Origin of the sequence: Cellulomonas timonensis, assembly GCF_900046455.1 — a bacterium.
Taxonomy (GTDB): domain Bacteria; phylum Actinomycetota; class Actinomycetes; order Actinomycetales; family Cellulomonadaceae; genus Cellulomonas_A; species Cellulomonas_A timonensis.
On the sequence record NZ_FCOT01000013.1, the window covers coordinates 115,344 to 229,810 of the forward strand.

Annotated in this window: 103 protein-coding genes, 1 tRNA gene, 2 pseudogenes and 2 riboswitches (2 of these 108 cut by a window edge); of the genes and pseudogenes, 78 read left to right on the plus strand and 28 right to left on the minus strand. The window is 73.7% G+C overall.

Annotated elements, in window-relative coordinates; all coding sequences use genetic code 11:
• The 8 genes from leuC to BN3788_RS14075 form a co-directional block, all read left to right on the plus strand.
• On the plus strand, positions 1-1,105 hold the 3' portion of the coding sequence (gene leuC / locus BN3788_RS14040; RefSeq protein WP_066587486.1) for a 3-isopropylmalate dehydratase large subunit. The gene continues 350 nt to the left of window position 1, outside the view; 1,105 of the gene's 1,455 nt are visible here — the last part of the coding sequence; its start codon lies off the left edge, out of view; it ends in the stop codon at positions 1,103-1,105.
• Positions 1,106-1,138: 33 nt separating this feature from the next.
• Positions 1,139-1,810 carry a 3-isopropylmalate dehydratase small subunit gene (gene leuD / locus BN3788_RS14045; RefSeq protein ID WP_066587489.1) on the plus strand — a complete coding sequence of 224 codons (672 nt, stop codon included), beginning with the start codon at positions 1,139-1,141 and terminating at the stop codon, positions 1,808-1,810.
• A 171-nt stretch (positions 1,811-1,981) separates the two neighbouring features.
• Complete coding sequence (locus BN3788_RS14050) at positions 1,982-3,397, plus strand: MFS transporter (protein WP_066587492.1); 1,416 nt, start codon at positions 1,982-1,984, stop codon at positions 3,395-3,397.
• A gap of 72 nt (positions 3,398-3,469) precedes the next feature.
• Complete coding sequence (gene murA, locus BN3788_RS14055; protein ID WP_066587495.1) at positions 3,470-4,780, plus strand: UDP-N-acetylglucosamine 1-carboxyvinyltransferase; 1,311 nt, start codon at positions 3,470-3,472, stop codon at positions 4,778-4,780.
• A 4-nt stretch (positions 4,781-4,784) separates the two neighbouring features.
• On the plus strand, positions 4,785-5,330 hold the full coding sequence (locus tag BN3788_RS14060) for a GNAT family N-acetyltransferase (RefSeq protein ID WP_066587497.1): 546 nt from the start codon (positions 4,785-4,787) through the stop codon (positions 5,328-5,330).
• 188 nt (positions 5,331-5,518) lie between these two features.
• A complete protein-coding gene (locus tag BN3788_RS14065) occupies positions 5,519-7,042 on the plus strand; it encodes a peptidoglycan-binding domain-containing protein (protein WP_066587499.1) in 1,524 nt (507 codons plus the stop codon).
• An 11-nt stretch (positions 7,043-7,053) separates the two neighbouring features.
• Positions 7,054-7,779: a lysophospholipid acyltransferase family protein gene (locus tag BN3788_RS14070; protein WP_066589411.1), complete on the plus strand. Its 726-nt coding sequence runs from the start codon at positions 7,054-7,056 to the stop codon at positions 7,777-7,779.
• Complete coding sequence (locus BN3788_RS14075; RefSeq protein WP_234346661.1) at positions 7,776-8,795, plus strand: NAD(P)H-dependent glycerol-3-phosphate dehydrogenase; 1,020 nt, start codon at positions 7,776-7,778, stop codon at positions 8,793-8,795. The genes BN3788_RS14070 and BN3788_RS14075 overlap by 4 nt, the downstream gene beginning before the upstream one ends.
• A 36-nt stretch (positions 8,796-8,831) precedes the next feature.
• Here the strand turns inward: BN3788_RS14075 and BN3788_RS14080 are convergent, their stop codons facing one another.
• Positions 8,832-10,028, minus strand: a complete 1,197-nt coding sequence (locus tag BN3788_RS14080; protein ID WP_066587502.1) for a trans-sulfuration enzyme family protein — start codon at positions 10,026-10,028, stop codon at positions 8,832-8,834.
• A 111-nt stretch (positions 10,029-10,139) separates the two neighbouring features.
• Between BN3788_RS14080 and BN3788_RS14085 the strand changes: the two genes are divergently transcribed.
• Positions 10,140-11,297 carry a D-alanine--D-alanine ligase family protein gene (locus tag BN3788_RS14085; RefSeq protein WP_066587504.1) on the plus strand — a complete coding sequence of 386 codons (1,158 nt, stop codon included), beginning with the start codon at positions 10,140-10,142 and terminating at the stop codon, positions 11,295-11,297.
• Positions 11,298-11,317: 20 nt separating this feature from the next.
• Here the strand turns inward: BN3788_RS14085 and BN3788_RS14090 are convergent, their stop codons facing one another.
• Positions 11,318-11,863, minus strand: coding sequence for a DUF3515 family protein (locus BN3788_RS14090; protein ID WP_234346662.1), 546 nt, complete (start codon positions 11,861-11,863; stop codon positions 11,318-11,320).
• A gap of 99 nt (positions 11,864-11,962) precedes the next feature.
• On the opposite strand from BN3788_RS14090, the gene BN3788_RS14095 reads away from it, so the two are divergent.
• Positions 11,963-12,946 carry a thiamine-phosphate kinase gene (locus tag BN3788_RS14095; protein WP_066587506.1) on the plus strand — a complete coding sequence of 328 codons (984 nt, stop codon included), beginning with the start codon at positions 11,963-11,965 and terminating at the stop codon, positions 12,944-12,946.
• Between the two features lie 19 nt (positions 12,947-12,965).
• Here the strand turns inward: BN3788_RS14095 and BN3788_RS14100 are convergent, their stop codons facing one another.
• Together BN3788_RS14100 and rpmB are read right to left on the minus strand one after the other, a co-directional pair.
• Positions 12,966-13,562, minus strand: coding sequence for a GNAT family N-acetyltransferase (locus tag BN3788_RS14100; RefSeq protein WP_234346663.1), 597 nt, complete (start codon positions 13,560-13,562; stop codon positions 12,966-12,968).
• Positions 13,563-13,589: 27 nt separating this feature from the next.
• Complete coding sequence (gene rpmB / locus BN3788_RS14105) at positions 13,590-13,781, minus strand: 50S ribosomal protein L28 (protein ID WP_066587508.1); 192 nt, start codon at positions 13,779-13,781, stop codon at positions 13,590-13,592.
• 307 nt (positions 13,782-14,088) lie between these two features.
• On the opposite strand from rpmB, the pseudogene BN3788_RS20210 reads away from it, so the two are divergent.
• The 13 genes and pseudogenes from BN3788_RS20210 to BN3788_RS14170 all read left to right on the plus strand — a co-directional run.
• Positions 14,089-14,847, plus strand: a pseudogene (locus BN3788_RS20210) (DAK2 domain-containing protein); the annotation flags it as partial.
• A gap of 149 nt (positions 14,848-14,996) precedes the next feature.
• Complete coding sequence (locus BN3788_RS14115; protein ID WP_147525132.1) at positions 14,997-15,764, plus strand: hypothetical protein; 768 nt, start codon at positions 14,997-14,999, stop codon at positions 15,762-15,764.
• A 31-nt stretch (positions 15,765-15,795) separates the two neighbouring features.
• Positions 15,796-18,096, plus strand: a complete 2,301-nt coding sequence (locus BN3788_RS14120; protein WP_066587515.1) for an ATP-dependent DNA helicase RecG — start codon at positions 15,796-15,798, stop codon at positions 18,094-18,096.
• Positions 18,097-18,186: 90 nt separating this feature from the next.
• Entirely contained in the window at positions 18,187-18,879 is a 693-nt protein-coding gene (locus tag BN3788_RS14125) for an ABC transporter ATP-binding protein (protein ID WP_066587517.1), read from the plus strand.
• Positions 18,876-20,561, plus strand: a complete 1,686-nt coding sequence (locus BN3788_RS14130; RefSeq protein WP_234346664.1) for a DUF6297 family protein — start codon at positions 18,876-18,878, stop codon at positions 20,559-20,561. The genes BN3788_RS14125 and BN3788_RS14130 overlap by 4 nt, the downstream gene beginning before the upstream one ends.
• Positions 20,558-21,136, plus strand: a complete 579-nt coding sequence (gene rsmD, locus BN3788_RS14135) for a 16S rRNA (guanine(966)-N(2))-methyltransferase RsmD (RefSeq protein WP_066587520.1) — start codon at positions 20,558-20,560, stop codon at positions 21,134-21,136. Before BN3788_RS14130 ends, rsmD begins: the two co-directional genes overlap by 4 nt.
• A 10-nt stretch (positions 21,137-21,146) precedes the next feature.
• Positions 21,147-21,647 (plus strand): pantetheine-phosphate adenylyltransferase, encoded by a 501-nt coding sequence (gene coaD / locus BN3788_RS14140; protein ID WP_066587522.1) that lies wholly within the window; start codon positions 21,147-21,149, stop codon positions 21,645-21,647.
• Complete coding sequence (locus tag BN3788_RS14145; protein ID WP_066587524.1) at positions 21,644-22,153, plus strand: hypothetical protein; 510 nt, start codon at positions 21,644-21,646, stop codon at positions 22,151-22,153. The genes coaD and BN3788_RS14145 overlap by 4 nt, the downstream gene beginning before the upstream one ends.
• A gap of 102 nt (positions 22,154-22,255) precedes the next feature.
• A complete protein-coding gene (locus tag BN3788_RS14150; RefSeq protein WP_066589420.1) occupies positions 22,256-22,834 on the plus strand; it encodes a YceD family protein in 579 nt (192 codons plus the stop codon).
• 2 nt (positions 22,835-22,836) lie between these two features.
• Positions 22,837-23,034 carry a 50S ribosomal protein L32 gene (gene rpmF / locus BN3788_RS14155; RefSeq protein WP_066587526.1) on the plus strand — a complete coding sequence of 66 codons (198 nt, stop codon included), beginning with the start codon at positions 22,837-22,839 and terminating at the stop codon, positions 23,032-23,034.
• A 58-nt stretch (positions 23,035-23,092) separates the two neighbouring features.
• Positions 23,093-23,800 carry a ribonuclease III gene (gene rnc / locus BN3788_RS14160; RefSeq protein ID WP_066587528.1) on the plus strand — a complete coding sequence of 236 codons (708 nt, stop codon included), beginning with the start codon at positions 23,093-23,095 and terminating at the stop codon, positions 23,798-23,800.
• 12 nt (positions 23,801-23,812) lie between these two features.
• Positions 23,813-24,739, plus strand: coding sequence for a bifunctional DNA-formamidopyrimidine glycosylase/DNA-(apurinic or apyrimidinic site) lyase (gene mutM / locus BN3788_RS14165; RefSeq protein WP_066587530.1), 927 nt, complete (start codon positions 23,813-23,815; stop codon positions 24,737-24,739).
• A 129-nt stretch (positions 24,740-24,868) separates the two neighbouring features.
• A complete protein-coding gene (locus BN3788_RS14170; protein WP_066587533.1) occupies positions 24,869-25,495 on the plus strand; it encodes a response regulator in 627 nt (208 codons plus the stop codon).
• Between the two features lie 41 nt (positions 25,496-25,536).
• Here BN3788_RS14170 and BN3788_RS14175 read toward each other — a convergent pair whose 3' ends face one another.
• From BN3788_RS14175 to BN3788_RS14195, 5 genes are all read right to left on the minus strand, one after another.
• Positions 25,537-27,240, minus strand: a complete 1,704-nt coding sequence (locus tag BN3788_RS14175; RefSeq protein WP_066587535.1) for a GAF domain-containing sensor histidine kinase — start codon at positions 27,238-27,240, stop codon at positions 25,537-25,539.
• Positions 27,237-28,994, minus strand: coding sequence for a thiol reductant ABC exporter subunit CydC (gene cydC, locus BN3788_RS14180; protein WP_234346665.1), 1,758 nt, complete (start codon positions 28,992-28,994; stop codon positions 27,237-27,239). Before cydC ends, BN3788_RS14175 begins: the two co-directional genes overlap by 4 nt.
• A gap of 207 nt (positions 28,995-29,201) precedes the next feature.
• The gene (gene cydD / locus BN3788_RS14185) at positions 29,202-30,929 is read right to left on the minus strand and encodes a thiol reductant ABC exporter subunit CydD (protein WP_066587537.1); all 1,728 of its coding nucleotides are present in this window, start codon (positions 30,927-30,929) and stop codon (positions 29,202-29,204) included.
• A 13-nt stretch (positions 30,930-30,942) separates the two neighbouring features.
• Positions 30,943-32,043, minus strand: a complete 1,101-nt coding sequence (gene cydB / locus BN3788_RS14190) for a cytochrome d ubiquinol oxidase subunit II (protein WP_066587540.1) — start codon at positions 32,041-32,043, stop codon at positions 30,943-30,945.
• 10 nt (positions 32,044-32,053) lie between these two features.
• Positions 32,054-33,526, minus strand: a complete 1,473-nt coding sequence (locus tag BN3788_RS14195) for a cytochrome ubiquinol oxidase subunit I (protein WP_066587542.1) — start codon at positions 33,524-33,526, stop codon at positions 32,054-32,056.
• Between the two features lie 450 nt (positions 33,527-33,976).
• On the opposite strand from BN3788_RS14195, the gene BN3788_RS14200 reads away from it, so the two are divergent.
• The 6 genes from BN3788_RS14200 to BN3788_RS14225 all read left to right on the plus strand — a co-directional run bounded on the left by BN3788_RS14200 (position 33,977) and on the right by BN3788_RS14225 (position 43,669).
• Positions 33,977-37,504, plus strand: coding sequence for an Rne/Rng family ribonuclease (locus tag BN3788_RS14200; protein ID WP_066587545.1), 3,528 nt, complete (start codon positions 33,977-33,979; stop codon positions 37,502-37,504).
• A gap of 170 nt (positions 37,505-37,674) precedes the next feature.
• Positions 37,675-37,983 carry a 50S ribosomal protein L21 gene (gene rplU / locus BN3788_RS14205; RefSeq protein WP_187138401.1) on the plus strand — a complete coding sequence of 103 codons (309 nt, stop codon included), beginning with the start codon at positions 37,675-37,677 and terminating at the stop codon, positions 37,981-37,983.
• Positions 37,984-38,043: 60 nt separating this feature from the next.
• Positions 38,044-38,301, plus strand: coding sequence for a 50S ribosomal protein L27 (gene rpmA, locus BN3788_RS14210; protein WP_066587549.1), 258 nt, complete (start codon positions 38,044-38,046; stop codon positions 38,299-38,301).
• A gap of 188 nt (positions 38,302-38,489) precedes the next feature.
• A complete protein-coding gene (obgE, locus tag BN3788_RS14215) occupies positions 38,490-40,004 on the plus strand; it encodes a GTPase ObgE (RefSeq protein ID WP_066587551.1) in 1,515 nt (504 codons plus the stop codon).
• Between the two features lie 57 nt (positions 40,005-40,061).
• A complete protein-coding gene (gene proB, locus BN3788_RS14220) occupies positions 40,062-41,210 on the plus strand; it encodes a glutamate 5-kinase (protein WP_066587553.1) in 1,149 nt (382 codons plus the stop codon).
• Between the two features lie 170 nt (positions 41,211-41,380).
• Positions 41,381-43,669, plus strand: a complete 2,289-nt coding sequence (locus BN3788_RS14225; protein WP_066587555.1) for a rhamnogalacturonan lyase family protein — start codon at positions 41,381-41,383, stop codon at positions 43,667-43,669.
• Between the two features lie 145 nt (positions 43,670-43,814).
• Here the strand turns inward: BN3788_RS14225 and BN3788_RS14230 are convergent, their stop codons facing one another.
• Complete coding sequence (locus BN3788_RS14230) at positions 43,815-44,270, minus strand: hypothetical protein (RefSeq protein ID WP_066587561.1); 456 nt, start codon at positions 44,268-44,270, stop codon at positions 43,815-43,817.
• A gap of 319 nt (positions 44,271-44,589) precedes the next feature.
• Positions 44,590-44,699, plus strand: a riboswitch (SAM riboswitch).
• Positions 44,700-45,021: 322 nt separating this feature from the next.
• Here BN3788_RS14230 and BN3788_RS14235 point away from each other — a divergent pair.
• The 14 genes from BN3788_RS14235 (at position 45,022) to BN3788_RS14300 (ending at position 59,449) form a co-directional block, all read left to right on the plus strand.
• Positions 45,022-46,644, plus strand: a complete 1,623-nt coding sequence (locus BN3788_RS14235) for an ABC transporter substrate-binding protein (protein WP_108723861.1) — start codon at positions 45,022-45,024, stop codon at positions 46,642-46,644.
• Positions 46,641-47,594 carry an ABC transporter permease gene (locus tag BN3788_RS14240; RefSeq protein ID WP_066587563.1) on the plus strand — a complete coding sequence of 318 codons (954 nt, stop codon included), beginning with the start codon at positions 46,641-46,643 and terminating at the stop codon, positions 47,592-47,594. The genes BN3788_RS14235 and BN3788_RS14240 overlap by 4 nt, the downstream gene beginning before the upstream one ends.
• A 28-nt stretch (positions 47,595-47,622) precedes the next feature.
• Complete coding sequence (locus BN3788_RS14245; protein ID WP_082812941.1) at positions 47,623-48,531, plus strand: ABC transporter permease; 909 nt, start codon at positions 47,623-47,625, stop codon at positions 48,529-48,531.
• On the plus strand, positions 48,531-50,222 hold the full coding sequence (locus tag BN3788_RS14250) for a dipeptide ABC transporter ATP-binding protein (protein WP_066587567.1): 1,692 nt from the start codon (positions 48,531-48,533) through the stop codon (positions 50,220-50,222). Before BN3788_RS14245 ends, BN3788_RS14250 begins: the two co-directional genes overlap by 1 nt.
• 242 nt (positions 50,223-50,464) lie before the next feature.
• Positions 50,465-51,832, plus strand: a complete 1,368-nt coding sequence (locus tag BN3788_RS14255) for a M20 family metallopeptidase (RefSeq protein ID WP_066587570.1) — start codon at positions 50,465-50,467, stop codon at positions 51,830-51,832.
• 56 nt (positions 51,833-51,888) lie between these two features.
• Entirely contained in the window at positions 51,889-52,899 is a 1,011-nt protein-coding gene (locus BN3788_RS18750; RefSeq protein ID WP_082812942.1) for a GNAT family N-acetyltransferase, read from the plus strand.
• Positions 52,896-53,987 carry an LLM class flavin-dependent oxidoreductase gene (locus tag BN3788_RS14265; protein WP_066587579.1) on the plus strand — a complete coding sequence of 364 codons (1,092 nt, stop codon included), beginning with the start codon at positions 52,896-52,898 and terminating at the stop codon, positions 53,985-53,987. Before BN3788_RS18750 ends, BN3788_RS14265 begins: the two co-directional genes overlap by 4 nt.
• An 81-nt stretch (positions 53,988-54,068) precedes the next feature.
• Entirely contained in the window at positions 54,069-55,394 is a 1,326-nt protein-coding gene (locus BN3788_RS14270) for a glutamate-5-semialdehyde dehydrogenase (RefSeq protein ID WP_066587584.1), read from the plus strand.
• 251 nt (positions 55,395-55,645) lie between these two features.
• Complete coding sequence (gene nadD / locus BN3788_RS14275) at positions 55,646-56,248, plus strand: nicotinate-nucleotide adenylyltransferase (RefSeq protein ID WP_066587590.1); 603 nt, start codon at positions 55,646-55,648, stop codon at positions 56,246-56,248.
• 460 nt (positions 56,249-56,708) lie between these two features.
• Complete coding sequence (locus BN3788_RS14280) at positions 56,709-57,239, plus strand: hypothetical protein (protein ID WP_066587592.1); 531 nt, start codon at positions 56,709-56,711, stop codon at positions 57,237-57,239.
• A 34-nt stretch (positions 57,240-57,273) separates the two neighbouring features.
• The gene (gene rsfS / locus BN3788_RS14285) at positions 57,274-57,690 is read left to right on the plus strand and encodes a ribosome silencing factor (protein WP_066587594.1); all 417 of its coding nucleotides are present in this window, start codon (positions 57,274-57,276) and stop codon (positions 57,688-57,690) included.
• Positions 57,687-58,361, plus strand: a complete 675-nt coding sequence (locus BN3788_RS14290) for a histidine phosphatase family protein (protein ID WP_066587595.1) — start codon at positions 57,687-57,689, stop codon at positions 58,359-58,361. The genes rsfS and BN3788_RS14290 overlap by 4 nt, the downstream gene beginning before the upstream one ends.
• Before the next feature lie 87 nt (positions 58,362-58,448).
• Positions 58,449-58,521: transfer RNA gene (locus BN3788_RS14295), tRNA-Ala, on the plus strand.
• A gap of 127 nt (positions 58,522-58,648) precedes the next feature.
• A complete protein-coding gene (locus tag BN3788_RS14300; protein WP_066587597.1) occupies positions 58,649-59,449 on the plus strand; it encodes an SDR family oxidoreductase in 801 nt (266 codons plus the stop codon).
• A gap of 26 nt (positions 59,450-59,475) precedes the next feature.
• On the opposite strand, the gene BN3788_RS19350 is transcribed toward BN3788_RS14300, so the two are convergent.
• From BN3788_RS19350 to BN3788_RS14315, 4 genes are read right to left on the minus strand one after another with little or no spacing between them, the layout of a single operon-like run.
• Positions 59,476-59,640 carry a hypothetical protein gene (locus BN3788_RS19350; protein ID WP_159066905.1) on the minus strand — a complete coding sequence of 55 codons (165 nt, stop codon included), beginning with the start codon at positions 59,638-59,640 and terminating at the stop codon, positions 59,476-59,478.
• Positions 59,641-59,695: 55 nt separating this feature from the next.
• Positions 59,696-60,331, minus strand: coding sequence for a GyrI-like domain-containing protein (locus BN3788_RS14305; protein ID WP_147525133.1), 636 nt, complete (start codon positions 60,329-60,331; stop codon positions 59,696-59,698).
• Positions 60,316-60,516: a MerR family DNA-binding transcriptional regulator gene (locus tag BN3788_RS14310; RefSeq protein ID WP_082812943.1), complete on the minus strand. Its 201-nt coding sequence runs from the start codon at positions 60,514-60,516 to the stop codon at positions 60,316-60,318. The genes BN3788_RS14305 and BN3788_RS14310 overlap by 16 nt, the downstream gene beginning before the upstream one ends.
• Positions 60,501-61,409 (minus strand): DMT family transporter, encoded by a 909-nt coding sequence (locus BN3788_RS14315; protein ID WP_066587605.1) that lies wholly within the window; start codon positions 61,407-61,409, stop codon positions 60,501-60,503. The genes BN3788_RS14310 and BN3788_RS14315 overlap by 16 nt, the downstream gene beginning before the upstream one ends.
• Before the next feature lie 39 nt (positions 61,410-61,448).
• On the opposite strand from BN3788_RS14315, the gene BN3788_RS14320 reads away from it, so the two are divergent.
• The 11 genes from BN3788_RS14320 to BN3788_RS14370 all read left to right on the plus strand — a co-directional run bounded on the left by BN3788_RS14320 (position 61,449) and on the right by BN3788_RS14370 (position 72,647).
• Positions 61,449-61,949 (plus strand): MarR family winged helix-turn-helix transcriptional regulator, encoded by a 501-nt coding sequence (locus tag BN3788_RS14320; RefSeq protein WP_066587607.1) that lies wholly within the window; start codon positions 61,449-61,451, stop codon positions 61,947-61,949.
• A 225-nt stretch (positions 61,950-62,174) separates the two neighbouring features.
• The gene (gene fepB / locus BN3788_RS14325; RefSeq protein ID WP_066587609.1) at positions 62,175-63,182 is read left to right on the plus strand and encodes a Fe2+-enterobactin ABC transporter substrate-binding protein; all 1,008 of its coding nucleotides are present in this window, start codon (positions 62,175-62,177) and stop codon (positions 63,180-63,182) included.
• An 11-nt stretch (positions 63,183-63,193) separates the two neighbouring features.
• On the plus strand, positions 63,194-64,243 hold the full coding sequence (locus BN3788_RS14330; protein ID WP_066587611.1) for a FecCD family ABC transporter permease: 1,050 nt from the start codon (positions 63,194-63,196) through the stop codon (positions 64,241-64,243).
• Positions 64,240-65,316 carry a FecCD family ABC transporter permease gene (locus BN3788_RS14335; protein WP_066587613.1) on the plus strand — a complete coding sequence of 359 codons (1,077 nt, stop codon included), beginning with the start codon at positions 64,240-64,242 and terminating at the stop codon, positions 65,314-65,316. The genes BN3788_RS14330 and BN3788_RS14335 overlap by 4 nt, the downstream gene beginning before the upstream one ends.
• A 32-nt stretch (positions 65,317-65,348) precedes the next feature.
• Positions 65,349-66,203, plus strand: coding sequence for an ABC transporter ATP-binding protein (locus tag BN3788_RS14340; protein WP_082812944.1), 855 nt, complete (start codon positions 65,349-65,351; stop codon positions 66,201-66,203).
• Positions 66,200-67,087, plus strand: a complete 888-nt coding sequence (locus tag BN3788_RS14345) for a siderophore-interacting protein (protein ID WP_082812945.1) — start codon at positions 66,200-66,202, stop codon at positions 67,085-67,087. Before BN3788_RS14340 ends, BN3788_RS14345 begins: the two co-directional genes overlap by 4 nt.
• Positions 67,084-68,379 (plus strand): enterochelin esterase domain-containing protein, encoded by a 1,296-nt coding sequence (locus BN3788_RS19355; RefSeq protein WP_066587615.1) that lies wholly within the window; start codon positions 67,084-67,086, stop codon positions 68,377-68,379. Before BN3788_RS14345 ends, BN3788_RS19355 begins: the two co-directional genes overlap by 4 nt.
• A gap of 19 nt (positions 68,380-68,398) precedes the next feature.
• Positions 68,399-69,787, plus strand: coding sequence for a sensor histidine kinase (locus BN3788_RS14355; protein ID WP_234346666.1), 1,389 nt, complete (start codon positions 68,399-68,401; stop codon positions 69,785-69,787).
• The gene (locus BN3788_RS14360; protein ID WP_066587618.1) at positions 69,780-70,478 is read left to right on the plus strand and encodes a response regulator; all 699 of its coding nucleotides are present in this window, start codon (positions 69,780-69,782) and stop codon (positions 70,476-70,478) included. Before BN3788_RS14355 ends, BN3788_RS14360 begins: the two co-directional genes overlap by 8 nt.
• Positions 70,479-70,596: 118 nt before the next feature.
• Positions 70,597-71,538, plus strand: coding sequence for an ABC transporter ATP-binding protein (locus tag BN3788_RS14365; RefSeq protein WP_066587620.1), 942 nt, complete (start codon positions 70,597-70,599; stop codon positions 71,536-71,538).
• Positions 71,535-72,647, plus strand: coding sequence for an ABC transporter permease (locus tag BN3788_RS14370; RefSeq protein ID WP_066587622.1), 1,113 nt, complete (start codon positions 71,535-71,537; stop codon positions 72,645-72,647). Before BN3788_RS14365 ends, BN3788_RS14370 begins: the two co-directional genes overlap by 4 nt.
• Positions 72,648-72,721: 74 nt before the next feature.
• Here BN3788_RS14370 and BN3788_RS14375 read toward each other — a convergent pair whose 3' ends face one another.
• The gene (locus tag BN3788_RS14375) at positions 72,722-73,123 is read right to left on the minus strand and encodes a VOC family protein (RefSeq protein WP_066587624.1); all 402 of its coding nucleotides are present in this window, start codon (positions 73,121-73,123) and stop codon (positions 72,722-72,724) included.
• A 142-nt stretch (positions 73,124-73,265) separates the two neighbouring features.
• Between BN3788_RS14375 and BN3788_RS14380 the strand changes: the two genes are divergently transcribed.
• On the plus strand, positions 73,266-74,312 hold the full coding sequence (locus BN3788_RS14380) for a sigma-70 family RNA polymerase sigma factor (protein WP_082812946.1): 1,047 nt from the start codon (positions 73,266-73,268) through the stop codon (positions 74,310-74,312).
• Positions 74,313-74,333: 21 nt separating this feature from the next.
• Here the strand turns inward: BN3788_RS14380 and BN3788_RS14385 are convergent, their stop codons facing one another.
• Positions 74,334-75,134, minus strand: coding sequence for an MBL fold metallo-hydrolase (locus BN3788_RS14385; RefSeq protein WP_066587625.1), 801 nt, complete (start codon positions 75,132-75,134; stop codon positions 74,334-74,336).
• Between the two features lie 141 nt (positions 75,135-75,275).
• Between BN3788_RS14385 and BN3788_RS14390 the strand changes: the two genes are divergently transcribed.
• From BN3788_RS14390 to BN3788_RS14400, 3 genes are all read left to right on the plus strand, one after another.
• Positions 75,276-75,911 carry a CYTH domain-containing protein gene (locus tag BN3788_RS14390; protein ID WP_066587629.1) on the plus strand — a complete coding sequence of 212 codons (636 nt, stop codon included), beginning with the start codon at positions 75,276-75,278 and terminating at the stop codon, positions 75,909-75,911.
• An 87-nt stretch (positions 75,912-75,998) separates the two neighbouring features.
• Positions 75,999-76,628: an NADPH-dependent F420 reductase gene (locus tag BN3788_RS14395; protein ID WP_066587632.1), complete on the plus strand. Its 630-nt coding sequence runs from the start codon at positions 75,999-76,001 to the stop codon at positions 76,626-76,628.
• An 89-nt stretch (positions 76,629-76,717) separates the two neighbouring features.
• Entirely contained in the window at positions 76,718-78,040 is a 1,323-nt protein-coding gene (locus tag BN3788_RS14400; protein WP_066587635.1) for an alpha-amylase family glycosyl hydrolase, read from the plus strand.
• Here BN3788_RS14400 and BN3788_RS14405 read toward each other — a convergent pair.
• Positions 78,037-78,387, minus strand: a complete 351-nt coding sequence (locus BN3788_RS14405; protein WP_066587637.1) for a DUF488 domain-containing protein — start codon at positions 78,385-78,387, stop codon at positions 78,037-78,039. The genes BN3788_RS14400 and BN3788_RS14405 overlap by 4 nt on opposite strands.
• 109 nt (positions 78,388-78,496) lie before the next feature.
• Here BN3788_RS14405 and BN3788_RS14410 point away from each other — a divergent pair, with 109 nt between their 5' ends.
• Positions 78,497-79,438 (plus strand): VOC family protein, encoded by a 942-nt coding sequence (locus tag BN3788_RS14410; protein WP_082812947.1) that lies wholly within the window; start codon positions 78,497-78,499, stop codon positions 79,436-79,438.
• Here the strand turns inward: BN3788_RS14410 and BN3788_RS14415 are convergent.
• The 6 genes from BN3788_RS14415 to BN3788_RS14440 form a co-directional block, all read right to left on the minus strand.
• Positions 79,425-80,267 carry an energy-coupling factor transporter transmembrane component T family protein gene (locus BN3788_RS14415; protein WP_147525135.1) on the minus strand — a complete coding sequence of 281 codons (843 nt, stop codon included), beginning with the start codon at positions 80,265-80,267 and terminating at the stop codon, positions 79,425-79,427. The genes BN3788_RS14410 and BN3788_RS14415 overlap by 14 nt on opposite strands.
• Positions 80,264-81,892: an ABC transporter ATP-binding protein gene (locus BN3788_RS14420; protein ID WP_066587642.1), complete on the minus strand. Its 1,629-nt coding sequence runs from the start codon at positions 81,890-81,892 to the stop codon at positions 80,264-80,266. The genes BN3788_RS14415 and BN3788_RS14420 overlap by 4 nt, the downstream gene beginning before the upstream one ends.
• Positions 81,889-82,533 carry an ECF transporter S component gene (locus BN3788_RS14425; protein WP_082812949.1) on the minus strand — a complete coding sequence of 215 codons (645 nt, stop codon included), beginning with the start codon at positions 82,531-82,533 and terminating at the stop codon, positions 81,889-81,891. Before BN3788_RS14425 ends, BN3788_RS14420 begins: the two co-directional genes overlap by 4 nt.
• Positions 82,530-83,126 (minus strand): YkoF family thiamine/hydroxymethylpyrimidine-binding protein, encoded by a 597-nt coding sequence (locus BN3788_RS14430; RefSeq protein WP_315969775.1) that lies wholly within the window; start codon positions 83,124-83,126, stop codon positions 82,530-82,532. The genes BN3788_RS14425 and BN3788_RS14430 overlap by 4 nt, the downstream gene beginning before the upstream one ends.
• A gap of 230 nt (positions 83,127-83,356) precedes the next feature.
• Positions 83,357-83,475: riboswitch (TPP riboswitch) on the minus strand.
• 55 nt (positions 83,476-83,530) lie between these two features.
• Positions 83,531-84,442, minus strand: a complete 912-nt coding sequence (locus BN3788_RS14435) for a CHAD domain-containing protein (protein WP_066587644.1) — start codon at positions 84,440-84,442, stop codon at positions 83,531-83,533.
• A 35-nt stretch (positions 84,443-84,477) separates the two neighbouring features.
• Positions 84,478-85,518 (minus strand): glutathione S-transferase family protein, encoded by a 1,041-nt coding sequence (locus BN3788_RS14440; protein WP_066587646.1) that lies wholly within the window; start codon positions 85,516-85,518, stop codon positions 84,478-84,480.
• A 133-nt stretch (positions 85,519-85,651) separates the two neighbouring features.
• Between BN3788_RS14440 and BN3788_RS14445 the strand changes: the two genes are divergently transcribed.
• From BN3788_RS14445 to holA, 13 genes are all read left to right on the plus strand, one after another.
• Positions 85,652-85,948 (plus strand): hypothetical protein, encoded by a 297-nt coding sequence (locus BN3788_RS14445; RefSeq protein WP_066587648.1) that lies wholly within the window; start codon positions 85,652-85,654, stop codon positions 85,946-85,948.
• 1,612 nt (positions 85,949-87,560) lie between these two features.
• A complete protein-coding gene (locus tag BN3788_RS14455; RefSeq protein ID WP_082812951.1) occupies positions 87,561-89,348 on the plus strand; it encodes a metallophosphoesterase family protein in 1,788 nt (595 codons plus the stop codon).
• A gap of 56 nt (positions 89,349-89,404) precedes the next feature.
• Complete coding sequence (locus BN3788_RS14460) at positions 89,405-90,364, plus strand: metal ABC transporter substrate-binding protein (protein ID WP_066587656.1); 960 nt, start codon at positions 89,405-89,407, stop codon at positions 90,362-90,364.
• Positions 90,361-91,083: a metal ABC transporter ATP-binding protein gene (locus BN3788_RS14465; RefSeq protein ID WP_066587665.1), complete on the plus strand. Its 723-nt coding sequence runs from the start codon at positions 90,361-90,363 to the stop codon at positions 91,081-91,083. Before BN3788_RS14460 ends, BN3788_RS14465 begins: the two co-directional genes overlap by 4 nt.
• Positions 91,080-92,006, plus strand: a complete 927-nt coding sequence (locus BN3788_RS14470; RefSeq protein ID WP_066587673.1) for a metal ABC transporter permease — start codon at positions 91,080-91,082, stop codon at positions 92,004-92,006. The genes BN3788_RS14465 and BN3788_RS14470 overlap by 4 nt, the downstream gene beginning before the upstream one ends.
• Complete coding sequence (locus BN3788_RS14475; protein WP_066587676.1) at positions 92,003-92,707, plus strand: metal-dependent transcriptional regulator; 705 nt, start codon at positions 92,003-92,005, stop codon at positions 92,705-92,707. The genes BN3788_RS14470 and BN3788_RS14475 overlap by 4 nt, the downstream gene beginning before the upstream one ends.
• A gap of 117 nt (positions 92,708-92,824) precedes the next feature.
• Complete coding sequence (locus BN3788_RS14480) at positions 92,825-94,054, plus strand: MFS transporter (RefSeq protein WP_082812952.1); 1,230 nt, start codon at positions 92,825-92,827, stop codon at positions 94,052-94,054.
• 217 nt (positions 94,055-94,271) lie between these two features.
• Positions 94,272-95,285: a fatty acid desaturase family protein gene (locus tag BN3788_RS14485; protein WP_082813054.1), complete on the plus strand. Its 1,014-nt coding sequence runs from the start codon at positions 94,272-94,274 to the stop codon at positions 95,283-95,285.
• 52 nt (positions 95,286-95,337) lie between these two features.
• Positions 95,338-98,298, plus strand: coding sequence for a leucine--tRNA ligase (leuS, locus tag BN3788_RS14490; protein ID WP_066587678.1), 2,961 nt, complete (start codon positions 95,338-95,340; stop codon positions 98,296-98,298).
• Between the two features lie 59 nt (positions 98,299-98,357).
• Positions 98,358-99,284: a DegV family protein gene (locus BN3788_RS14495; RefSeq protein WP_261797950.1), complete on the plus strand. Its 927-nt coding sequence runs from the start codon at positions 98,358-98,360 to the stop codon at positions 99,282-99,284.
• Positions 99,285-99,376: 92 nt separating this feature from the next.
• A complete protein-coding gene (locus tag BN3788_RS14500; RefSeq protein ID WP_234346667.1) occupies positions 99,377-100,336 on the plus strand; it encodes a helix-hairpin-helix domain-containing protein in 960 nt (319 codons plus the stop codon).
• Between the two features lie 15 nt (positions 100,337-100,351).
• A complete protein-coding gene (locus BN3788_RS14505; RefSeq protein WP_147525136.1) occupies positions 100,352-102,022 on the plus strand; it encodes a ComEC/Rec2 family competence protein in 1,671 nt (556 codons plus the stop codon).
• On the plus strand, positions 102,000-102,935 hold the full coding sequence (gene holA, locus BN3788_RS14510) for a DNA polymerase III subunit delta (protein ID WP_234346668.1): 936 nt from the start codon (positions 102,000-102,002) through the stop codon (positions 102,933-102,935). Before BN3788_RS14505 ends, holA begins: the two co-directional genes overlap by 23 nt.
• Here the strand turns inward: holA and BN3788_RS14515 are convergent.
• Both BN3788_RS14515 and BN3788_RS14520 read right to left on the minus strand, forming a co-directional pair.
• Positions 102,918-103,646: an EAL and HDOD domain-containing protein gene (locus tag BN3788_RS14515; protein WP_082812953.1), complete on the minus strand. Its 729-nt coding sequence runs from the start codon at positions 103,644-103,646 to the stop codon at positions 102,918-102,920. The genes holA and BN3788_RS14515 overlap by 18 nt on opposite strands.
• A gap of 42 nt (positions 103,647-103,688) precedes the next feature.
• Complete coding sequence (locus BN3788_RS14520; protein ID WP_066587684.1) at positions 103,689-104,417, minus strand: EAL domain-containing protein; 729 nt, start codon at positions 104,415-104,417, stop codon at positions 103,689-103,691.
• 226 nt (positions 104,418-104,643) lie between these two features.
• Here BN3788_RS14520 and BN3788_RS20005 point away from each other — a divergent pair, with 226 nt between their 5' ends.
• Positions 104,644-104,778: a hypothetical protein gene (locus BN3788_RS20005; protein ID WP_261797945.1), complete on the plus strand. Its 135-nt coding sequence runs from the start codon at positions 104,644-104,646 to the stop codon at positions 104,776-104,778.
• Between the two features lie 134 nt (positions 104,779-104,912).
• Positions 104,913-106,238 (plus strand): helix-turn-helix domain-containing protein, encoded by a 1,326-nt coding sequence (locus BN3788_RS14525; RefSeq protein ID WP_066587685.1) that lies wholly within the window; start codon positions 104,913-104,915, stop codon positions 106,236-106,238.
• Positions 106,239-106,316: 78 nt separating this feature from the next.
• Here the strand turns inward: BN3788_RS14525 and rpsT are convergent, their stop codons facing one another.
• Together rpsT and BN3788_RS14535 are read right to left on the minus strand one after the other, a co-directional pair.
• Complete coding sequence (gene rpsT / locus BN3788_RS14530; protein WP_066587689.1) at positions 106,317-106,577, minus strand: 30S ribosomal protein S20; 261 nt, start codon at positions 106,575-106,577, stop codon at positions 106,317-106,319.
• 162 nt (positions 106,578-106,739) lie between these two features.
• Positions 106,740-107,228, minus strand: coding sequence for a type II toxin-antitoxin system PemK/MazF family toxin (locus tag BN3788_RS14535; protein ID WP_066587692.1), 489 nt, complete (start codon positions 107,226-107,228; stop codon positions 106,740-106,742).
• An 89-nt stretch (positions 107,229-107,317) separates the two neighbouring features.
• Here BN3788_RS14535 and BN3788_RS14540 point away from each other — a divergent pair, with 89 nt between their 5' ends.
• Genes BN3788_RS14540 through BN3788_RS14550 form a run of 3 tightly spaced genes read left to right on the plus strand, consistent with a single transcriptional unit; the run spans position 107,318 to position 110,678 of the window.
• Entirely contained in the window at positions 107,318-108,919 is a 1,602-nt protein-coding gene (locus BN3788_RS14540) for a circularly permuted type 2 ATP-grasp protein (RefSeq protein ID WP_066587693.1), read from the plus strand.
• Positions 108,913-109,842: an alpha-E domain-containing protein gene (locus tag BN3788_RS14545; protein WP_066587695.1), complete on the plus strand. Its 930-nt coding sequence runs from the start codon at positions 108,913-108,915 to the stop codon at positions 109,840-109,842. The genes BN3788_RS14540 and BN3788_RS14545 overlap by 7 nt, the downstream gene beginning before the upstream one ends.
• The gene (locus BN3788_RS14550) at positions 109,839-110,678 is read left to right on the plus strand and encodes a transglutaminase family protein (RefSeq protein ID WP_066587697.1); all 840 of its coding nucleotides are present in this window, start codon (positions 109,839-109,841) and stop codon (positions 110,676-110,678) included. The genes BN3788_RS14545 and BN3788_RS14550 overlap by 4 nt, the downstream gene beginning before the upstream one ends.
• Here the strand turns inward: BN3788_RS14550 and BN3788_RS14555 are convergent.
• Positions 110,662-112,833: a putative bifunctional diguanylate cyclase/phosphodiesterase gene (locus BN3788_RS14555; protein WP_066587699.1), complete on the minus strand. Its 2,172-nt coding sequence runs from the start codon at positions 112,831-112,833 to the stop codon at positions 110,662-110,664. The genes BN3788_RS14550 and BN3788_RS14555 overlap by 17 nt on opposite strands.
• A gap of 190 nt (positions 112,834-113,023) precedes the next feature.
• Between BN3788_RS14555 and lepA the strand changes: the two are divergent.
• Positions 113,024-114,467 (plus strand): annotated as a pseudogene (gene lepA, locus BN3788_RS14560) (translation elongation factor 4); it runs 384 nt beyond the window's last position.

Sequence of the window (114,467 nt, forward strand, 5' to 3'; positions counted from 1 at the left end):
GCTCACGATGCCCGGCCTCACGGTGGTGTGCGGCGACTCGCACACCTCGACGCACGGCGCGTTCGGCGCCCTCGCGTTCGGCATCGGCACCAGCGAGGTCGAGCACGTGCTCGCCACCCAGACGCTGCCGCTGGCCCCGTTCAAGACGATGGCGATCACCGTCGACGGCGAGCTGCCCACGGGCGCCACGTCCAAGGACATCATCCTGGCAATCATCGCCAAGATCGGCACCGGCGGCGGCCAGGGCTACGTGCTCGAGTACCGCGGCGAGGCGATCCGCGCGCTGTCGATGGAAGCCCGCATGACCATCTGCAACATGTCGATCGAGGCCGGCGCCCGCGCGGGCATGATCGCCCCCGACGAGACGACGTTCGAGTACCTCAAGGGCCGTCCGCACGCGCCCGAGGGCGCCGACTGGGACGAGGCCGTCGAGTACTGGAAGACGCTGCGCTCTGACGACGACGCGCAGTTCGACGCCGAGGTGGTGCTCCGCGCCGCCGACCTGGAGCCCTTCGTCACCTGGGGCACCAACCCGGGCCAGGGCCTGCCGCTGTCGGCGAACGTCCCCGTGCCGGCGGAGATCGCCGACGCTGACGAGCGCCAGACCGCCGAGCGCGCCATCGAGTACATGGGCCTGACGCCCGGCATGCCGCTGCGCGAGATCGCCGTGGACACCGTCTTCATCGGCTCGTGCACCAACGGCCGCATCGAGGACCTGCGCTCGGTCGCCAAGCTCATCAAGGGCCGCACCAAGGCCGAGTCGGTTCGCGTCCTGGTGGTCCCCGCGTCGGCTCGGGTGCGCCTGCAGGCCGAGGCCGAGGGCCTCGACCGGATCTTCCTCGACTTCGGCGCCGAGTGGCGCAACGCCGGCTGTTCGATGTGCCTGGGCATGAACCCCGACCAGCTCGCGCCGGGGGAGCGCTCGGCCTCCACGTCGAACCGCAACTTCGAGGGCCGGCAGGGCAAGGGCGGGCGCACGCACCTCGTGTCGCCGCTCGTCGCGGCCGCCACCGCCATCCGGGGCACGCTCTCGTCGGTCTCCGACCTGGGCCCCGACGTCGTCGCCCCCGACGGCAGCCCGCTCGACGACCTGCAGCTCGTCTGACCCCGACGGCCCACTGAGAACGAGAGACGCATCATGGAGAAGTTCACCCAGCACACAGGCGTCGGGGTCCCGCTGCGCCGCAGCAACGTCGACACCGACCAGATCATCCCCGCCGTGTACCTCAAGCGGGTCACGCGCACCGGTTTCGAGGACGCCCTGTTCGCCGCCTGGCGCGGCGACCCGGAGTTCGTGCTCAACCAGCCCGCGTACACCTCCGGCTCGGTGCTCGTCGCCGGCCCGGACTTCGGCACCGGCTCCTCGCGTGAGCACGCCGTCTGGGCGCTCAAGGACTACGGCTTCAAGGTCGTCGTCTCGGCGCGCTTCGCGGACATCTTCCGCGGCAACTCCGGCAAGCAGGGGCTGCTCGCGGCCCAGGCGTCGCAGGAGGACATCGAGCTCATCTGGAAGATCCTCGAGACCCGCCCGGGCACCGAGGTGACCGTCGACCTCCAGAGCCGCACGATCGTGTGCGACGACGTCGTGGTCCCGTTCCAGGTCGACGACTACACTCGCTGGCGCCTGCTCGAGGGCCTGGACGACATCGGGCTGACCCTGCAGCACGAGGGCGACATCACGGAGTTCGAGAAGTCGCGGGCCGGATGGCGCCCGAAGACGCTGCCGGCGAAGCACCTGCCGCCCGTCGAGATCCAGGCCGCCCGGCCCGTGGGCGTCCCCGTGGACCTGGGCCCGACCCACACCGTCTGACCAGGGCGAGGTTCCGCCACACGCCCCGCTCCACCGCACCACCCGAGCCGCCCGCGCGCCCTCCCGGCACGCGGGCGGCTCGTCGCGTCCCCGCTGCGGGGCGCCGCGCACCGGCCTAGCGTCGGAGCATGTCCGAGGTCGCCGCACGCCCCGCCGCCGTCGCAGGCTGAGATGGCCGCGCGCGCCGGGCCGGGCCTCACCGTCGTCGTGGTGGGCGTCGCCCTGGGGATCATCGACATCAGCGCGGTGAACTCGATCCTGCCCGAGCTACGGCGCGACCTGGGCGCCACCGCGAGCGACCTGCAGTGGGTCGTCTCCGGGTACCTGCTGGCCTATGGACTGGCGATGATCGTGACCGGCCGGATCGGCGACGCGCGAGGCCGGCGGCCCACGTTCCTCGTCGGCGTCGGGCTCTTCACCGCCGCGAGCCTCGTCGCGGCGCTCGCCCCGAACCCCGGGGTGCTGCTCGTCGCGCGCCTCGCGCAGGGCTTCGGCGGAGGGTTCCTCAACCCGCAGGCGACGGCCCTGATCCGCGACCTGGTCTCCGGCCCCGCGCGCGCCCGCGTCTTCGGGCTGTACGTGGCCGTCGCCGCGTCGGCCGTCGCTGTGGGCCCGTTCATTGGGGGAGTGCTCGGCTCGGTCGACTGGCGCTGGGTGTTCTGGGTCAACGTGCCCCTGGGCGTCCTGGTGCTGGCCGGCGGCATGCGATGGCTGCCCCGGGCGCCCGCTCCCGGCGCTGAGCGGCCCGACGTGCTGGGCGTGGCGCTGCTGTGGGCAGGGCTGGCGGCGTTGCTGGCGCCCCTCTTCGAGCTCACCGAGCTGCCCACCGGCGCCGTCGTGGCGAGCCTCGCGGCGGCGGTGCTCATCCTCGCGGGCTTCGTCGCCTGGGAGGGGCGGCTCGCGCGGGGCGGCGGCGCGCCCGTCGTGGACCTGGGCCTGTTCCGGCAGCGCTCGTACAGCGCAGGCGTCGCGCTGAACGTGACCTACCTGGCGGGGTACACCGCGCTGTTCTACGTGCTGACCCTCTACCTGCGCTCGGGCCTGGGCCTGAGCCAGGTGGAGGCCGGGGCGATGCAGCTCCCGGTCGCGCTCGGGGCCGCTGTGGCGGCGCCCCTCGCCGGCCGCCGCGCGCCAGGCCGTCCCCGGGTGGTCGAGCTCGCCGGGGTCGTGGCGATGGTCGTCGGCACGCTCGCCGTGTGGGCGTTGGCGGTGGGGCTCGGCCACCGGACCGACGCGTTGCTGTGTTCCCTGGTCGCGCCGCTCGTCGTCATCGGCGCGGGCGGCGCGCTGGTGATGTCCATGAACATCGACGTCACAAACGCGGAGATGCCGGCCGGGGAGGCCGGCAGCGCCAACGCGGTGCGCCAGACGTCGGCGCGGGTCGGCTCCTCGGTGGGGACGGCAGTCGTCGGCGCGGTGTTCGGCGCCGTGCTGGGGACGTCGAGCGTGTCGACGGCGCGCTCGGACTGGGACCGCGCGCTGTCCGCGGGCATGGCGCTCTCGGCGGGCTTCCTCGCGCTCACCCTGGTCCCCGTGGCCGTCGACCTCGTGGGCGCGGCGCGCGAGCGACGTGCGTCGCAGTTGTGAAGGTTCGGCGGATGGCGAACGTCTCAGGCCTTGCGTTGCGTGCCGAGCCCTCTGATGGTTCACCATGGGGTCATGAGCGACCTGCTGTACGTCAACGGCGGCACCCCGCTGTCGGGTGAGATCACCGTCCGAGGGGCCAAGAACTTCGTCTCGAAGGCCATGGTGGCCGCCCTGCTGGGCGAGACCCCGAGCACCCTGCGGAACGTCCCCCAGATCCGGGACGTCGGTGTCGTCACCGGGCTGCTCCAACTGCATGGCGTGGACGTGCAGGCGGAGAACGGCACCCTCGTGCTCGACCCGTCGAACGTCGAGTCCGCGCATGTCGCCGACATCGACGCGCACGCCGGGTCGAGCCGCATCCCGATCCTGTTCTGCGGCCCGCTGCTGCACCGGCTGGGCGAGGCGTTCATCCCCGACCTGGGCGGCTGCCGTATCGGCGACCGGCCGATCAACTTCCACCTCGACATCCTGCGGCAGTTCGGCGCGGTGGTGGAGAAGCGCGAGGGCGGCATCCACATCGAGGCGCCGCGCCGGCTGCAGGGCACCAAGATCGCGCTGCCGTACCCGAGCGTCGGCGCCACCGAGCAGCTGCTGCTCACGGCCGTGCGCGCCGAGGGCATCACCGAGCTCGCGAACGCCGCGATCGAGCCCGAGATCATGGACCTCATCAACGTCCTGCAGAAGATGGGCGCGATCATCTCGGTCGACACCGACCGCGTGATCCGCATCGAGGGCGTCGACCGCCTGGTCGGCTTCCAGCACACCGCGCTCTCCGACCGCATCGAGGCCGCGTCGTGGGCCTCCGCGGCGCTGGCCACGGGTGGCGACATCTACGTGCGCGGCGCGACCCAGCCCGAGATGACCGCGTTCCTCAACACGTTCCGCAAGGTCGGCGGCGAGTTCGCCGTGGACGACGAGGGCATCCGGTTCTTCCACCCGGGCGGCGACCTGAACTCGATCGTGCTGGAGACGGACGTGCACCCCGGGTTCATGACGGACTGGCAGCAGCCGCTCGTCGTGGCGCTCACCCAGGCCAAGGGCCTGTCCATCGTGCACGAGACGGTCTACGAGAACCGCTTCGGCTTCACCGACGCGCTGCGCGGCATGGGCGCCACGATCCAGGTCTACAAGGAGTGCCTGGGCGGGCGGCCCTGCCGCTTCGGGCAGCGCAACTTCTACCACTCGGCTGTCATCTCCGGCCCCACCCCGCTCGCGGCCGCCGACATCGTGGTGCCCGACCTGCGGGGCGGCTTCAGCCACCTCATCGCGGCGCTCGCCGCCAAGGGCACCTCCGCGGTGCGGGGCATCAGCCTGATCGACCGGGGCTACGAGCACTTCACCGAGAAGCTCACGGCGCTCGGCGCCGAGTTCAGCCGGGACTGACGCGGTGGCGGGGCCCGCGGCGGGCGCGGCGGCCGGCCACGGCCGGGTGCAGGTGCGCCCGGCGCGGGCGGACGACGCGGCGGACCTGGCCCGCGTGCACGTCGCCGCGTGGCTCGGGGCCTACCGCGGCCTGCTGTCCGACGCGTTCCTCGACGCCCTGGACGTGGCCAGCGTGGAGCGGCGGTGGGACGGCCTGCTCGCCGACGGGCTGCGCCCCCACCTGCTCGTCGGCGTCGTCGCGGGGCGCGTGGTCGGCTTCGTGAACTCCGGTCCCGCGTTCGAGAGCGTGCCGGACGGCGAGGTGTACGCCATCTACGTCGAGCCAGACGCGTGGGGGACGGGCGCGGGGCCGGCCCTCCTCGCGGCCGCCGAGGACGAGCTGCGCGGCCTCGGGCACCGGGAGGCCGTCCTGTGGGTGATGCCCGGCAACGCCCGGGCCCGCCGCTTCTACGAACGGTCAGGCTGGGCGCCGACGGGGCTGGAGGCGGTCCACGACGCTATGGGGCTGAGCGTCGACGTCGTGCAGCACGCCAAGACGCTCGACGCCTGAGCCCCGCGCGCTCTGCCTGAGCCCTGCCCTCCCGCAGCGCCGCCCGGGCCGTTCGGGGGTAGCGTGCGACGTGGCACCCCCCGGCCACGTCCATGCACTCCGACGTGGGGAGGCCCCGTGCAGACGACTCGTCGCAGCGGCCTCCGGCCGGGTTGTGTGGCGCCAGGTCTCCGGAGCCCGGGGCGACGATGAGCCCGGCCGGCCCGACACACGCCCGGTCCGCCCGCTCCCGCACAGCCGCGTGGCTGGTGGCGACGGCACTCGTCGCCATGGTCGCCGCCGTCGTCGCGGCGGCGCTGCTCAGCCCCGCGATGCGCTCCGAGCCGGCCAAGCGCGAGCCCGAGGCCACGCCCGTGACTCGCGCGGTGGTGGAGCGTCGCGCGCTCGGCGACGAGGTCCCGACGTTGCGGGGCACGCTGCGCGCCACCACGACGATCTCCGTCAGCGCGCCAGCGCTCACCCCGCCCGTCGCGCGCCTGGTGGTGACCGACGCGCCCGCGGACGTCGGGACGGTCGTGTCGTCGGGGAACGTGCTCATCGGGATCTCCGGGCGCCCGATCATCGCGCTGGCCACCGACGTCCCCCTGTACCGGCCGCTGTACCCCGACGACACCGGGGAGGACGTGCGACAGCTCCAAGCGGCGCTGGCCGAGCTGGGGCTGTACGCGGGGGAGGTCGACGGCGTCTTCGGCTCGCTCACCGCCGAGGCGGTCACCGCGATGTACGCGCAGGTGGGCTATGAGGCGCCCGCGCCGGAGGCGCAGCGCGTCGCCGCGCTCGAGCAGGCGGAGGACCAGTGGGCGGCCCTCGCCGCGGCCGAGGACGCCGCTGCGGAGGGCGACGGCGCCGGCGGCCCCTCCGCCCACGACCGGACGGCGGCATGGCGCCAGCTCACCCGCGCGCGGGACGACGCGGGCGCATGGCTGCCGCTCGACGAGGTGGCCCACGTCCCCGACGGCGGAGCGCTGGTGACGAGCATCACCGAGATGGGCTCTGTGCTCGCCCCCGATCAGACGACGGTGGCGGTCCTCGTCGGAGGCCAGCCCGTCTTCACGGTGCGCGCGCCCGCCGGGCAGGCGGCAGTGTTCGGCGCCGGCGAGCGCGTCCAGGTGCGGGCCGCCGACGGGTCGGCAGTCGTCTCGGGGACGGTGCAGCACGCGGCGACGGCGACCGGCACGGCGACCGGCACGGAGGGCGGCGCGAGGGCTGATGCCGACGCCGGCGAGCTCGTCATCGTCGCCCCGCGGGCGGCGGAGGCCGGGCTCGCCGACGGCGCGCAAGTCGTCGTGACCCCGGAGGGCCGCGTCCCGCCCGCGCCCGCCCTCGTGGTGCCGCCCGGCGCGGTCCGGGAGGACGAGGGCGGCCGCTACGCCCTGGTGGCCGCGGCCGACGGCGCGCGGCACGGTAGTGAGAGGAGCGCGCGACCCCCGGGGCCTAGAGGCGAAGGGTGGCCGGCGGCGTCAGATGGGTATACGGGAGGGCGCCCTCGTGGTGCCGCTCGGCGCGGTCCGGGAGGACGAGGGCGGCCGCTACGTCCTGGTGGCCGAGGCCGACGGCGAGCCGCGCCGCCTCGACGTCGACGTCGGCGCGCGCCGGAACGGCTATGTCGAGCTGCTCGTGGACGGCGGCCTGCGCGTGGGAGACGAGGTCCTGCTCGGGGGCCCCGACGCCCGTGCTGGGACCGGGTGAGGTCTCCGGGCGCGGGCGGGTAGCATCCGTGACCGTGCGAGCACCGCAGCGATCCAACCGCGCCTACCGCAACGTCGCCCGCGTGATCCGGCCCCTGCTGCTGGCGATCACGAAGCGCGACTGGCGGGGCGTCGAGAACCTCCCGGCCACCGGGGGGTACATCGCCGCGGCCAACCACATGACGAACTTCGACCCGCTGACGTTCGCGCACTTCCTGTACGACAACGGGGTCGCGCCGAAGATCCTCGCGAAGTCGTCGCTGTTCACGATCCCCGTGGTCGGGCGCATCCTGGCCGCCACCGGCCAGATCCCCGTGCACCGCAACACTGTGCAGGCCGGGCAGTCCCTCGACGCCGCCGTCACCGCGCTGGCCGAGGGGGAGTGCGTCGCGGTCTTCCCCGAGGGCACCCTGACCGGCGACGCCGACCTGTGGCCCATGGTCGGCAAGACGGGCGTCGCCCGGCTCGCGCTCACCACGCGGGTCCCCGTCATCCCGATCGCGCAGTGGGGGCCGCAGGACGTGCTGGGCCGCTACGGCAAGGTGTTCCGGCCGATCCCGCCCAAGCCGGTCACGGTGGTCGCTGGCCCCCCGGTGGTGCTCGACGACCTCTACGACCGGCCCTTGGACACGGCGACACTGCGTGAGGCCACGGGCAGGGTCATGGCGGCCATCACCTCGCTGCTCGAGGAGATCCGCGACGAGAAAGCCCCCGCGGAGACCTACGACCCGCGCCGCGCGCGGCAGGCGGGCGAGGCGTGAGCGCCGGGGCGGCCGGCCTGCGGGCCGCGGTGCTGGGCACCGGGAGCTGGGGGACCACGTTCGGGGCCGTGCTGGCCGATGCGGGCTGCGAGGTGGCCCTGTGGGGCCGTGACGCCGCCACCTGCGAGGCGATCACCCAGGAGCATCGCAACGAGCGTTACCTGCCCGGTATCGACCTCCCCGAGGGCATGACCGCGTCCACCGACGCACGGGCCGTCCTCGACGGCGCCGACCTGGTGGCCATCGCGATCCCGTCGCAGAGCGTGCGGGCCACCCTCGAGCCGCTGCGCGAGCACTTTCCGGCCGGGGCCGTGGCGGTCAGCCTGATGAAGGGCGTCGAGCTCGCCACCGACCGCCGCATGAGCCAGGTCGTCGCCGAGGCGCTCGGGCTCCCCGCCGAGCAGGTCGCCGTCGTCTCCGGCCCCAACCTCGCCCGCGAGATCGCCGAGCGGCAGCCCACCGCGACAGTCGTGGCCTCCACCAGCCCGGAGACCGCCGCGCTCGTGGCCCGGGCCTGCGCGTCCGCGTACTTCCGGCCCTACACCAACGACGACGTGGTGGGCGTCGAGCTGTGCGGCGCCGTGAAGAACGTCATCGCGCTCGCCGTCGGGATCTCGCAGGGCCGTGGCCTCGGGTACAACACCATGGCCACGGTCATCACCCGTGGGCTCGTGGAGATCAGCCGACTCGGGCTCGCGCTCGGCGCCCAGCCCGCCACGTTCCCCGGGCTCGCCGGCCTAGGCGACCTCATGGCGACCTGCGCGTCGCCGGACTCCCGGAACCACTCGCTCGGCGTGCACCTCGGGCGGGGGATGACCCTCGCCGAGGCGCTCGAGGCCACGGGCGGAACCGCCGAGGGGGTGAAGAGCTCCCGGTCGGTGCTCGAGCTCGCGCGGTCCGTGGGCGTGGAGATGCCCATCACCGCCGCCGTGGTGCAGGTGCTGCACGAGGGGCTGCCCGTCGAGGAGCTCGCCCCGCTGCTGCTGTCCCGCCCGCACAAGGCCGAGCGGGTCTGACGACCGAGCGCCTCTAGCCGGCCAGCGGGACTGACCTCAGGCCCCGGCGACCTCGTCCGCGAGCTCCCCGGCGGCCGGCTCTGCCGTGCGTGTCGCGCGCAGGGCCTGGTCGAGGTCGCGCCACACGTCCTCCACGTCCTCGATGCCGACGGACAGCCGCAGCAGGTCCTCGGGCACCGTGAGCGACTCGGTGGCGAACCGGCGCCGGCGCTCCAGTGTCGACTCGACCCCGCCGAGGCTCGTCGCCGGCACCCACAGCCGCACCGCGCGAGTCACCGCGTCGGCCGCGTCGGCGCCGCCGCGCGGGCGCACCCCGATGATGGACCCGAACCCGTTCATCAGGCGGGCGGCCCGCTCGTGGCCCGGATCGCCCGGCAGGCTCGGGTGGCGCACCTCCAGCACGTCCGGGTGCTCGGCGAGGCGGCGGGCGAGCTCGACGGCGGTGGCCTGCGAGCGCTCCACCCGCAGGGCCAGCGTGCGCAGGCCGCGCAGCGCGAGCCACACCTCGAATGGCCCGGCGATGGCGCCGTGCAGCGTGCGGTGGGCCAGCACGCGGGCGTGCAGCGCCGCGTCGTCGGCCAGCACCGCCCCGAGCACCACGTCGGAGTGGCCCGCGAGGTACTTCGTCACCGAGTGGACCACCAGGTCCGCGCCCAGGGACAGCGGGCGCTGGCCCAGCGGTGTGGCGAAGGTGTTGTCGACGGCGACCAGCGCGCCGACGGCGTGGGCGCCCGCCACCAGCGCGGGCAGGTCCGCGACCTCGAGCATCGGGTTCGTGGGCGACTCGACCCACAGCATCGACGTGGGGGCGGCCGACAACTCGGCGAGGACCGCTGCGGTGTCGTCGATGTCCACGAGGACCACCTCGACGGACGAGCGCTCGGTGAGCTCCTGGGCGTAGCCGAGGGTCACCTGGTACGAGTGGCGCGGCATGACCACGCGCCCACCGACCGGGACCAGGGAGAACGCCGCGGCGATGGCCGCCATGCCCGAGCCGAAGACCAGGCCCGGGCGGGTCGAGCCCTCAAGCGCCGCCAGGGCTTGCTCGAACGGCTGCCAGGTCTCGGTGCCGCCCCGCGCGTACAGCAGCTCGCCGGGTCCGGGAACGCCCGTCGAGACGTAGGTCGAGGACAACACGAGCGGGGGGTTCAGCGGGGAGCCCTGTGCCCGGGCGGGGCGGCCGGCCGTCACCGCGACGGTCGCCGGGGACAGGTCGGCAGGCTCATGGGGCATACGCGCAGATTACTCGCGCCGCTGTGCCGGGGGGATCGGGCTGCAGCCAGCGGACGCCGAGATGTCCGGTCTTGCCGGTCCGTGGCGCGACCCGCGGTAAGGTCGCACGCGATGGAGACGAGCACGCAATCCCACGACATCCCCACGACCCCGGCCCCTGTGGCGCGACCACGCGTCCTGCTGCTCTTCGGCGGCCGATCGGGGGAGCACGCGATCAGCTGCGCGACGGCCGGCGGCGTGCTGCGCGCGATCGACGCCGACCGCTACGACGTGCTCGCCGTCGGCATCACGCCGACGGGCCGCTGGGTGAGCGTCGACCCGGACCCGGACCACTGGGCGATCACCGACGGCCGGCTGCCCGAGGTCGCCGACGCGCCCGAGCGCATCCTGCTGCCGCAGTCTGCTGACGAGCGCTCCGTCCACGTGCTCGACGGCGGCGGCCTGCCGCGCGACCTCGGCCAGGTCGACGTCGTGTTCCCGCTGCTCCACGGGCCGTTCGGCGAGGACGGGACGCTGCAGGGCATGCTCGAGCTGGCCGACCTGCGCTACGTCGGCGCCGGGGTGCTGGCGTCGGCCGTCGGCATGGACAAGCAGTACATGAAGCTCGTCCTGGCCGGGCAGGGGCTGCCCGTCGGCCCCTACACCGTGCTGCGGCCCGGCGAGCTGGAGCGCGACCCCGACGGCGTCCTCGCGCGGGTCGCCCCGCTCGGGCTGCCGCTGTTCGTCAAGCCCGCGCGGGCGGGCTCCAGCCTGGGCATCACCCGCGTGACCGACTTGGCCGACCTGCCCGCCGCGGTCGCCGAGGCCCAGCGCCATGACCCCAAGGTGATCATCGAGGCCGCCATCGTCGGCCGGGAGATCGAGTGCGCGGTGCTTGGCAGCCCCGGGGTCGAGCGGCCACGGGCGTCGCTGCCCGGCGAGATCGTGGTGACCGACGTCAAGCACGACTTCTACGACTTCGAGGCGAAGTACCTGGCCGAGGCCGATGTCGAGCTGCGCTGCCCGGCCGACCTGCCCGCCGAGACCGTCGAGCGGGTGCGCGACATCGCGGTGCGCACATTCGAGGCCGTCGACTGCGAAGGGCTGGCCCGGGTCGACGTGTTCGTGACCGAGGCCGGCGAGGTCATCGTCAACGAGATCAACACGATGCCCGGCTTCACGCCGTTCTCGATGTACCCGCGCATGTGGGAGGCGTCGGGGCTGCCCTACCCCGAGCTCGTCGACGAGCTGCTGCAGCTCGCGCTGAACCGGCCCACCGGGCTGCGCTGAGCCACGTCGCCGGCCGCCTGTCACAGGCAGGAGCGGGTGGCCTCCACCTGGGCGATCGCTGGCCCGAACTGGTCCACGAAGCTCGTCGAGTGGCTCGCGGTGACCTCGGCGGGCACCACGACCTCGACGGCGGGATCGCGTCCGTAGGTGGTGAACGTCCAGTCCGCGGCGCCGTCGGCGTCGGGCTCGCCGGCCACCGTGACCCAGTCCACCGACGGTCCGCCCGGAGTCTCCACGGTGACGCAGCGGTCGGTGGTGGGCCCAAGGGGCTCCACGCCGCAGCGCAGCACCACGGCGGACGTCGTGGACCCCCATGCGGCGCTCGCCTGGCTCGTGGTGTCCATTCGCTCGAGGTCCCCGAGGGCGTCGGGCAGGGCGAGCACGATGCTCGCGCAGTCGGGCTCCTGGGCGTGGGGCGCCGCCTGCACCGACACCGCCGACGTGCAGCCGGCGAGCAGCAGGAGCCCCGAGGTCGCGGCGAGCGCTGAGACCGCCGGTCGGATCGCCGTCGCGCGGCGGTGGCGTCGTCGTGCGGGGTGTCTTGTCCCCACGTGCACCGGGTTCACGCCGCCACGCTAACCCGGCCCGGCCGGTCCCGATGACCATGCGGCCCCAGGGCGTGCCCGGGGAACGTCACGTCGGCCTGGCCGGGATACCGTGACGCAGTGACCGCACCCGACGACCCCACCGTCGCCGACCTGTCCGAGGACGCGATCCTCGCTCGGATCTTCCCCCACCTGCCGCAGGCCCCGGGCACCGTGGTGCCGCCGGGCGACGACGCCGCAGTGGTCCTCGCGCCGGATGGGCACGTGGTCGTGTCCACCGATGTGCTGGTCGAGGGCCGGCACTTCCGGCGCGAGTGGTCCAGCGGCGCCGACGTCGGCTGGCGCGCGGCGGCGCAGAACCTCGCCGACATCGCCGCGATGGGCGCACGGCCCACGGCCCTCGTCGTGGCGCTCGTCGCCCCCGCCGACCTGCCCGCGTCCTGGGTGGAAGGGCTCGCGCGCGGGCTCGCGGCCGCGTGTGAGCCGCATGGCGCCGGGGTGGTCGGCGGTGACCTGTCGGGCGGCCCGGCGGTGGTGGTGTCGGTGACAGTGCTGGGCGACCTCGAGGGCCGCGCCCCGGTGCGCCGCTCGGGCGCGCGGCCCGGCGACGTCGTCGCGCACGCGGGTGTGCGGGGCCGCTCGGCCGCCGGCCTGGCCCTGCTGGCCGCGGACCGGGCCCTGCTGGACCCCGGGCTGGTCGCCGCCTACCTGCGCCCCGACCCGCCCGTCGGCGCCGGTGTCGCCGCCGCCCGATCGGGGGCGAGCGCGATGCTGGACGTCTCGGACGGGCTGCTGCGCGACGCCGGCCGGATCGCCGGGCCGAGTGGCGTGCGGGTCGACCTGGACCCCGTGGAGCAGGCCTTCGCCGTCGACCTCGGGCGCCTGTCGGCCGTCGCCGACGCGCTGGGCGCCGACGCGCGCGGCTGGGTCCTCACCGGAGGCGAGGACCACGGGCTGCTCGCCACGTTCCCGGCGGGGACGGCACTGCCGGCTCCGTTCCGGTCGATCGGGCGGGTGCTCCCGGCAGGGGAGGGCGCGTCGGTGACGGTGGGCGGCGCCGCGCCCGGGGTCGACGGCTCCGGGTGGGACCACTTCGCCCGATAGCCCGGGCCTGGAAGCGGCGTCAGCCGCGGCGGTAGCGGACCTGGAGCAGCTCTGCCCCGCCCACGTCCTCATAGCGCTCGGTGCCGTCGGCCTGGAACCCGTTGCGGCGGAAGAAGTGGCGTGCCCGCTCGTTCTCGGCGAGCACCCACAGCGCCAGGGGGAACGTGCCGCCGACCTCATGCACCACCGTCCGGGCCAGGTGGCGCGCGACGCCGTGCCCCCAGGTCCCGGGGTCGAGGCACATCGAGTAGATCTCGCGCTCACGCGGACGGGCGTCCTCGTCGCGGCTGGGGCCGACCGTCACGAAGCCGAGCAGCGTGCCCTGCGACTCCGCGATCCACGTCCGGACATGGTCGTGCGGGCCGGTCTCCAGGTGGCGCACCCACTCCTCGGCGCGGGTCTCCGGGTCGAGTGAGGCGAGGTGCGCGGCGGGCACGATGCTCTCGTACGCCTCTTGCCACGACCGCACGTGGACGCGGGCGATCGCGGGCGCGTCGTCCACCTGGGCGATGCGGATGGTCACCTCGTCGAGATCGTCCGGCATGCCCTCACCCTGCCACATCGCCCCTCGGCGCATCAGGCTGAGCAGCACGAAGGCCCGTGAGGATCTCCTCACGGGCCTTCGTGGCAATACGGGAAATGCTCAGATAGCGCGCTGGACCTTGCCGGCCTTGAGGCACGAGGTGCAGACGTAGAGCCGCTTCGGGGTCCCCGCGACGACGGCGCGCACACGCTGGATGTTCGGGTTCCAGCGACGCTTCGTCCGCACGTGAGAGTGCGAGATGCTGTGCCCGAAGCTCGGGCCCTTGGCGCAGACTTCGCAGTTGGCAGCCACGGTGTTCTCCTGATTCGGTCTTGACACGCCGCAGCGCGGCGAAGTTCTGGTCCGGGGGCGGGCGCACAACCCGGAATGGGGCGCGACCCGTGCCCGGACGCAGCCGGGCAACCGCTACAGACTAGCCCACCTCGCCGATGGACCCAAACGTGGGCGCCATGCGGCATCGTGGGGCCCGCACAAGCCGGAGGGAGGACGGGATCGCGTGACACTGCTCGACGGGTCTGCTGTGCGCGCGTGGGCGCATGCGGCGCAGGAGGCGCTGGCCGCCGCGCGCGACCGCATCGACGCGGTCAACGTGTTCCCGGTGGCCGACTCAGACACCGGCACCAACCTGCACCTCACGGTCGCGGGCGGGGCAGCCGAGGTCGCCGCGCTGAGACCTCCACATGGGTCGCCCGAGGGCGCCGGCGACGTGGCGCGCGCGTTCGCCCGCGGCGCCCTGCTCGCGGCCCGCGGCAACTCCGGGGTGATCATCAGCCAGTACCTCGCCGGGCTGGCCGACGCGCTGCCCGGCCAGGCCGACGGCGCGCAGGTCGCCCAGGCGCTCGCCGCCGCCGCGACAGCCGCCGCCCGCGCGGTCGCCGATCCGCAAGAGGGCACAGTGCTCACGCTCGCCCGCGTCATGGCCGAGGCCGCGACGACGGCCGCCGAGGGCCAGGGGCAGGGCCACGACGTCGAGGGCGTCCTGCGGGCCGCGACCGAGCGGGGGCGCGCGAGCCTCGGCACGATCAGCGCGGCGCATCCGCAGCTGCGCGCCGCCCATGTGCTGGACGCCGGCGCCTGCGGGCTCCTCGTGCTCGTCGAGTCGCTCACCCGGGTGCTGGCGGGCCGGGGCCACGAGCCTCCCGACCTCGACTGGCTCCCGGCGTCGGGGCCGCAGCCCTTCGCGCAGCCGCTCGCCGGGGGCGCCTATGAGGTCATGCTGCTGGTCCGCGCGGACCCCGCGAGCGACATCGGCGACCAGTTGCGCGCGCGGATGCAGGCGGTGGGGGACTCAGTCGCGGTGGTGGGGGTCGAGGGGGTCTGGAACGTGCATGTGCACACCGACAGCCCGGCGACCGCGGTCTCCCAGGCGGCACTCCTCCCGCCCGACCACGTGGTGGTTCTCCCGCTCCGCCCCCACCCCCCCGAAACGTCTGCCCCCCCTGCTGACCGCTGCACCCGCCGCTGCGCCCTCCGCGGCGCGTGGTGGGGGTCGAGGGGGTCTGGAACGTGCATGTGCACACCGACAGCCCGGCGCTCGCGATCTCCGAGGCGGCACTCGGCACGCGCGACCAGGTGGTGGTCCGCCTGCTCACCCCCGACCACCCGGAACGGCATGCCGCGCATGACGACGCGGCTGTCGACCGTGCGGCCGTCGCGGGCGATGTCCCACTCGGCGAAGGCCCTGCCAGTGAGCCGCTCGGGGTCGTCGCCTGCACCGGCTCCGCCGAGCTGGCCGCGGCGCACGCCTCGGCCGGGGCCGTCGTCGTGGTGCGGTGCGACGGCGAGGAGATCGGCGTCCGGCACCTGGAGCGCGCGCTCACCGACGCCGGGTCGCGGCATGTCGTGGTGCTGCCCGGCGACGCGGCCACCGCCGACGTCGCGCGGTCCGCGGCCCTCACGCTCGCGTCGGCAGGGGTGCGGGTCGACGTGCTCGACGCCTTCGACGAGCTGCGGGTGCTGGTCGGGCTGCTCGCGCTGCACGAGGGCCCGGAGGACGCAGCGGGGCGGATCGCGGCAGGCGCCGCCGCGCTGGGCCGGCTGCGGACGTCAGCCGTCGGGCAGCCGGACGCGGCCGCGCTGGACGCCGCGCTCGACGAGCTCGTGGCGGGTTGCGGCGGCCCGCCGGAGTCACTCACGGTGCTGCTGCGCGAGGCCGTCGACGACGGGCTGCGCGCCGAGATCGAGGCCGCCGCGGCACGGCGCCGCCTCGAGCTGACAGTGGCCGTCGCCGGCTCCGGGGACGGCCTGCCCGGCGCCTGGCTGGGAGTCGACTGATGGCGGGGAGCCGTCACGGGGAGGCGAGCAGATGAGCGTGCCCGACGACGCCGTCGTGCGGCCAGGCGCCCGGATGGACGAGCCGCTGGCCCGGGTGCTGGGGGAGCGCAGCGCCGCCCCGCTGGCCAAGCTGGGCCTGCGCACCACCGGGGACCTGCTGCGGCACTACCCGCGCCGGTACTCCGAGCCGGGCACGCTCACCGACCTCGCGAGCCTGGCGATTGGCGAGCACGTGACGGTCATGGCGCAGGTGCAGCAGGCCACCGTCCGCGAGATGCGCTCCCGCGGCGGCGCCATGCTGCAGGCCGTCGTCACGGACGGCTCGCGCAACCTCCACCTGACGTTCTTCGCGAAGCGCCGCGGCGCGCTGCGCGTGCACGAGCAGCGCCTGCTGCCCGGCCGCACCGGGATGTTCACCGGAGTCGTCTCGGACTACCGGGGGCAGCGCCAGCTCACCCACCCCGACTACCAGCTCGTCGGCGTGGACGCCGACGACGAGGCAGCCGCCCTGGTCGAGGCGAGCCGGCCCATCCCGATCTACCCCGCGTCCGCATCGGCCCCGACGTGGCGCGTCCAGCGTTGCGTGCGGACCGTCCTGGACCCGCTGACCGACGCCGACCTGCCCGACCCGTTGCCCGAGCAGGTGCGCGCGCGGCGCGGGCTGGCAGGGCTGCGCGAGGCGCTCGGGCTCGTGCACGAGCCGTACGACGACGACCAGTGGCGCCGTGGGCTGGACCGGCTGCGCTTCGAGGAGGCGTTCGTGCTGCAGGCCGAGCTGGCCCGGCGCCGGGCGCGCACGGCCCAGCAGGAGGCGGTGGCGCGGCCCCGGGTCTCCGGCCGCCTGCTGGACCTGTTCGACGAGCGACTGCCGTTCACGCTGACCGCCGGGCAGCGCGAAGTCGGCTCGGTGCTGGCCGAGGAGCTCGCGGGAGCCCACCCCATGCAGCGCCTGCTGCAGGGCGAGGTCGGCTCCGGCAAGACGGTCGTGGCGCTGCGCGCGATGCTGCAGGTTGTCGACGCGGGCGGCCAGGCGGCGCTGCTGGCGCCCACCGAGGTGCTCGCCGCGCAGCATGTGCGCACCCTGCGGGCGCTGCTCGGGGACCTCGCCGAGGGCGGGTTCCTGGGCGGCACGGACGTGAGCACCCGGGTCGCCCTCCTCACCGGGTCGCAGGGAGCCGCGGCGCGCCGGGAGAACCTGCTCGACGCGGCCAGCGGGCGCGCCGGCATCGTGGTGGGCACCCATGCGCTGCTCACCGACACCGTGCAGTTCGCCGACCTCGGCCTGGTGGTGGTCGACGAGCAGCACCGCTTCGGCGTGGAGCAGCGCGACCTGCTGCGCGCGAAGGCCGCCCAGACCCCGCACCTGCTGGTGATGACCGCCACGCCCATCCCGCGCACCGTGGCGATGACGGTGTTCGGCGACCTCGAGACCTCCACCCTGCGCGAAATCCCGGCCGGGCGCAGCGGGGTCACCACGCATGTGGTGCCCGCCGACAACGCCGCCTGGGTGGAGCGCGCCTGGCAGCGCGTGCGCGAGGAGGTGGACCGCGGTGGGCGGGCATACGTGGTGTGCCCGCGGATCGACCCCGACGACGTGCGGGGCGCCCGGCGCGGTGGCGACGACGACGGCGCGGACCTGCTCGCCGAGGACCTCGACGCCGGTGTCGGCATCGGCGACCCGGCGGATGGCCCGGGGGCAGGGGGCCTGCCAGCCCGCCAGCTGCGCTCGGTCGTGGAGGTGGCCGCCGAGCTGCGGGCCCGCCCCGCGCTCGCGGGAGTGCCGGTGGGCGAGCTGCACGGGCGCATGGGCCCGGACGAGAAGGAGCGGGCGCTCGCGGACTTCACCGCCGGGCGGGTCCCCGTGCTCGTGTCCACGACGGTGATCGAAGTCGGCGTCGACGTGCCCGAGGCCACCGTGATGGTGGTGCTCGACGCGGACCGGTTCGGCATCTCCCAGCTCCACCAGCTCCGTGGGCGGATCGGCCGCGGCTCGGCTCCGGGTCTGTGCCTGCTGGTCGCGAGCGCGCCCGACGGCACCCCGGCCGCCACCCGGCTCGCGACCCTTGCCGCGACCTCCGACGGCTTCGAGCTGGCGGCCGTCGACCTCGGGCTGCGCCGCGAGGGGGATGTGCTGGGCGCGGCGCAGTCCGGCGCGGCGAGCTCGTTGCGCCTGCTGCGGGTGACCCGCGACGCGCAGGTGATCGCCGACGCGCGCGCCGACGCCCGCGAGCTCGTCGACGCCGACCCCGAGCTGACCGGATGGCCGGCGCTGCGCGCGGCGATCGACCAGCAGCTCGCCGGGGAGCGCGAGGAGTTCCTCGACCGCGCCTGACCGTGCGGCGCGGCTGGGCGATGACGGCGGTGGGGCTGGCGGCGCCCAGCTCCCGGCGCGTGATCGCCGTGGACGCGTACTCTGGCGCCCGTGTCCAAGGCCCCTGTGATCCGCGCCCGCAACCTCCTCGTCGGGTACGGCGGTGAGCCCGTGTGCGCCCCCGTCACGTTCACCCTCGCGCCCGGCCGTGTGCTGGCGCTGGTGGGCGCGAACGGGTCCGGCAAGTCCACGGTGCTGCGCGCGGTGCTCGGCCTGCTCGACCCGGCGGGTGGCACGGTGGAGGCCTTCGGCCGCCCGGTCGACGAGCGCGAGACCGGCTTCCGCATGCGGGTCGCCAGCGTGCTCGACGACGACGCGTACTTCCCGGCCCTGACGGTGGCGGAGCACCTGTACCTGACGGCGCGCGGGCACGGCGTGCGTGACGCCGACGACGTCGTCGCGCACGTGCTCGACGACTTCGGCCTCACCGAGCACGGCACGTCCCTGCCCGTGGCGCTCTCCTCGGGCCAGCGCCGTCGGCTGCTGCTCGCCGCCGGGTTCGTCCGCCCGCGCGGGCTGCTCGTGCTCGACGAGCCGGAGCAGCGGCTCGACCTGTCGATGCGCAGCCGGCTCGCGGAGCGCCTGGTGCAGGAGCGGGCCTCGGGCGGCTCGGTGCTGCTGGCCACCCACGACCCGGTGCTGCTGCGGGCCGTGGCCGACCGCGCGGTCCTGATCGCCGATGACGAGTGCCGGCTCCTGAGCGCTGACGACGCCGCAGCCGCGATCGCGCCGGGCGTGCTGTGAGCGCATACGTGGACCCGGAGGAGAGCCGCTCGCCGGACGACGTCGTGTCGGACGACGACTCCGCGGCGCCGGCAGGCGCCTGGGAGGCGCCCCTCGTCGGCCCCACGGACGTCGGCCCGCCGCCGCCCGGCAGGTCGATCCGCCGCTACACCGCCGCCGCCGCGAACCAGCGGGGCGGCGCCAGCGTCGGGCAGCTCCTCAACGACGTGTACTACGTCGTGATCTCGCTGGCCATCGGCATCGGCATGGCGCTGGGCGTCGCGGGAACCCTGCGCGAGGCGCTGCCCGAGCCGCCTGCCGGCGGTGTCGACGCGGGCATCAGCCTCCCGGCGCTCGTCGCCGTCATGGTGGTGGGCCTCGCGGGCGTCCTGCTCTCGTTGGCCGGCCGGCTCGGCCCGGTCGGCGCGGGTGGCGCGGAGGCGGCCTGGTGGCTGTCCCTGCCGGTGGACCGGCGCGGCCTGCTGCGCCCGGCGTCGCGACGCCTGCCCCTGCTGGCGGCAGCCGCCGGGGCCGTCGTCGTGGCCCTGTTCGACACCGGGCTGCTGGCGGCGAGTGATCCCGCGCGGGTCATCCGGGCGACCGTTGGCGCGGCCCTCGGCGCGGCGCTGGTGGTGCTCGCGGCGGGTGTCGGGCAGTCGTTCCTCATCACACGGCGGACCACGGCGCTGGTGGGCGACCTGGTCCTGGCCGCGGCGCCCCTCCTGGCGCTCGCCGGCGCGGTCGCGGGCTGGCGCCTCGACGTGCTGCCCGTGGCGCCCGCCTGGCTGTTGGGGGTCCTGGCGGTGGTGGTGGCACTGCTCGCCTGGACGCTGGACCGCAGGCTCGACCTCATCCCGTCCCGGTCGCTGCGCGAGAGCGGCTCGGTGGCCAACCAGGCTGTCGGGGCTGTGGTCTCCCTCGACTCCCGCGAGCTGGGCCGTGCCCTCACCGATGGCGCCGCCCGCGCCCGCCGCCGCCGCTCGGTGCGGTTCCGCGGCGTGTCCGGGGCGCCTGCGGCGCTGCTCACCGCCGACGCGATGGTGCTGCTCCGCTCGACTCGGCACCTGGTGCAGATCGCCGTCGCGGCGCTCGTGCCGGTGCTCGTGGCCCTGGTGCCGCAGCTCGCCGGGCCGGTGGGCTTCCTCCTCGCCGTCCTCGTCGGCGGCTACGCGGCGATGACGGCCACCGGCGAGGGAGCCCGTCGGGCCGAGATGGCCCCCGTGCTGGACCGCTTGCTGCCGCTGCCCGCCGGGCATGTGCGGCGCTGGCGCATGGTCGTGCCCGCCGTGGTGATGCTGGCGTGGTCGATCGTCGCGTTCGGAGCCGTCGGCGTCTGGGCCGGGGACCTGCCGACGTGGCTCGCACTCGGGATCGCGTCCGCGCCGGTGTGGGCGGGCGCCGCGATCCGCTCGGCGTACCGGCCGGCGCCGAACTGGCAGGGGCCGCTCGTCGCGACGCCGATGGGCGCGCTGCCCACAGGCGTGACCTCCGTGCTGGCCCGCGGGCCGGACGTGGTGATCATCGGCATGATCCCGGTGGCCATCGCCATCCTGCTCGGCTCTGTGCTGCCGGCGCTGTTGATCGCGCAGATGGTGCTCTCCGCGATCGTCGTGGCGGTGTCCTCAGGCACCCGCACGATGATGGAGCGCATGCAGGACACCCTCGACCAGGACGCGGCCAAGCCCGCAGGGGCGCGCCGATGACCCGCATCGTGTCCGGCTCAGTCGGCGGGCGCACCCTGCAGGTCCCCGCCAAGGGCACCCGGCCCACGAGCGACCGCGTGCGTGAGGCGCTGTTCGCGCGCCTGGAGCACCTCGGGGTGGTCGACGGCGCGCGCGTGCTCGACCTGTACGCGGGGTCGGGGGCGCTGGGCATCGAGGCCGTCAGCCGGGGCGCGGCGCACGCCACGCTCGTCGAGGCCGCCCGGCCCGCGGTCGAGGTGTGCCGCCGCAACGTCGCCGCCCTCGGGCTCGCCGCGCAGGTGGCCGTCGTCGCGGACCGCGCGGAGCGGTTCACGGCCCGGGGCGCCGCGCAGCCCTGGGACCTGGTGCTGCTCGACCCGCCCTACGACGTGCCGGAGAAGGACCTGGCCGCGGTGCTCGCAGGCCTGCCGGGCCATCTATCGCCCGATGCCGTGGTCGTGGTGGAACGGTCCACGCGCAGCCCGGAGCCGACCTGGCCTGCCGGGCTCGAGCGATTCGACGAGCGCGCCCACGGGGAGACCCGGGTGTGGAGTGCCCAGCCTGTCACGCAGCAGTCCGAGGACGTGCTCGCGTAGGTTGGCATCCGTGACCACAGCCGTCTGCCCGGGATCCTTCGACCCGATCACCCTCGGCCACCTGGACGTGGTGCGCCGGGCCGCCAGCCTCTTCGACGAGGTGGTGGTCGGCGTCGCCCAGAACTCGTCCAAGAAGGCGCTGCTGCCGGCCGACGTGCGCGTCGAGCTGGCCCGTGCGGCCCTCGCCCGCCTCGACGGGGTGCGCGTCCAGGTGATCCCCGGCCTGCTGGCCGACTTCGTGCGCGAGGTGGGCGCCGTGGCTGTGGTCAAAGGGCTGCGGGGTGGCGCCGACTTCGACGCCGAGGCTCCGATGGCCCTCATGAACCGCCACCTGACCGGGGTGGAGACGGTGTTCGTCATCGGCGACACCGCCCTCGCCCACATCGCGTCCTCGCTGGTCAAGGACGTGGCCCGGTTCGGTGGGGAGATCGACGACCTGGTGCCGCCTGGCGTGTCCATGGCGGTCCGTGACGCGCTGGGCGCAGGCCCGGCGGGGGGAGGCAGCACATGACGACGGCAGACGCCCACGATGGCGCCCAGGACCGGAATCAGCCCGAGGGGCTGACGGGCATACTCGAGGCGCTCGCGGCGTCGATCGAGACGGCGCGGGCGATGCCCATGTCGTCCTCGGTGCTGGTGAACCGCGCCGAGCTGCTCGACCTGGTCGAGCAGGCGCTCGACGCGCTGCCGACCCAGCTCGTGCGGGCGGACGCCGTGCTGGCCGACGCCGCCGCCGCCCGGGAGGCCGCACAGGCCTCCGCGGACGTGATGCTCCGCGAGGCCCGCGCGCAGGCCGCCCGCCTGGTCGAGCGCGAGGAGGTCGTCGAGCAGGCCCGCGCACACGCCGCAGAGCTGATCGCCGAGGCCGAGCGCACCGCCGAAGTCCTGCGCCGTGACGCCGACGACTACTGCGACCGGCGGCTCGCGGACTTCGAGATCGATCTCGGCAAGGTGCTCAGCCAGGTCCAGGCGGGCCGGGCGAAGCTCGCGGGCCGGCTGGCCGGCTCGGACGGCTAGCCGGCGCCGGTTTGGGACGCGGCCCGCGGTGCCGTAGGATTCTTCTTTGGTCCTGCCGGTCATCGTGCGGACCGAGACACCTCTATGACGGGAACCTGGACCGTGCAGCGCGCGACACACCTCGATCCCCGCTCGCCCTTCGTGCTCGACACCCACGAGCTCGGACGACGTCCGGGATCGATGCGGACCGTGCAGCGGACGGTGCCCGCCCCAGAGGATCTCGGCACCGAGGTGATCGGCGTCCCCGCCGGGAGCGACCTGGAGCTGGATGTCCGGCTCGAGGCTGTGATGGAGGGGGTCTTGGTCACCGGATCCGTCCGCGGCCGGGCGGTCGGGGAATGCGTGCGCTGCCTGGAAGAGGTCGTCGAGGACTTCGACGTCCCGTTCCAGGAGTTGTACGTCTACCCTGAGCGTGCGGCGGTCGCTGTCGAGGATGGCGACGACGAGGAGGACGTGCGCGAGCTCGACGGCGATTTGGTCGACATCGAGCCCGCGATTCGGGACACGGTGGTGCCTGCGCTACCCTTTCAACCGCTCTGCGGACCCGACTGCCCGGGCCTGTGCTCCGAGTGTGGAGCACGCCTGGCGGACGACCCGGACCACACGCATGAGATCCTTGACCCTCGGTGGGCCGCCCTCGGGCGCCTCCAGGGCACGTTCGACGAGACGAAAGAGAGCTAGCCGTGGCTGTTCCGAAGCGCAAGATGTCGCGCAGCAACACCCGTGCGCGTCGGTCGCAGTGGAAGACCACTGCCACGACGCTCATGACCTGCCCCCAGTGCAAGGCTGACAAGCAGCCGCACATCGCCTGCCCGTCGTGCGGTGCGTACAACAACCGTCGTTACGCCGAGGCGGTCCGCACCGAGCACGAGGCACGCTGACGGTCTTCCGACCGTTGAGAAGCATCATGCTGCGCACGCGCCGTCCCTTGACCTGGTCATGAGCGACGCGGCCACACAGCTCGTCGAGAAGCTCGGGGTCCAGTTGGACCCCGAGCTTCTTGTGCTGTCGCTCACGCACAGGTCCTTCGCCCATGAGGCGGGCGGCATCCCGACCAACGAGCGCCTCGAGTTCCTCGGGGACACGGTGCTCGGGCTCGTCGTGACGGAGGCGCTCTACCGCACGCACCCCGGGCTGTCCGAGGGGGAGTTGGCGAAGATGCGCGCCGCGACCGTCTCGCAGCGCGCGCTGGCCACCGTGGCACGCGAGCTCGACCTCGGCGCCTACGTGCTGCTCGGCAAGGGCGAGCTGGCGACCGGGGGCAACGACAAGGACTCGATCCTGTCCGACACGCTCGAGGCGCTATTCGGCGCCGTCTACCTCGCCCACGGGCTCGAGGAGGCACGCGGCGTCGTGCTGCGCCTGGTCGGCCCCACGCTGACCGCCGCCGCCGATCTGGGCGCCGGCCTCGACTGGAAGACCAGCCTGCAGGAGCTCGCCGCCGAGCTGGGCCTGGGCGCCCCGGTCTACGAGGTGGTGGGCGAAGGCCCGGACCACGCTCGCACCTTCACCGCGCACGCCATCGTCGGCGGGGAGGCGCGCGGGACCGGCACCGGCCCCGCGAAGAAGCTCGCCGAGCAGGAGGCCGCCGCGAACGCCTACGGCGCCCTGGAGGCGTTGCCACGCTCCACGGCCCCCCCGGCCTGAGCCGGTCCAGGCATGCCGGAGCTGCCTGAGGTCGAGACCGTCAGGGACGGGCTCGAGCGCCACATCGTCGGCCGCACCGTCGCCGACGTGGAGGTGCGGCGCGACTACAGCGTGCGCCGGCACGAGGGCGGCCCGCTGGACTTCGCCGGGCGGCTCAGGGGCCGGCGCCTCGACGCGGCGGCCCGCAGGGGCAAGTTCCTGTGGCTGCTGCTGGACGCGCCGGACACCGAGCTGCCGGACGCCGCCCTGATGGCGCATCTGGGCATGAGCGGGCAGCTCCTGGTGCGCAGCACCGCCGACGACGCCCGGGCCGCCGAGCCGCATCCGCACCTGCGCGTGCGGCTGCGCCTGGACGACGGGGGAGCGCTGGACTTCGTCGACCAGCGCACCTTCGGCCACCTGTCGGTCGCGGAGCTCGCGCCCACGCCCGACGGCGCCCCCGGCGGGGCCGGCTCGCCGCTGCCGTTGGCGCCCGAGCCGGTGGCGCACATCGGACGCGACCTGCTCGACCCGGCCCTCGACCGCGCCGCGCTCGTAGCCCGGTTCCGCCAGCGCAAGACGGGTCTCAAGCGCGCGCTGCTCGACCAGACGCTCGCGTCGGGGGTGGGCAACATCTACGCCGACGAGGGGCTGTGGCGCGCCAGGCTGCACTACGCCCGGCCCACCGACACCCTCCGCCGTTCCGAGGTCGAGCGCGCCCTGGACGGCGCCACCGAGGTCATGCGCGAGGCGCTCGCCCAGGGCGGCACCAGCTTCGACGCGCTGTACGTCGACGTGAACGGGGCCTCCGGGTACTTCGACCGCTCGTTGGCGGTCTACGGCCAGGAGGGGCGTCCCTGCCCGCGCTGCGGGACGCTGGTGCGGCGCGACACCTTCATGAACCGGTCGTCGTACACCTGCCCAACCTGCCAGCCGCGCCCGCGCAACGGCCGCTGGTAGCCGCACGCCCAGCCGAACTCGGTCCGATCGGTGGGTCTCGTGAGGCTGTGCCCGAGTCCCTGGATACGATGAGGTGTGCCCCCCACGAATCCTGCACCGAAGCCCGAACGCAGCGGCCCCATCACCGTGATGATCGTCGACGACCACGAAGTCGTGCGTCGCGGCATCGCGGAGGTCGTGGAGCGCGCTGAAGGCATGACAGTGATCGCCGAGGCCGGATCGGTCGCCGACGGCGTGCGCCGCGCCACGCTGGTCCAGCCGCAGATCCTGCTGGTCGACCTGCAGCTGCCGGACGGCACCGGCATCGACCTCATCACCGCGGTGCGCAAGCTGCACCCGGAGGCGCGCGCCATCGTGCTCACGTCCTTCGACGACGATGACGCGCTCACGGCCGCCCTCGAGGCCGGGGCGTCGGCCTACTTGCTCAAGAGCGTGCGCGGCGCGGAGATCACCGAGGTCGTGCGCGCCGTGGCCGCCGGCCGGACGCTGCTCGACGAGCGGACCGTCACGCGCCGCCGCGCCGGGCACGACGACCCGACGGAGAACCTCACGCCGAGCGAGATGAAGGTGCTCGACCTGATCGGCGAGGGCCTGTCCAACCGCGAGATCGCCGAGCGGCTCGGCGTCGCGGAGAAGACCGTCAAGAACCACATTACGTCGCTGCTCGCCAAGATGGGCCTGCAGCGCCGGACCCAGGTCGCGGCGTGGGTCTCGGCCCGCAAGCACAGCGGCTGGCGCGCCGAGACCGGTCGCTGAGCCCGGCGGCCTGACCAGCCCCGCTGGTCAGGCCCGGCTGGTCAGCCCAGCGGGGCTGACCAGCTCAGCAGGGTGCCGTCGCCGCTCGGCGACACTCCCAGGCTGAAGGACCCGCCGTGCTGGCGTGCCCGGGCGGCCAGGTTGCCGGTGCCGGAGCGGCGGTCGCGCACGGGCGGCAGGCCCGAGCCGTCGGCCTCCACCTCCACCTGCACCGAGCCGGTGGGCCCGGCCCCGCGCACGGACACCCGCACGATGACGCCCGAGGCGTGCGCGTGGCGGGCCGCGTTCGCCAGGCCCTCCCGCACCACCGCGACGACGTCGTCGGTGAGGTCGGTGCCGACGCGGGCGTCGAGCTGGTCGGCCTCGAGGTAGTCGCCGTCCGGCACGGGGACGTCGTCGAGAGAGACCACGAGCGACGGGGCGAAGCCCAGCCCGGTGCGGGCCAGGCTGGCCTCCCGGCGCAGGCGCTCCACCAGGCCGGTGGCGGCGTCGGGATCGCGCAGTGCGTACACGATCTGGCGGATCTGGCGCACCGAGCCGTCGACGTTGTCCAGCGCCTCCTCGACGATGCTCGTGAGCTCGCTCGGGTCGACGCCGCGGGCCGCGCGCCGGCGCACCGTCTCGAGCTGCATGCCGGTGGCGAAGAGCTGCTGGATGGCCAGGTCGTGCAGGTCGCGGGCGATCCGCTCGCGCTCGTCGAGCAGCGCCGCGACGTCCTGCGCGTGCCGGGCCTCGGCGAGCACGAAGGCCAGGGCGGCCTGGGACGCGAACGACTCGGCGGTCACGAGGTCGCTCGGGTCGAACGGGGGGCTGCCGATCCGGCGGAGCAGGATGAGGACGCCGACGCCGCGCCCTGAGGTCTGCAGCGGGGCGAACAGCGCCGGCCCGAAGGCCCGCATCGGCACGACGCGCACGACGCGCGACCTCGACAGCGACTCGACGAGCAGGCCGCGGCCCTCGCTCATCACCGACCAGGAGCGGCCGTCGCGCGGCATCACCTCGCCGATCAGGCTGTCCGCGTTGTAGCCGTCGGCGAGCTCGATCATCAGCTCGCCGCCCATGCCGGGCAGCGCGAGGGCGGCCGTGTCGGCGTCCGCGACGTCGCGGGCAGTCGCGGCGATGTGGGCGAGCGCGTCCTCCTCGTCGACCCCGGAGAGCAGCATCGTGGTGATGTCCTGGCCCGCGCGCAGCCAGTGCTCGCGCTGGGCGGCCTCGGTGTACAGCTGGGCGTTGGCGACGGCGACGCCCGCGGCGGCGGCCAGCGCGACGACCACGGCGGCGTCGTGCTCGGTGAAGCCGCCCGGCTTGTCCGACAGGTACAGGTAGCCGTACACCTGCTCGCGCACGCGCACGGCCGCGCCGAGGAACGAGCCCATCGGGGGGTGCCCGGCGGGGAAGCCCTCGAACGCCGGGTGCTGGGTGAGGTCGTCCAGGAGGAGCACGCCGTCGGCGGGGATGCGGCTGAGCACCCCGATCTTGTGCGGCGGGTGGCCGAGCATGGCCGCGACCGCCGCGGGGACGCCGGTTTGCACGAACGTCGTGGAGGCTCCCCGCTTGTCGAGCACGTTGATCGCGCCGTACGGGGCGCCGGTGAGGTCGGCGCACAGGTGCACGAACCGCTCGAGCACCCCGGTGAGGTCCAAGTCGCTGGCCACCGACAGGACGGCGTTGAGCAACTCGGTCAGACCGTCGCCGGTCGGGGCGTCCTCCACTGCGGCGCCACCGCTGGTCGGGCGGTCGGTCATGGTTCCTCCGGTGCCTCGTGCTCTCGTGCGAAGCCCTCACGGTAGCCCGGGTGGGAGGCGAGGAGCGCAGTGTGAGATCCGCGTCCGGTCACGCGGCCCCCGCTGAGCACGATGATCTCGTCGGCGGCGTCGAGCGGGGAGAGGCGGTGTGTGACCAGCACCACTCCACGCTCGGACCGCTGGGAGAGCAGGTCGCGCACCAACCGGTCGGCGGTGGCCGAGTCGAGGTGCTCCGCGGGCTCGTCCACCAGGAGCAGCGGCGCGGGGGAGACCAGCGCGCGTGCCAGTAGCAGACGTCGGCGCTCGCCCCCGGAGACGCTCTGGGCGTCGGGGCCGAGCTCGGTGTCCACCCCGTCGGGCAGTGCCGCGAGCCACGACCCCAGCCCGGCGCGCTCGAGCGCGTCGACGGCCTCGTTGGGCGTGACATCGCCGCGTGCCACACGGAGGTTCTCGAGCACCGAGGTCTCGAAGACGTGCGCGTCCTCGGACGTGAGCACCACGCTGCGCGCGACGTCCTCATGCGCGAGACCCGCGACAGGCGTTCCGTCGAGGGCGAGGTCGCCCGCCCGGGCGGGGATCAGGCCGGCGAGGGTGAGCAGCAGCGTCGTCTTGCCGGCGCCGCTCGGGCCGACCACGGCGATCGATCGGCCGGGGCGCACGTCGAGGTCCAGGCCCTCGACGACGGGGTCCCGGCCGGGCCAGCCACAGGAGAGCGCGCGAGCGCTCAGCGCGGGGACGTCGTGCTGGGGGGAGGCGTGCCCGGGGAGCGCGGTCCGGGCGGGGTCTGAGTCGGCGACGGGTGCCCCGTCGGCCTCGTCCGGCGCGGCGGAGTCCAGCAGCGACATGATGCGCCGGGCCGCCGCGCGGGAGCGCTGGAGCTGGATGGCCGCGGTGGGCAGCACGCTGACGGCCTCGAAGGAGGCCAGCGGGGTCAGCACGATGACGGCCAGCTCCACGGGCGTCATCGTCCCGGCCTGGACGGCGGGCACCCCGAGCACGAGCGCGGCGAGCGTCGCCACACCTGTGGCGAGCGACCCGAGCAGGGCGCCGAGGGCGGCAGGACGGGCGCCGGCGTCCGACGCTGACGCGAGCTCGCGGTCCGCCTCGCGCAGCGCGGCCAGCTCCTGGGGCGTGCGGCCCTGCACGGTGAGCGGCCCGGCGTCGTCCAGCAGGCCGAGCGACACGGTCGACAGGGTGGCCCGGGCGCTGGCGGCGCGCTGCTCGGTGGTGCGGGCCGCGCGTGCGGCGAGCCAGGGCGCCACCACGCCCGCGAGCAGCAGGCAGGCCGCGAGGCTCAGCCCGGCGGCCGGGAGGAACAAGCCCATCGCGATCACGGTGCCGACGCCCAGCACCGTCGCCACGGCGATGGGCAGCAGGCCGCGCACCACGGCGTCTCCCACGGCGTCGACGTCCGCGCCGACCCGCGTCAGCAGGTCGCCGCGACGCAGTCGGAGCGTCGCCTCAGGGCGCCCCACCGCGAGCCGCTGGTACAGCGCCGTGCGGAGGTTGGCCATGCCGCGCAGTGCCACGTCATGCGAGGTGAGCCGCTCGACGTAGCGGAACACCCCACGCCCGATGCCGAAGGTCCGCACGCCGACCGTGGCGATGGACAGCGTCAGCACCGGGGGCATCTGTGACGCGCGGGCGATCAGCCACGCGGACACGGCCCCCAGCGCGACGGCGGACCCGAGGCTGAGCACGCCGAGCAGCACCGCCAAGGCGACGCGCGCCGGGCGCACGTCGAGCAGTGCCACCGCGCGCCACAGCGGGTCGCGGCTGCGGCCGAGCCTGCCCGGCCGGCTCGGCCGCGGGGTGGGGGCGGCGGGGGGCGGGGGGGGGGGGGTGCGGTCTCTTATACACATCCGGGGCCGCCGACGGGGGTCCGGGGTGGAGGCATCCTGGGGCGCGCGTTGCTACGGGCTCGTGGGGCGTGATGGGGGTCGATCGGGGCGTCGTGGCGGTCATCGGAGGGCCTCCGCGTCGGCCTCGGCGGGCAGGTCTGCGTCGGCGGGCACGTCGACGGACCGGACCTCGACCACCTGGTCGGCCAGCGCGATCAACGACGCGCGGTGCGCGACGAGCAGCACCGTCCGGCCCTCGCGTCGCAGCGCCTCGACTGTCTCGAGGACAACGTCCTCCGACGCCGCGTCCAGGTGGGCGGTGGGCTCGTCGAGCACGACGAGCGGCGCGTCGGAGAGCAGCGCCCGGGTCAGCGCGACCCGCTGGCGCTGGCCCACCGAGAGCCCGGCGCCGCCACGGCCCAGGAGGGTCTGCCATCCGGCGGGCAGTGCCGCCACGACCTCGTCCAGCCCGGTGAGGGCCGCGGCCCTGTCCCGTCGGGTCGCGTCTGTCAGCCGTCCCGACGCGTCGGCGTCGGCTCCGGTCACCACCGCGTCGATCGTCCCCGGCTCCAGCACCGGGCGCTGCGGCAGCCAGGAGACCTGCCGCCAGTAGTCGGCAGAGTCGATGTCCGCCAGGGGCACGGCCGGGCCGTCGGAGGGGAGGACGTCCACCGTGCCGGTGTCCGGCCGCAGCAGCCCGAGCAGCACGGACACGGCCGTGGACTTGCCGCCGCCGCTGGCGCCTGTCAGGGCGAGGACCTGCCCGGGGCGCAGCTCGAGGTCCAGGCCAGCGGGCGCCAGCACGTCGCGACCGGGCGCCCGCACGCTCACGTCCCGCAGTCGGAGAGTCGCCGCGCGCAGGTCCGGGCACGGCAGCGAGCCGCGCTCGGGCAGCGGGGTCTCGAGCACCTCGAAGACCTGCTCGGCGGCGGCGACGCCGTCCGTCGAGGCGTGGAAGTGGGCGCCGACCTGGCGCAGCGGCAGGTACACCTCGGGCGCGAGCACAAGCACGGTCAGCCCCGTCACGAGGTCGATCTGGCCGTAGACGAGTCGCATCCCGATCGCGACGGCCACGAGGGCCACCGCCAGCGTCGTGAGCAGCTCCAGCACCATCCCCGACAGGAACGCGATGCGCAGCGTGCCCATCGTCGCCCGGCGGTGCGCCTGGCCGAGCTCGCGCACCCGGCGCGTGGCGCCCCGCTCGCGGCCGAACCCGCGCAGCGTCGGCAGCCCGGCGAGCAGGTCCAGCACCTGGGAGCCGAGCCGCTGCATGACGCGCAGGCCGCGCTCGGAGCGCCCCTGCGTCAGGCGGCCGACCAACGTCATGAAGATCGGCACCAGCGGGATGGTGCCCGCGATGATCGCCGCGGACAGCCAGTCCAGGCCCAGCACCACCAGCAGGGTCGCCGGCGTGACCGTCGCGGCGAGCACGAGCTGGGGGAGGTACTTGACGAAGTACGGCTCGAGGTTCTCCAGCCCGCGCGTCACCAGGGTCACGACGCGGGGGCCCTCGCCGCCCGCCAGCCAGCGTGGTCCGAGCGCGGTCGCCCGCTCCACCACCTGCGCGCGCAGCTCCCCGATCGCCCGGGTCGCGGCCCGGTGGGCGTACCGCTCCTGCGCGCCCGTGACGAGGGCGCGCGCGGCCACGACCAGCACGAGCCAGCCGATCAGCGGACGGAGGTCGTCGAGGCTCGCGCCGTCCTGCACAGCCGAGCCCAGCGCGTGGCCGAGCAGGAGCGCCTGGGCGATGACGAGCCCCGCGACGGCCAGGCCGAGCACGACGGTGAGGGCGACGTACTGCCGGGCCGCGCGCGCGTGGCGCAGCAGCCTCGGGTCGAGGGGCTTCACAGCCGGATGCGCCTCATGACGTCGTGCCGTCCGTCCGCGAGCTGGAGGCCGCCGAACCGTTGTCCGTGCCCGTGCCGCCGCTGAAGGCCGCGGCCTTCACGCGGGCGAAGGTGAGGCCGATGGAGTCGGGGATCTGCTCGGACGAGATGCGCTTGCGGAAGACCCAGTACGTCCAGCCCTGGTAGAGCAGGACGAAGGGCACCAGGCACACCGCGACCCACGTCATGACCGTCAGCGTGTACGACGACGACGACGCGTTGTCGATGTTCAGCGAGTTCGCCGGGTCGAAGGCGGGCATCACGTCGGGGTACATCGAGCCGAAGATCAGCACGACGGCGGCGACGAGAGTCACGGCCGAGGCGATGAACGCCCAGCCCTCACGCCGGGCGCGGGTTGCCAGGACGAGCGCCACCAGGGCGATCGCCGCGACGGCGACAGCAGCCCAGGTCCAGGCCACCGAGTAGGCGACCTGCGCCCAGATGGCCCACGCGGCCGCGACGACCAGCGTGACCACCGAGAGTCGGGAGGCCAGCGCGCCAGCGCGCTGGCGGACCACGCCGTCCGACTTCAACGCCAGGAACACGGCGCCGTGGGTGAGGAACAGCAGCGCCGTGGTGACGCCGCCCACCAGGGCGAACGGATTGAGCAGCGCGAAGAAGCCGCCCACGTATTGGTGGTTCGCGTCCAGTTCGACGCCGCGCACCAGGTTCGCGAACGCGACGCCCCACAGGATCGCGGGGACCCAGGAGCCGATCGTCAGCGCCCAGTCGGCGCGGTCACGCCACGCCTGGTCGTTGATCTTGCCGCGCCACTCGAACGCGACCACCCGCACGATGAGCGCGAGGAGGATGAGCAGCAGCGGCAGGTAGAACCCGGAGAACATCGTGGCGTACCACTCGGGGAACGCCGCGAACGTCGCGCCGCCCGCGGTCAGCAGCCACACCTCGTTGCCGTCCCACACCGGGCCGATGGTGTTGATCATCACGCGACGTTCCTTGTCGTCGCGCCCCAGCAGCTTCAGCAGCATGCCGACGCCGAAGTCGAAGCCCTCGAGGACGAGGTAGCCCGTCCACAGGAGGGCGATCAGCAGGAACCAGACTGTCGTGAGCTCCATGACGCCTGCCTCAGTAGGCGAACGACAGCGGCTTGTCGCCCGCGTCGTCGCTGTGGTTGTCGGGGTTGTCGGGGCTCGGGTCGTGCTCGGTGTCAGCCACGCCCTCGACCGCGTAGCGGTGCATGAGCTTGTACCAGATGACCGCGAGCACGCCGTAGAGCGCGGTGAAGGCCACCATCGAAATGATGACGGTGGTGGGGCTCACCACCTCGGAGACCCCGCGCTGGGTGAGCAGCCACACGCCGTCGACGCCCGCGGGGTTCGGGGCGACGACCCAGGGCTGGCGGCCCATCTCGGTGAAGATCCAGCCGAACGAGCTGGCCAGGAACGGCATGGGGATCGCGATGAGCGCGAGCCGCGAGAACCAGATGTTGTCGGTCACCCGGCCCTTGCGGGTCAGCCACAGCGACGCGAGGGCCAGCGCGGCGGACCCGGCGGCCAGGCCGATCATCAGGCGGAAGCTCCAGAAGGTCACCGCGAGGTCGGGGGAGTAGTCGATCCCCTCGCCGTACAGCTCCTCGTAACGCTCCTGGATCTGGTTGACGCCCTCCAGGTGGCCGTCGAAGTCGCCCGACGCGAGGAACGAGGTGACGCCCGGCAGCTCGATCAGGTGGGTGACCCCGTCGCAGTCGGTGTTGATGTTGCCGATCGCCAGGATCGTGAAGGACGCGCCGTCGGTGCTCTCGCACAGCGCCTCGGCCGCGGCCATCTTCATGGGCTGCTGCTCGAACATGAGCTTGGCCTGGAAGTCGCCGGACAGGGCCAGGCCCGCGCCGGACAGCAGCATGGTCACCATGCCGAGCACCACGGCCGGGCGGTAGACGTCGCGGGCCTTCTCGACCTCGCCGCGGCGCACCAGCTTGACCATCCACCAGGCGGCGATGCCCGCGACGAACGTGCCCGCCGTCAGCCACGCGGCGGTGATGGTGTGCGGGAAGGCCGCCAGCAGCGTGCTGTTGGTGAGCACCGCCCAGATGTCGACCATCTCGGCGCGGCCGGTCTCGATGTTGAACACGGTGCCGACGGGGTGCTGCATCCACGAGTTCGCGGCCAGGATGAAGTAGGCCGAGAGGTTGGTGGCGATCGCCACGGCCCAGATGCACGCGAGGTGGATCTTCTTGGGCAGCTTGTCCCAGCCGAAGATCCACAGGCCCAGGAACGTCGACTCGACGAAGAACGCGGCGAGCGCCTCCATCGCGAGCGGGGCGCCGAACACGTCGCCCACGAAGCGCGAGTACTCACTCCAGTTCATGCCGAACTGGAACTCCTGGACGATGCCGGTGGCGACGCCGATCGCGAAGTTGATCAGCAGCAGCTTGCCGAAGAACTTGGTCAGGCGTAGCCAGCGCTCGTTGCCGGTGCGCACCCAGAACGTCTGCATGAGCGCCACGAGCGGGGCCAGGCCGATGGTCAGGGGGACGAAGATGAAGTGGTAGACGGTGGTGACACCGAACTGCCATCTGGCCAGGTCAAGGGCTTCCACGGGAGGACTCCGTCACGTGCGTGGCTACTGGGGGGTCGGACCGATGCACCCAGGTCGAACGGTAGGTCGGCGCACAGGGGGCGTTCGGGACCTTGGTCCCGGGTCCCACGCCGGGATGACGACGACGGCCCCATACTGCCCCGTCGTGTCGCCTCCCCGTCTGAAGGGTGCTGTGCGATACTGACAGAGGATTCCAGGGCGCCCACACCGTTCTGATTCCGTGACCGTGCTCGCAGTACCTAGCGTGTCGAGCTCGCCAGGCGCCGCCGGATGTGACCGATCCCCACTGTGGGGCTCTCGAACGACATGCTGGCTGGCGATGGCGCCGACCGCGGTGCAGCAGCCGCCACCGACGACTTCCGTCGCAGCGCACAGCGCGAGCGACGACCGACCGCCCCTGGGGCGCCGAGGAGTGTGGCCGGCTCCGAGGGGCATGCAGGAGTACCACGAGTGACGCTCGACACCACCCCCGAGAACAGCAACAGCACGTCACAGGTCGACGCCGGGGGCCCCGCTCCCGATGCTGCCCCCACGAAGCCCGCACGACGTCGGGCCACCCGCAAGACCGCGCCGCCGACGGACGCGACTCCCGCCGAGGCCTCCGCACCGGTCGAGGCTGTCGCCCCCGTCGAGGCCGCTGCGCCTGTCGAGGCCGCCGAGGCTCCGGCTGCCGCCCCCCGCACCCGGTCCCGCCGAGTGACGAAGGCGCCCGCGTCAGCCGTCCCGGCGCCCGCAGACGCTCCCGCCGAGGCCGACGCCTCTGCCCCAGAGGCGGCTCCGGCCGTCGAGGCCGCGGCGCCGCGGACGCGCTCACGCCGTGCGGTGCGCCCCGCTGCCAGCGCCGAGGCGGCGAGTGTCGAGCCGGCCAGCCTTGCTCCTGACGCCGCGAAGGCCTCGGCTCCCGACGCCCCCGCGTCCGCCGAGGTCGCGGCCGCCGACGCCGACGCGCAGCCGGCCCGCAAGCGCAGCCGCCGTTCCACCCGCCCGGCCACGGCGCCGACCGCTGAGCCGGCCGATGCCGCCGCCGAGCAGGCCCCCGAGGCCGCCCCGGCTGAGGCCGTCGCCCCTGCCAAGCGCACGACCCGGCGGACGCGCAAGGCGCCGGAGCCGGTGATCGAGGTCGTCGACGAGGTCGAGGATGAGGACGCCGAGGCAGTCGAGGCGGACGAGAAGTCGTCGCCCGCGCCCGCGCTGGACGTGCTCGCCGAGCTCGCCGCGACCACAGGCCCCGCCACCGGCTCGGCTCGGCGCGCCAGGACCCGCGCCACGCGCTCCAGCGCCGCCGCTGCCCCCGCAGCCGCCGAGGCCCAGCCCGAGGCTCAGGAGCAGCCCGCCGAGCAGGCGCCCGCGGCGCCGCGCGGAGCGGCCCGCCTGGCCACGACGGCCCTGCTGTTCCAGGCCCCGGACCCGGACGCCCGCCCGCGCCGTCGGCGCGCACAGGCCCCCGCCGGCCCGCCGGAGCTCGTCTCGGAGGCCGCCGCGGTGCAGCACGCCGAGGAGCGCGCCGCCGAGGAGTCTGCCGACGAGTCCCGTGCGGAGGCGCCGGCCGCCGCCGAGCGGCCGTCGCGTCGTCGTGGCCGGCGCGCCCCGCAGAGCGAGGCCGCGCAGGACCAGGACGAGGAGCTGACCCCGGCGGACACCGCCGACCAGGCGCAGGACGGCGCCGCGGCAGACGAGTCCGACACGGATGAGTCGCGTGAGGGCGAGTCGCGTGAGGACGAGCAGTCCGCGCAGCGTCGTCGCCGTCGCCGTGGCGGCCGCGGCCGCCGTGGGCGCAGCCAGGACGAGCAGTCGGACGAGCAGGGTGACGCCGGCGAGCGCGCTGAGTCCTCCGAGGGCTCCGGCTCCTCGACGGACGACACGCACGATGAGGATGCCGAGCACGAGGGCGACCACGACGCCGAGCACGACGGCGAGCACGACGAGCAGGGCGGTTCGAGCCGTCGTCGCCGTCGCCGTCGCCGCAGCAGCCGGGGCGAGTCCTCCGAGCAGGAGCCGTCGGCCCCCACCCGCTCGCGCAGCTCGCGCAGCACGTCCAGCGACGAGGTGACAGCGCTGCGGGGCTCCACGCGGCTCGAGGCCAAGCGCCAGCGCCGGCGGGAGGGGCGCGACGCGGGTCGTCGTCGTCAGATCATCACCGAGTCGGAGTTCCTGGCCCGCCGCGAGGCCGTCGAGCGCTCGATGGTCGTGCGCGAGGCCGGTGGCCGCACGCAGATCGCCGTGCTCGAGGACGGCGTGCTCGTCGAGCACTACGTCTCGCGCCAGGCGCAGGTGTCGATGGCCGGCAACGTGTACCTCGGCCGCGTGCAGAACGTGCTGCCGAGCATGGAGGCCGCGTTCGTCGACGTCGGCAAGGGCCGCAACGCGGTGCTGTACGCCGGCGAGGTCAACTGGGACGCCGCGGGCCTCGAGGGCCAGCCGCGTCGTATCGAGCAGGCGCTGAAGTCGGGCGACTCGGTCCTGGTGCAGGTCACCAAGGACCCGATCGGCCACAAGGGCGCCCGCCTGACGTCGCAGATCACGCTCGCCGGCCGGTACCTCGTGTACGTGCCCGGCGGTGGCATGACCGGCATCAGCCGCAAGCTGCCCGACAACGAGCGCGCGCGCCTGAAGAAGATCCTGCGCGAGATCGTCCCGGACTCCGCGGGCGTCATCGTGCGCACCGCCGCCGAGGGCGCCAGCGAGGACGAGCTGCGCGCCGACATCGCGCGCCTGCAGGGCCAGTGGGAGGCCATCGAGAAGAAAGCGAAGTCGGCGTCCGCGCCGGCGCTGCTGCAGGGTGAGCCCGACATGGCCATCCGCGTGGTGCGCGACATCTTCAACGACGACTTCAGCTCGCTCGTGGTGCAGGGCGACGAGGCGTGGGCCACGATCTCCGGCTACATCGGCGAGCTCGCCCCCGACCTCGCCGAGAAGGTCACCCGCTGGACGGGCAACGGCGACGTGTTCTCCGCGCACCGGGTCGACGAGCAGCTCGCCAAGGGCATGGACCGCAAGGTGTGGCTGCCCTCGGGCGGCTCGCTCATCATCGAGCGCACCGAGGCCATGACGGTCGTCGACGTCAACACGGGCAAGTTCACCGGCTCGGGCGGCACGCTCGAGGAGACGGTGACGCGCAACAACCTGGAGGCGGCCGAGGAGATCGTCCGCCAGCTCCGGCTGCGGGACATCGGCGGCATCATCGTCATCGACTTCATCGACATGGTGCTCGAGTCGAACCGCGACCTGGTGCTGCGTCGCCTCGTCGAGTGCCTGGGCCGTGACCGGACCAAGCACCAGGTGGCCGAGGTCACCTCGCTCGGCCTGGTGCAGATGACCCGCAAGCGCGTGGGCCAGGGCCTGGTCGAGGCGTTCAGCGAGACGTGCGAGCACTGCCACGGGCGCGGGTTCATCGTGCACACCGACCCGATCGAGAAGAACGGCCGCCCCGACGCGGGCGCCGCTCAGCAGCCTGCCCCCGCGGCCCCGGCAGAGGTGGAGCCCAAGCGGGCGCGCCGCAAGCGTGGGGCCAAGGAGGCCGCCCCGGCGGCGTCCTCGACGCTTCCCGCGGTCCCGGTGCTGCCGGAGGCGCGTGAGGCCGTCAAGGCGACTCTCGCGACCATCGCAGCCGCTGCGGCGCATGCGCATGAGCACGGTGACGAGGCCCCCGCCCAGGCGCCCGTGCGTGCGACGGCCGCCGAGCTGGACGCCCTGGCGCCGGCTCCGCGTGCCACTGAGGCTCCGGCGCGCGCTGAGGCCCCGGTGCGGGAGTCCCGTGCCGTGGCGTCTGTGGCGTCTGGCGCGGTGGACGTGGCGCCGGTGGAGGCCCCGCCGGTGCTCGACGTGCTGGCCGCCTTCGCCGTTCCCTCGGCCGAGGCGACCGACGTGGTCGTGGCCGAGGAGCTGGCACAGGACGAGGCCGTGGAGGCGCTCGCGCTGACGCCGGTGGCGCCCGAGGTGTTCGAGGCTGACGAGGACGAGGAGTCCCCGACGGCTTGACGGGTGCGGGGCGCCTCGGGCTCATTTGACCGAGCCAGAGGCGTTCCGTACTCTTGAGCGTCGGTGCCTTAGGGCGCACCGACGTGCGCGTCCGTGATGTGAGGGTCCAACCCGAGTCCACGTAGAGCGCGCCCCTGACTGAAGTTCGACGAGCAGAGATGAGCAGCAACGTGGTGTACGCGATCGTGAAGGCTGGCGGCCGCCAGGAGAAGGTCGCCGTGGGCGACGTCGTCGTCGTCGACCGCCTCTCCGCACAGGCTGGTTCGACTGTCGAGCTTCCCGCCCTGCTGCTCGTCGACGGTGAGAAGGTCACCCACGACGCTCAGGCTCTCGCGAAGATCACCGTCACGGCGGAGGTCGTCCGGGACGAGAAGGGCCCGAAGATCGACATTCTGAAGTACAAGAACAAGACCGGGTACCGCGTCCGCAAGGGCCACCGCCAGAAGCTGACCCGCCTGAAGGTCACCGGCATCAACTGATCTTGCGCCGCGGCGTCGTTCGCGGAGCGTTATCCATCTGAGCACGAAGGCAGGTACGTCATGGCACACAAGAAGGGCGCGAGCTCGTCGCGCAACGGTCGCGACTCGAACGCGCAGCGCCTCGGCGTCAAGCGCTTCGGTGGTCAGGTCGTCAAGGCTGGCGAGATCATCGTCCGCCAGCGCGGCACGCACTTCCACCCCGGCATCAACGTCGGCCGCGGCAAGGACGACACGCTGTTCGCCCTCGCGCCGGGCGCGGTGGAGTTCGGCCAGCGTCGTGGCCGCAAGGTCATCGACATCGTGGCGGCGGCGGTCTGACCCCGTCTATCTCGTTCGTCGAAGGGGCGCACCGGTGCGGTGCGCCCCTTCGTCGTTGCCAGCACAAGACGCGCGCGCAGCGCGCGTGATTCACAGCAGGACCTGCCAGCATTCGCGGCAGTGATGATGGCCGCATTCGCGGCAGTGATGATGGCCGGCTGATACCGGCTCGAGGAGAGTGGTGACCGATGGCGACCTTCGTCGACCGCGTCGTCCTGCATGCCAGCGGCGGGGACGGCGGCCACGGGTGGGTCTCGATCCGCCGGGGGAAGTTCAAGCCGCGCGCCGGCCCCGACGGCGGCAACGGCGGTCATGGCGGCAGCGTGACGCTCGTCGTCGACCCGCAGGTGACCACACTGCTCGACTACCACCACGCCCCGCACCGCCACGCGTCGTCGGGCAAGCAGGGCATGGGCGACCACCGTCAGGGCGCCTCGGGCGAGGACCTGGTCCTGCCCGTGCCGGACGGCACAGTCGTGAAGTCGACCACCGGCGAGGTGCTCGCCGACCTGGTGGGCGCGGGCGCGGAGTTCGTCGTCGCCGCCGGCGGCCACGGCGGCCTGGGCAACGCGGCCATCGCGTCCCCGCGCCGCAAGGCCCCCGGATTCGCGCTGCTGGGCGAGCCCGGCGAGGCGCGGGACATCGTCCTGGAGCTGAAGACGATCGCCGACGTGGCGCTCGTCGGCTTCCCGAGTGCCGGCAAGTCGAGCCTGGTCGCGGCGATCTCCGCCGCGCGGCCCAAGATCGCGGACTACCCGTTCACCACCCTGATCCCGAACCTTGGCGTGGTGCAGGCGGGCTCGGCCCGCTACACCGTCGCCGACGTGCCCGGGCTGATCCCCGGCGCCAGCGAGGGCAAGGGGCTCGGCCTGGAGTTCCTGCGGCACATCGAGCGCTGCGCCGTGCTGGTGCACGTGCTGGACTGCGCGACGCTCGAGCCCGACCGGGACCCGTTGAGCGACCTCGAGGCCCTGGAGGCCGAGCTCGCGACGTACTCGGGCGACCTCGGCATCGAGGGTGGCCGGGTGCCGCTCAACGAGCGCCCGCGCCTGGTGGTGCTCAACAAGATCGACGTGCCCGAGGCCCGCGATCTCGCCGAGCTGGTGCGCCCCGAGTTGGAGGCCCGCGGGCTGCAGGTCTTCGAGGTCTCGACTGCGAGCCACGAGGGACTGCGACAGCTCACATACGCGCTGGGCGAGTTGGTGGACCGGGCGCGTCGCGAGGCGCCGGTCGCCGAGCCGACGCGTGTGGTGCTGCGTCCCAAGGCGATCGACGACACGGGCTTCACCGTGACGCACAAGGCCGAGGGCGGCCGCGACTACTTCCAGATCCTGGGCTCCAAGCCGGAGCGCTGGGTGCGGCAGACGGACTTCCGCAATGACGAGGCCGTCGGGTACCTGGCCGACCGGCTTGCCCGGCTCGGCGTCGAGGAGAAGCTCTTCGCGGCCGGCGCGGTCGCGGGCGCCGAGGTCGTCATCGGGTCCGGGCCTGACGCTGTCGTCTTCGACTGGGAGCCCACGCTGATGACCGGGTCGGAGCTGCTGTCCGGCCCGCGTGGCACCGACCTGCGCATCGAGGAGCGTTCGCGGCCCACCCGTGGGGAGAAGCGCGAGCAGTACAAGGACCGCATGGACGCCAAGGCCGAGGCCCGCGCGGAGCTGTGGACCGAGCGCGAGGCGGGGCTCTGGACGGACGAGGACTGACATGTCAGCGGTCCGGGGTGCGGGCGCGCAGGTGACTGCGGGCCGTCGCGGGGGAGAATGCCCCCTGTGAGCGCAGCCGCACTGTTCGACCGTCGCCAGCTCGTCGACGCGCCCCGCGTGGTCGTCAAAGTCGGCTCCTCGTCCCTCACGGACGCGGATGGCCGGCTCGACCCCGCGCGCCTCGACGCGTTGGTCAAGGTGCTGGCCGCTCGCAGGGCGGCTGGCGGGCAGGTTGTGCTGGTGTCCTCCGGCGCCATCGCCGCGGGCATCGAGCCGCTCGGGCTGTCGGCGCGGCCGCGTGACCTGGCGACGCAGCAGGCCGCCGCATCGGCCGGGCAGGGCCTGCTCGTCGCCCACTACACGCGGTCGTTCTGGGATCACGGCCTGCGGGTGGGCCAGGTGCTGCTCACGGCGGACGACACGGTGCGGCGCACCCATTACCGCAACGCGCAGCGCGCCCTGACCCGGCTGCTCGAGCTGGGCCTGGTGCCCGTGATCAACGAGAACGACGCGGTCGCCACGGATGAGATCCGCTTCGGCGACAACGACCGTCTCGCGGCACTGGTCTCCCATCTGGTGCACGCCGACGCGCTGGTGCTGCTCACCGACGTCAACGGGCTGCACACCGGCCCGCCGTCACGGCCCGGCTCGGTGCGCATCCCGGAGGTGCGGGGGCCGCAGGACCTGGACGGCATCGACGTGACCGCCCGGGGCAGCGCGATCGGCACGGGCGGCATGGTCACCAAGCTGGAGTCCGTCGCCATCGCGACGGCCTCGGGCATCCCGGTGGTGCTGACCTCGGCGGAGAACGCCGCCGCCGCGCTGGCCGGGGAGGACGTGGGCACCTGGTTCGCGGCCACCGGCCGCCGGGCGTCCACGCGGCTGCTGTGGCTCGCGCACGCCGCGCGGACACGTGGCCGGCTGGTGCTCGACGAGGGCGCCGTGCGCGCTGTCGTGGAGCGGCGGACGTCGCTGCTGCCCGCCGGGGTGACCCGGGTGGAGGGCGCCTTCGAGGCCGGCGACCCGGTGGAGCTGTGCGGCCAGGACGGCGTGGTGGTGGCCCGTGGGCTCGTCGCGTACTCCTCCGAGGAGGTGCCGGGCCTGCTGGGGCACACGACCTCCGAGCTGCGCGCGGACCTCGGGCCGGAGTACGGGCGCGAGCTGGTGCACCGCGACGACCTGGTGCTGGTGCGGCGCAGGCGCTGACCGCGGCCCTCGTTGGGCTCGCGCGCGTCGAGCGGATGGACTGAATCGCTTCGTAGCCCGGTTCGTCCCGTGACACACGGGTTGTCCGCTCCTAGCCTCTCCTGCGGGAGAGCGCTTGCTCGACGCGGGCGCAGGGCCGGGTCGTCTCCCATCGCTCGAAGGGGAGACTGATGTCAGTTCGACGCAGAGCCACCGGATGGGCCGCCATCGCGGCATTGGCGGCGGGGATGGGGGTGGTCGCCGCCCAGGGTGCGGTCGCGGCCACGGCCTGCCGCGTCACCTACGAGGTGACGAATCAGTGGTCGACGGGGTTCGGCGGGTCCGTGTCTATCGCGAACCTCGGGGACGCGCTCAACGGCTGGACGCTGGGCTGGGCCTTCGGCGCCGGGCAGACCGTCACGCAGGCATGGAACGGCGTCGCCACCCAGTCCGGCAGCGCGGTGAGCGTGAAGGACGCCGGGTACAACGCGGCGGTGCCCAGCGGCGGATCCGTGTCGTTCGGGTTCAACGGCGCGTGGAACGGGTCGACGAACCCCGCGCCCACAACGTTCACCCTCAACGGCACGGTGTGCACGGGATCGGCCGCGACGCCCACCACCACGCCCTCGCCGACCGCGAGCCCGACCACGAGCCCCACCGCCAGCCCCACGGCCTCGCCCAGCGCGTCACCGACGCCCACGCCGGAGCCGACGGCGCCGGTGGCGGGCTCCTGGCAGGCCGAGCGCCTCGACCGCGGGCTGATCAGCGTGCGCTCCGGCAGCGGCAACCTCGTGCAGTGGCGCCTGCTTGGCACGGAGGCGCGCAGCACCACGTTCCACGTCTACCGCGGCGGCACGCGGATCACCTCGACACCCGTGGCCGACTCCACGAACTTCTACGACGCCGGCGCGGCGGCGAACGCGTCGTACACGGTGCGCGCCGTCGTCAACGGGACCGAGCAGGCCGCCTCGGGGGCCAGCCTCACGTTCGCCAACGGCTACCTGGACGTGCCGATCCAGAAGCCCGCTGGCGGGACGACGCCCTCGGGGGAGGCGTACACGTACAGCGCCAACGACGCGAGCGTGGGCGACCTGGACGGCGACGGGCAGCTCGAGTTCGTGCTCAAGTGGGACCCGTCCAACGCCAAGGACAACTCGCAGTCCGGCTACACCGGCAATGTCTACCTGGACGCCTATGAGTTGAACGGGACGCGGCTGTGGCGCGTCGACCTGGGGCGCAACATCCGCGCCGGCGCGCACTACACGCAGTTCCAGGTCTACGACTACGACGGCGACGGCCGGGCCGAGGTGGCGGTGAAGACGGCGGACGGCACCCGATCGGGCACCGGCCAGCTCATCGGCTCGTCGAGCGCCGACTACCGCAACTCCTCCGGCTACGTGCTCAGCGGCCCCGAGTACCTCACGGTCTTCAAGGGCCAGGACGGGTCCATCGGCGCCACTGCCGACTACGTGCCCGCGCGTGGCACGGTGTCGAGTTGGGGCGACTCCTACGGCAACCGGGTGGACAGGTTCCTCGCGGGCACCGCCTACCTGGACGGGCAGCGGCCCTCGATCATCATGGCGCGCGGCTACTACACGCGGGCCGTCGTGGCGGCATGGGACTACCGCGACGGGTCGCTCACGCGGCGCTGGACCTTCGACTCGAACAGCTCGTCCGCGGGCAACAGCGCGGTGGCGGGGCAGGGCAACCACCAGCTCTCGATCGCGGACGCCGACGGCGACGGCAAGCAGGAGGTCGTCTACGGCGCCGCCGCGATCAACGACAACGGCACGGTGATGTGGAACACGGGGCTCGGCCACGGTGACGCGCTGCATGTCGGCGACCTGGATCCCTCGCGCGCCGGGCTGGAGGTCTTCAAGGTCAGCGAGGACGCCAGCAAGCCGAGCTCGTGGTTCGCGGACGCACGCACCGGGCAGATCCTGTGGTCCACTCCGGCGGGCGGCGACAACGGCCGCGGCGTCTCGGGTGACATCTGGTCGGGCAGCGCGGGGGCGGAGTCGTGGTCGTCGGCGGACTCGGTGATGCGCAGCGCGAAGGGCTCCGACATCGGGCGCAAGCCGTCGTCGGCGAACTTCCTGGCCTGGTGGGACGGCGACCCGGTGCGCGAGCTGCTGGACCGGACGTATGTGAACAAGTACACGCCGTCTACCGACACCCGCCTGCTCACCGCATCGGGGGTCGTCGCGAACAACGGCACCAAGGCCACGCCGTCCCTGTCGGGGGACCTGTGGGGCGACTGGCGTGAGGAGGTCGTCTGGCCGACCACTGACTCGACGGCGCTGCGGGTCTACGCGACGCCGGCTGTCACGACCTACAAGGTCCACACCCTCCTCCACGACGCGCAGTACCGCACGGCGATCGCGTGGCAGAACACGGCCTACAACCAGCCGCCGCACCCGGGGTTCGCACTGGGTGACCCGTTCACGGCTCCGGCTCAGCCGAAGATCTACACGCCGTAGCGGGAGGGCGGAACCGCATGGGTGGGGCGGTGGCCTGGTGGCTGCCGCCCCACTCGTGCGCGCGCATCTATCGAGTTGCCCGAGATGTGCGCTGCCTGCGTGAGGGGAGTGGTGTTCTGTCGCGTGGCCTTGACGCGACAGCCGCTCAGGGGGCGACGACGAAGTACTCCGGGCCCGCCTGCTCTGCCCACGCGGTGATTGCTGCCGTGACGGTGTCCTTGTCCTCGCTGGCCATCACGCTGTGCTCGTCCATCCAGGGCGTCACCGCCCAGACCGTCATGTAGTTCTCGCCATCGATCGACCCGTACAGCGGGGAGACCACCAGCGCCGTCCGCCCAGAAGCGTCCGACAGGCGCTTCTGCAGGGTCTGAGCGTCAGCCTCAGCGTCGCTCATCACGAGCCGCTGCTCAGGGGTTGATCCCGAGCCGTTGGCTGGCAGGTTCGCAGCGGCGAGGGCCGCGACGGTTTCCTGCAAGGCCGCCTGCGCGTCCGGGATGATCACGTCTGGCAGCGGCTGGTCGGCGTAGATGTCGACCTGCGTGCCGTCGTGCATCTCGTACCAGTCGTCGGGCGTGGGCGTCGCGGACGGTTCGGCCGTCACAGCAGGCGCTGCTGGCGGCGTTGACGTTGAGCATCCCGTCACTGCGGTGACGGTCAGCAGGGCGCCCAGGAGTGTCCCTGCCACGTGCTTCATAGAACTCTGCACAGAGCTCACCTCTATCTTCTTTTGACATTGCCATCACACCTATCGGGACCGAACGTTCGCCCTTGAGGGACTCGCGCCCACGACGCCGGGCGACGCCCAGACATCCGTTGAGGCCGGCACAGGGCAGCACAAGGAGTGCACGCATGCGCCGACATATGAGATCAAACCGCTCAATGGTTGCCAACCCGGGCTCTGCGCCGCTGTACTTCTCGCAGGCACAGAGTGTCGATGCCAAGGCCCGGCTCGTCGACCAGCAACCCCTCGATGTGACGGGGTGCTCCGGGTACGCCTGACCGGTCGGCACCCGACCGGTAAGCACACCGCATCTGACGAAGGACTGACCGTGGCCCACTGGCAGTGTCCCGACGCCCCCTGTGTGGGCTGTCGACGCATGCTGCTGGTCCCGCGCGCCTGTCGATAGTTCCGACCCGGAACTGCCCGACACGGCCTCGCCCGTCCGACTGCGCCTCCAGCGCCTCGTCCTTCGTCTCTGCCTGTCCCGCTGCGCCATGACGGCCGATCGCCGTCCCCTGCGCCAGGGCCGCCCGCTCCCGCGCCCACCCGTCGATGTGACGGGAGGCCCGCGACGGGCAGGGTCGAGGACGCCTCCACCGCACCGACCCGACCGATCGAGGAGTCGACCCACATGCGCACCCTGCACCGTCATGCCCCTGGCACGGCCCTGGCCTTCACCGCCGCACTGGCCCTGTCCGCCTGCGCCGGCAGCGCAGGCGAACCCGCCGAGGGCGGCTCCACGTCCTCGGCGTCGGCGGAGCCGGTGCGCGGCGGCGACCTGGCCTTCGCGATCACTGTCGACTCCAAGTGCGTCGACCCGCAGCAGGTCGGCAACAACGACGCCATCGCCATCGCGCGCCAGACGGTGGCGTCCCTCACGGCGCAGAACCCGGAGTCGGGCGAGATCGTGCCGTGGCTGGCCGAGTCGTGGGAGGTGAACGACGACGCCAGCCAGTTCACGTTCCACCTGGTCGACGGCGCCACCTACGCCGACGGCACGCCCATCGACGCGGCGTCGGTCAAGACGAACTTCGAGGCCATCGTCGCGCTCGGCGCGAAAGCGTCGCTGGGCTCGACGTACCTGGTGGACCTCGAGTCGGTGACCACCCCCGACCCGACCACGGTGGTGGTGGACTTCAGCGCGCCGAGCGCGCAGTTCCTCCAGGCCACGTCAACGTTCTCGCTGGGCCTGCTCTCGCCGGCCTCGGCGGCGCTGAGCGTCGAGGACCGCTGCGCCGGGAAGTTCGACGGGTCGGGGCCGTTCGTCGTCCAGGAGTACACCGTGGACCAGCGCGCCGTGCTCGCGCGGCGCGACGGGTACACGTGGGGCGCGGCGGGGGCCAGCTCGCACACCGGCGAGGCGTATCTGGACACCGTCACGTTCACGGTGATCCCCGAGGCCGGTGTTCGCGCCGGGAGCCTGGCGTCCGGGCAGATCGACGCGACCGCGGCCATCGGCACCGCGGACCTGCCGCAGTTCGACGGCAACGGGTTCTGGCTCGCGTACCGCGCCAACCCGGGCGTCGTGTTCAACCTGTACCCGAACGAGTCCCGCCCGCTGCTCGCCGACGAGCGGGTGCGGGTGGCGGTGCTCAAGGGCATCGACCGCGAGGAGGTCACCGGCACGGTGCTCACCCCGCTCGATGAGCCCGCGAGCGCCGCGCTCGCCCACACGACGCCGCTGTACGACGGGCTGGACGAGCTGCTCGCCTACGACCCCGAGGGCGCCAAGGAGCTCCTGGAGGAGGCCGGCTGGGTGGAGGGGCCGGACGGCATCCGGGTCAAGGACGGCCAGCCGCTGTCGACCGAGGTGACGTTCTGGCAGGTGAAGGACCCGCTCGAGCTGGTCCAGCAGCAGTTGCGGCAGATCGGGTTCGACCTGCGGCTCCACCAGGTGACGATCGCCGAGGCCACTGCCGCCAGCGCCGACGGGGAGTACGACTTCTCCTACGGGAACCTGACCCGCTCCGACCCGGACATCCTGCGCAACCTCTTCTCGGTGAACGCGCGCAACACGAACAAGCGGGCGGCGGAGCCAGTCGACCAGCTGCTCGACGCGCAGGCCGCGGCCGTCGACCCGGCGGAGCGGCAGCGGCTCGTCACCGAGGCGTCGCGCCTGCTGCTGGAGAAGGCGCACTCGATCCCCGTGGTGGAGCTGTCCACGACCATCGCCGCGGCCGACACCGTGCACGACCTGAAGTTCGAGGCGTCCACCCGCCTGGACTTCTACGACGCGTGGGTGTCCCAGCCATGACCCGTTACGTGCTCCGCCGGCTGGCGCAGGGGGCAGTCGTCCTGTGGGCCGCGTTCACCGTGACGTTCGCCATCTTGTACCTGCTGCCCAGCGACCCGGTGGAGCTGATGGCCTCCGGCGGCGGGGAGCAGTCGGTCATCGACCCGGCGCTGCTGGCGGAGCTGCGCGCGGAGCATGGGCTCGACCGGCCGCCGCTCGCCCAGTACCTGCACGCGCTGGGCGGCGCGGCCCGGCTCGACTTCGGCCGCTCCTACCAGTCCGACGCCCCGGCGACGTCGCTGATCCTGGACGTGCTGCCGCAGACCTTGCAGCTCACCGTCGCAGGGCTCGCGCTGTCCGTGCTGCTCGGCGTCGGGCTGGCCGTGGCGAGCACGTACCCGCGCACGCGGTGGCTGCGGCACGCCCTCGCGGCGCTGCCACCGCTGGGGGTGTCCCTGCCGGTGTTCTGGGTGGGGCTGATGCTGGTGCAGGTCTTCAGCTTCCAGTGGCGGCTGTTCCCGGCGATCGGCAACGACGGCCTCGCGAGCCTCGTGCTGCCCGCGGTGGCCCTGGCACTGCCGACCAGCGCGTCGATCGCGCAGCTCTTGGCGCGGTCGCTGCGCCAGACGCTGGCCGAGCCGTACATCGAGACGGCGCGGGCCAAGGGCACCGGGCGGGCGCGCGTGCACTTCCGCCACGCGCTGCGCAACGCGTCGATCCCCGCGTTGACGGTGCTCGGCGTGAGCGTCGGCCAGCTGCTCTCCGGCGCGGTGGTCACCGAGACGGTCTTCTCGCGGGTGGGGCTGGGCCGGCTCACGATCTCCGCGGTGAACACCCAGGACATCCCCGTGGTGATGGCGGTGGTCGTGTTCTCGGCGCTCGTGTTCGTGGTCGTCGCGCTCGCGGTCGACCTGTTGTACCCGCTGGTGGACCCCCGCATCAGCCTCCGCCGCGCGCCGGTCGCCGCATGACCTGGCGCCCGAGACAAGGAGCGATCTGATGGCAGCAGTCGAGCACCTGCAGCCCGGCGCATCCCACGCGGCCGGCGCCGTGATCCCGGCCCCCGGACGGCGCTGGCCGGCGTCGGCGGCCCGCCCGGTGTGGCATGCGCTGCGCCGCAGCCCGGGGCTGACGCTCTCGGTCCTGGTGCTGCTGGGCGTGGCGGCGTGGGTCGTCGCGCCGGGCCTGTTCACCTCTGCCGATCCGATCACCGGCGTCCCGGCCGAGCGCCTGCAGGGCCCCTCCGCCGCGCACCCGTTCGGCACCGACCAGATCGGGCGGGACCTGTTCGCCCGGGTGGTGCACGGGGCCGCGCTGTCGATCCAGGCGACAGTCGTCGCCGTGGTCGTGGGCCTGGCCGTCGGCACGTTCCTGGGCCTGCTGGCCGGGTTCCTGCGGGGGTGGGTGGACGACGTGGTGGGGCGCGTCGTCGACGTGCTGCTCGCCATCCCGGGATTGCTGCTGTCGCTGGCCCTGGTCACCGTGCTGGGCTTCGGCTCCCTCAAGGTGGCCGTGGCGGTAGGCATCACCAGCGTGGCGGCCTTCGCCCGGGTGATGCGCTCCGAGGTGCTGCGGGTGAGCGCCTCGGTGTACGTCGAGGCCGCGCGCTCGTCGGGCGCCCGCTGGCATGCGGTGCTGGGCCAACATGTGCTGCCCAACGCCTCGGGGCCGGTGCTCGCGCTCGTGGCGCTCGAGTTCGGCGCAGCGATCCTGGCGATCTCCGCGCTGAGCTTCCTGGGCTACGGCGCGGCGCCTCCCGCGCCCGAGTGGGGGTCGCTGGTCTCCGAGGGGCGCAACTACCTGGCCGCCGCCTGGTGGCTCGCCACGTTCCCGGGCCTGGTGATCGTTGCCGTGGTGCTGTCGGCGAACCGCGTCGCGCGTGCGCTGGAACGACGGGTGGAGGACTGATGGGCACGGTGGCCGAGCAGGGCCCGCTGCTGAGCGTCGAGGACCTGCGCGTGTCGTACCGGTCCGGGGAGGGGCGGGCCGACGCGGTGCGTGGCGTGACCCTGGAGGTGCGCCCCGGCGAGGTCGTGGCGCTCGTGGGGGAGTCGGGCTCGGGAAAGAGCACCCTCGCGCACGCCGTCATCCACCTGCTCGCCCGTGGCGGACGCGTGGACGGTGGCAGGCTGCGCTTCGGCGGCGAGGACCTCACCGGGCTGTCCGAGCAGCAGTGGCGCGAGGTGCGCGGCCGGGACATCGGGCTCGTCCCCCAGGACCCCACGGTGTCTCTCAACCCCGTCATGCGGGTCGGCGCGCAGGTGGCCGAGGTGCTCGTCCTGCACGGGCTCGCCGGGCGGCGGCAGGCCCGCGCCCGCGCGGTCGAGCTGCTCGGCGAGGCCGGGCTCGACCGCCCGGAGGTGCGCGCCCGCCAGTACCCCACCGAGCTCTCCGGCGGGATGCGCCAGCGCGTGCTCATCGCCGTCGCGCTCGCGGCCCGGCCACGCTTGGTGATCGCCGACGAGCCGACCTCGGCCCTCGACGTCACTGTGCAGCGCGGCATCCTCGACCACATTGCCGCGCTCACCTCGACGCTCGGCACCGCGGTGCTGCTCATCACGCATGACCTGGGCGTCGCCGCGGACCGCGCGGACCGCATCGTCGTGCTCCAGCACGGGCAGGTCGTCGAGCACGGCCCGACGGCGCACGTGCTGGGCGCGCCGCGCCACCCGTACACGCGGGCGCTGATCGCCGCCGCGCCGAGCCTGGCGGACATCCCCGGGCGACGGGCGCCGGCCGCCCGGACGGAGCCGGTGGGCGGACCAGGCTCCGCTCTGCCAGACGACGGCCGGGCCGCCCCGCTGCTCAGCGCGCGCGGGCTGGTCAAGGAGTTCGCCCTGCCCCGCACGGCAGGCGGCGCCCGCACCCTGCGGGCCGTCGACGAGGTGAGCTTCGAGATCCCGCCCGGGCGCACGTTCGCGCTGGTGGGCGAGTCGGGATCGGGCAAGAGCACCACCGCGCGGCTGGTGCTGCGCTTGGAGCAGCCCACGTCCGGCACGGTCCACCTCGACGGGGCGGACGTGACGCGGGTGTCGGGGGAGCGGCTGCGCCGGCTGCGGCGACGCGTGCAGGTCGTCTATCAGAGCCCGTACGCGTCGCTGGACCCGCGCTTCACCGTCGAGCGGGTGATCGCCGAGCCGTTGCGCGCGTTCCGCGTCGGCGACGCCGCGACCCGTGCGGCCCGGGTCTGTGAGCTCCTCGACCGCGTCGCGCTGCCGGCGGGCGTCGCGGGCCGGCTGCCCGCGGAGCTCTCGGGCGGCCAGCGGCAGCGCGTGGCCATCGCGCGGGCACTCGCCCTGCACCCGGACCTGGTGGTGCTCGACGAGCCGGTCTCCGCGCTCGATGTGTCCGTCCAGGCGCAGATCCTGGACCTGCTGGCGGAGCTGCAGGCCGAGCACGGGCTGAGCTACCTCTTCATCTCCCATGACCTGGCCGTCGTGCGGCAGATCGCCGACGAGGTGGGCGTGATGCATCGTGGGCGGCTCGTCGAGCGCGGGACGCCGGAGCAGGTGCTGCTCGACCCGCGGCAGGCGTACACGCGCGAGCTCGTCGAGGCCGTGCCCGGGCGGCGGGCGCGTGCGCTGGGGGTGTCCGGGTGAGGCTGGCAGGCGCGGTCCAGGGTGGTGTCGGGCATCGGCCATGCCCGCGTGGTTGGCCTCGTGTGCGCTGCGGGCACCATCCTGGTCCTGGCGACGGCGTCGTTGACCGACGTCCACCCCTCCGAGGCGCCACTCGGACCGACCCCGCACCACCCAGGGAGACCCACGATGACCGAGCATCCGCTCACCGCCCCACCGCGCGACCGGGGTCTCGACCGGCTGCTGACCGAAAGCCGCGGGCGATGAGCGAGGACCGCACACGGCCGGCGCCGCCGAGCACCGCCTATCTCGACGCGCTGCGGGCGCAGACGGAGCGCCGCCGGGCGACCTTCGTCCCATCGGCCTCACCGCACCAGGGCGCAGCTGAGCGCGATGTGGCACGGGTCCGGTCCGCCGCCGAGGCCCAGCAGGATGACGTCGTCGCGCTCTCGCGCGTCATCCACGCGCATCCCGAGGAGGCGTTCCAGGAGCGCCGGGCCGCGGCGGAGATCGCCGACCTGATGGCCAGGCACGGCGTCACCGCGACTGTCGGCTCGCACGGCCTGGCCACGGCGCTGCGCGCCGGGCTGACGGCCGCAGGCCCGGACTCCGGGGATCCCGACCTGGGCGCGGGCCCCACCGTGGCGATCCTCGCGGAGTACGACGCGCTGCCGGGGATCGGCCACGCCTGCGGCCACAACGTGATCGCCGCGGCGGGCGTGGGGGCGGTCCTCGCGCTGCGCCGGGCGGGGGCCGACGGGCTCGCGCTGCCGGGCCGGGTGCTGCTCCTGGGCACCCCGGCCGAGGAGGGGAACTCCGGCAAGGAGATCCTCGCGCGCGCCGGGTTCTTCGACGGGGTCGACGCTGCGGTGATGGTCCACCCGTTCGGCTATGACGTCGTCGACCACCCGTTCTTGGGGCGCCGCCGCCTGCGCGTGACCTATCACGGCGTCGCGGCGCACGCGTCGGCGAGCCCGTTCATGGGGCGGAACGCGCTCGACGCCGTCGCACTCAACTACCAGGCGGTCGGTTTTCTCCGCCAGCACATCCCGCCCTCGGACCGCGTCCACGGCATCGTGCTCGAGGGCGGGGAGCGGCCGAGCGTCGTGCCCGAGCGCGCCACCCTCGAGTACTACGTGCGATCGGCGCACGCCGCCACGCTCCGCGACCTATCCCAGCGCCTGGAGGACATCGCCCACGGCGTCGCGCTGGCCACCGGCACCACCGCCGAGGTGACCTGGGATCCCGTGCCGTTCAGCCTGCCGCTGCGCACCAACACCCCGCTGGCCGAGCGCTGGGCCCAGCACCAGGCGGCGCAGGGGCGCACCGCGCTCGCGGGCGGCATCGTGCCGGAGATCCTCGCCGCGTCGACGGACTTCGGGAACGTGAGCCAGCGGCTGCCCGGCATCCACCCGATGATCGCCGTCAGCGAGCCCGACGTCGCCCTGCACACCCGCGAGTTCGCCCACGCCGCGGGCGGGCCGGCCGGCGACCGGGCCGCGATCGACGGGGCCATCGGGCTGGCGCTCACGGCGCTGGACTACCTTGCCGACCCGCAGCTGCGGGCGGCGGTCCTCCAGGACTTCGAGGACGCCGGTGGCCAGGTGGATGTGCCCGGCTATTTCGAGTGAGCGAGCCGCGGGGGCCAAGCGACGGCCGAACGGGCAGGACGAGGGACAGGGAACGGATGACCATCGAGATTCGCAGCGCGCGCGTCGACGAGCACCCCGCGGTGGGGCGCCTGACCGAGCACGGCTTCGCCACCGGGGTGTACGGGCCGACCACGAATCCGGAGCGCGTGCGGCTGCTGCGCGACGCCGCCGGGCGAGCCGCCAGCGGCGACCTGCTGGTGGCCGTCGAGGGCGACGAACTGCTCGGCACGGCCAGCCTGCTGCGGAACGGCACAGACCACGCCCGCGAGGCGCGGGACAGCGAGGCCGAGCTGCGGCTGCTCACGGTCGCCCCCGCCGGGCGGGGCCGGGGCATCGGGGGCGCGATGGTCCTCGAGTCCCTGGACCGGGCGCGCGCCTGGGGCATGGACGCGCTCGTCCTGGACACTGGGCCGGCCAACGTGGACGCGCAGCGCCTCTACGAGCGGCTGGGGTTCACCCGTGACGTCGAGCGCGAGACGGCAGAGGTGCCGGGCGTCGGGCGCCTCGTGTTCTACAGGTACGACTTCTCCCGACACGGCGTGCTCGTCCGGCTGATCGCCGCGCATGAGCATCAGCGGGTCGCCGAGCTGACCGTCGCGGCGTACAGCCACGACTACGAGCTCAGTGACCGGTACCGCGCCGAGCTCGCGGACGTCGAGACCCGCGCGCGCGAGCACGAGGTGTGGGTGGCCCAGGACCTGGCGACCGGCGCGCTGCTGGGCGCTGTCGCCACCCCACGGCCAGGGGCCCGCATCTCCCTGGTCGCGGAGGACGGCGAGCTCGACTTCCGGCTCCTCGCCGTCGATCCGGCTGCCCGCCGGCGCGGCGTCGGCGAGCTGCTCACCCGGCACGTCGTGGGCCTCGCGCGGCAGCGCGGCCTGCGGAGCGTGGTGATGTACTCCGGGGCGCAGATGACCGGCGCCCACCGGCTCTACGAACGGCTCGGCTTCACCCGGTTGCCCGAGCGCGAGACCCACATCTTCGAGGGGGGACCGCTCCTCGCGTTCGGCCTCGACGTCGCGACCCCCGAAGGAGCACGCCGATGAGGTTCCAGGTCCTCGACATCGTCCCGCACACCCCGCACCCCGTCACCGGCGAGCTGATCGGCCCCACGGAGCGGCTCGAGCGGGTGGTGCAGAACGCGGTCCTCGCCGAGCAGCTCGGCTTCGACTCGTACGCCGTGGGGGAGCGGCACGCCGGCGACTTCCTGTCCTCCTCGCCCACCGTGCTGCTCGGCGCGCTCGCGCAGGCCACCGAGCGCATCCTGCTGAGCACCGGGGTCACCGTGCTCTCGCTGCTGGACCCGGTGCGCGTCGCCGAGGACTACGCCACCGTCGACCAGCTCTCCGGCGGGCGGCTCGAGATCATCATCGGCAAGGGCAACGAGGACCGGCACTTCCCGCTGTTCGGGCTCGACATCGCCCACCAGTACGACTACCTCCAGGAGAACTACGAGCTGCTGCGGCGCCTGCTGCGCGAGGAGCACGTCGACTGGTCGGGCCGCTTCCATGCCCCGCTGGCCGACGCGACGACGCAGCCCCGCCCCTTCGACGGCCCGTTCCGCGTGTGGCACGGCTCCGCGACGTCGACCTTCGCCGTCGAGCTCGCCGCCCGATGGGGTGACCCGATCTTCACGGCGAACGCGTTCCAGCCCCGGGAGGCCTACAAGGCGCTCATCGACCACTACCGCGAGCAGTACGCGGCCTACGGCCACGACCCGGCGAAGGCGTACGTCGGCTCCGGATCGGGCGGGCTGTTCCTCGCCGACACCACCGAGCAGGCGACGGCCGAGTACCGGGCGGTGTACGAGGCGCAGGCCGCCCGCACCGCCGCCGCGCACGCCGGTGACGGCCGTCCCGGCAAGGCGTCGTCCTTCCCCACCCTCGAGGACGCGGTGGCGCACGGGCCGGCGCTGGTGGGCTCCCCGGAGCAGGTGGCCGAGAAGATCCTCGGCTACCACAAGGCCTACGGCCACGACGTCCAGTCCGTCTCGCTCAACCCCGTGCTGCCCTATGAGCAGCAGCAGGACGTGCTGCGCCGCTTCGCCGAGGAGGTGGCGCCGCTGGTGCGCCGCGAGGTGTCGACGACACTGTGGGGGCCGGACGACGCGGGCCGGGCGCGCGGGCTCGCCTGACGGCCTGGCCTGTGCGGTGAGGCGGGCCCGACGGTCGAGACGGGGCTCGATGGGCGGAGGGCCCCGGACTACGCTGGCGTCATGACTGCCTCGCTCGAGAACACGGTCGCGACCCCGACGTCCCACGCCGCGGGCCCGGCCCCCGACGTGGCCGAGCAGGTGCTGGCCGCCGCGAGGCGCGCGAAGTCGGCCGCGCGGGTGCTCGCGACGGCGACCCGGGCCACCAAGGACGCCGCCCTGGACGCCCTCGCCGACGCCCTCGTCGCGCACACCGACGAGATCCTCGAGGCCAACGCCGAGGACCTCGAGCGCGGCCGCGAGAACGGCACGTCGTCGGGGCTGCTCGACCGGCTCGCGCTGACCGACGCCCGCATCGTCGCCATCGCCGAGGCGCTGCGCGAGCTGGCCGCGCTGCCCGATCCGGTGGGGGAGGTCGTGCGCGGCTCCACGCTGCCCAACGGACTGCGCCTGCGCCAGGTCCGGGTGCCGATGGGCGTGGTCGGGATGATCTACGAGGCCCGCCCCAACGTCACTGTCGACGCCGCCGGGCTGGCGCTCAAGAGCGGCAACGCCGTCGTGCTGCGCGGGGGCTCGGCAGCCGCCCGCAGCAACGAGGTCATCGTGGGCGTCCTCGGCGCGGCGCTGGCCGCGCAGGGCCTGCCCGCCGACCTGGTCCAGTCCATCGACGCCTACGGCCGCGAGGGCGCCGTCGCGCTCATGCACGCGCGCGGGCTGGTGGACGTGCTCGTCCCGCGCGGTGGCGCGGACCTGATCCAGACCGTGGTGCGCGAGTCCACGGTGCCCGTCGTGGAGACGGGCGTCGGCAACTGCCACGTGTACGTCGACGCCAGCGCCGATCCCGCGATGGCGCTGCCCATCCTGCTCAACTCGAAGACCCAGCGGGTGGGGGTGTGCAACGCGGCCGAGACGCTGCTGGTGCACGCCGACGCCGCCGCCGGGTTCCTGCCCGCGGCCCTGGCGGCGCTCGCGGGGGAGGGCGTCGTGCTGCACGGCGACGCGGCGACGGCGGCGCTCGCCCCCGAGGGCGTGGCCGTGGTCCCCGCCACCGACGAGGACTGGGCGACGGAGTACCTGTCGCTGGACCTGGCCGTGCGCGTCGTGGACGACCTGGACGCCGCGATCGAGCACATCCGCACCTGGTCGTCGGGGCACACCGAGGCGATCGTCACGCGCGACCTCGCGGCGTCGGAGCGGTTCGTCGCGGAGCTCGACTCGGCGGCGGTCATCGTCAACGCGTCGACCCGGTTCACCGACGGCGGCCAGTTCGGGCTCGGCGCGGAGATCGGGATCTCGACTCAGAAGCTGCACGCCCGGGGGCCCATGGGCCTCGCGGAGCTGACCACGACGAAGTGGGTCGTGCACGGTGACGGGCACGTCCGGGCCTGAGCGCCCGACCGACGTGCGACACTGGACCCGCTTTGTCTCAGGACCTTTCTGGAGGATGACGTGCACGCTGCCCTGCTCGCTGCTGAGGAAGCCGTCGTGAACCATCTGGAGTTCCCGCCCGTCGTCTACGGGGCGATCACGCTGGCCAGCCTCCTCGCGCTGCTGGGCGTCACGTACGCGTTCCGGAGCGTCGGCACCCGCCACTGAGCGCGGCTCCGAGCACCACGAGGACGAGAGCGAGGTTGCAGCCGATGACGCCGCGACGGCCACGGCTCGGTGTGATGGGCGGCACGTTCGACCCCATCCACCACGGTCACCTGGTCGCCGCGAGCGAGGTCGCCGCCCAGTTCGACCTGGACGAGGTGATCTTCGTCCCGACGGGCCACCCGACGTTCAAGCAGGACCAGCACGTCACAGCCGCCGAGCACCGGTACCTGATGGCGGTCATCGCGACCGCGTCGAACCCGCGCTTCACGGTGAGCCGCGTCGACATCGACCGTCCGGGGCTGACCTACACGGTCGACACGCTGCGCGACCTCAACCTGCACCGGCCGGGCGCCGATCTGTTCTTCATCACCGGGGCGGACGCCGTCGAGCAGATCCTCACGTGGAAGGACCCGGACGAGCTCTTCGGCATGGCGCAGTTCGTGGCCGTGACGCGTCCCGGTCATACGTTGTCCATCGCCGGCCTGCCCGCGGACAGGGTGAGCCAGCACGAGATCCCTGCGCTGGCCATCTCCTCGACGGACGTCCGGGCGCGTGCGCGCGCCGGGCACCCCGTCTGGTACCTCGTCCCCGACGGGGTGGTCCAGTACATCGCGAAGCACGGCCTGTATCGAGGTAACGATGAGTGAACCCGGAGAGCGTCGCCGCCGTCGAGAGATGGCCCGAACGGACGACCCTGGAGCCGTGGACGGCGCCGCGGGTCCCGACAGCGCGCCGATGTCCCGTCGCGCGCTGCGCAGCCAGCCCGTGCAGTCCGTCGGACCCGACGGCCAAGGTGGCGGCCAGGGGCCGTACCAGGTGCCCGGCTTGGCGCCCGAGCCCGCGAGCCCGATGCGCTCGCGCCGTTCGATCCGCGACACCTCGCTGGAGCCCTCCGGCCCGCGCCAGGGCCCGGTGGCCCCGTCCCCGAGCCCACGAGACAGGCAGCAATCTCGTATGCCGTCTTCTGCTTGAAAAAAAAAACAAATTTCATACCAGCCTCACCCTTACCTTCATTATGGTTCTCGTTAGCGACCACGTCCCCTTTATATCCCATCTACTCGGCTGCTTTACCGCGTCCAATCGGCCTGGGGCGCCGCCGCGGCGCCGGTGGACGCCCCCGCCGAGAACCCCGCGGCCGGTGTGCCCTGGCGTCCCACGGCGAGCCCCGCGGGCCCGTCTTGGGCGAGCACCGCGCCCGCCGCCCCGGCCGCTCCCGCAGCCCGCACCGCTCCGCCCGCCGTGCCGGTCGACGCGCCTGCCGGCGCCGGGCCCGCGTGGGCGCCGAGCGGAGCGCCCGCCTCCGTCCCCGCCGAGGAGCCGGCGGCTCCGCCGTGGGGCGCCCTGTCGCGCACCACACGCGCTGGGGCCGAGGCGCAGCCGGAGCCTGGGGCCAGCGCCACGCCGTACGCTAGTGACGACGACGACGAGGACGACGAGTACGACGAGCGCCCTTCGCACCCGTACACCTGGCTGCAGCTCATCGTGCTGGCTCTCGTCGCGTTCGTCCTCGGCTTCCTCATCATGCTGCTCGGCAGCAAGGCAGCCGGTGGCGACGAGTCGGCCGCTGGCCCGGCCACCACCGACGTGGCTGCCGGCGTCGTGGCCGTCGACATCTCACCCGGTCTGCGCGTGCTCTGACGAGCGCCGCAGCGCCCATTACACAAGGAGTCCCGTGCCGGCAACCGAACGCGCCGTCGAGCTCGCCATCCTGGCAGCCCGCGCCGCAGCCGACCTCAAGGCTGAAGAGATCATCGCCCTCGACGTGAGCGAGCAGCTCGTCCTCACGGACGCGTTCGTCATCGCGTCGGGCACCAACGAGCGACAGGTCGGCGCCATCGTCGACGCCGTCGAGGAGTCCCTGCACAAGGCCGGCTCGAAGGCCGTGCGCCGCGAGGGCAAGTCCGAGGGCCGCTGGGTCCTGCTCGACTTCGGCGACATCGTGGTGCACGTGCAGCACGCCGAGGACCGCGTCTACTACGCGCTCGAGAAGCTGTGGAAGGACTGCCCGGCCATCGAGCTGCCGGCTGACATCCGCAGCGGCGACGGCACCACCGCAGACGAGCCCGGCGAGGACGGAACCGCTCTGTGACGGCGGGGCGCGTGCTGCTCTGGCGGCACGGGCGCACCGCGCACAACGCCTCCGGGCGGCTGCAAGGCCAGGTCGACATCCCGCTCGACGATGTGGGCCGCTGGCAGGCGCACACCGCCGCGGCGGCGCTCACGGCCCGGTACCGGCCCACGCTCATCGTGAGCTCCGACCTGTCGCGCGCGCGGGCGACAGCCGAGGCGCTCGCCGAGCAGGCCGGGCTCGACCTGGTGCTCGACCCGCGCGTGCGGGAGCGGTCGTTCGGCGACTGGGAGGGCATGACCTCCCTGGAGATCGCCGAGCGCTGGCCTGCCGACCACGCCGCATGGGCGCAGGGCGGCGAGCCGCACCGTCCCGGCGGCGAGAGCCGCGCCGACGTCGCGCAGCGCATGCATGAGGCAGTGGTGGAGCACGCCGCCGGGCTCGACGCGGGGGACACCCTCGTGGTCGTCACCCACGGCGCGGCGATCAGCCTGGCCGTGGGGGCGCTGCTCGGGCTCCCCGCGGACTGGCGGGGCATCACCGGTCCGAGCAATGCCCACTGGGCCGAGCTGCACGCCGGACGCGCCTCGCATGGCGGCGCCTGGCGGCTCACGGGCTACAACCTGGGCCCGACAGACGCCTCCGCTGACTGGAACGCGGGGCCCGATCAGCAGGTCAGAGATCCCGATTAGCCATTCGGGGCCTGTCTGACCTACAGTTATCCACGCCCGCAAGGGCACGGGGGATCCGCCCGGGAACACGTTTCCGGTTGATCTCACGGGGCTGTGGCGCAGCTGGTAGCGCACCTGCATGGCATGCAGGGGGTCAGGGGTTCGAATCCCCTCAGCTCCACCGAAGACGAAGAGCGTCCGACCAATGGTCGGGCGCTCTTCGTTTGTGCGGGCTCGTTTGTGCGGCGCGGGAGGGTGGCCCTGACGCGGCCTCCCTCGCGTCGCCAGACGTCGGCAGGGTGGATCGCATGACACACACAACGGATCACACCAACCCTGCCCGCCTTCTGACCGGCGCCCCGCTGAGCGGCCGCGTGGCCGTGGTGACCGGAGCCTCCAGTGGCATCGGCGAGGCCACCGCTGAGCGGCTCGCGGGCCTGGGCGCGAGGGTCGCCCTCCTCGCGCGTCGTGGAGAGCGCCTCGACGCGCTCGAGGACCGCATTCGCGGGAACGGCGGCGAGGCGCTGGCGCTGCCCACCGATGTGGTGGACCGAGACGCCCTCCTGGCGACCGCGGACCGCGTCCAGCGTGAGCTGGGCGAGGTCGACCTCGTCTTCGCCAACGCCGGCGTGCAGCTCATCAGCAGCATCGTGGACCTCGCTGTGGAGGATTGGGACGCCCAGATCGACCTGAACGTCAGGGGCACCATGAACACGGTGCAGGCGTTCGTGCGCACGCTGGTCAGCAGTGCGGAACGCGGGCCGGCCGACCTCATCGTGACGTCCTCAACGGCAGCGGTGCGCCACCTCGAGCGCTTCCAGGTGTACTCGGCGACGAAGGCGTACCAGGCCCAGCTGACGCGGTTGCTGCGGATGGAGCTGGGCCGCAGCAAGGTCCGGGTCTCCGCGATCGAGCCCGGCATGGTGGACACCGAGCTGCCCGACCATGTGACCGACCCGGCGGCGAGCCAGCTGATGGCAGACCTCATCAAGGAGATCGACGTCCTGCAGCCGGCCGACATCGCGGAGGCCGTCGCCTTCATCGCGAGCGTCCCGCGCCACGTCAACCTCGCCGAGGTGCACATCCTGCCCACCGAGCAGGTGATCTGAGCCCGGGCCGCGGTGTCAGGGGGTGATCACGAGCTCCGCGACGAGGCCGTCCTCGAGCCGGAAGTGCGGGCGGAGGTCGCCTGGCCCGTGAGCGTCGGGGTGGAGGTGTGCTCGCTCGCCGCGGGGAGCAGGTCGGGGCGGTAGGGCTCGAACGGCGCGTTGCTCTGGTGGTCCTGCTGCTGCTCGGTCATGCCCCGCACGGTGCGCCTTGCCCCAGGGGAAGGTCAACCGGAGGGCGGCCGGGCCTCAGCGGGAGATCCGGAGGATCGGCCAGCCGATCTCGGTGACGGCGTGCGGGTCGATCCGGGGGAACCCCTCGAGGTAGGTCTCCCGGATCGGCCCGTCGACGCTGAGCTCGTGGCGGGTGACGTGCCCGCCGAGCGCCGCGTACACGTGGGGCACCGTCTCGTCCGCGCCACGGTGGGTCGCGACGGCGAGCTCCACGGGCGGGAGCAGTATGAGGCGCGCTCGCCCCTCCAGCGCCCAGCTCTCGGGCTCCGCCGCGACGGGGACGTGGACGGCGGCTGCGCCCTTCTCGTCGAGGAAGAGCTCGGTGGACCACTCGCCGCCGTAGGGCCCGGTCCGGCGGAGCGCGCCGCCATCGGCGAGGGCGGTCAGCTCCGCCATGGAGCGCTGGAACCAGGTGCCGAGATCGGCCAGCTCGATGGTCTCCCTGATCTCCACCACCAGCGTCTCCGGAACGCTGCGGTGGGTGATGGGGATCGGGGCGGACGCCTCGTCGAGCAGGCCTCGCAGGCGTCGGACGGCGGCACGGGCCTCGTCGAGCCGCGCCTCCATGCGCTCGAGGTGCTCGGAGACGAGGGCCGCCCTCGTGGCGATGTCCGGGGCTGTCAGTACCGCGCGGATCACGTAGACTGGCACGCCGAGCGCACGCAGCTCACGGATGATCCGGGCGTCGGCCAGCTGCTCGGCGCGTACTGGCGGTAGCCGTTGCGCGCGTCGACGGCCGCAGGGGTGAGCAGCCCGGACTGGTGGTAGAGGCGCAGCGCCTTCGCGCTGAGGTGGGTGGCCCGGGAGAAGTCGCCGATGGTCATGGAAGCGCGCATGGCTCCATCTTCCGCCGCCACGGGAGGGAGCGGACGCGCCCCGTGGTGGCGCTCCGCTGCTGGCTGATCAGCACACCGGCCAGGACGAGCGCGGCGCCCACCGCCTGGCGCGGGCCGAACGCCTCGCCGGCGGCCAGCGTGCCCAGCAGCACGCCCGTGACGGGGTTGAGCAGCCCGATCGCGCCGACGGCGCCTGCGGGCAGTCGGCGCAGCCCGGCGAACCAGGCGACGTAGGCGAGCGCTGTCGCCACCAGTGTGACGTAGCCGAACCCCAGCAGCGCGGGGGCGTCGAGCGATGGCGGCGGGCCCTCGACCAGCAGCGCGGCGGGCACGATCAGCGCGCCACCACCGATGAGCTGCCAGGACGTCACGGCGACCGTCGACTCCGTCGGCGCCCATCGCTTGGTCAGGACGAAGCCGAGGGACGACATGGCCATGGCCGCGATCGACGCGGCCACGCCCCATCCGCGCACCGCGGCGCCGCCGCCGAGCAGCAGGACCCCGACGCCCACGACGCCGGTGACCGCTCCGATGACGCCTGGCGCGGCGGGCCGCTCAGAGAGCAACGGCCAGGCGAGCAGCATCAGCACGAGGGCTGAGGAGGCCATGATCGTCGACGCCACGTTGGAGGGCAGGAGCTGGGAGGCGACGTAGATCAGGATGAAGAACGCGCCGACGTTGAGCGTGCCCAGGACGAGCGACCGCCACCACCACGAGCCGCGGGGGAGCCGGCGCGCGAGGAGCAGCAGGAGGATCCCGGCGGGCAGCGCGCGCAGCACGGAGCCCCACAGCGGCGATTCGGCGGGCAGGTACTGGCGGGTCACGAAGTAGTTCGATCCCCAGGCCACCGGGGCGATCGCCGTGATCAGGACCCATCGCCATTTCGCTTCCATGGAAGCGACTATAGCTTCCGGGGAAGCTATAGTCGGCGCATGGCAGAGGCGAGCGACCGGGTGGCCCACATCCAGGCGGAGTGGCGGCGGGAGCGTCCGGACCTCGACGTCTCACCCCAGGGGATCGTCGGGCGCCTGCACCGGCTCGCCGCGCACCTCACCGCCGAGTTGGTCGCCGTCTACGAGCGCCACGGGCTCGGCGAGGGAGAGTTCGACGTGCTCGCCGCGCTCCGCCGAGCCGGCGCGCCGTACGAGCGGGCGCCCGTCGACCTCGCGCGGCACACGATGGTCACCACCGGCGCGATGACCAAGCGTGTCGACAGGCTCATCGCCGCGGGGCTCGTGGAGCGCCGGCTGGCGGAAGGCGACGGCAGGCGTCGGATCGTCGCGCTCACGCCGGCCGGGCTCGAGGTCATCGACGCCGCGTTCGCCGAGCACATGCGCAACGAGCGGCGCCTCGTGGAGCAGCTCTCGGCCGCGGACCGAGCCGCCCTGGAGCCGATCCTCATCCGCTGGCTGCAGGTCTACGAGGCTGGCTGACGGGGGCGTGCGCCGCCCGGAGGGGGGCGCGCGGGGCGCGACACCCGGGTGCTCGCGTGGGTCGTTCGTCCTGTGTGGCGGCTACTGGGCCATGCGCGAGCCCCTGACCTGCGGCTGCACGCGCGACCGAGTGGTGGAAGGGTGACCTCACTTAGGGAAGGCTCTGCTAACTTCCAGGTGGCGCGGCGTGGGTCGTGCCCCGAGAACTCCTGAGGAGCCACCACCGTGAAGTCCCTCCGTCTGCGCTCGCTGGCGACCGTGACGCTCGCCGTCGCGGCGCTCGCCCTGAGCGCCTGCAGCTCGTCCGAGACCGCCGACCCGGGGGACGCCACCCCCCAGGCCGAGGTCACCGAGGACACGTCATGGCCGCGCACCATCACGCACGAGGCGGGTGAGACGGTCATCGAGGCGAAGCCCGAGCGGATCGTCTCGACGGCCATGAGCGCCACCGGCACGCTGCTGGCCATCGACGCCCCGGTGGTGGCGTCGGCGGCGAGCAAGCCCGACACCGCCAGCGCCGACGCGAACGGCTTCTTCCGCCAGTGGGGCGACCTGGCCGTCGAGCGCGGCGTCGAGGTGCTGTACCCGAACCTCGAGTTCGACCTGGAGGCGATCATCGCCGCCGAGCCCGACCTGGTCATCGTCTCGACCAGCGGCGCCGACAGCGTGCTCGACCAGTACGCCCAGCTCAGCGAGCTGTACCCGACGATCGTCGTGGACTACTCCAGCCAGACCTGGCAGGACCTCGCGGCCGAGCTGGGCGCCGCCACCGGCCTCGAGGACGAGGCCGCGGCAGCAGCTGCCGACTTCGACGCCTACGTGGCCGACGCCGCGAAGAAGATCACCGTCGACCCCGGTGTCGCGAGCATCGTCAGCTACAACGGCGCCGAGTCGGACTCCGCGGTCGCCAAGACGACCAGCCCGTGGGCGCAGCTCTTCGACGGCCTGGGCATCGAGGTGGTCGCGGCCCCTGACGAGCTCGACACCTCCGAGCAGGTGCGCCAGGACGTCGCCTGGGTCTCCTTCGAGAACGTGACGGCAGCCATCGGCGGCGACAGCGTGTTCCTGCTCTCCGGCGAGGCCCCCGACGTCGAGCGGTTCCTCGCCGAGCCCACGCTCGCGAACCTGCCAGCCGTGCAGAGCAAGCAGGTCTACCCGATGGGCCTGTCCTTCCGGCTCGACCTCTACAGCGCCACCTCGCTCGTCGACACGCTCGTCGAGCAGCTGAGCTGACTCGGCCCCTCATGTCGATCGCCCCGGCCCGCACCATGGGCCGCACCCCCGGCCCGTCGCCTCGCATGAGGCGGCGGGCCGGGCTGGCCGTCTCCTGGGTGTGCCTGGCCGTTCTGCTGCTGGCCAGCCTGGCGCTCGGCTCACGGCAGATCCCGCTGTCGGAGACGATCAACGCGTTCGTCGCCTACGACCCCGGCAACGACCTGCACCTGATCGTGCGGGAGCTGCGGGTGCCGCGCACGATCATCGCCGTGCTGGTCGGCGCCGCCCTCGGCATGTCCGGCGCGCTGATGCAGGCGATGACCCGCAACGCGCTCGCCGAGCCCGGGGTGCTGGGCGTCAACGCCGGCGCCGCGGCCGCCATCGTGCTCGGTGTCTCCGCCTTCGGGCTCAACGGCATCGGCGGGTACGTCTGGTTCGGGTACCTCGGTGCGGGGCTCGCCGCTGTCGCGGTGCTCGCGCTCGGCCGGGCGCACGACGCGGGGACCAATCCGGTGCGGCTCGTGCTGGCAGGCTCGGGGCTGAGCGTGATGCTCGCGGCCCTCACCTCGATCGTCATCATCAACTCGCCCGACCGCGCCCTCGACGCGTTCCGGGCCTGGGCCACGGGATCACTGCAGGGCCGGGGCATGGACGCGGTGCCGGTGGTGGCGGCGAGCATCGCCGTCGGCGCGGTGCTGGCCCTGGCGGTGGCGCCGTCGCTCAACGCCGTCGCGCTCGGCTCGGACATGAGCAAGGCGCTCGGGCTGAACGGCCGCCGCACCTGGACGCTCGCGTCGGTGGCGGTGCTGCTGCTCGCCGGCTCCGCGACCGCCGCCGCCGGGCCCATCGCGTTCGTCGGACTCGCGGCGCCGCATATGGCGCGGCTCGTGGTGGGCCCCGACCAGCGGCGCGTGCTGCCCTGGTCGGCGCTGTTCGCCACGATCGTCCTGCTCGGCGCCGATGTGCTGGGACGGCTTGTCGCGCATCCCAGCGAGATCGGCGCAGGGGTGATGTCGGCAGTCATCGGCGGCCCCTTCTTCATCGCCCTCGTCCGCCGCCGGAGGTTCGCCCAGCTATGACCGCCGCCACCGCCCTGCCCGACTCCGCTGGCCGTGCGCCCGCGCCGCGCTCACGCGTCTTCCGACGCGGGCCCCTGTCGTGGCGCTGGCACCCCCGCACCACGGCGGTCTGCGTCGCGCTGACCGTCCTGGTCCTGGTGCTCGGGGTGCTGGTGATGGCCACCGGCACGATCCAGCTCACCCCGTCGGAGGTCCTCGCCGGGCTGACCGGCCGCACAGACGACGCGGTGGCCCGCAAGGTCGTCACCGACATCCGGCTGCCGCGCCTGCTCACCGCCGTCTTCGTGGGCGCCTGCCTGGGGACCGCAGGCGCCGTGTTCCAGTCGATCTCCCGCAACGCGCTCGGCTCGCCGGACATCATCGGGTTCACCACCGGCTCGGCCACCGGCGCCGTGGCCCAGATCGTGCTGATCAACGCCGGCGCCACGGCGACGGCTGTGAGCGCAGTGGCCGGCGGGCTGATCACCGCGCTGGTCGTCTACGCGCTGTCGTCCAAGGGCGGCGTGACCGGGGGCTTCCGGCTGGTGCTGGTGGGCATCGGCGTCGGGTCGATGCTCGCCGCCGTGAACACGCTGCTGCTCTCACGGGCCGGCATCGAGCAGGCCATGTCCGCCGAGATCTGGCTGGCGGGCTCGCTCAACGCGCGCGCCTGGGAGCACGTGTGGCCGGTGGCCGTGGGCTTCGTGGCGCTGCTGCCCGTCATCCTCGCGCTCGGCCGCCATCTGGACCTCATGGAGATGGGCGACGACGCGGCTCGCCAGCTCGGGGTCCGAGTCGAGCGGACCCGACTGGTGTTGATGGTGGCGGCCGTCTCAATGACGGCGCTGGCCACCGCCTCGGCCGGCCCCGTCGCGTTCGTCGCCCTCGCCGCGCCCCAGCTCGTGGTGCGCGTGACGCGCTCGGTGCGGGCGCCGCTGGCCTCCTCGGCGTTCATGGGAGCCGCGCTCGTGGTCGCCGCCGACCTGCTCACCCAGCATCTGCCGGTGAACGCCGCCATCCCGATCGGCCGGATGACCGGCCTGCTCGGCGGCGCCTACCTGCTGTGGCTGCTGACCCGATCGCGCCAGGTGTGAGGCCGCGCGTGAACCACGATGAAGGACGCTCCATGACTTCCACGCTCGCCGCCCAGGGCCTCACCGTCGGCTACGACGGCCGGGTCGTCTCGACCGACCTCGACGTCGAGATCCCCACCGGGTCGTTCACCGCGATCATCGGCCCCAATGCCTGCGGCAAGTCGACGCTGCTGCGCGCGCTCTCGCGGCTGCTCGCCCCGCGCGCCGGGCAGGTGGTGCTCGACGGGAAGGCGATCACCGAGTACTCCTCCCGCGAGGTCGCCCGGCGCCTGGGGCTGCTGCCGCAGAGCTCCACCGCGCCCGATGGCATCACGGTCGCTGACCTGGTGTCCCGGGGCCGGTTCCCGCACCAGTCGATGCTGCGGCAGTGGTCCGCCGACGACGAGCGCGCCGTGCTGGCGGCGATGACGGCCACCGGTGTGGCGGACCTCGCCGAGCACGCCGTGGACCAGCTCTCGGGCGGGCAGCGGCAGCGGGTGTGGCTCGCGCTGGTGCTCGCGCAGGAGACGCCGGTGCTGCTGCTCGACGAGCCGACGACGTTCCTCGACATCGCGCACCAGATCGAGGTGCTGAGCCTGTGCCGTCGTCTGCACGACACCGGCGACTACACGCTCGTCGCGGTGTTGCACGACCTCAACATGGCGTTCCGCTACGCCGACCACGTGATCGCCATGAAGGACGGCCGGGTGGTCGCCACCGGCGCCCCTGACGACATCGTCACGGCTGAGTTGATCGGCGCGGTCTACGACATCGAGTGCGTGTGCGTGCCGGACCCCGTCACGGGCCGGCCCATGGTCGTGCCGCTCGACGCCGACCGGCCCGCCCGCCCTACCCGTCCTGCCCTGAACGACGCGCCTGCTCTGACCACCACCCGGGAGACCCGATGACCGCCGACAGCCTGCCCGTGAGCGCCGAGGTCGTGCGGGTGGTGGACGTGACCCCGCGGATGCGCCGGGTGACGTTCGCGGGCCCCGAGGTCGAGGAGTTCCTCGCCGTGACCGGGCCGCCCAACATCAAGCTCTACTTCCCCGACGCCGACGGCCGCCTCGACCTGCCTGCCCGCGAGAACCGCAGGTACGTGTGGGCGCCCGGCCAGCGGGACCGGGTCCGCACCTACACGATGCGCCGCGCCGACGTGCAGGCCGGCGAGCTCGACGTGGACTTCGTGCGCCATGGCGACGAGGGGCTCGCGTCCGCGTGGGCGGAGCGGGTGGAGCCTGGCGACCGGTTGGGCCTGCTGGCCGGCGGCGGCCTGGTGCCGGGGGTGTGCGACTGGATCGTGCTGGTGGCCGACGAGACCGGGCTGCCGGCCGTCGGGTGGATCCTCGAGGGCCTGCCGCACACGACGCGCGGGCTCGTGATCGTCGAGGTCGCGGACGCCGGCGAGGAGCAGGATCTGCGCAGGCCCCCGGGCGTCGAGGTGCGCTGGCTGCACCGCGACGGCGCCCAGCCGGGCTCCACGCGGATGCTGCAGGACGCCGTGCTCGGCCTGGCGCTGCCCCCGCAGGACGTGGTGGCGGCCGGCGGCACGGCCCGGGTCTGGGTCGCCGCGGAGTCGGCGGTGGTCCGCGAGCTGCGACGGCATCTGCGCGAGACCGGCTTCGACAGGCGCCAGCAGCTCATCATCGGGTACTGGCACCACGGGATCACCGAGGTCGGGTACGGCAAGGAGTCCGACCACGACCGGGTCGACGGCGAGCTCGAGGTCGAGCCGGGCGAAGGCTCGCCCGTGGCGGCCGGCGTCGCGGCGGCAGTCGTGACAGCGCCGTGACCCGTCGCACCGCCGCGCCCCCGGAGCCGCGCTCCCACCAGGTCCACGGGCAGCGCTTCGACGAGCGCAAGCCGGTGGCGGCGCCCGGGATCGAGCGCGTGCCACGGGTCGTCGGCGAGCCCGAGCGTGCCTGGCGCGAGGCCCGGTCCGGGGGCTCCGAGGCCACCGCCCGCTCGCGTCGGGAGCTCGCCGCGCGGCTGCTCGCCGGGCCGTCACCCGCCATTGACGACAGCGACCCCGGCAGTGGCGAGTGCGTCTACACGTGGGTGGTGGAGGACCCGGACGCGTCGGCGGTGCTGCTCAGCGCCAATGGGGTGCTCGATGTGCGCGACGTGGGCGCCAGCGAGCTGACCCGGCTCGAGGGCTCCGATGTGTGGACGCTGTCGTACCGGATGCCGCGTGACTGGCGCGCGTCGTACGTGGTCACCGCCCACCACGGCGACGGGCTGCCGCCCTGGCGGGTGGCGACCGACCGCCGGGCCATCCGGCTCGCCGCGATGGCCGGCGCACCCGACCCGCGCAACCCGCTGCGCTCGGCGACCATGCACGACACGGCCGTCTCGGTGGTGGAGGGGCCCGCCGCGCCCGCCCACCCGTGGCGCGCGGGCCCCGGGGAGCAGGCGCTGAGCGTCATCGACTTTCCCGCCACTCCTGCCCGACGCGCGTGGCGGGTGTGGCTGTACGAGCCGTCCGGATCCTCGCCCGACGATGTGCTGCCGCTGGCCGTCGTGTTCGACGGGCAGGTGTGGGCGCAGGCCCGGCCGCTCGCCGGGGGCCTGGACGCCGCGATCCGCGCGGGCGCCCTTCCGCCGCTGCGGGCGGTGCTCGTCGACTCCGGCGACGTGCCCACCCGATGGGAGGAGCTGGGGGTCCCGGGCGGCGTCACCACGTTCGTGCTGGAGGACCTGCTGCCCGCCCTGCGCATGCGCGTCGGGATCAGCGACGACCCGTCCCAGGTGGTCGCGACCGGGGCGAGCTTCGGTGGCCTGGCGGCGCTGTGGCTCGTCGCCCTGGGCAGTGGCCAGGTGGGCGCCGCCGTCGCGCAGTCGCCATCGCTGTGGCGCTTCGACCTGACCGGGCCGCTGCTCGCCGCGACGCCCGGGCGCGTCGAGCTGCAGGTCGGCACGCTCGAGCCGGAGATGCTCGGCGCCTGCCGTGAGCTGAGCGGCGAGCTCGCGCGCCACGGACGCGACGTGCGACTCACCGTCGTGGCCGGTGGGCACGACTGGGCGTGGTGGCACCCCGCGATGATCGACGGGCTGGCGCGGGCGCTGCGCCCGCCGGGCGCCTGAGGGCCGCTACCGTGACGGCGTGAGCAGCACCGACGCCAGCACCGAAGCCAGCACCGAAGCCAGCACCGACGCGAGCACCGACGCCACCGACCTGGCGATCCACCCCGACAGCCCCGACTGGCGCCGCGGCCTCCCGACGGCTGCCGAGAGTCGCGCCGACCTGGCGATGGCGGCCGCCCTCTTCGCCGGGGCGGTGCTGAGCTGGGTGCTGTACCGGACCGCCGGGGTCTATGAGGAGCCTGCCTCGGGGCCGGTGTCGCTGCTGTGCCTCGCGGCGGCGACGCTGCCGCTCGCGTGGCGCAGGCGCTGGCCGGCGGCCGTGGCCGTGGCGGTGGGCGCGGCGTTCGTGCTGACGTCCACGCTGTCGGTGCCCGAGCTGCTCGTCGTCAACATCGCGCTGTTCATGGCGTTGTACTCCGTCGGCGCCTGGGAGCCCTCCCGCCGACGCGCCACCTGGGTGCGCGTCGCCGTCATCATCGCGATGTTCGTGTGGCTGTTGATCGCGCTGTTCCAGGCGTCCACCGACCCCGAGGTGCTCGAGGAGTTCGAGGGGGTGGGCGTGCTCTCCCCGATGGTCGCGTACATGCTCATCCAGCTCCTCACCAACATCCTGTACTTCGCGGGCGCCTACTGGTTCGGCGACCACGCATGGGCGTCGGCGCGGGACCGGGCCCGCATGCGGTGGCGCACGCGCGAGCTGCAGCGCGAGCGGATGCGGGTGGAGAGCCAGGCCGTGACGATCGAGCGGTTGCGGCTGGCTCGCGAGCTGCACGACTCGGTGGGCCACCACGTGTCGCTGATGGGGGTGCAGGCCGCGGCGGCGCGCACGCTGCTGGACGTCGACGCCGTGCGGGCCGCCACCGCGATGGAGCATGTCGAGGACGCCGCCCGCGACGCGATCGCCGAGCTGCACGGGCTGCTGGGCACGCTCCGCGAGCACGACTCCGACACCGGGCTGCCCCAGGAGGCGGTGGGCTCGCTGGGCGTCGGCAGGATCCCCGAGCTGGTCGACGGCGCCGCCGCCGGTGGGGTCCACGCGACGTACCTCGTGGTGGGGGACCCGGTGCCGCTGCCGCCGGTCACCTCGCTGAACCTGTACCGGATCGCGCAGGAGGCGCTCACGAACGTGCGCAAGCACGCCGGGAGAGGGGCCCACGCCGACGTGCGGCTGCGCTACCTCGACGGCGCCGTGGAGCTGGAGGTCGCCGACAACGGGGTGGGGCTGCGGCGCGGGTCGTCCGACGGCTCGGCTGGCCGGCTCGGCCTGGTGGGGATGCGCGAGCGTGTGGCCGCTGACGGCGGGACGCTGCTGACCGCGCAGCGGCGGCTCGGCGGGTTCGTGGTCCGCGTGCAGGTTCCGCTGCGCAGAGAGCCTGCCGACGTGCGGCGGGAGACTGCCGATGTCTGAGCAGATCCGGGTGCTGCTCGTCGACGACCAGGCGCTGGTGCGCGGCGGGTTCGCGACGATCCTCGACGCGCAGCCCGACATCACCGTGGTGGGCGAGGCGTCCACCGGGGCGGAGGGCGTCGAGGCCGCGCGCCGACTCGACCCCGACGTCATCTGCATGGACGTGCAGATGCCCGACATGGACGGCCTGGAGGCGACCCGGCTGGTCGTGGCGGATCCGCGGATCCGCGCCGGGGTGCTCATGCTCACCACGTTCAACCGGCAGGACTACCTCGTCGAGGCGTTGCGCGCCGGGGCCAGCGGGTTCCTGCTGAAGAACTCCCGGCCCGCGCAGCTCGTCGACGCGGTGCGGGCCCTGGCCGCGGGGGACGCGCTGCTGGCGCCCGAGGTGACACGTGCCGTGATCCGGCAGGCGGTCGAGGGCGCGGCGCTGGGGGCGCCCGTCGGGGCCACGCCTCCACCGTCCGGGGGAGGGCTCCCGGTGGAGGCCGCCGCGCTCACGGAGCGCGAGCTCGGGGTGCTGCGGCTACTCGCCCGCGGCCTGTCCAACGACGAGATCGCCGCGGAGCTCGTGGTGGGCCGGGCGACGGTGAAGACCCACGTGTCCAACGTCCTCATGAAGCTGGCGCTGCGCGACCGGGTGCAGGCCGTCGTGTTCGCCCACCAGCACGGACTGGTCGACCACACCTGATCTCAGCCGCGAGGCGGAGCTCGATTTCCGCCTCGCGCCGGAGGCGTGACCTGCGGCGACGTCCGTAATCTCGATCTCAGCGGGCAACGGCCCGGTTCTGAGAACGAGAGAGGGCGACATGCTGCAGCTCGACGGCATCACCCGGTCCTTCGGAGATCGTCGCGTGCTCGACGACGTGTCCTTCACCGTGGAGAGCGGGCGCCTGACCGGCTTCGTCGGCGCCAACGGCGCGGGCAAGACCACCACGATGCGGATCATCCTGGGGGTGCTCGCCCCCGAAGCCGGCACGGTGACCGTCGACGGCCGCCCGATCGACGCGGTGCAGCGCCGGTCCTTCGGGTACATGCCCGAGGAGCGTGGCCTGTACCCGAAGATGAAGGTCGTCGAGCAGGTGGCCTACCTGGCCCGGCTGCACGGCTTCGACCGCCGCACGGCGACGGACCGGTCGCGTGACCTCCTGGAGCGGCTCGGCCTGGGCGAGCGCGCCGACGACCCGCTGGAGAGCCTGTCCCTCGGCAACCAGCAGCGCGCGCAGGTCGCGGCGGCGCTGGTGCACGACCCGCAGGTGCTGATCCTCGACGAGCCGTTCTCCGGCCTGGACCCGATGGCCGTCGACGTGGTGCTCGGCGTGCTCGCCGAGAAGGCCGCCACCGGTGTGCCCGTCCTGTTCTCCTCCCACCAGCTCGACGTGGTCGAGCGCCTGTGCGACGACCTGGTGATCATCGCCGGCGGGCAGATCCGCGCGGCGGGCTCCCGGGGCGCGCTGCACGAGGAGTTCGGCTCGACGCGTTACGAGATCTCCACGGCCCAGGACGTCGGATGGCTGCGCGCCGAGCGCGGCGTCACCGTCGTGGAGTTCGACGGCGGATCGGCGCTGTTCGAGGCCGAGCAGGACGCCGCCCAGGCCGTGCTGCGGTCCGCTCTCGAGCGCGGCGCCGTCACCTCGTTCGGCCCGCAACGCCCCACCCTCGGCGAGATCTTCCGGGAGATCGTCTCCGAGCCAGACGAGCACGCCACCACCGAGACCGCCCAGACCACCGAGAAGGAGATGGCCCGATGAGCGCGCAGCGCCCGGCCGTGCCGTCGATGTGGGGCTCCACGCTCCTCGTCGCCGAACGTGAGATCACCACGCAGGTCCGCACCAAGTCGTTCCTCATCTCGACAGCGATCACGCTGGGCCTGGTCTTGGTCGGGATCATCGCGCCCAGCCTGTTCGGCGGATCCGGCGACGACGCCATCAAGGTCGCCGTCGTGGCGTCCACCTCCACAGCTGTGGAGTCCGCCGAGGGGCTCGAGGCGGTCCTCGCGGACGACGCCGACGCGGCGCGCCAGATGGTCGAGGCGGACGAGGGGGAGGCCGCGGTGCTGCCCGGCGAGGGCGCGCTCGGCCTCACGGTCGTCGCCCGCACCAGCGCCCCCTCGGACGTGGTCGGCGCGCTGTCCGTGGCGCCCACGGTGGAGCTGCTCGACGGCGACGCGACCAGCGAGGGCCTGCGCATGCTCGTCTCGATGGCCTTCGGCTTCGTCTTCATGATGTCGGCGATGGGCTCGGGCAGCATGATCGCCCAGAACACCGTCCAGGAGAAGCAGACCCGCATCGTGGAGATCCTGCTCTCGGCGGTCCCGGCCCGGGCGTTGCTCGCGGGCAAGATCCTGGGGAACTCGGTGGTCGCGTTCGGCCAGACCGCGGCCATCGCCGTGGTGGCCGTGATCGGGCTGGTCGTCACCTCCCAAGACGAGCTGCTGGGCGTCCTGGGATCGGCGCTGGTGTGGTTCATCGTGTTCTTCGTCGTCGGCTTCGTGCTGGTGGCGGCGATCTTCGCGGCGAGCGCGTCGCTGGTCTCCCGCCAGGAGGACGTCGGATCGGTGCTCACCCCGGTGATGATGATCGTGATGATCCCGTACTTCCTGGTGCTGTTCTTCAACGACAACGCCTTCGCGATGACCGTCATGTCCTACGTGCCGTTCAGCGCGACGGTGGGGATGCCCGTGCGGCTGTTCCTGGGCGAGGCGCACTGGTGGGAGCCGATCCTGTCGCTGGCGGTCCTGATCGGCTGCACGCTCGTGGTGACGGCGATCGCGGCGCGCATCTACTCGGGCTCGCTGCTGCGGATGGGCGGGCGCACGTCGGTGCGCGAGGCGCTGAAGGCGAGCGAGGACGCTGTCTGACGGAATCAGGCGGCGGCCCGACGACGAGGACTCCCCTCGCCGCCGGGCCGCCGCCCGTTCCACGGGGCTGCGCGTCAGCCGTTCGCTGACGTGTCCATGTGGAAGAACTCCCACACGTGCCCGTCGGGGTCGGTGACGGCCCGCTCGTACATCGGGTCCTCCGCCTGGGTGTCGCGGTACTGCGCGCCGCCGTGGGCCAGCGCGTTGGCGAAGAGCGCGTCGACCTCCTCGCGGGAGTCCGCCGACAGCGCGTGGAGCACCTGCACCGTGGCGCGAGCGTCGGCGATCGGGGCCCGGGCGAAGTCCGAGAAGCGCTCCCGCGCCAGCAGCATCACGACGATCGTGTCGGAGATGACGATCGACGTGGCCTGGTCGTCGCTGAACATCTCGTTGATGGTGAAGCCGAGCCCGGTGTAGAAGGCCCGGGAGGCGGCCAGGTCCGCCACGGGCAGGTTCACGAAGATCATGCGGTCCATCAGGCTCTCCTCGGATGCGGTCGGGTCAGCCGCCAAGGCGAGGCGGTGATGCGGGTACCGACCTCGCCCGCCGCCCGGACTCATCGGACGGCCCTCATCGGGCGGCCGGGCTGCTGTGGGCGCCCCCGGCTACCGTGAGGGTATGACCTTCGTCACAGGCGCCGACGGCTCGGAGCCGGGCGGCGCCTCGCCCACGCCCACCCCCGGCGACGTCCTGGAACGGGACTTCGCGGCACTCACCGAGCCGCTGCGCCGCGAGATCATGGCGCACTGCTACCGCATGACGGGCTCGGTGCACGACGCCGAGGACCTCGTGCAGGAGACGTACCTGCGCGCCTGGCGCGCCATGCACGGCTTCGAGAACCGGGCGTCGCTGCGCACCTGGATGTTCCGCATCGCCACCAACACGTGCCTGACGCACCTGGCGGGACGGGCACGGCGGCCGTTGCCCACCGGGCTCGGGGCGCCCGCCGCCGACCCGGCCCATGAGCCCCGTGCCGACGGCGCGGTGCCGTGGCTCGAGCCCTTGCCCGACGCGGTGGTGTGGGGCCATGAGTCCACCGACCCGGCGGCCGCCGCGGTGGGCCACGAGTCCGTGCGGCTCGCCTTCGTGGCGGCGCTGCAGCACCTCACCGCCCGGCAGCGCGCCGTGCTGCTGCTGCGGGACGTCCTGGCATGGAGCGCGGCAGAAGTCGCGGACGCCCTCGACATGACCGTCGCGGGGGTCAACTCCACCTTGCAGCGGGCCCGCGCGAACGTCGCGCGCCTCGACCGGGAGCAGCCCGGCTCGCTCGACGACGAGCGGCTGCGCCACCTGCTGGACGCGTACGTGGCCGCCTTCGAGGCCTACGACGTGGCCGCGATCGTGCAGCTCATGGCGGCCGACGTGGTGTGGGAGATGCCGCCGTTCCCCGGCTGGTACAGCGGCCCCCAGGACGTGGCCACGCTCATCTCGACGTGGTGCCCCGCGAACGGGCCGGGGAGCATGCGGATGCTGCCGACGTCCGCGAACGGGTCGCCGGCGTTCGGGTTGTACATGGCCGACCCCGGGGGCACGCACCGGCCGTTCCAGGTCCAGGTGCTCGAGGTCGACGACCGCGGGGTGGGCCGGGTGACGGCGTGGTTCGGGGAGCCGCTGTTCTCGGCTTTCGGGCTGCCGGGCGCCGTCCACCGCGACGCGGCCGGCTGACGGGCCAGCCGGCCCGCGCGGTCATCTGCGGCCAGGCCGTCCCATCGCTGCCTTGACCCCGATGTCCACAGCCGCGACGAGCCCGGCGTCCGGGAACCGCTCGCGCAGCGCATGCGCCGCTGCGGCTGGCACGTCGGTCGCCGTGACGACCTGCTCGAAGACGTCCAGGTACTGAAGCGTCCACGTCACGGGATCGCCCTGCCAGTCGGCCGTGCGGTGGCCGGGCACGACCCGCCTCGCCGCGACCGACTGGAGCTCGCGCAGCCGCGCCGCCCACTCCTCGCGCTCTGCCGCGGTGGGCGTGCCCGCCGTCCACAGATGATCGCCGCCGTACACCAGGGCGCCGCCCAGCACGGTGTGGGACTGCGGCTGCCACAGGTAGTCGCCACGCCAGCCGAGCGTCCCGCCCCCCGCGCGCAACTCGAAGAGCCGCCCCTCGAACTCGAACGTGTCACCGCCCCAGGCGTCGATGACGGCCCGGCGCGTCGGCAGGTTGCGGCCCAGCCGAGACCAGTGCGCGAGCTTGTCCTCGTACGTCTGCACGATGCGGTCGACGACGCGCGCCGGGGCGAACACGTGGGCGTCGGGGAACGCGTCGGCGACGATGCCCGCTCCGAAGAAGAAGTCCGGTCCCGCCCCGCTGATCAGCACGTGCGTCACCGGGCGGCCGGTCTCGAGGGCTGACGCGACGATGCGGTGGGCCTGTGAGGCGATGAGCCCGGTGTCGACGATCATCAGCGCCTCATCGCCGTAGACGAGGGTGCTGGTCTTCGTGAGCCCGGTCTCCGGGGAGTCGAGCACGTCGAACGCCAGGTCTGTCATCGATGCCCCCGCTGCTGCCCGGACGCTCGTCGTGAGGGCTGGGAGCCGTCGTCCCGGTCCCGGGTTGGCGTCGGGATCGACGTTACGCTCGTGATGAGGGCCTGGCCACAGGGCTGGTCCCGCGGGAGGGGAGCCGGGGCCATGAGCGACAGCGGGAACGGTGACTTCGAGTTCGAGCGTCGGTTCTTCGTGCGGGAGGTGCCGAGCGAGGCGCTGGCCGAGCCCGACCCGGTGCTCATCGTGCAGAGCTACTACCTCGCCGACCAGGGCTTCGCGCTGCGGCTGCGCGTGCAGTCGTCGACCGCCCGGATCGAGATGGGCGGCTCCGAGGACGTCCTCGACGTGCTCGACGAGTTCGCCGGCCAGTTCGACTTCTGCGCCCTGACGGCCAAGGGGCCCATGGTCGAGGGCACGCGCTACGAGGCCGAGCGGGAGATCGACGTCAGCGTCGGCGTCGAGATGATCCGGCGCGGCGGGGCGCGCATCGTGAAGAACCGCTACTCCGTGTGGCTCGGCGGCGACGGCTGGGTGATCGACGTGTTCGGCGGCGCGAACCGCCCGTTGGTCATCGCCGAATGCGAGCGGGGCGGCCCGGTGACGGACTTGACCATCCCGTCCTTCTGCATCAGCGAGGTGACCGGCGACCGGCGGTTCTCGAACGACGCGCTGTCCGCGGCGCCGTTCTCCGGCTGGGCGGCCAAGTACGCCGCCGAGCTCGCCTCGGAGGGGCCGCGCTTCCTGCAAGGGCTGGGCGTCAACCGCTTCGAGCGCCCCTAGCCGCTCGGTGGGCGGGCTGCCGGTCCGCGACGGAGAGTGGGAGGACCACATCCGTGCCGCGCGCGCGGCCACCTGGCGGAGGTAGTCATGACCAACCTGAGCATCATCGGGGCCGGCACGATGGCGGCCGCGATCGCGTCCGTGGGCGTCAACGGCGGGGCCCGCGTGCAGGTCCTGTCCCGGAACATCGACGCGGCGGTGCAGATCGCCGCGAACCTCGGCGAGCAGGTGGCGCCGGGCCAGCTCGGCGACCCGCTCACCGGCGACATCGTCGTCCTCGCGGTGCCGTACACCGGCCTGTCGCAGCTGGTCGAGCAGTACACCCCGGAGCTGGGCGGCAAGACGCTCGTCGACATCTGCAACCCCATCGACCTGGCCACGCTCGACGGGCTCGTCGTGCCCCAGGGCTCGTCGGCCGCCGAGCAGGTGGCGGTGTGGGCGCCCGACGCGCATGTGCTCAAGGCCTTCAACACGACCTTCGCGGCGACGCTGGAGTCCGGGACGGTGGGCGGGCTCCCCACCACCGTCCTGGTGGCCGGCGACGACCCGGCCGCCAAGCGCCAGCTCACCGACCTGCTCGACGCGGCGGGCCTGGTGGGGCTCGACGCCGGCGGGCTGAGTCGCGCCCAGCAGCTCGAGCAGCTGGGGTTCCTGCAGATCTCGCTGGCCACGGCGGAGCGCATCCGGTGGACCGGCGGATTCGCCGTGGTGCGCTGACCGGCGCGGACGCGAGAGGATCGGGGCAGCCCGCGCCAGGCGCCCGGGCGCTGAGCCGCACCGCCGCACGGCCGTACTGAGGAGCATTGATGCCCGACTGGGTCGACCACGCCATCTGGTGGCACGCCTACCCGCTCGGGTTCACGGGGGCGCCGGTGGACGGCCCCGACCCGGATCCCGGCGTCCGGCGCCGGCTCGGACGGCTCACCGACTGGCTCGACTACGTCGTCGAGCTGGGCTGTAACGGGCTGCTGCTCGGACCGGTCTTCGCCTCGCAGACGCACGGCTACGACACCCTCGACCACCTGGCGCTCGACCCGCGGTTGGGCGGCGACGAGGACTGGGACGCCCTGGTGGCGGCTGCCCGGGCGCGCGGCGTGCGGCTCGTGCTCGACGGCGTGTTCAACCACGTCGGGCGCGGGCACCCCCGGGTGCAGGCGGCGCTCGCGGACGGTCCGGGGAGCGACGCGGGCCGCTGGGTGCGGTGGGAGGGCGACGGCGACGCGGCGGTCCCGGCGGTCTTCGAGGGGCATGACCAGCTGGTGGTGCTCAACCACGACGAGCCCGAGGTCGCCCGCTACGTGGCCGACGTGATGTCGCACTGGCTGGCCCGCGGCGCCGACGGCTGGCGACTCGACGCCGCCTACGCGGTGCCGCCCGCGTTCTGGCAGGCGGTGCTGCCCGAGGTGCGCGCCCAGCACCCGCAGGCGTGGGTGCTCGGGGAGATGATCCACGGCGACTACGCCGAGTACGTGACCCAGTCGGGCATCGACTCGGTGACCCAGTACGAGCTGTGGAAGGCGGTCTGGAGCTCGCTCGCCGACCGCAACTTCTACGAGCTGGCGTGGGCGCTCGACCGGCACCGGGCCTTCTTGGAGGTGTTCCTGCCGCAGACCTTCGTGGGGAACCACGACGTGACGCGCATCGCCGACCGGGTGGGCGACGTGCGCCATGCGACGCATGCCCTGGCGGTGCTGATGTTCGTCGCGGGCACCCCGTCGGTGTACGCGGGCGACGAGCAGGGCTTCCGGGGGGTGAAGGAGGAGCGCTTCGGCGGTGACGACGCCATCCGCCCGGAGTTCCCGGCGGCCCCGGCCGGCCTCGCCCCCGAGGGCTGGGGCGTCTATCGCGAGCACCAGCGCCTGATCGGGTTCCGGCGGCGGCACCCATGGCTCGTGCGGGTGGCGGGGCGCACGGTGCAGGTCGCCAACGAGCAGCTCGTGGTGGAGTCCTCCTCGCCGGACGGGGCCGAGCGGCTGGTGCTGGTGCTCAATCTGGCGGACGAGCCGTTCACCCCGCAGGACCCGGTGGGGGAGCGGATGCTGCGCTCGGGCGACCTCGGCGTCGCGGAGGGCGGCCCGGGCGTCGTGCCGCCGCACGCGTGGGCGGTGTTCCGCGGCAGCCCGGGCTAGGGCTCGCCCTCGAGGTGGTCGAGCAGCACCTGCGCGTGGTTCATGTGCGGGTCGCGCGCCGCGTAGAGCAGCGTGACGCGCGGGTGCGACTGCGCCAGGTGGCGGAGCTCGGCGACCGCGGGGTTGTGGTCGAGCTCGGCGTCGTAGCGCGCGGCGAACTCGGCCTGCTTCGTGGGGTCGTGGTCCCACCAGGTGCGCAGCTCGGTGCTGGGCGCCACATCGCGCAGCCACAGGTCCAGGTTGGCCTCGGCCTTGCTGACGCCGCGGGGCCACAGCCGGTCGACCAGCACGCGGTAGCCGTCGTCGGGGCTGACGGGGGAGTAGATCCGCTTGGTCGTCACGTCCATCGATCGAGCATGCCCCCGCGGGCTCTGTGGCGCAGCGGGAATGGGCCGGGCTCGCGTGAAGTTGAACGATCAACTACATTGGGAGTAGACCACCGACCGAGGAGCACCCATGAGCACCGTCCCCACCACCCCCGCGACACTTCCGGGCCGCACCGACGCGATCGCCGCAGGCGCCGGGATGGACGCGGTGACCCTCCTCGTCGGCGACCTCGACCAGCAGGTGCGCTTCTACCGCGACGTGCTGCTCTTCGACGTCATCGAGACGCCCATCGACCGGCTGGCGGGCTCCGGGCGCCCGGACGTCGTCACCCTGGGCCGCGGGACGACCCCGCTCGTCGTGCTCCGCCACACCCCCGACCTGCCGCCCCAGCAGCGCGGCCAAGCCGGCCTGTTCCACAGCGCCTTCCTCTTCGAGGACCGCGCCGCGCTCGCGGCGACCGTCGCCTCCGTCGCCCAGAAGGCGCCGCAGAGCTACGTCGGCAGCGCCGACCACCTCGTCTCGCTGGCGTTCTACGCCACCGATCCCGAGGGCAACGGCGTCGAGCTGTACTGGGACCGCGACCGTGGCGACTGGGGCTTCGACCCGCAGGGGCACGTCCAGATGGACTCGCTGCGGCTCGACCCGAACGAGTTCCTGCGCCAGCACCTGCGCGAGCCCTCCAGCGTGGACGCGTTCGGGCTGCCCGCCGTGCCGGCCAGCGGAGCCACGATCGGGCACGTGCACCTGCAGGTCGGCGACGTGCCCTCGGCCCGCGACTTCTACGTCGACGCCCTCGGCTTCGACGTGATGGCGGAGTTCCACGGCGCGCTGTTCGTCGCCGCCGGCGGCTACCACCACCACATCGCCGTCAACACCTGGAACAGCGCAGGAGCCGGGCCCCGGGCCTCCGCGCTGGGCCTGGGCGAGATCGGCATCGTCGTCCCCACCGCCGACGACGTCGCTGCCCTCGGCGACCGGCTCGCGCACGCTCGCGTGCAGGCGCGCCACGACGGCCTCACGCTGTCCTTCGAGGACCCGTGGCGCAACCTCATCAAGGTCACGGCGGGCTGAACGCGCCGAACGACTCCAGCCAGCCCGCCCCGGCCGACGCGGCCACCACCGCCGCGCAGGCGCCGAGCACCACGGCGGTGAACAGCGCATCCGCCCGGCCCAGCGCCACGGGCCTGTGCACCGTGCGGGGGCCCGAGCCCAGCGCCCGCAGCTCCATCGACACCGCCATCCGCTGGCTCTGCCGAAGCGTCACCACCAGCAAGGTGAACGCCGCGCGCGCCGCGCCCCGCACTCGGCCCCGGCCGCGCCGCCCGGGCGGGACGCGTGCGGCCTGCGCCTGGCGGATGGTCGTCCAGCGCTCCGGGAGCTGTTCGAGCATCCGGTACCCCGCGAGCACCGCGAAGGTCGCCTGCGGCCCGAGCCTGGCGTGCTGGTGCAGGCTCGTCATGAGCCGGGCGCCATCGGTGGTGAGGACGAAAGCGGTGGACAACGTCCCCACCAGCACCGTCCGCCACGCGAGCGAGGCGCCCACCGCCACACCCGCCCCGGTGACCTCCAGGGCGCCTGCCGTGAGCAGCACGTCGCCGGGCCGGGTGACGGCGTTGACCAGGAAGACGCTGAGCGCGAAGGGTGTGAACGCGGCCTGGGCGCGCAGCACCACCCGCCATGGCAGCGCGCCGGCCCACGTGACCGCCGGGCCTGCCAGGAGCAGCAGGGCCAGGGGCGTCCACGGGTCCAGCACCGCCACCAGCGCGCCCGTGACGACGAGCAGCACCCCGAGCTTCACCGTCGGGTTGCGGCGGTGCAGCAGCGAGTCGTGCCCCATCGGCCGGCCCAGCCCTGGGTTGCCCACCTCGGCAGTGCCGCTCGCCTCGGCAGGCCGTCTCACCACAGCAGAGCCCCGGCCGACGCGCGGACGCCGTCGTCAAGCGCCGCCAGGAACGGGCGCAGGCTGGCGCCGGACGACCGCCACGCCTCGAGCAGCGGCGGCAGTGCTAGCCCTGCGCGGTGCAGCAGGGCCGTGTCCGCCAGCAGCCGGGCGGGCGGGCCGGAGCCCAGCACCCGGCCGCCGTGCAGCACCACCACCTCGTCGGCCAGGGCGCCGACCAGGCGCAGGTCATGCGTGACGAGCACGACGCCACGGCCCTCGTCGGCCAGGCCGCGCAGCGCCCCCGCGACGAGCGCGCCGGTGAGGCGGTCCTGGCCGAACGTGGGCTCGTCGGCGAGCAGCACGTCGTGGGCGCACACGGCCATCGCGGCGAGGGAGACGCGCCGCTGCTGACCGCCGGAGAGGCGGAACGGGTCCTGCTCGGCGAGGTCCCGCAAGCCCAGGTCGAGCAGGGCGCGCTCGGCGACGGCCTGGGCGTCGGGCCGTCCGGCGGCATGCGGCCCGTAGGCCAGCTCGGCCCGGACACTGCGGGTGAGGAGCTGGTGCTCGGGGTGCTGGAAGGCCATGCCCACCCTGCCGCCGGACACCTCGCCCGCGCTCGGCAGCAACCCCGCCAGGGCCAGCAGCAGCGAGGACTTGCCTGATCCGTTGACGCCGACCACCGCTGTCACGCGCCCGCGCCGGACCGCCAGGTCGACGGGGCCCACCACGCGGCGCCCGCCCCGGTCGACCTGCACCGACCGGGCCCGCAGCACCACCTCCCCACCCGATGGCGCAGCCGGCTCCCTGGCCGATGACACAGCCGGCTCGCCGGCCGACAGCACAGCGGCGGCCACATGAGAGGGGGAGTCGAAGCCGGCCGCGCGCAGCTCGGCGGACGCGGGCAGCCAGCACCCCAACGCCACGAGCTCGGCGGACCGCTCGGCCAGCACGGCGCCGGTCGGGCCGTCGACGCGCACCCGCCCCTGCTCGTCCAGCACGACGATGCGCCCCGGGAGGCTGCCGATCTCGTCGAGCCGATGCTCGACGATCACGCAGGCCCGGCCGTGGCGCGCGGCACGCACCGCGTCGGCGACCTGTCGGGCGCCGACGGGGTCGAGCAGCGCGGTCGGCTCGTCGAGCAGCAGCACGGAGGGGTCCGCGACCAGCGCCGCGGCGGGCGCCACCCGTTGGCCCTCGCCGCCGGACAGCTCGCTGGTGCGGCGCCCGGCGAGGCTCCCCGCGCCGACCAGCGCGAGCGCCCGCTCGACCCGCGGCCCGATCTGCTCGCGCGGCACGGCCCGGTTCTCCGGCCCGAACGCGACCTCGTCGAGCACCGTCGGCAGCACGAGCTGGTCGGCGGGGTCCTGCGTGAGCACGCCCACCTCCCGGGCCAGCGTCGGGACGCCCGCAACCTCGGCCGCGCCCAGCACCGGCATCCCCGCGACCCGCACCTCGCCGCTCGCCTGCGCCCCGATCGACTGCGGGACCACGCCCGCCAGGACGCGCAGCACCGTGCTCTTGCCCGCGCCGGAGGGCCCGACCAGCAGCACCTGCTCGCCGGCGCCCACGTCCAGGTCGAGCCCGTCGAGCACCGGGTGCGCGGCCCTGGGGTACCGCACGGACAGCCCCCGCACCCGGATCACGGCCTGCCCTCGCCGGCGACTGCCACAGCGTGGGAATCGGCCGCCGCGTCCGAGGCGAGCCGCGCGCGTCCCGCCGCGTGATCGTCCAGCACCCCGGTGCGCAGCAAGGCGTCGCCGGCCACCCGGGCCAGCAGCCCGCACAGCACCACGCCGCTCACCAACTGCAGCGCCACCCGCAGCGCGAACCAGTCCTGCGTCGCCCACCCGAACCGCACCATGCCGATGGCCAGGTTCGCGGCGGCCGCAGTGAGGCCGGAGAGCACGAACACGCCCCACCCGTAGCGCCGGTACCGGGTGAGGGTGAAGGCCAACTCGGCGCCCGCGCCCTGCACCAGGCCCACCACCAGGAGCATCGGGCCCACGGGGGAGGCGAGGAACACGACCTCGACGAGCGCGGCCACGATCTCCGCGACGACGCCCACCCCGGGTTTGCGCACGATGAACACCGCGAGCGGCGCCACCACCATCCACCCGCCGGCCAGCACGTTCTGCGCCAGGTCCCCGAACGGGCCCATCGCCACCTGCAGCGCGAGCCAGCCCTGCACCAGCGCCCAGTAGAGGAACCCGGCGACCACGGCGAGCGCGGCCAGCAGCACCAGCTCGTGCAGGGTGAGCGCGGCACGCCGCCGCACGGCGGTCATCGGGCGCCCGCCGCACTGGCCGAGGGGGAGCCCAGCGAGATCGTCGCGTGGGACACCACATGCCGCACCCGCTGCCCGACGAGCAGCCAGCCCTGCGCCACGGCCGCCAGCACGTCGGCCAGATCGCCGTCGAGCCGCGTCACGAAGTGCTCGGAGCCGGTGACGACGCCCAGCCCGCGGGCGTGCTCGATCGCGGCGAGGATGCCGGCCATGTGGTCGCCGGGGCCGTCTGCGTCGCCGTCGTCGAGCGGGTACAGCGCCCAGTGGGCGCTCGCGGCGTGGTGGCTCGGCGGCAGCGGGCTCAGGGTGACCGGGCGTCGCAGGATCGCGTCGTCGACGGCGCAGGCGACCTCGCCCGGGCACCCGCGCGAGAGGTGCACATGCGCGACGACGTGTGCGCCGGACTGCGCGGCGGCGGAGATCGCGTCGAGGAGGTAGGCCACGACATCGTCCTCGGCTCCCCGGATGAAGGTCGACACGTCGTCGGTGACGACCTCGACCTCGGGGCGCGCCGCCGCCTCCAGGGCTTCGAGGATGACGGGGACGAAGTCGGCGGTCATGGGCTGCAGCGACAGGCGCGCGCCGACTCCCAGCTCGGCCGGGGTGGGGGATGCGGGGGCTGTCCCCTATTCACAACTGACGCTGCCGACGAGCCTACGCGTGCCCGCTTCTGCGGCCTGGTGCTCCGTAGCACTGACTCGTCCGTCAGGCGGACCCCCGGGCAGCCACATGCGCACCGCCACGCCCCCGGGTCGGCGGTGTGGACGACGGAGGAGGGCAGCGTTCGCCGCCCAGCCCGTCGGCCACGCGGCGACGGGGGAGCCCGACGACACATGCCCTGCTCCCTACGCCGGTGTGAGCCGGATCAGGTTCCACGGGTCTGCGGGTGGGACTCTCGTCCGGCCGCACTCTCAGCGCTCCTGCGCTCCCCGGGGGCTTGTCGCCACGGACGCTAACCGTGTGCGGGGCCGGTGGCGAGGCCCTGTCCGGATGGCGGTCAGCGCATCCACGCGCGCCGCCCGGGCCGGGTGGCCCGTCGCGCCAGATGGGGGAGCTGTTGTTCGAGCTCGAGCGCGCGCACCCGGGCCTGGTCGTGCAGCAGGCCGTAGGTGAACGCGTTCCCCCCGGCCAGAGGCGCCTCGACGGCGGCCCGCCGCAGCACGCCGCGCAGCACGACGAGGTCCTGGTGGGAGCCGAGCAGGTCCTGCACCCGCTCGGCGGCGCGCGCGCTGCGCACGGCGTCCTGCCCCACGACGGGCGCCAGCGTCTCGGCCGCGTACCGGGCCTGGCGGGCCTCCTTGCGCGCCTCATGCAGCGCGGCGTCCCGCTGCGCGCCCGACTGCTCGGCGCGCGCCGCCCGCCACGCGCGGCTCAGCCGGCGGAACGCCCGGTCCACGCGTGGCAGCAGCACCTCGTCGATGCCACGGCTGGCCGCGGATGTCAGTGGCGGGTCCGCGACCAACTCCGCCACCCTCGCGCGCAGGGCCGCCCAGTCCGGCCCGTCGAGGTCCTCGACGACGCGTGCCAGCGCGGCCTCGTACGCGGAGCCGCGATCGGCGTCCAGGCGGGTGCGCACCGGCCCGATGACCAGGCCCGCCGGCACCTCCGCGAGCAGGTCGCCCAGCCCGGCGCGGCTGACATCGGCGTCCCGGGCCTGGCCGAGCCGGCGCCCGACCCGGCGCAGGTCGTCGCGCAGCGGGGCGGTGCGCGCGCGCAGCAGCACGGGTCGGAACGTGCCGAGCGCGCTGCGCAGCCTGCGGGTGGCCACCCGCATGTCATGCACCGCCTCCGGGTCCGCGGCGCGCACTCCGGGCTCCTGCGCGGCGAGCTGCGCCGCCTGGTCGGCGAGGCGCCGCAGCACCAGCCCTCCGGCGTCGGGGTTCGCCTCCTCTGCTGCGAGCCCGGCCATGGCGGCCTCCCTCCCAGTGCGTGCCTGTGTGGCTCTCAGCCCGCCATCGCGGCGGCGGTGTGCTCGGCGGGCACCCGGTCCTGCTCGGGCACGGGGCCTGGTGGGACGCCGTCGCCGAACGGCCGCCCGCCCAGCTCGTCGCGCCCATGCGGCGTCAGCCAGCCGCGCAGGTCGGGGCCCTGCGGGACGATCTGCGTCGGGTTGATGTCCTCGTGGACCACGTAGTAGTGCCGTTTGATGTGGTCGAAGTCGACGGTGTCGCCGAAGCCGGGCGTTTGGAACAGGTCACGCGCGTACGCCCACAGCACCGGCATCTCGGTGAGCTTGCTCCGGTTGCACTTGAAGTGGCCGTGGTAGACCGCGTCGAACCGCACCAGGGTGGTGAACAGCCGCACATCCGCCTCGGTGATCGTGTCCCCGACGAGGTACCGCTGGCGCTCGAGTCGCTCGGACAAGCGGTCCAGACGGTCGAACAGGCGGTGGTAGGCCGTGTCATACGCCTCCTGCGACCCGGCGAAGCCGCATCGGTAGACGCCGTTGTTGACGTCCCGGAACACCTCGCGGGCCACCGCGTCGATCTCGGGGCGCAGGTGCTCCGGGTACAGGTCAGGGGCGCCGGGGCGGTGCAGTGCCACCCACTCCGTCTCCAGGTCCAGGGTCATCTGGGCGTAGTCGTTCGTCACCACCTCGCCCGTGGTGACGTCGACGATCGCCGGCACGGTGATTCCCCGTGTGTAGCCGGGGAACCGGGCGAAGTAGGCGTCCTGCAGGCGCGGGATGCCGAGCACGGGGTCGACGCCGCCGGGGTCGAGGTCGAAGGTCCACGAGCGCCGGTCGTGCGTCGGGCCGGCGACCGCCATCGACAGGGCGTCCTCCAGGCCGAGCAGCCGCCGCACGATCACCGCGCGGCTCGCCCAGGGGCAGGCGCGGGACACGACCAGGCGGTACCTGCCCGCCTCGACGGGGTAGCCGTCCCGCCCGTCCGCTGTGATCCGCGTCGCGATGTAGCGGTCGTCCCTGGTGAACTCGGCGCCCGACGTCACATAGGCGCCTGCCGTGCTGACCTCGTGTGTCATGGGGAAATCCTGCCGTGTTCGACGCGTGCCCGCCGCTCCGCGCCCGCATCGGGCGCCATCCGCCGACTCCGCGCGCGACGCGAGGCCCGCCTAGGGTGTGGGGTTCTGCTGGTTGCCGACCACGAGGAGCCCCGTGCCCGCCCGTCCTGCCCGTCGCACGCTCCCGCTCGCCCGACTGGGCCTCGGGGCAGCGGTCGTCGTGGGGCTCACTGTCACGGCCTGCGTCGTGGGCCCCCGCCCGGCTCCCTCCGACGCCGCCCCCTCCGCCACGGCCACCCCGGCGGCGCTGGCGGCCGCCGGCAACCGGCCGGCGGCGGCGCGCACGCCTGGCGCCGGGGACGCCGCCGCCACCGCGGCGCTCGCGGCCCGCCGCCCGCCGCACGCGCAGGCATACGTTGTTGAAAGTTTTGTCTATTTGATGTGTATATAAGCAAAAGCCGGCATACGAGTTTTCTGCCTGTCTCGTGGGCTCGGAGATGTGTATAAGAGCCGGGTACGCGCAGGCGCCGGTGGTGGTCCTGGCCCCTGCCGCCGACACCCCCGCCCAGCTCGCCGGAGCCTCGGCCGCCGTGGCCCTAGGCGTTCCGCTGCTGCTCACCGACGGCCCCGCCGACGACGCGGTCGCCGCGGAGCTGGTGCGACTCGGCGTGCGCGCGGTGCTCGTCATCGGCGGCGCCTCAGCGCCCGACGGCATCGACGCGGTGTCCCTGGCGGCCCACGCGCCGGTGGGCTCGGCGCTCGCGGACGCGACCGGGCTGCGCTTCGGCGAGGTGCGGCCCGTTGACGTCGGCCAGGAGCTGGCGGCGGTCGCGGCCCTCGGACGCCCCGCCACGGCGGTGCTGACAGCAGCCGGCGCCGACGCCGCCCCGGAGGACATCCCGGAAGAGACGTCCGATGCCACCCCCGACCCCGCTGGCGGCTCCGTGCTCCCGCAGGTCAGCCCGCCGGAGCCCGCCGCCGTGACCACTGTGCTGACCGACGGCCACCCCGCCCACCTCGCCGCCGTCGCCACCGCGCGCGCGGCCGGCTTGCCGGTGCACGTCGTGCCGGGAGGGGACCCCCGCGCGTCCGCGGCCACGGTGGACGCGCTCGCCGGGAGCGGTCCCGTCCTGGCCCTCGGCGCGTCGTTCGGCTCGCAGGAGCTCCTCGCCCCGCGCCTCGCGAGCGCCGCCACCGGCGTGCAGGCCCCCGGCGGCGGCCAGCTCGTGTTCCCGACGGCGCCCGGCGCGCCCGGCAAGAGGTACGTCGCGCTGTACGGCACTCCCGGCACCCCGGCGCTGGGACTGCTGGGCGAGCAGGACGTGCCGGCGACGATCGCCCGCGCCCAGCAGCTCGCGGGCGAGTACCAGGCGCTCACCGGCGACACGGTGGTCCCGATGCTCGAGGTGATCGCGACGATCGCCTCGGCGGGGCCCGAGGACGGCAGCTACTCCCGGATGCGCCCGGTGGAGGACCTGCGCCCGCTCGTCGAGGCGGCGGGCGAGGCGGGTATGGCCGTCGTGCTGGACCTGCAGCCGGGCCGCACCGACTTCGTCACGCAGGCGCAGGCGTATGCGGACCTGCTCGCGCTCCCGCATGTGAGCCTCGCCCTGGACCCCGAATGGCGGCTCGCCCCCGACCAGGTGCACCTGCGGCAGATCGGCTCGGTGGGCATCGACGAGGTCAACGCCGTCGTCACCTGGCTCGCGGACTTCACCCGCGAGCGGGCGCTGCCCCAGAAGCTCCTGGTGCTGCACCAGTTCTCGCTGCGGATGATCACCGAGCGCGAGCGGTTGGACACGAGTCGTGACGAGCTCGCGCTGCTCATCCACGTCGACGGCCAGGGCTCGCAGCCGGCGAAGGCCGGCACCTGGGCCGCGCTCCAGTTGGGCGCCCCGGCGGGGGTGCGCTGGGGGTGGAAGAACTTCATCGACGAGGACGTCCCGATGCTCGACCCGACTCAGACATACCAGGTCACACCGGTGCCTGACCTGGTCACCTACCAGTAGCGGCACTCCGGGGACGAGTCGTGGCGCCAAGGATCTCGACCTAGGCTGCGGGCGATGAGCGAGCCGTCGGCGCCCTCTGAGCGCACCCCCGAACCGCTGGCCGAGCAGTCCGCGACGCAGCGTCGCGCGCGTTCGCGCTGGCTGCGGGTGGGGCTGCCCGCGTTGCTCGGCGCCCTGATCGCGTTGGTCTTCGGCGTCACGACGGCGACCGCCGACCTGAGCCTGGGCCCGCATGAGGCGCGCTACGACGTCACGACCGACAGCGTGGTCACCGTCGACCTCGGACCGCTGGGCACGTTGCAGCTCGACTCGCCGCTCCCGCTGACGCTCGGCGTCCACGTCACGGTCGAGGAGATCCCCGACTCCTTCACCGCAGTCGACGCCGCCACGACGCTGGAGGTCCTCAGTGGCGACCTCCAGGGCTACTTGCAGTTCTTCGCGGGCCCGCAGGCCACGGTGCATGACGCGACGCAGGCGCTCCTCACGGATGCGGTGCGGCGCTCGCTGGGGGCGTTCGCGGTGCTGGCGCTCGCCTGGTGGGGTGGCCGGTGGCTGATGGGCCGGGGCCGGCGCGAGGAGCTGGCCGAGCGCGTGGCGCCCCACGCCCGTCAGATCACGGGCGGCGTGCTGGTGGTGAGTCTGGGACTGGGCGTGCTCACCTCGAGCCTGGGCGAGGCGGCGCGGCCGCAGCCCGAGGCCCGCGTGTCCTCGGTCTTCGACGGCACGCCCCTCGAGGGCGCCCGGGTGACCGGGCGGCTCGGCGGCGTGATCGACACCTACGGCGGCTATGTGGTGGACGCCTACCGCTCGAACACCGCGTTCTACGACCAGGCCGAGTCCGCGCTGCAGGTCGCGTGGCGTGAGCGGGAGACGCTCATCGAGCAGGCGCAGGCGCAGGCGGGACCGTCGGTGCGCCTGAACGCGGGCGTGCCGGCAGCGGAGCAGAACCTTGACGAGGGTGCTGGGGAGGCCACAGGGGAGGCTGAAGGGGAGGAGGGCGCCACGCCCAGCCCGACGGCCACGCCCACGCCGAGCGAGGACGCCGCTGAGCGCTCGGAGCCGATCACCTTGGTGGTGATCTCCGACCTGCACTGCAACGTGGGCATGGCCCCGGTGATCCGCTCGCTGGCCGAGCTGTCGCAGGCCCAGGTGATCCTCGACGCGGGCGACACGACGATCAACGGCACCGCGGTGGAGCAGTACTGCGTGACGACATTCGCGCAGGCGGCGCCGGCCGGCGTGCCGATCGTGACGTCGCCGGGCAACCACGACTCGCGTGAGACGTCGGCGATGTACGCGCGGGCCGGGGCCACGGTGCTCTCGGGCGAGGTGGTCGAGGTGGCGGGCCTGCGCATCCTCGGCGACCGGGACCCGAATGAGACGCGGATCGGCGCCGGCACGTCGTCGGCCGACACGGAGACCGCCGCCGAGATGGGCGCTCGGCTCGCCGAGACGGCCTGCGCCGACCCGGACGGGGTCGACTTGCTGCTCATCCACACGCCGCGGGTGGGCCAGGCCGCGCTCGACGAGGGCTGTGTGCCGGCGCAGGTGTCGGGGCACATGCACCGCAGGTCGGGGCCGTCGATGACGGGCGAGGGCGTGCGCTACGTCAGCTCGAGCACGGCCGGGGCCTCATCCGGGCAGGCGACGGTGGGTCCGCTGAACGGCATCGCGGAGATGACGGTGCTGCGCTTCGACCCGGACGACCGCAGGCTGCTCGACTACCAGGTGGTGCAGGTCGGCACCGACGCCTCGGTGGAGGTGGGCCCGCGGGTCGCGTGGCCGTCGCTGTCGCCGCTGCTGACGAGGCCGCGCTCGCCACTGCTCGTGCCGCTGGGCTGACTCGTGCTGGGCTGGCCAGCGGGGCGGGTTGCCCCGGCATACCGCTGGGCGGCAGAATGTTCGGTGTGCCGAACTTTTCTCTTCGACTAGGCGCAGCGGTCTGCGCCGTGCTGCTCCTGGCCGGATGCGCAGGCGCCGGCGCCCGGCCGCAGTCCGAGGCCACCAGCGCCGCGCAGGACGGGCGGCCTGTTGTGCTCGCCACCTTCACGGTGATCGCCGACATGGCGGGCGTCGTCGCGGGCGACCACCTGCGCGTGGAGTCGGTCACCAAGGCCGGCGCCGAGATCCACGGCTACGAGCCGACGCCCGACGACCTGCGCCGGGCGGCCCGCGCGGACCTCGTGCTCGACAACGGGCTCGGCCTCGAGGCCTGGTTCGACAAGTTCGTCGACCGGCTCGACGCGCCCCACGTGACCCTCTCGGGCGGCGTCGAGACCATCCCCATCACCGGGGGCGAGGCGAAGGGGCACGCGAACCCGCATGCGTGGATGTCGCCCGCCGCGGCGCAGGTCTACGTCGCGAACATCGCCGACGCGTTCGCCGCGCTCGACCCTGAGCACGCCGACGACTACCGCGCCAACGCGGCGTCGTACTCGGCGCAGATCGCGGCCCTCGGCGACGAGCTCGAGCGCGAGCTCGCCTCGCTCGACCCGGCGCGTCGGGCGCTGGTGACCTGCGAGGGCGCGTTCTCCTACCTCGCCCGCGACGCGGGCCTGGCCGAGGCCTGGCTGTGGCCGGTGAACTCCGAGCGGCAGGGCACCCCGCAGCAGGTCGCCGCGACCATCGACTTCGTGCGGGACAACCGCGTGCCGGCGGTGTTCTGCGAGTCCACCGTCTCCTCCACCGCCCAGGAGCAGGTGGCCGACGAGGCCGGGGCCCGGTTCGCCGGGGTGCTGTACGTCGACTCGCTGTCCGAGCCCGACGGCCCGGTGCCCACCTACCTCGACCTGCTCGCGCATGACGTCCGGACGATCGTCGCGGGGCTCACCGGCGCCGACGAGGCGGCGGGCTCATGAGCGCCGCCGCGATCGAGGTCCGTGGCCTGACGGTCCGCTATCACGACGTCGTGGCCCTCGACGGGGCCGACCTGACAGTGCTCCCGGGACGGCTCACCGGGCTGCTCGGCATGAACGGCTCGGGCAAGTCGAGCCTGCTCAAGGCGATCATGGGCATCGTCAGCCCCGACGCCGGCGACGTCCGCGTGCTCGGCCGCACATCGCGCGACGCCCGCCGCGAGGCGCTGCTCGGCTACGTCCCGCAGTCGGAGGACGTCGACTGGTCGTTCCCGCTCACCGTCCGCGACGTGGTGTCCCAGGGGCGGTACGGGCGGCTCGGCCCGCTGCGCGGGCTCCGGTCCGCCGATCGCCAGGCGGTCGACTCGGCGCTCGAGCGCGTGGGGCTCACCGACCTCGCCGGGCGCCAGATCGGCCGGCTGTCGGGCGGCCAGCGCAAGCGGGCGTTCATCGCGCGCTGCCTCGCGCAGGAGGCCCAGGTGCTGCTGCTCGACGAGCCCTTCGCCGGCGTGGACGTGTCCTCACAAGCCACCCTCACCGCGCTGCTGCGCGAGCTCGTCGCGGAGGGCGTCGCCGCCCTGGTCTCCACCCATGACCTCGCCGCCTTGCCCGCCCTCGCGGATGACGCGGTCCTGCTGCACCGCCGGGTGCTGGCCGCCGGGTCGCCGCAGGAGGTGCTGCGGCCCGAGAACCTCGCGCTCGCCTTCGGAGGGGACTCATGACCGTCGTCGCGTGGCTCGCGGAGCCGTGGCAGTACGAGTTCATGCAGCGCGCGCTGCTGGTGACGGTGGTCGCGGCGGTGGTCTGCGGGCTGCTGAGCTGCTGGCTCGTGCTGATCGGCTGGTCGCTGCTGGGCGACGCCGTCGCGCATGCGGTGCTGCCCGGCGTGGTGCTGGCCTACCTCGCCGGCGTGCCGTTCGCGGTGGGGGCCCTGGTGTTCGGCCTCGGGGCGGTGGCGTTGATCGGGATGGTCCGCGAGACCACCGGCCTCCGGGAGGACACCGCGATCGGGGTGGTGTTCACGACGCTGTTCGCGCTGGGCATCGTGCTGGTGTCGGTGACGCCCAGCCAGATCGACCTCGGCCACATCCTGTTCGGCAACGTGCTCGGCGTCTCGGATGTGGACATCGCCCAGGTGGTGGTGCTCGGCGCCCTGGCGTTCACGGTGCTGGTGCTCAAGCGGCGCGACCTGACCCTGTACGCGTTCGACCGCACGCATGCGCATGCCGTCGGCATCTCCCCGCGCGTGCTCGCCGCGCTGCTGCTCGGGGTGCTTGCCCTGACGGTGGTGGTCGCGCTGCAGGCCATCGGCGTGGTGCTGGTCGTGGCCATGCTCATCACCCCCGGCGCCACGGCGTTCCTGCTCACCGAGCGGATGAGCAGGATGCTGGTCATCGCTCCGGTGCTGGCCGGGGGCTGCGCGCTCGCCGGGCTGTATGCGAGCTACTACCTGGACGCGTCCAGCGGCGGGATGGTCGTGCTCGCCCAGGGGCTGGTGTTCGCGCTGGTGTTCCTGTTCGCGCCGCGCCGGGGCGTGCTGCGCCGGCTGCGCGGGCGCGGGGCGGCAGCGGGCGGCGGTCTCGCGTCCGACGCCGCGGCGCCCGCCCAGGCGGCCACCGCCCTCGGCCCTAGGCTGGGCGCGTGAGCTCCCCGGATTCGAATGCCTTGACGTCCGTCGCCCAGGACTACCTCAAGGTCATCTGGTCGGCTGGCGAGTGGTCGCAGGCCCCCGTCACCACCAAGATGCTCGCCGAGCGGCTCGGGGTGGGCGCGTCGACGGTCTCGGAGACGGTGCGCAGGCTCGCGGACCAGGGGCTGGTGACGCACGCCCCGTACGCCCCCATCGAGCTGACGCCGGAGGGCGTGGCCCATGCGGTGGCGATGGTGCGGCGCCACCGGCTCATCGAGACGTTCCTGGTGAGCGTCCTGGGCTACGGGTGGGACGAGGTGCACGACGAGGCCGAGGTGCTCGAGCATGCGGTCTCCGACCTGATGGTGGACCGGATGGACGCGCGCCTGGGCTTCCCGACGCGGGACCCGCACGGCGACCCGATCCCCACAGCCGACGGCCATGTGCCGATGCCGCCGGCCCGGGTGCTGTGGGACCTGGTCGACGGTGACTGGGTCGTGGCCCGCATCTCGGACTCCGACCCGGAGCTGCTGCGCTACCTGGAGTCGGTGGGCCTGGTGCTGGACGCCCGCGTGGAGGTCGCCGAGCGGCGGCACGTGACGGGTGTGACGGCGGTGCGGGTCCGGCCTCCGGCCGCGGGGTCCACCGAGCCCGAGCGTCCGGTGGAGTTGGGGGAGAAGGCGGCCTCCGCCATCTGGCTCGTGCCCGCAGGGTAGGGTTCCCCGCATCACCGCACGTGGACGACGGCGATTCGACGCGCCGTCGTCGAATCGTTTCGAGAACGCCGAGACCGGCTGCCACCCCCCACGTCGAACCGCTGGGAGGCGACACACATGGTCCAGACCGCATCCGAGGCGCGCCCGGCCTCCCCGTCGGCTGCGGGCGGCGCCGGACGACGCGGCATCCAGCCGGCCCTGATCGCCCTGGCCCTCGGCGGCTTCTCCATCGGGACCACCGAGTTCACCACCATGGGCCTGCTGCCCGAGATCGCCGCCAGCGTCGGCGTCTCGATCCCCACCGCGGGCCACATCATCACCGCGTACGCGCTCGGCGTCGTCATCGGGGCCCCGCTGCTCACCACGCTGGCGGCCCGCGCCGACCGCCGCACCCTGCTGCTCTGGCTGATGGGGGCCTTCGCCGTCGCCAACACGCTGGCCGCCGTCGCGCCGAGCGCGAACTGGCTCATCGCCGCGCGCTTCCTGGCCGGGCTCCCGCACGGCGCGTTCTTCGGCGTCGGCGCCGTGCTGGGAGCGCACGTCGCCGGGCCGGGGCGGCGCGGGCGCGCGGTCGCCACGATGATGGCCGGGCTCACGATCTCCAACATCGTCGGCGTGCCCGCGTCCACGTGGCTCGGCCAGCAGTTCGGCTGGCGGCTCGCGTTCGTCGTGGTGGGCCTGCTCGGCCTGCTCACCCTCGCGGCACTCATCCGCTGGACGCCGAGCGTGCCCGCCGGGTCCGGGACCACCGTGCGCAGCGAGCTCGGCGCGCTGCGCAACCGGGGCCTGTGGATCGCGGCCGGGGCCGGTGGCATCGGCTTCGGCGGCATGTTCGCCGTCTACTCCTACATCTCCCCGCTCCTCACCGAGGCCACGGGGCTGGAGGTGGGCCTCGTCCCGCTGGTGCTCGCGCTGTTCGGCGTCGGGATGACCATCGGCACCCTGGTGGGCGGCCGCCTCGCCGACCGGTCGGTGCCGCGCGCGATGCACATCGGCTTCGGCTCGACGATCCTCTCGCTGGTCGCCATCGGGATCTTCGGGGGAGCGCATCCCGTCGTCGCGGTCAGCGCCATCGTCGCGCTCGGGATCACCTCGCAGATCCTCGGGATCGGCCTGCAGTCCCGCCTGATCGACCTCTCGCCGGACGCCCCGTCGCTGGGCGCGGCCCTGTGCCACTCCGCGCTCAACGTGGGGAACGCGGCGGGCGCGTGGGTCGGCGGGCTCGTCCTCGCCGCCGGGCTCGGCCACCTCGCACCGGCCTGGGTCGGCGCCGCGCTCACCGCCGCAGGCCTGCTGGTCGTGGCCACGGTCGGACGTGGCCCGGCGCCCGAGCCGACGCGGGCCTGACCGACCGATCTGGACCGGCGCACCGGAATCCCCTTCGGGGGTTAGTGTGGGCTCACTCCGACCGGACGCGCGGCCGCCTGGCTGCCCGTCTCCGCCGACGAAGACGGGTCCCCTCGTGGCACACACCTTGACCGATGACGGCCTCGAGAAGGCCGCGCGACCTGGAGGCTCCGGCGACTCGCCGCGCGAGCGCCAGGTCAGCGAGTTCACCGACCTGATGCGCACCGTGCAGGAGTCCGGGCTGATGCGCCGGCGCTACGGCTACTACTGGACGCGGTTCGCGGTGCTCACGCTGCTGCTGGCGGGCACGGTCGTGGCGTTCGTGCTCATCGGCCACTCCTGGTGGCAGCTCGTCGTGGCCGCGGTGCTGGCCGTGCTGCTCGGGCAGGTCATGTTCCTGGGCCACGACGCCGCGCACCGGCAGATCTTCGCCTCCGGGCGGTGGAACGACTGGGCCAGCCTCGTCGTCGCCAACCTCTACGCGGGCATGTCCTACGGCTGGTGGACGCACAAGCACAGCCGCCACCACGCGAAGCCCAACACCGTCGACGCCGACCCCGACATCGCCTCCGGCGTGCTCGTGTTCACCACGGACGACCTGCCGAAGGAGCGCACCGGCGCGGCCGCCTGGTTCGCCAAGCGCCAGGGCTGGCTGTTCTTCCCCCTGCTGCTGCTCGAGGGCCTCAACCTGCACATCTCCGGCGTCAAGACGATCTTCGGCCGCGGCCCGGTCAAGCGGCGCCCGGTGGAGATCGCATTCGTGACGTTCCGGCTCGTCGGCTACGTCGCGCTCGTCTTCTGGGTGCTCCCCATCGGGATGGGCTTCGCGTTCCTCGGCGTCCAGCTCGGCCTGTTCGGCCTGTACATGGGCGCCAGCTTCGCGCCCAACCACAAGGGCATGCCCATCGTCCCGGCGTCGATGAAGATCGACTTCCTGCGCCGCCAGGTGCTGCTGAGCCGCAACATCAAGGGCGGCCGCCTCACCGACCTGTTCATGGGCGGGCTCAACTACCAGATCGAGCACCACCTGTTCCCGAGCATGCCGCGCCCGTCGCTGCGCCGGGTGCAGCCGATCGTGCGCGAGTTCTGCGCCTCGCGCGGCATCACCTACACCGAGACGACGCTGGTCAACTCGTACCGGATCGTCGTGCGCTACCTCAACGAGGTGGGCCTCGCGGCACGCGACCCGTTCCAGTGCCCGCTCACCGCGGAGTTCCGCTCAGCCCGCTGAGCAGCGTGGGCGGGGAGTCGGTCGCCGAGGCCAGCGGGGCTAAACTCGCGGAGTGACTTCGCAGGCTCCCTCCCAGCCCACCGCCGATTCCGGCGCTGGCCATGACGTGCCCTTCCGTTACGACGCCACCATGGCGGAGCAGATCGAGCTCCGCTGGCAGGACCGGTGGGAGGAGCGCGGCACGTTCTTCGCCGCGAACCCGTCGGGCCCGCTGACAGACGGCCAGGGACGGCACGCCGACCCGCAGTCGCGCCCGTACTTCGTGATGGACATGTTCCCGTACCCGTCGGGCGCCGGGCTGCACGTCGGCCACCCCCTCGGGTACATCGCCACCGACGTGGTCGCGCGCTACCGCAAGATGCTCGGCGACAACGTGCTGCACGCGCTCGGCTACGACGCCTTCGGGCTCCCGGCCGAGCAGTACGCGGTGCAGACGGGCACGCACCCGCGGCTCACCACCGAGGCGAACATCGAGATCATGGCGCGCCAGCTGCGCCGCCTGGGCATGGGCTACGACCAGCGGCGCACCTTCGCCACGATCGACCCGGACTACGTGCGCTGGACCCAGTGGATCTTCCTGCAGATCTTCGAGTCCTGGTACGACGCCGACGCGATCCGCCCGGACGGCGGCCGTGGCCGCGCCAGGCCCGTCAGCGAGCTCGTCGAGGAGTACGCCACGGGCGCCCGTCCCGTGCCCACCGGCATCGAGGGCGTGCCCGCGGGCGTCGCCTGGGCCGACCTCGACGACGTGGCCCGCCGCCGCGTCCTCGACCAGCAGCGCCTCGCATACGTCTCCGAGACTCCGGTCAACTGGTGCCCCGGGCTGGGCACCGTGTTGGCCAACGAGGAGGTCACCTCCGACGGGCGCTCCGAGCGCGGCAACTTCCCCGTGTTCAAGCGCACGCTGCGGCAGTGGAACATGCGCATCACGGCGTACGCCGACCGCCTGGCCGACGACCTCGACCTGATCGACTGGCCGCACAAGGTCACCGCGATGCAGCGGAACTGGATCGGCCGCTCCGAGGGCGCCCAGGTGCGGTTCCCGGTCTCCGCGCCTGGCGACGTCGCGGGCACGCCTGTCGCCGAGATCGAGGTCTTCACCACGCGGCCCGACACGCTGTTCGGCGCCACGTTCATGGTGCTGGCCCCCGAGCACGAGCTGGTCGGCGAGCTCGTCCCGCAGGCCTGGCCGGAGGGGACGAAGGACGCCTGGACGGGCGGCCACGCGACCCCCGCCGAGGCGGTCGAGGCCTACCGGGCCGAGGCGGCGGCCAAGACGGAGATCGAGCGGCAGAGCGAGGGCCGCGAGAAGACCGGTGTGTTCACCGGCATCTACGCGACCAACCCGGTCAACGGCGCCCTCGTCCCCGTGTTCATCGCCGACTACGTGCTGGCCGGCTACGGCACGGGCGCGATCATGGCGGTGCCCGCGCAGGACGTGCGCGACTGGGAGTTCGCGACCCGGTTCGAGCTGCCCATCATCCGCACCGTGCAGCCGCCCGAGGGCTTCGAGGGCGAGGCGTACACCGGCGACGGCGTCGCGATCAACTCCGCCAACGACGAGGTCAGCCTGGACGGGCTGGGCGTCGCCGAGGCCAAGCGGGTCATCACGGAGTGGCTCGAGCGCAAGGGGCTGGGCACGGGGGCGACCACGTACCGGCTGCGCGACTGGCTGTTCAGCCGCCAGCGCTACTGGGGCGAGCCGTTCCCGATCGTCTACGACGAGAACGACTTGCCGATCGCACTGCCCGACTCCGCGCTGCCCGTCGACCTGCCCGAGGTCCCGGACTACTCGCCGCGCACCTTCGCCCCCGACGACGCGCAGTCCTCCCCGGAGGCGCCGCTGGGCCGCAACGAGGACTGGGTCAACGTCACGCTCGACCTGGGCGACGGGCCCAAGACGTACCGCCGGGACACCAACACGATGCCCAACTGGGCCGGGTCGTGCTGGTACTACCTGCACTACCTCGACTCGCGGCAGCGGGACCAGGTGGTCGACCCCGCGCTCGAGTCGTACTGGATGGGCCCGGGCCACAACCTCGCGGACACCCACGGCGCGGGCGGCGTCGACCTGTACGTGGGCGGCGTCGAGCACGCCGTGCTGCACCTGCTGTACGCCCGGTTCTGGCACAAGGTCCTCTACGACCTGGGCCACGTGGCCAGCGTCGAGCCGTTCCGCAAGCTCTTCAACCAGGGCTACATCCAGGCGGACGCCTACCAGGACGCGCGCGGCGTCTACGTCCCGGCCGCCGAGGTCGTGGCCGCCGAGTCCGTCCCGAGCGGCTTCTCGTGGAACGGCGAGGAGGTCTTCCGCGAGTACGGGAAGATGGGCAAGTCGCTGAAGAACGCGGTCACGCCCGACGAGCTGTACGCCGAGTACGGCGCTGACACGCTGCGCGTCTACGAGATGTCGATGGGCCCGCTGGACCTGTCCCGCCCGTGGGAGACCCGTGCCGTGGTCGGGGCGCAGCGCTTCCTGCAGCGGCTGTGGCGCAACGCGGTCGACGAGACGACGGGCGAGCTCGTCGTGACCGACGAGGCTCCGTCGGAGGAGACGCTGCGGGTGCTGCACCGCACCATCGCGGACGTCAAAGCCGACATGGAGGCCATGCGGCTCAACACCGCCATCGCCAAGCTGATCGTGCTGAACAACCACCTCACGACGCTGCCGCGGACGCCGCGCGCCGCCCTCGAGCCGCTGGTGCTCATGACGGCGCCCGTGGCCCCGCACCTGGCCGAGGAGCTGTGGTCGCGGCTGGGCCACCCCGAGTCGCTGGCCGCCGAGCCGTTCCCCGTCGCCGACGAGGCCTACCTCGTCGAGGACACCGTCACCTGCGTCCTGCAGGTGCAGGGCAAGGTGCGCGGCCGCGCCGAGGTGCCTGCCGACGTCACCGAGGACGCGCTGCGCGAGATCGCGCTCGCCGACCCCGGGGTGCAGCGCGCCCTCGACGGCCGGGCCGTGCGCACCGTCATCGTGCGCGCGCCCAAGCTCGTCAACGTGGTGCCGGCCTGAGCACGCCCGTCCGGCGCGGCGGCCTGCTGCGGGGGCGGCCCGCCGGGCCGGCCGTCGCGCTGGTCACCGACTCCACTGCGGCGCTGCCTCCCGAGGTGGCCGCGCAGTGGGGCGTCATCGTCGTGCCCCTCGATGTCGTCATCGGCGGTGAGCGACGGCAGGAGGGCGTGGACCTCAGCTCCGCGCAGCTCGCTGCCGCGCTCGACGCGGGGGAGCGGGTGACCACGTCGCAGCCCGCCCCGGCCGCGTTCGCGGAGGCGTATGCGCGCGCCGTGGAGTCCGGCGCCCGGGAGATCGTGTCGATGCACATCTCCGGGGACCTCTCCGGCACGGTCCGCTCAGCCCAGGTCGCGGCGCTTGCGGCGCCGGTGCCCGTGCATGTCGTCGACTCGCGCTCGGTGGTCATGGGGCTCGGTTTCGCCGTGCTGTCGGCGGCGCAGGCGGTGCGTGACGGGGTGAGCGGCGGGCCCGATCCGTCGGCTCCCGGCGCCGAGGAGTCCCGTGCGCGGCGCCTGCTCGACCTGCGACGCCGCCCTGAGCGGGTCGCTGTCGACGGTGTCGAGGTCGCGCAACGCGCCCGGCAGGTGGGCTCGCAGGCGAGCGCGTGGTTCCTCGTGGACTCGCTGGACCACCTGCGCCGCGGGGGCCGGCTCAGCGCGACCGCCGCCGCCCTGGGCACGGTGCTGGGCCTGCGCCCGATCCTCACGCTGCGGGACGGGCGCATCGAGGTGGCGGAGAAGGTCCGCACCCGTCGGGCCGCCCGCGACCGGCTGGAGGCACTCGCCGTCGCCGATGTGCGTCGACGGGGCTCTGCCCGGGTCGCCGTGCACCACCTCGGCCAACCCGAGCTCGCGGCCCAGCTCGCCGACCAGCTCGAGGCCTGGCTCGGCGACCTGGCCGGGAAGGTCCAGGTCTGCGAGGTCAGCGCCGTGATCGGCGCCCATGTCGGATCGGGGCTGCTGGCAGTGGTCGTCGCCGACGCCTGACCGGCCACCCCCAGCCGCGGGCGTCGCGTCCTCGTCGACCTGGCGGGCGGCGGTGAGACCGGCAGTCCGACGCGCGCTCCTACCGTGCCGCCATGACCGCATCACCGGACGGCATCGCCCGCGACCGGCTGCTCGGGCTCGCCGCGCCGCCCGGCCATCCCGCCGCCCGCCCACGGTGGACCCCTGAGCGCTCGCACCAGGGGGAGCGGGCGGTGGCGGAGCCCGAGCCGCGGCGCGACGGCGTCGCAGACGATGCGGCGGACGTCGCCGACCGGTGGCGGCAGGGCGCCCTCGCACGCGTCGGCGGCCTCTACGCCGCGGAGCACGGCGATCCGCTGGAGCATGGCCCCGCGACGCAGGCGCGCGAGCGCGGTCGGCCGCGTCAGCGCTGGGCCGTGCCGATGCGCCTCGCCCTGACGGCGTCGGTGGTGGTGGCCCTGGTGGGTGGCGGTGTCGCGGTGCGCGCGCTGTCCGCCCCCCGCGGCCCCGAGGTCGCCGAGTCGCTGCCCGAGGTCGCCGGCCCCTCAGCGCCGGTCGAGGAACTGCCCGTCGAGGAGCCGGCCCCCGTCGACTCCACCGCGGCCATGGTGGTGGTGCACGTCGTCGGGGAGGTCGCCCTCCCGGGCCTCGTCTCGCTGCCTGCCGGCTCGCGGGTGGCCGATGCGGTCACAGCGGTCGGCGGCGCGACGGGAGCCGCCGACCTCGCCGCGGTCAACCTGGCCCGGCAGCTCGTCGACGGCGAACAGGTGCTCGTGCCGGCGCCCGGCCAGGCGGCGCCTGAGGCTGGATCCGGGCGAGCGGCTGACTCTGCGGCCCAGGGCTCTGTGGGCCAGGGCTCTGTGGGCCAGGGCTCTGTGCCATCCCTGGTCAACCTCAACGTGGCCGACCTCGCGGCGCTCGACGGGCTTCCAGGCATCGGCCCGGTGCTCGCCGAGCGCATCGTGGCCTGGCGCGAGGAGCACGGCCGGTTCTCGGACGTCGAGGAGCTCGGGGAGGTCTCGGGGATCGGCCCCGCACTGCTCGGCAAGGTCCGCCCGCTCGTGCGGGTCTGAGCGGTGCAGCCGCCGGTGGACCTGAGACTCGTGCCAGCGGCCGCCGGGGCGTGGGGCGCCGCCGCCCTCGTGGTCGCTCTCCCGCCTCGGGTTGCCGCGCTGGCCGCCGTGGTGGTGGCGTGCACGGTCCTCGCCGTCGTCCTCGTCGTCCTGGGGTTGCCTCGGAGGCTCGGCGCGGATGTGATCGGCCACGTCGTGCTGGTCGGGGTCGTCGTCGCGGCGGTGTGCGGGGCGACAGCGGCCCAGCTGCACGCGCGCTCCGCCGGCGGGCTCGCGGCCCATGCGGTCGACCGGCCCGTCATCCGGGTCGAGGGCACGCTGCGCACCGCGCCGGTCGCGCTGCCGAGCGCGTGGCCGGGCGGCGAGCCGCGCGTCCGCATCGTGCTGCAGCTGGCAGAGGTCGAGGTCCGCGGGGTGCGGAGCGACGTCGCGGCGCAGGTGGTGGTGCTGGGCGGCCCGGCGTGGGCCGGGCTCCGCGCGGGCGCCACTGTCCGGGCCGCCGGCCGTCTGCTGCCCGCCGAGCCCGCCGCGCGCGAGGTCGCCGTCATCATCGTGCCCGCGGCGCCGATGGGCATGGCCGACCCTCCGGGGCTGTGGCGCGGAACCGGCCAGATTCGCGCGGGCCTCGGGGCGCTGGCGGCCCGCCTGCCCGGTGACGCGGGCGCTCTGCTCCCCGGCATGGCGGTGGGCGACACCTCCCGGCTGCCCGACGACCTGGCCGATGCCATGCGGACCTCGGGCCTGACCCATCTCACGGCCGTGTCCGGAGCCCACTTCGCGCTGGTCGGGGCCGCCGCGCTGACCTGCGCCACGCTCCTCGGGCTGGCGCGGCCGGTGCGGGCAGCGGCGACGGCGGTGCTGCTGGCCGGCTTCGTCGTCCTGGTGGAGCCCAGCCCGAGCGTGCTGCGGGCCGCCGCGATGGGGGCCATCGGGCTGGGCGGCCTCCTGGTTGGACGGCCGTCCCGGGCGCTGCCCGCACTCGGCGCCGCAGTCACCCTGCTGCTGATCGCCGACCCGTGGCTCGCCCGCGAGGTGGGCTTCGCGCTGTCGGTGCTGGCCACAGCGGCGCTGGTGCTGCTCGCCGGACCGCTGGCCGCGGCGTGGTCGCGGACGGGGCGCACGACGGTCGCGCATGCGCTGGCCGTGCCCTTCGCCGCCCAGAGCGTGTGCGCGCCGGTGGTGCTGCTGCTCACCCCGTCGGTCTCCGCCTACGCCGTGGTGGCGAACCTCGTCGTGGCCCCTGCGGTGGCGCCCGCCACAGTGGTGGGCCTGATGGCCGCGCTGCTGGCGCCCGCCTGGCCGCAGGGCGCCCTGGTGCTCGCTCAGGTCGCCGGCGCCGGGTGCTGGTGGGTCGGCGCCGTGGCGCGTGTCGCCGCAGCCCTGCCGGGGGCCAGGGTGCCGTGGGTCGGGGGCGTCGCTGGTGCGGCCCTGCTCGGCGTGGCCACCCTCGCGGCGTTCAAGCTGCTGCTCGCGCCACGTGAGCCCGGCCCCGAGCCTGCCGGCGCCCGCGACAGCCTCCGCGAGCCCAGCGGCCTGGAGGGTGGGTCGTCCGTGGCAGGCTGGGGGAGTGCCTCCCACACCACGCCCCACGAGTCGGACCTCGCGCGGCGCCTCACGCGCCGCCCCTGCCGGGATCTCCTGGGACGAGGCGCCGCTCGCGCCCGTGGTGCTCGTCTCCGGGGCTGAGGGCCTGCTCGCCGAGCGGGCGGTCGACCGGATCGTCGCCCTGGCCAAGGAGCGTGACGCGGGTGTCGAGGTCACGACGCTCGACGGCGCCCTGTACAGCGGGGGGACGCTCGGAGTCGTGACGAGCCCGTCCCTCTTCGGCGAGGACCGGGTGGTCGTCGTGGAGGCAGTGGAGCGCGCGACCGACGAGCTCCTGGCCGACGCGCTCGCGTACCTCGCCGCCCCGGCGCCGGATGTCGTCCTGGTGCTCCAGCACGGCGGCGGGCAGCGCGGCAAGAAGCTGCTGGACGCGGTCCGCGCGCAGGGCGTGCCCGTCGTCGCATGCGAGCCGCTGAAGAAGGACTCGGAGAAGGTGGCCTTCGTCACGGCCGAGTTGCGGCGCGCCTCGCGGCGGGCGGACGCGCGGGCCGTGCGCGCGTTGGTCGACGCGGTGGGGAACGACCTGCGCGAGCTCGGGGCGGCGTGCGCCCAACTCGTGGCGGACACGTCTGGTGTGATCGGCACGGAGGTTGTCGAGAGGTACTACGGAGGCCGGATCGAGGCCACCGGCTTCCGGGTGGCGGACGCCGCGATCGAGGGGGACGCCGGCCAGGCGGTGGCGCTGCTGCGGCATGCCCTCGCCACGGGCGTGGACCCGGTGCCGATCGTCGCGGCGCTGGCGATGAAGCTGCGCACGTTGGCGAAGGTGGCGGCGACGCGCGGTCGGGGGGGAGTCTCGGTCCGTGACCTCAGCCTCGCTCCGTGGCAGGTGGACCGGGCGCTCAAGGACTTGCAGCGCTGGACCCCGGAGGGCCTGGCGGAGGCGATCACCGCCGTGGCGCAGGCCGACACCGAGGTGAAGGGCGGCGGGCGGGACCGGGAGTTCGCGGTCGAGCGCGCGGTGCTGCGGATCGCCTCAGCCGGCTCGCGGTGACGGGACGCAGTCCGTGAGGTCGAGCACCGACGCGGCGGCGAACAGGTGGCCCTGGAAGAGGTCGAACCCCACAGCGGCGCAGCGGAGGCGACAGGCCTCGTCCTCGACTCGCTCGGCGATCAACTTCGCCCCGGAGCTGCCCGCGAGATCCACCAGCGCGTCACCCCGCGTCTCCAGGTCGCGGTAGTCGACCTTGACGTAGTCCGCGAACGGGAGCAGCGCGATCTGCGCAGGGCTCCCGGTGAAGTCGTCGAGCGCGATCCGGTACCCCTGACCGCGCAGTCGTCGCACGCCCGCCACCACGGCGGGGTCGAGGGGGACCGACTCGACGACCTCGAGCACCAGGCGGGCGGGGTGCGGCGGCAGCGGGAGGTCGCCCACGAGGTACGCGCGGGTGATGTTCACGAAGGCGAGGTGGTCGCCCGCCACGTGGTGGGCGCCTGTGCCGAAGACCTGTGCGAGGACTTTGCCGCTGGCGCGGTCCTGGTGCTCCGCGCTCCAGGTGTCGACCCGGACGGGCCGCCGGGTGGGGGACCGGTACAGGAACTCGAAGCCGACGGTGTCAGCGGCGGCGGTGACGATCGGCTGCCGTCCGAGAAGGGTGCGCCACGCGTGGCGGCGTGGGGTGGCGGGGGAAGCCGGCCGGGCCGTGTCGCATCGGGCCGCGGAAGTCAGGGCCGGGTTGGTCACGTGGGCTGAGAGCCCTGTCATGCGCGGTGATGACGCGGAGCGCCCCGACTTCACCCGGATGGCTCAACCAGGCTGCCGTGCGAGCCGCGTGGCCGAGCGGTCGAGCACGGTGGCGCGCTCGAGCAGGTTGCCCTGGAAGAGGTCGAAGCCGAGGTCGCGGCTGTGACTGAGCATCCAGCGCTGCTCGACGAACTCCGCGATCAGCAGGGCGCCGTAGGAGCGCGCCAGCTCGACCACCGGCAGCCCCTCGACGTCGAGGTCGCGGACGTCGATCTTCACGAAGTCCGCGTGGGGCAGCAGCAGCCGCTGGTCCGGCCGACTGATGAACCCGGGGATCGCGATGCGGTAGCCGCGCTCGCGCAGGCGCCGGACCCCGGCGATGACGGTGGGGTCCACGTCGACGTTGTCGGCGATCTCGATCACGAGCCGGTCGGGGCGCGCGGGGATGGGCAGCTCGCCCACCAGGTAGCTGCGCGGCATGCGCACGAACAGCCATCGTCCGTGCGCGGCCTGCTCGAGGTCGCTGCGCCCGAAGGTGGCGCGGAGCACGTGGGCCGTGGCGCGCTCGTGCTGCAGCGCGCTCCAGCTGGGCGACGAGGTGTGGGGGGCTCCTGGGTTCCGGAATGAGAACTCGTAGCCGAAAGGCCGCAGCCGCGGGGTGAAGATCCCCTGCCTGCCCACGAGGACCTGCTCACGGGCCACGTGGCGCGCCCACTCGTCGCGGAGCCGCTCCGGGACTGCCGCGTCCACCGCTGCGGCCAAGGCGGCGGATGCTTGCTCGTCAGGGGTCATGACATCTATGACAGCACATACAAGCCGCTGTGACACTCGCCCTTCCGCGTGACATCGCCTCCCGGCCCTTCCGCGTCCCCCCAGCCAGGACATGTGATCGGCGTGCGGGACTCACCCATTCGGGGTGCAGTTCACCCCGGACGCGCGAGGTGGCTGGCTTTCGAGTGGCGACTCCGGTCACTATATGTTTGACAGTAAGTCAGTCCACTGTGACAGGAGATCACCCGTGACCCGCACCCTGAAGGCCCTTTCCGTCCTCGCCGTCGCCTCCGTCCTCACGCTCGGCGCCTCGGCAGCCGCCCACGCCGGCGAGGTCACCGTCCTCTCGGGGGCCACGGGATGTTGCCGCATCATCAAGTGAGCGAGCCGACTCGCTGAGCTGTGCTCCAGAACGGGCGTCGACCGCGTGTCGGCGCCCGTTCTGTGTTCCAGTCCAGTAACAATCCCCCGAATGGCGACGGACTTTCGCAGCCGTCACAGGTAAAGTGACTCCTTATGACCACGATCGCTGACCGCGTGCGCCAGGCACGCCTCGCCGCCGGGCTGTCGCAGACCGCGCTTGCCGGGGACGCGTTCTCACCGAGCTACATCTCGCTGATCGAAGCGGGGCGCCGGGAACCCACGGACGCCGCGCTTGCGGTGCTCGCGGGCCGGCTCGGGTCCACGGTGGAGTACCTCAAGCACGGCGACGACGGGCCCAACGAGGCGCGGACCAAACTCGAGGTCGACTACGCCAAGCTCGAGCTGACCTCGGGCGAGTCCTCGGCCGCCCGCGCACGCCTGGGCCGCCTGGACTTCGAGTCGGTCACCCAGGCGCTGCGCGTCGACGGGCTCCTGACGCTCGCTCGAGCGCATGAGGCCCTCGGCAACCTCGAGGAGTCCGTGGCGATCCTCGAGCCACTGCTCACGGACGCCCGGGGCCGCGGGCACCACATGGACGCCGCGATCGTGGCCACCGGCCTGGTCGCGTCCTACCTGGAGGCCGGTGACCTGCACCGGGCCGTCGAGATCGGCGAGCGCACGCTGCGCGACCTCGACGGTGCGGCGCTGGCCGGCACCGACGAGTACCTCCGGCTGGCCTCCACGGTGCTGTGGGCCTACGTCGAGCGCGGCGACCTGCTGTACGCGACGCACCGGGCCGCCGAGCTGATCCGGCAGGCGGAGGAGGTCGGCAGTGCGCGAGGCCGCGGCAGCGTCTACTGGAACGCCGCCGTCGTCGCCGAGCACCGCCGGGACTACGAGCTCGCGCAGCGCTACACGGAGCGGGCGCTCGCCCTGCTCGGCGAGGGGGAGAGCGGCCGCGACCTGCCGCGCCTGCGGCTCAACTACGCCTGGCTGCTGCTGCGCAGCGACCCCGCGGAGCCCCATGAGGCGCTGCGCCAGCTCGACCGCGCGATCCCGGAGCTGCTCGCCAGCGGGTCCGAGATCGAGCTCTCGCGGGTGGACGTGGAGCGTTCGCGCGCCCACCTCGTGCTGCATGACCCCGTGCTCGCCGAGGCCTGCGCACGGGACGCGATCGCGCGGCTGGGCGAGCAGCCGCGTCTGGAGACTGCGGTCGCCCAGCTCGCACTGGGGGATGCGCTCTACGCCCGGGAGGACGTCGCGGGGGCGACGCGGGCGTACCGATGGGCCGCGGACATGCTCGGCATGATGTCCGCGAACCGGAAGTCGGCCGCCGCCTGGCGTGAGCTCGGCGACCGCTTCATCGGGAACGGGGACGTCGCGGGGGCAGCACATGCCTTCGATCGCGCTCTCCGCGAGGCGGGTATCCGGCCCGCCGTGCCAGCTGTCCTCCGGGAGGTGTGGAACGCGGGGGTGTGATCCCGCCGACCGTCGGACATGGCGAAGGCGTCACCCCGCAGGGGGGGTGACGCCTTCGTTGGTCCTAGGTGGGCCTCGTCAGATCGACGAGACCGCCTTCGCCAGCGCGGACTTCTTGTTGGCGGCCTGGTTCGAGTGGATGACACCCTTCGAGACAGCCTTGTCGAGCTTGCGCGACGCGGTCACGAGGGCGGCCGATGCGGCCTCCTTGTCGCCACCGGCGACGGCCTCGCGGACACGACGCACGTGCGTCTTGAGCTCCGACTTGACCGCCTTGTTGCGCAGGCGCGCCTTCTCGTTGGTGCCGATGCGCTTGATCTGAGACTTGATGTTCGCCACGTGTGGACTTTCTTGTGTGTTCGCCTGAGCGATCGATGAGGTCGTAGAGGGCTTGTCCAGCACCGGGACTTGGGCGTGGGGATACCCGCGGGGAGGCGCTGGACGAGTGCCCGCCGACCTGGGCGGACACGCGAGTTCCCATCGTAGCAGTTGAACTGCACGTCACAAGGCGCGCACGACCCGGTCGAAGACCGCGCGGTCGAGCACCGCGCCCTCGCGTCGCACTGCCGCCGGGTCGACGCGCAGCACCCGGTCGAGCCGGACCTCGCTGGGCCGGCCGCGCGGGTCCCAGCCGCCGGCCCCGATGTCCGCCCAGCGCCGCCCATGCCGGGCCTCGTCCGCCGCGTCGAGGTCGTGGTCCTTGCTCGAGAGCATCAAGGCCAGCAGCCACGTGCCGTCCCGGCCCACGACGAGCACGGGCCGGTCCTTGCCGCGTGACGGGTCGTCCTCGTAGGGGACCCACGTCCAGACGACCTCGCCCGGATCAGCCTCGCCGTCGAGCCGGGGCGTGTACTCGGCGCGGACCGTGCCGCTGAAGTCCCCGGGCGCCGTGCGCCGCGACGGCGCGGTGCGCGGCGGCGTTGACGCGCGGAGGGCCGCGGTACGCCGCAGCACCGACCGGAGCGCGCGCCGCCATCTGCCGTTCGTCACCCGCTCACCCTAGAGGCGTCGCCGGGACCCAGGTCAGAGGACGAGCGCGATGTCACACGCGCGTCACACAGCAGGGGTACGTTCCGGTCATGGCGGACCTCTTCGACGACTACCCGGTCGGCCTCGCGTGGGACGAGATGCTCGATCGCGGCGGGGAAGTGCGGCCCGCCTACGGCAACGTGCACTCGGCGCTCGCGCAGCTCTCGGCCGACGACCTGCGCGCGCGGGCCGACGCCCTCGCGCGCTCGTACCTCGCGGAGGGGGTCACGTTCGACCTCGCCGGCGAGGAGCGACCCTTCCCGCTCGACGTGGCGCCGCGCGTGCTGACCAGCCAGGAGTGGGACCAGGTCGCCCCCGGCGTGGCCCAGCGGGTGCGCGCGCTCGAGGCCTTCCTCGCGGACGTCTACGGCCCCCAGAAGGCCGTCGCCGACGGTGTGGTGCCCCGTGGCCTGATCGTCTCGTCCACGCACTTCCATCGGGCGGCCCGCGGCATCCAGCCCCCCAACGGTGTGCGCGTGCACGTCTCGGGGATCGACCTGATCCGCGACGAGGCGGGCACGTTCCGGGTGCTCGAGGACAACGTGCGGGTGCCCAGCGGCGTCAGCTACGTGCTGTCCAACCGCCGCGCGATGGCGCGCACGTTCCCCGAGCTGTTCGCGACGCTGCGCATCCGGCCCGTGCAGGACTACCCCCGCCGGCTGCTCGCGGCGCTGACCGCCGCGGCGCCCGCCGGCGTGGACGACCCGACGGTGGTGGTGCTCACCCCGGGCGTGCACAACAGCGCGTACTTCGAGCACTCGCTGCTCGCGCGGACCATGGGCGTGGAGCTGGTCGAGGGCCGCGACCTGTTCTGCGCGGGCGGCCGGGTGTGGATGCGCACCACCCACGGGCGGCGGCGCGTCGACGTGGTCTACCGGCGGGTGGACGACGACTTCCTCGACCCGGTCGCGTTCCGCTCCGACTCGCTGCTCGGCAGCCCGGGCCTCATGACGTGTGCGCGCGCCGGGTCCGTGACCATCGCGAACGCCGTTGGCAACGGCGTCGCCGACGACAAGCTCGTCTACACCTACCTGCCCGACCTCATCCGCTACTACCTGGGCGAGGAGCCGCTGCTCGCGAACGTGGACACGTGGCGGCTGGAGGACCCGGGGGCCCTGGAGGAGGTGCTCGACCGGCTCGACGAGCTGGTCGTGAAGCCAGTGGACGGGTCCGGGGGCAAAGGCCTCGTGGTGGGCCCGCAGGCGAGCCGGCGCGAGCTCGACGCGCTGCGGGGGCGCCTGGTGGCCGATCCGCGCGGGTGGATCGCGCAGCCGGTGGTGCAGCTCTCCACCGTGCCCACGCTGATCGGCGACAGCCTGCGCCCGCGGCATGTGGACCTGCGCCCGTTCGCGGTGAACGACGGCGAGCAGGTGTGGGTGCTGCCGGGCGGCCTGACCCGGGTCGCGCTGCCCGAGGGACAGCTCGTGGTGAACAGCTCCCAGGGCGGGGGGTCGAAGGACACGTGGGTGCTCGGCGACGCCGCAGCCCGCCGTGGTGGGCCGCGCGAGCATCCGGCGCCCGCCACGCCGCAGGCCCAGGCGGCGTCGCCAGTGCCGATCGACGCCAACCCCACCGACGACCTGCACGCGCAGGCGAGCCAGCAGCAGCAGGCGCTCGCCGAGCGGCCCGAGACGCTGGAGGCCCCGTGCTGAGCCGCATCGCCGAGTCGCTGTTCTGGATCGGCCGCTATGTGGAGCGCGCGGACGACACCGCGCGGCTGCTCGACGTGCACCTGCAGAACCTCCTCGAGGACCCGTGGTCCGAGGAGGACCTCGCGTGCCGCTCGCTGCTGTCGGTGATGGACCGCACCGACTTCCCGCCCGGCGTCCGGGTGGGGCGCGAGCTGGTGCTGGACGTGCTCGCCTACGACCGCCGCGCGCCCGCCTCGATCGCCGGCGCGCTCACCGCCGCCCGGGAGAACGCCCGGCGGGCCCGCGAGACGGTGTCCACCGAGCTGTGGGAGTGCCTCAACACCACCTGGAACCAGTTGCCCGCGCAGGTGCGGCCCGGCCGGCCGCACGACTACTTCACGTGGGTGCGCGAGCGCGCGGCGATCGTCGCCGGGCTCGTCGACTCGGTGACGTCCCGGGACGACACGTGGCAGTTCATGGTGCTGGGCCGCTCGCTCGAGCGCGCCGACATGACGGCGCGGCTGCTCACGACGCGGGCGCTGGCCGGCGCGTCGGGCCCGGGGTGGACCACGCTGCTGCGCTCCTGCGGCGCCCATGAGGCCTACCTGCGGACGTACCGGGGCATCGCGTCCGACGAGCGCGCGGCGGGGTTCCTGCTGCTCGACCGGCTGTTCCCCCGCTCGGTGGTGCACGCGCTGGGCCAGGCGGAGGCGTGCCTGGCGGCGCTCGAGCCGGTGGCGGACCGATCGTCGCTGGAGGACGCGCGCCGGCATCTGGGGCTGGCCCGCACGAGCTTGGAGTACCGCCCGCTGCTCGAGGTCCTCGACGGGCTGCCGATGGAGATGGAACGGGTGCAGCGCGCGTGCTCGGCGGCCTCCGACGCGATCCGTGGCCGGTACTTCCCGACCGGCCACCTGACGACCTGGGTGGGTGAGGCGCTGTGAGCCGGCTGCACGTGGTGCACACGACGGAGTTCCGTTACGCGTCGCCGGTCACGGCCTCCTACAACGAGGCGCGGATGACGCCGCTGTCGCAGCCGGGGCAGGCGGTGCTCGAGTCGCGGCTCGACGTGGCTCCGATGACCTGGTCCCACGAGTACCGCGACTATTGGGGGACGGCGGTGACGGCGTTCGAGGTGCTCGCGCCGCATGAGTCCTTGCAGATCACCGCCGAGCACCGGATCGAGGTGTCGGACCGGCCCGCGCCGCGCCCGCCGTGCTCATGGGACACCCTGGGCGCCCCCGAGCTGCGCGACAGGCTCGCCGAGTTCCTGTCGGACACGACGACGACGCAGGCGCCGCGGGACGTCGCCGAGCTGGCGGCCCGCGCGCGCCACGGCCGCGACCCGCAGGAGGCCGCCGTGGCGATCTGCGACGTCCTGCGCTCCGAGGTCGAGTACATCCCCGGCACGACGTCGGCCCACACCCCGGCCAGCGAGGCCTGGGCGGCGCGCAGCGGCGTCTGCCAGGACATGGCGCACTTGGCCGCCGGCGCGCTGCGCAGCGTCGGGCTGCCCGCCCGGTACGTGTCGGGCTACCTGCACCCACGCGGCGACGGCGCCATCGGCGAGACCCTGCTGGGGGAGTCGCATGCCTGGATCGAGTGGTGGGCGGGCGACTGGCACCCCTACGACCCGACCAACCGCACGCCCGCCGGGCAGCACCACGTGGTGCTCGCGCGGGGCCGCTCCTATGACGACGTGCCGCCCCTGCGCGGGATCTACGCGGGGGCCAGCACCCAGGACCTCGACGTGCGGGTGCGGATCACGCGCGAGTCCTGAGCGCCCGCCGGGTCGCCCCCGCGAGCGGGGAGTGGCCCGGCTCCGCGAGCCCGAGCGCGTGCTCGGGCTCCGGGTGCCCGAACAGCCAGCCCTGCCCGTGCGTCCACCCGTGGGCGAGCGCCAGGCGCCTCTGCTCCTCGGTCTCAATGCCCTCGACGACGCCGTGGCTCGACAACGAGTCGACCAGGGCGGCGATCGCCGTGCTGATCCGGTCGCAGGCGCCGCCGTCGCCCAGCCGGATGGTGAACGAGCGGTCCAGTTTGAGCCCGCGGATCGGGGCCTGCAGCACCGACGACAGCGCCGAGTACCCGGTGCCGAAGTCGTCGAGGACGAGCACCACGCCCAGCTCGGTGAGGCGGTCCAGGTCGGCCCGCGCCAGGTCGGTGGCCTGCAGCACGCCGCTCTCGGTGATCTCGATGCCCAGCCGGTCGCCGGAGACGCCGGCCTCGGCGAGGGCGTCGGCGACCGTCCGGGCGAGGCCCCTGGCGCCGAGGCCCTCGTCGCTGCGGCCGATCTGCCGCGGCGAGACGTTCACGTACACGCGGCCCGGCAGATCGGGGTGGCGGGCGAGGAACGCCACGGCCTCCCGGATCACCCACGCGCCCAGGCCCACGATCAGGTCGGTGTCCTCGCACACCTGGATGAACTCGCCCGGGAGCAGCAGGCCGCGCTCGCGGTGCTGCCAGCGCACCAGTGCCTCGTGTGCGATGACCTCGCCGCTCGAGAGCTCGACGATGGGCTGGTAGTGCAGCACGAAGTCGCCGCGCTGCACGGCGCCGCGCAACTCGGCCTCGACGGAGATCCGGTGCAGCGCCTCGCGGCGGTACTCGTCCTGGTAGACCTCCCAGCGGGAGCGGCCGGACTGCTTGGCCACGTAGAGCGCGGTGTCGGCGTCCCGCAGCACCCGCTCGGCGTCACGGCTGCCGTCGTTCACCGTCAGCCCGGCGCTGAGTCGCGGGAGCACGTCATGCCCGCCGACATGCACCGGCGCGTGGACCACCGTGAGCACTGCGTCGAGCAGCTCGCCCGCGTGCTCGGCTGACGTGACCTGCTCGAAGACGATGACGAACTCGTCGCCGCCCACCCGGGCCACCGTGTCGCCGGGGCGGATGGCGGAGCGCAGCCGATCGGCCACGACCCGGAGCAGCAGATCGCCCGCGTCGTGCCCCAGGGAGTCGTTGACCCGCTTGAAGTCGTCGAGGTCGGCGAACACGACGGCCACATGGCCGGGCGCGTGGCGGTGCTGCTGCAGCGCGTGCGCGAGCCGGTCGAGCAGCAGGCGGCGGTTGGCCAGGCCGGTCAGGTGGTCGTAGAGCGCGCGCCACTCGAGCAGGTCCTGTGCGCGGCGCATCTCGGTGATGTCCTCGAGCTGGTACCAGAGGTGCAGCGGCTCGCCTGCCCCGTCGCGCACGACGGTGACCGTGAGCCGGGTGTGCAGGAGCGTCCCGGCGCCGGTGATGAACCTGCGGCCCATGGTGACCGAGCTCGGTGCGCCCGCCGTCTCGTCCAGCAGCCGGGAGATCTCCGCGCAGCCGGATGCGCGCTCGTCAGGGTGGGCGAGCTCGTCGAGCGTGCGCGTGAGCAGCTCGGCGGGGGTCATGACCAGCGAACGGGCCAGGGCGGCGTTCGCGCGGACCAGTCGCCCGTCGAGGTCGATGAGCGCCATGCCGATCGCGGCGTCGTCGAAGGCGAGCCGGACCATGTCGGCTTGGGCGGCCAGCGCGCGGGCCTGGGCCACCTCGGTGGCCGCGGAGTCGATCGTCACCAGGAGCGCACGGTGCTCGGCGGGCATGTCGACCGGGGCGGTCGTGACCCGCAGCCAGGTGGGCTCGTCGTCCCCTTGGGGGATCCCGACCACGGCGCTGGCGGGCTCGCCGGTGCTCAGGGCGACGGTGGCGGGCAGCTCGTCAGCGGGGACCGGGCGGCCCTCCGGCGACCAGGCCTCGGCGCCGGCCTCGCCGAGGACCACGGCGGCGAGCTCGGCGGGGGCGTCTCCCAGCAGGCCGCGCGCGGCGGCGGTGGCGCCCAGCACGGCGCCATCTGGGGCCACCAGCAGCACGCCCCGGCGCAGCGCGTCGGCCAGCTCTGCCGACAGGGTCAGCCGTGAGGCGGGGGAGGCGGCTCGGGCCTCAGGATGCTGGTCCTGATCGGTCACCCTGTTCGTATCGGCTGTTCGGCGCCGGACATGAAGCACCCGGGGATATTCGTCGAACCGGTTCGGTTCTCGGCTCGGCCGGGCGCCGGATCGGGGATCGGCGCGCGCATGGGACGATGGGGGGCAGTCGTCCCCGTCCTCACGAACCCGGAGCGCACACGTCTTGTCCCCGATCCCGAGCGCCACGAGCATGAAGCGCATCCAGCCGGCCGCGACCCCGCCCGAGCTGCTGCGCAACTTCTGCATCATCGCGCACATCGACCACGGCAAGTCGACGCTGGCCGACCGCATGCTGCAGCTCACCGGAGTGGTCGACTCCCGGGCCATGCGCGCGCAGTACCTCGACCGGATGGACATCGAGCGCGAGCGCGGCATCACGATCAAGTCGCAGGCCGTGCGCATGCCGTGGGCCCTCGAGGACGAGTCGGGCACGCTGACGCCCTACGCCCTCAACATGATCGACACCCCGGGGCACGTGGACTTCACCTATGAGGTCTCGCGGTCGCTGGCGGCCTGCGAGGGCGCGGTGCTGCTGGTCGACGCGGCGCAGGGCATCGAGGCGCAGACCCTCGCGAACCTGTACCTGGCGATGGAGAACGACCTCCAGATCATCCCGGTGCTCAACAAGATCGACCTGCCGGCGGCCCAGCCGGAGAAGTACGCCGAGGAGATCGCCGGCCTGGTGGGCTGCGAGCCCGACGACGTCATGAGGGTCTCGGGCAAGACGGGCGCCGGCGTCACCGAGCTGCTCGACCGCATCGTGCAGCGCGTGCCCGCCCCGCGCGATGATCTTCGACTCCGTCTATGACACCTACCGCGGTGTCGTGACGTATGTGCGCGTCGTCGACGGGAGCCTCAGCCCGCGTGAGCGCATCGTGATGATGTCGACCCGCGCCGCCCATGAGCTCCTCGAGATCGGTGTGACGTCCCCGGAGCCGGTGCCCACCCAGGGGCTCGGCGTCGGCGAGGTCGGCTACCTCATCACCGGCGTGAAGGACGTGCGCCAGTCCAAGGTCGGCGACACGGTCACCAACCAGGCCAAGCCGGCCTCGGACGCGCTGGGCGGCTACTCCGACCCGAAGCCGATGGTCTTCTCCGGCCTGTACCCGATCGACGGCTCCGACTACCCGGTGCTGCGCGACGCGCTCGACAAGCTCAAGCTCAACGACGCGGCGCTCGTGTACGAGCCCGAGACGTCAGTGGCGCTCGGCTTCGGCTTCCGCGTCGGCTACCTGGGCCTGCTGCACCTGGAGATCGTCCGGGAGCGGCTCGAGCGCGAGTTCAACCTGGACCTCATCTCCACGGCCCCCAACGTCATCTACGACGTGACGCTCGAGGACCGGTCGGTCGTCACGGTGACCAACCCCAGCGAGTTCCCCGGCGGCAAGATCATGGAGGTCCGCGAGCCCGTGGTCCGCGCCACGATCCTGGCCCCTGCCGACTACATCGGCGCGATCATGGAGCTGTGCCAGCAGCGCCGCGGCGACCTGCTCGGCATGGACTACCTCTCGGCGGACCGCGTGGAGATGCGCTACCAGCTCCCGCTCGCTGAGATCGTGTTCGACTTCTTCGACCAGCTCAAGTCGAAGACCCGCGGCTACGCCTCCCTCGACTACGACGTCACCGGCGACCAG

What these genes read in the sequence shown, in the direction of transcription:
- leuD (WP_066587489.1), top strand. Translation starts at nt 1,139, where the DNA reads ATGGAGAAGTTCACCCAGCACACAGGCGTCGGGGTCCCGCTGCGCCGC.
- BN3788_RS14050 (WP_066587492.1), top strand. Translation starts at nt 1,982, where the DNA reads ATGGCCGCGCGCGCCGGGCCGGGCCTCACCGTCGTCGTGGTGGGCGTC.
- murA (WP_066587495.1), top strand. Translation starts at nt 3,470, where the DNA reads ATGAGCGACCTGCTGTACGTCAACGGCGGCACCCCGCTGTCGGGTGAG.
- BN3788_RS14065 (WP_066587499.1), top strand. Translation starts at nt 5,519, where the DNA reads ATGAGCCCGGCCGGCCCGACACACGCCCGGTCCGCCCGCTCCCGCACA.
- BN3788_RS14080 (WP_066587502.1), bottom strand. Translation starts at nt 10,028, where the DNA reads ATGCCCCATGAGCCTGCCGACCTGTCCCCGGCGACCGTCGCGGTGACG.
- BN3788_RS14085 (WP_066587504.1), top strand. Translation starts at nt 10,140, where the DNA reads ATGGAGACGAGCACGCAATCCCACGACATCCCCACGACCCCGGCCCCT.
- BN3788_RS14120 (WP_066587515.1), top strand. Translation starts at nt 15,796, where the DNA reads ATGAGCGTGCCCGACGACGCCGTCGTGCGGCCAGGCGCCCGGATGGAC.
- rsmD (WP_066587520.1), top strand. Translation starts at nt 20,558, where the DNA reads ATGACCCGCATCGTGTCCGGCTCAGTCGGCGGGCGCACCCTGCAGGTC.
- BN3788_RS14145 (WP_066587524.1), top strand. Translation starts at nt 21,644, where the DNA reads ATGACGACGGCAGACGCCCACGATGGCGCCCAGGACCGGAATCAGCCC.
- rnc (WP_066587528.1), top strand. Translation starts at nt 23,093, where the DNA reads ATGAGCGACGCGGCCACACAGCTCGTCGAGAAGCTCGGGGTCCAGTTG.
- mutM (WP_066587530.1), top strand. Translation starts at nt 23,813, where the DNA reads ATGCCGGAGCTGCCTGAGGTCGAGACCGTCAGGGACGGGCTCGAGCGC.
- BN3788_RS14170 (WP_066587533.1), top strand. Translation starts at nt 24,869, where the DNA reads ATGATCGTCGACGACCACGAAGTCGTGCGTCGCGGCATCGCGGAGGTC.
- BN3788_RS14175 (WP_066587535.1), bottom strand. Translation starts at nt 27,240, where the DNA reads ATGACCGACCGCCCGACCAGCGGTGGCGCCGCAGTGGAGGACGCCCCG.
- cydB (WP_066587540.1), bottom strand. Translation starts at nt 32,043, where the DNA reads ATGGAGCTCACGACAGTCTGGTTCCTGCTGATCGCCCTCCTGTGGACG.
- rpmA (WP_066587549.1), top strand. Translation starts at nt 38,044, where the DNA reads ATGGCACACAAGAAGGGCGCGAGCTCGTCGCGCAACGGTCGCGACTCG.
- obgE (WP_066587551.1), top strand. Translation starts at nt 38,490, where the DNA reads ATGGCGACCTTCGTCGACCGCGTCGTCCTGCATGCCAGCGGCGGGGAC.
- proB (WP_066587553.1), top strand. Translation starts at nt 40,062, where the DNA reads ATGCCCCCTGTGAGCGCAGCCGCACTGTTCGACCGTCGCCAGCTCGTC.
- BN3788_RS14225 (WP_066587555.1), top strand. Translation starts at nt 41,381, where the DNA reads ATGTCAGTTCGACGCAGAGCCACCGGATGGGCCGCCATCGCGGCATTG.
- BN3788_RS14235 (WP_108723861.1), top strand. Translation starts at nt 45,022, where the DNA reads ATGCGCACCCTGCACCGTCATGCCCCTGGCACGGCCCTGGCCTTCACC.
- BN3788_RS14240 (WP_066587563.1), top strand. Translation starts at nt 46,641, where the DNA reads ATGACCCGTTACGTGCTCCGCCGGCTGGCGCAGGGGGCAGTCGTCCTG.
- BN3788_RS14245 (WP_082812941.1), top strand. Translation starts at nt 47,623, where the DNA reads ATGGCAGCAGTCGAGCACCTGCAGCCCGGCGCATCCCACGCGGCCGGC.
- BN3788_RS14250 (WP_066587567.1), top strand. Translation starts at nt 48,531, where the DNA reads ATGGGCACGGTGGCCGAGCAGGGCCCGCTGCTGAGCGTCGAGGACCTG.
- BN3788_RS14255 (WP_066587570.1), top strand. Translation starts at nt 50,465, where the DNA reads ATGAGCGAGGACCGCACACGGCCGGCGCCGCCGAGCACCGCCTATCTC.
- BN3788_RS18750 (WP_082812942.1), top strand. Translation starts at nt 51,889, where the DNA reads ATGACCATCGAGATTCGCAGCGCGCGCGTCGACGAGCACCCCGCGGTG.
- BN3788_RS14265 (WP_066587579.1), top strand. Translation starts at nt 52,896, where the DNA reads ATGAGGTTCCAGGTCCTCGACATCGTCCCGCACACCCCGCACCCCGTC.
- BN3788_RS14270 (WP_066587584.1), top strand. Translation starts at nt 54,069, where the DNA reads ATGACTGCCTCGCTCGAGAACACGGTCGCGACCCCGACGTCCCACGCC.
- nadD (WP_066587590.1), top strand. Translation starts at nt 55,646, where the DNA reads ATGACGCCGCGACGGCCACGGCTCGGTGTGATGGGCGGCACGTTCGAC.
- BN3788_RS14300 (WP_066587597.1), top strand. Translation starts at nt 58,649, where the DNA reads ATGACACACACAACGGATCACACCAACCCTGCCCGCCTTCTGACCGGC.
- BN3788_RS19350 (WP_159066905.1), bottom strand. Translation starts at nt 59,640, where the DNA reads ATGACCGAGCAGCAGCAGGACCACCAGAGCAACGCGCCGTTCGAGCCC.
- BN3788_RS14310 (WP_082812943.1), bottom strand. Translation starts at nt 60,516, where the DNA reads ATGCGCGCTTCCATGACCATCGGCGACTTCTCCCGGGCCACCCACCTC.
- BN3788_RS14315 (WP_066587605.1), bottom strand. Translation starts at nt 61,409, where the DNA reads ATGGAAGCGAAATGGCGATGGGTCCTGATCACGGCGATCGCCCCGGTG.
- BN3788_RS14320 (WP_066587607.1), top strand. Translation starts at nt 61,449, where the DNA reads ATGGCAGAGGCGAGCGACCGGGTGGCCCACATCCAGGCGGAGTGGCGG.
- BN3788_RS14330 (WP_066587611.1), top strand. Translation starts at nt 63,194, where the DNA reads ATGTCGATCGCCCCGGCCCGCACCATGGGCCGCACCCCCGGCCCGTCG.
- BN3788_RS14335 (WP_066587613.1), top strand. Translation starts at nt 64,240, where the DNA reads ATGACCGCCGCCACCGCCCTGCCCGACTCCGCTGGCCGTGCGCCCGCG.
- BN3788_RS14340 (WP_082812944.1), top strand. Translation starts at nt 65,349, where the DNA reads ATGACTTCCACGCTCGCCGCCCAGGGCCTCACCGTCGGCTACGACGGC.
- BN3788_RS14345 (WP_082812945.1), top strand. Translation starts at nt 66,200, where the DNA reads ATGACCGCCGACAGCCTGCCCGTGAGCGCCGAGGTCGTGCGGGTGGTG.
- BN3788_RS14360 (WP_066587618.1), top strand. Translation starts at nt 69,780, where the DNA reads ATGTCTGAGCAGATCCGGGTGCTGCTCGTCGACGACCAGGCGCTGGTG.
- BN3788_RS14365 (WP_066587620.1), top strand. Translation starts at nt 70,597, where the DNA reads ATGCTGCAGCTCGACGGCATCACCCGGTCCTTCGGAGATCGTCGCGTG.
- BN3788_RS14370 (WP_066587622.1), top strand. Translation starts at nt 71,535, where the DNA reads ATGAGCGCGCAGCGCCCGGCCGTGCCGTCGATGTGGGGCTCCACGCTC.
- BN3788_RS14375 (WP_066587624.1), bottom strand. Translation starts at nt 73,123, where the DNA reads ATGGACCGCATGATCTTCGTGAACCTGCCCGTGGCGGACCTGGCCGCC.
- BN3788_RS14380 (WP_082812946.1), top strand. Translation starts at nt 73,266, where the DNA reads ATGACCTTCGTCACAGGCGCCGACGGCTCGGAGCCGGGCGGCGCCTCG.
- BN3788_RS14385 (WP_066587625.1), bottom strand. Translation starts at nt 75,134, where the DNA reads ATGACAGACCTGGCGTTCGACGTGCTCGACTCCCCGGAGACCGGGCTC.
- BN3788_RS14390 (WP_066587629.1), top strand. Translation starts at nt 75,276, where the DNA reads ATGAGCGACAGCGGGAACGGTGACTTCGAGTTCGAGCGTCGGTTCTTC.
- BN3788_RS14395 (WP_066587632.1), top strand. Translation starts at nt 75,999, where the DNA reads ATGACCAACCTGAGCATCATCGGGGCCGGCACGATGGCGGCCGCGATC.
- BN3788_RS14400 (WP_066587635.1), top strand. Translation starts at nt 76,718, where the DNA reads ATGCCCGACTGGGTCGACCACGCCATCTGGTGGCACGCCTACCCGCTC.
- BN3788_RS14405 (WP_066587637.1), bottom strand. Translation starts at nt 78,387, where the DNA reads ATGGACGTGACGACCAAGCGGATCTACTCCCCCGTCAGCCCCGACGAC.
- BN3788_RS14410 (WP_082812947.1), top strand. Translation starts at nt 78,497, where the DNA reads ATGAGCACCGTCCCCACCACCCCCGCGACACTTCCGGGCCGCACCGAC.
- BN3788_RS14425 (WP_082812949.1), bottom strand. Translation starts at nt 82,533, where the DNA reads ATGACCGCCGTGCGGCGGCGTGCCGCGCTCACCCTGCACGAGCTGGTG.
- BN3788_RS14435 (WP_066587644.1), bottom strand. Translation starts at nt 84,442, where the DNA reads ATGGCCGGGCTCGCAGCAGAGGAGGCGAACCCCGACGCCGGAGGGCTG.
- BN3788_RS14440 (WP_066587646.1), bottom strand. Translation starts at nt 85,518, where the DNA reads ATGACACACGAGGTCAGCACGGCAGGCGCCTATGTGACGTCGGGCGCC.
- BN3788_RS14455 (WP_082812951.1), top strand. Translation starts at nt 87,561, where the DNA reads ATGAGCGAGCCGTCGGCGCCCTCTGAGCGCACCCCCGAACCGCTGGCC.
- BN3788_RS14460 (WP_066587656.1), top strand. Translation starts at nt 89,405, where the DNA reads ATGTTCGGTGTGCCGAACTTTTCTCTTCGACTAGGCGCAGCGGTCTGC.
- BN3788_RS14465 (WP_066587665.1), top strand. Translation starts at nt 90,361, where the DNA reads ATGAGCGCCGCCGCGATCGAGGTCCGTGGCCTGACGGTCCGCTATCAC.
- BN3788_RS14470 (WP_066587673.1), top strand. Translation starts at nt 91,080, where the DNA reads ATGACCGTCGTCGCGTGGCTCGCGGAGCCGTGGCAGTACGAGTTCATG.
- BN3788_RS14480 (WP_082812952.1), top strand. Translation starts at nt 92,825, where the DNA reads ATGGTCCAGACCGCATCCGAGGCGCGCCCGGCCTCCCCGTCGGCTGCG.
- BN3788_RS14485 (WP_082813054.1), top strand. Translation starts at nt 94,272, where the DNA reads ATGCGCACCGTGCAGGAGTCCGGGCTGATGCGCCGGCGCTACGGCTAC.
- BN3788_RS14500 (WP_234346667.1), top strand. Translation starts at nt 99,377, where the DNA reads ATGACCGCATCACCGGACGGCATCGCCCGCGACCGGCTGCTCGGGCTC.
- BN3788_RS14515 (WP_082812953.1), bottom strand. Translation starts at nt 103,646, where the DNA reads ATGACAGGGCTCTCAGCCCACGTGACCAACCCGGCCCTGACTTCCGCG.
- BN3788_RS14520 (WP_066587684.1), bottom strand. Translation starts at nt 104,417, where the DNA reads ATGACCCCTGACGAGCAAGCATCCGCCGCCTTGGCCGCAGCGGTGGAC.
- BN3788_RS14525 (WP_066587685.1), top strand. Translation starts at nt 104,913, where the DNA reads ATGACCACGATCGCTGACCGCGTGCGCCAGGCACGCCTCGCCGCCGGG.
- BN3788_RS14540 (WP_066587693.1), top strand. Translation starts at nt 107,318, where the DNA reads ATGGCGGACCTCTTCGACGACTACCCGGTCGGCCTCGCGTGGGACGAG.